At 46.9% G+C, this 115,343-nt stretch carries 92 protein-coding genes and 2 tRNA genes (2 of these 94 running past the window's edge); 45 read left to right on the top strand and 49 right to left on the bottom strand.

Annotated elements, in window-relative coordinates:
- On the bottom strand, positions 1–200 hold the beginning of the coding sequence (locus DF182_RS04930; RefSeq protein ID WP_113614552.1) for a hypothetical protein. The gene continues 502 nt to the left of window position 1, outside the view; only the first 200 of its 702 coding nucleotides appear in the window; it begins with the start codon at positions 198–200; its stop codon lies off the left edge, out of view.
- Positions 201–438: 238 nt separating this feature from the next.
- On the opposite strand from DF182_RS04930, the gene DF182_RS04925 reads away from it, so the two are divergent.
- The 6 genes from DF182_RS04925 to DF182_RS04900 all read left to right on the top strand — a co-directional run bounded on the left by DF182_RS04925 (position 439) and on the right by DF182_RS04900 (position 10,416).
- Entirely contained in the window at positions 439–1,041 is a 603-nt protein-coding gene (locus DF182_RS04925; protein WP_113614551.1) for an RNA polymerase sigma factor, read from the top strand.
- Between the two features lie 50 nt (positions 1,042–1,091).
- Positions 1,092–2,297 (top strand): FecR family protein, encoded by a 1,206-nt coding sequence (locus tag DF182_RS04920; RefSeq protein WP_113614550.1) that lies wholly within the window; start codon positions 1,092–1,094, stop codon positions 2,295–2,297.
- 252 nt (positions 2,298–2,549) lie between these two features.
- Positions 2,550–6,287 (top strand): SusC/RagA family TonB-linked outer membrane protein, encoded by a 3,738-nt coding sequence (locus DF182_RS04915; RefSeq protein WP_245957374.1) that lies wholly within the window; start codon positions 2,550–2,552, stop codon positions 6,285–6,287.
- Between the two features lie 11 nt (positions 6,288–6,298).
- On the top strand, positions 6,299–7,750 hold the full coding sequence (locus DF182_RS04910; RefSeq protein ID WP_113614548.1) for a RagB/SusD family nutrient uptake outer membrane protein: 1,452 nt from the start codon (positions 6,299–6,301) through the stop codon (positions 7,748–7,750).
- Between the two features lie 12 nt (positions 7,751–7,762).
- Positions 7,763–9,094 carry a zinc-binding metallopeptidase gene (locus tag DF182_RS04905; RefSeq protein WP_113614547.1) on the top strand — a complete coding sequence of 444 codons (1,332 nt, stop codon included), beginning with the start codon at positions 7,763–7,765 and terminating at the stop codon, positions 9,092–9,094.
- An 8-nt stretch (positions 9,095–9,102) separates the two neighbouring features.
- Positions 9,103–10,416: a DUF4302 domain-containing protein gene (locus tag DF182_RS04900; RefSeq protein WP_161964057.1), complete on the top strand. Its 1,314-nt coding sequence runs from the start codon at positions 9,103–9,105 to the stop codon at positions 10,414–10,416.
- 193 nt (positions 10,417–10,609) lie between these two features.
- Here the strand turns inward: DF182_RS04900 and DF182_RS04895 are convergent, their stop codons facing one another.
- The 4 genes from DF182_RS04895 to DF182_RS04880 form a co-directional block, all read right to left on the bottom strand.
- Positions 10,610–11,071, bottom strand: a complete 462-nt coding sequence (locus DF182_RS04895) for a DUF6265 family protein (RefSeq protein ID WP_113614545.1) — start codon at positions 11,069–11,071, stop codon at positions 10,610–10,612.
- A gap of 90 nt (positions 11,072–11,161) precedes the next feature.
- A complete protein-coding gene (locus tag DF182_RS04890; protein WP_113614544.1) occupies positions 11,162–12,346 on the bottom strand; it encodes an ABC transporter permease in 1,185 nt (394 codons plus the stop codon).
- A 6-nt stretch (positions 12,347–12,352) separates the two neighbouring features.
- Positions 12,353–13,309, bottom strand: a complete 957-nt coding sequence (locus DF182_RS04885) for an HlyD family secretion protein (protein ID WP_113614543.1) — start codon at positions 13,307–13,309, stop codon at positions 12,353–12,355.
- Positions 13,310–13,363: 54 nt separating this feature from the next.
- Entirely contained in the window at positions 13,364–14,770 is a 1,407-nt protein-coding gene (locus DF182_RS04880; protein ID WP_113614542.1) for a TolC family protein, read from the bottom strand.
- A gap of 460 nt (positions 14,771–15,230) precedes the next feature.
- Here DF182_RS04880 and DF182_RS04875 point away from each other — a divergent pair, with 460 nt between their 5' ends.
- From DF182_RS04875 to DF182_RS04830, 10 genes are all read left to right on the top strand, one after another.
- Positions 15,231–16,010, top strand: a complete 780-nt coding sequence (locus tag DF182_RS04875) for a class I SAM-dependent methyltransferase (RefSeq protein ID WP_161964056.1) — start codon at positions 15,231–15,233, stop codon at positions 16,008–16,010.
- A gap of 152 nt (positions 16,011–16,162) precedes the next feature.
- Positions 16,163–16,414: a hypothetical protein gene (locus DF182_RS04870; protein WP_147243347.1), complete on the top strand. Its 252-nt coding sequence runs from the start codon at positions 16,163–16,165 to the stop codon at positions 16,412–16,414.
- A gap of 114 nt (positions 16,415–16,528) precedes the next feature.
- Positions 16,529–17,122: an RNA polymerase sigma-70 factor gene (locus DF182_RS04865; RefSeq protein ID WP_113614539.1), complete on the top strand. Its 594-nt coding sequence runs from the start codon at positions 16,529–16,531 to the stop codon at positions 17,120–17,122.
- Positions 17,123–17,185: 63 nt separating this feature from the next.
- Positions 17,186–18,151 carry a FecR family protein gene (locus tag DF182_RS04860; protein ID WP_161964055.1) on the top strand — a complete coding sequence of 322 codons (966 nt, stop codon included), beginning with the start codon at positions 17,186–17,188 and terminating at the stop codon, positions 18,149–18,151.
- Positions 18,152–18,263: 112 nt separating this feature from the next.
- Positions 18,264–21,515, top strand: coding sequence for a SusC/RagA family TonB-linked outer membrane protein (locus DF182_RS04855; RefSeq protein ID WP_113614537.1), 3,252 nt, complete (start codon positions 18,264–18,266; stop codon positions 21,513–21,515).
- A gap of 12 nt (positions 21,516–21,527) precedes the next feature.
- Positions 21,528–22,997, top strand: a complete 1,470-nt coding sequence (locus tag DF182_RS04850) for a SusD/RagB family nutrient-binding outer membrane lipoprotein (RefSeq protein ID WP_113614536.1) — start codon at positions 21,528–21,530, stop codon at positions 22,995–22,997.
- 12 nt (positions 22,998–23,009) lie between these two features.
- The gene (locus tag DF182_RS04845; RefSeq protein WP_113614535.1) at positions 23,010–24,317 is read left to right on the top strand and encodes a purple acid phosphatase family protein; all 1,308 of its coding nucleotides are present in this window, start codon (positions 23,010–23,012) and stop codon (positions 24,315–24,317) included.
- Positions 24,314–25,936, top strand: coding sequence for an alkaline phosphatase PafA (gene pafA, locus DF182_RS04840; protein WP_113614534.1), 1,623 nt, complete (start codon positions 24,314–24,316; stop codon positions 25,934–25,936). Before DF182_RS04845 ends, pafA begins: the two co-directional genes overlap by 4 nt.
- Positions 25,937–26,097: 161 nt before the next feature.
- On the top strand, positions 26,098–26,409 hold the full coding sequence (locus tag DF182_RS04835; RefSeq protein WP_113614533.1) for a hypothetical protein: 312 nt from the start codon (positions 26,098–26,100) through the stop codon (positions 26,407–26,409).
- Between the two features lie 247 nt (positions 26,410–26,656).
- Entirely contained in the window at positions 26,657–26,869 is a 213-nt protein-coding gene (locus tag DF182_RS04830) for a heavy-metal-associated domain-containing protein (protein ID WP_113614532.1), read from the top strand.
- A 135-nt stretch (positions 26,870–27,004) separates the two neighbouring features.
- Here DF182_RS04830 and DF182_RS04825 read toward each other — a convergent pair whose 3' ends face one another.
- Positions 27,005–28,339 (bottom strand): amidohydrolase family protein, encoded by a 1,335-nt coding sequence (locus tag DF182_RS04825; protein ID WP_113614531.1) that lies wholly within the window; start codon positions 28,337–28,339, stop codon positions 27,005–27,007.
- Between the two features lie 196 nt (positions 28,340–28,535).
- On the opposite strand from DF182_RS04825, the gene DF182_RS04820 reads away from it, so the two are divergent.
- The 4 genes from DF182_RS04820 to DF182_RS04805 all read left to right on the top strand — a co-directional run bounded on the left by DF182_RS04820 (position 28,536) and on the right by DF182_RS04805 (position 31,902).
- Complete coding sequence (locus tag DF182_RS04820; protein ID WP_245957373.1) at positions 28,536–29,756, top strand: amidohydrolase; 1,221 nt, start codon at positions 28,536–28,538, stop codon at positions 29,754–29,756.
- 110 nt (positions 29,757–29,866) lie between these two features.
- Positions 29,867–30,355 (top strand): DUF4822 domain-containing protein, encoded by a 489-nt coding sequence (locus DF182_RS04815; RefSeq protein ID WP_113614530.1) that lies wholly within the window; start codon positions 29,867–29,869, stop codon positions 30,353–30,355.
- A gap of 115 nt (positions 30,356–30,470) precedes the next feature.
- Positions 30,471–31,328 (top strand): AraC family transcriptional regulator, encoded by an 858-nt coding sequence (locus DF182_RS04810; protein ID WP_113614529.1) that lies wholly within the window; start codon positions 30,471–30,473, stop codon positions 31,326–31,328.
- 160 nt (positions 31,329–31,488) lie between these two features.
- Entirely contained in the window at positions 31,489–31,902 is a 414-nt protein-coding gene (locus DF182_RS04805; RefSeq protein WP_113614528.1) for a hypothetical protein, read from the top strand.
- Between the two features lie 108 nt (positions 31,903–32,010).
- Here the strand turns inward: DF182_RS04805 and DF182_RS04800 are convergent, their stop codons facing one another.
- The 4 genes from DF182_RS04800 to DF182_RS04785 all read right to left on the bottom strand — a co-directional run bounded on the left by DF182_RS04800 (position 32,011) and on the right by DF182_RS04785 (position 36,013).
- A complete protein-coding gene (locus DF182_RS04800) occupies positions 32,011–33,474 on the bottom strand; it encodes a serine hydrolase domain-containing protein (RefSeq protein WP_113614527.1) in 1,464 nt (487 codons plus the stop codon).
- A 300-nt stretch (positions 33,475–33,774) separates the two neighbouring features.
- Positions 33,775–34,332: a coiled-coil domain-containing protein gene (locus DF182_RS04795; RefSeq protein ID WP_113614526.1), complete on the bottom strand. Its 558-nt coding sequence runs from the start codon at positions 34,330–34,332 to the stop codon at positions 33,775–33,777.
- Positions 34,333–34,998: 666 nt separating this feature from the next.
- A tRNA-Leu gene (locus DF182_RS04790) sits at positions 34,999–35,082 on the bottom strand.
- Between the two features lie 118 nt (positions 35,083–35,200).
- The gene (locus tag DF182_RS04785) at positions 35,201–36,013 is read right to left on the bottom strand and encodes a 2,3,4,5-tetrahydropyridine-2,6-dicarboxylate N-succinyltransferase (protein ID WP_113614525.1); all 813 of its coding nucleotides are present in this window, start codon (positions 36,011–36,013) and stop codon (positions 35,201–35,203) included.
- Between the two features lie 86 nt (positions 36,014–36,099).
- Between DF182_RS04785 and DF182_RS04780 the strand changes: the two genes are divergently transcribed.
- The 5 genes from DF182_RS04780 to miaA all read left to right on the top strand — a co-directional run bounded on the left by DF182_RS04780 (position 36,100) and on the right by miaA (position 40,888).
- A complete protein-coding gene (locus DF182_RS04780; protein WP_113614524.1) occupies positions 36,100–37,227 on the top strand; it encodes a glycosyltransferase family 4 protein in 1,128 nt (375 codons plus the stop codon).
- Between the two features lie 10 nt (positions 37,228–37,237).
- Positions 37,238–37,807, top strand: coding sequence for an L-threonylcarbamoyladenylate synthase (locus DF182_RS04775; RefSeq protein ID WP_113614523.1), 570 nt, complete (start codon positions 37,238–37,240; stop codon positions 37,805–37,807).
- Between the two features lie 57 nt (positions 37,808–37,864).
- Positions 37,865–39,301, top strand: a complete 1,437-nt coding sequence (locus tag DF182_RS04770; RefSeq protein WP_113614522.1) for a CCA tRNA nucleotidyltransferase — start codon at positions 37,865–37,867, stop codon at positions 39,299–39,301.
- Between the two features lie 108 nt (positions 39,302–39,409).
- Positions 39,410–39,988 (top strand): IS1096 element passenger TnpR family protein, encoded by a 579-nt coding sequence (locus DF182_RS04765; RefSeq protein WP_113614521.1) that lies wholly within the window; start codon positions 39,410–39,412, stop codon positions 39,986–39,988.
- A gap of 6 nt (positions 39,989–39,994) precedes the next feature.
- Positions 39,995–40,888 carry a tRNA (adenosine(37)-N6)-dimethylallyltransferase MiaA gene (gene miaA / locus DF182_RS04760; protein WP_113614520.1) on the top strand — a complete coding sequence of 298 codons (894 nt, stop codon included), beginning with the start codon at positions 39,995–39,997 and terminating at the stop codon, positions 40,886–40,888.
- A 96-nt stretch (positions 40,889–40,984) separates the two neighbouring features.
- On the opposite strand, the gene DF182_RS04755 is transcribed toward miaA, so the two are convergent.
- Together DF182_RS04755 and DF182_RS04750 are read right to left on the bottom strand one after the other, a co-directional pair.
- On the bottom strand, positions 40,985–42,505 hold the full coding sequence (locus tag DF182_RS04755) for an OmpP1/FadL family transporter (RefSeq protein ID WP_161964054.1): 1,521 nt from the start codon (positions 42,503–42,505) through the stop codon (positions 40,985–40,987).
- A 205-nt stretch (positions 42,506–42,710) separates the two neighbouring features.
- Positions 42,711–43,751, bottom strand: a complete 1,041-nt coding sequence (locus DF182_RS04750; RefSeq protein WP_113614518.1) for a hypothetical protein — start codon at positions 43,749–43,751, stop codon at positions 42,711–42,713.
- Positions 43,752–44,037: 286 nt separating this feature from the next.
- Between DF182_RS04750 and proS the strand changes: the two genes are divergently transcribed.
- The 3 genes from proS (at position 44,038) to DF182_RS04735 (ending at position 49,294) form a co-directional block, all read left to right on the top strand.
- Complete coding sequence (proS, locus tag DF182_RS04745; protein WP_113614517.1) at positions 44,038–45,513, top strand: proline--tRNA ligase; 1,476 nt, start codon at positions 44,038–44,040, stop codon at positions 45,511–45,513.
- 95 nt (positions 45,514–45,608) lie between these two features.
- Positions 45,609–48,536 (top strand): sensor histidine kinase, encoded by a 2,928-nt coding sequence (locus DF182_RS04740; protein ID WP_113614516.1) that lies wholly within the window; start codon positions 45,609–45,611, stop codon positions 48,534–48,536.
- Positions 48,533–49,294 (top strand): LytR/AlgR family response regulator transcription factor, encoded by a 762-nt coding sequence (locus tag DF182_RS04735; protein WP_078672331.1) that lies wholly within the window; start codon positions 48,533–48,535, stop codon positions 49,292–49,294. Before DF182_RS04740 ends, DF182_RS04735 begins: the two co-directional genes overlap by 4 nt.
- Positions 49,295–49,587: 293 nt before the next feature.
- Here DF182_RS04735 and DF182_RS04730 read toward each other — a convergent pair whose 3' ends face one another.
- Complete coding sequence (locus DF182_RS04730) at positions 49,588–51,162, bottom strand: trypsin-like peptidase domain-containing protein (protein WP_113614515.1); 1,575 nt, start codon at positions 51,160–51,162, stop codon at positions 49,588–49,590.
- 307 nt (positions 51,163–51,469) lie between these two features.
- Positions 51,470–52,468 carry an acyl-CoA reductase gene (locus tag DF182_RS04725; protein WP_113614514.1) on the bottom strand — a complete coding sequence of 333 codons (999 nt, stop codon included), beginning with the start codon at positions 52,466–52,468 and terminating at the stop codon, positions 51,470–51,472.
- Between the two features lie 92 nt (positions 52,469–52,560).
- Between DF182_RS04725 and DF182_RS04720 the strand changes: the two genes are divergently transcribed.
- The 4 genes from DF182_RS04720 to DF182_RS04705 all read left to right on the top strand — a co-directional run bounded on the left by DF182_RS04720 (position 52,561) and on the right by DF182_RS04705 (position 55,246).
- On the top strand, positions 52,561–52,908 hold the full coding sequence (locus tag DF182_RS04720; protein WP_113614513.1) for a 4Fe-4S dicluster domain-containing protein: 348 nt from the start codon (positions 52,561–52,563) through the stop codon (positions 52,906–52,908).
- A gap of 181 nt (positions 52,909–53,089) precedes the next feature.
- Complete coding sequence (locus tag DF182_RS04715) at positions 53,090–54,079, top strand: D-alanine--D-alanine ligase (RefSeq protein ID WP_113614512.1); 990 nt, start codon at positions 53,090–53,092, stop codon at positions 54,077–54,079.
- 23 nt (positions 54,080–54,102) lie between these two features.
- Positions 54,103–54,915 (top strand): PASTA domain-containing protein, encoded by an 813-nt coding sequence (locus DF182_RS04710; protein ID WP_161964053.1) that lies wholly within the window; start codon positions 54,103–54,105, stop codon positions 54,913–54,915.
- Positions 54,916–54,949: 34 nt separating this feature from the next.
- A complete protein-coding gene (locus DF182_RS04705; RefSeq protein ID WP_113614510.1) occupies positions 54,950–55,246 on the top strand; it encodes a rhodanese-like domain-containing protein in 297 nt (98 codons plus the stop codon).
- 156 nt (positions 55,247–55,402) lie between these two features.
- Here the strand turns inward: DF182_RS04705 and DF182_RS04700 are convergent, their stop codons facing one another.
- On the bottom strand, positions 55,403–56,500 hold the full coding sequence (locus DF182_RS04700) for a hypothetical protein (protein WP_113614509.1): 1,098 nt from the start codon (positions 56,498–56,500) through the stop codon (positions 55,403–55,405).
- Between the two features lie 216 nt (positions 56,501–56,716).
- Between DF182_RS04700 and DF182_RS04695 the strand changes: the two genes are divergently transcribed.
- On the top strand, positions 56,717–57,877 hold the full coding sequence (locus DF182_RS04695) for a tail fiber protein (RefSeq protein ID WP_113614508.1): 1,161 nt from the start codon (positions 56,717–56,719) through the stop codon (positions 57,875–57,877).
- Here the strand turns inward: DF182_RS04695 and DF182_RS04690 are convergent, their stop codons facing one another.
- From DF182_RS04690 to DF182_RS04670, 5 genes are read right to left on the bottom strand one after another with little or no spacing between them, the layout of a single operon-like run.
- The gene (locus DF182_RS04690; protein ID WP_113614507.1) at positions 57,878–59,074 is read right to left on the bottom strand and encodes a hypothetical protein; all 1,197 of its coding nucleotides are present in this window, start codon (positions 59,072–59,074) and stop codon (positions 57,878–57,880) included. It abuts the gene before it with no gap.
- Positions 59,075–59,092: 18 nt separating this feature from the next.
- Positions 59,093–59,989 carry a type 1 glutamine amidotransferase gene (locus tag DF182_RS04685; protein WP_113614506.1) on the bottom strand — a complete coding sequence of 299 codons (897 nt, stop codon included), beginning with the start codon at positions 59,987–59,989 and terminating at the stop codon, positions 59,093–59,095.
- A gap of 44 nt (positions 59,990–60,033) precedes the next feature.
- Positions 60,034–61,134 (bottom strand): carboxylate-amine ligase, encoded by a 1,101-nt coding sequence (locus DF182_RS04680; RefSeq protein WP_113614505.1) that lies wholly within the window; start codon positions 61,132–61,134, stop codon positions 60,034–60,036.
- A gap of 52 nt (positions 61,135–61,186) precedes the next feature.
- Positions 61,187–62,266, bottom strand: coding sequence for an ATP-grasp domain-containing protein (locus DF182_RS04675; RefSeq protein WP_113614504.1), 1,080 nt, complete (start codon positions 62,264–62,266; stop codon positions 61,187–61,189).
- 5 nt (positions 62,267–62,271) lie between these two features.
- Positions 62,272–62,979: an esterase family protein gene (locus DF182_RS04670; protein WP_113614503.1), complete on the bottom strand. Its 708-nt coding sequence runs from the start codon at positions 62,977–62,979 to the stop codon at positions 62,272–62,274.
- Between the two features lie 57 nt (positions 62,980–63,036).
- On the opposite strand from DF182_RS04670, the gene DF182_RS04665 reads away from it, so the two are divergent.
- On the top strand, positions 63,037–63,804 hold the full coding sequence (locus tag DF182_RS04665) for an alpha/beta hydrolase (protein ID WP_113614502.1): 768 nt from the start codon (positions 63,037–63,039) through the stop codon (positions 63,802–63,804).
- Here DF182_RS04665 and DF182_RS04660 read toward each other — a convergent pair.
- Together DF182_RS04660 and DF182_RS04655 are read right to left on the bottom strand one after the other, a co-directional pair.
- On the bottom strand, positions 63,773–65,212 hold the full coding sequence (locus DF182_RS04660) for an OmpA family protein (RefSeq protein WP_113614501.1): 1,440 nt from the start codon (positions 65,210–65,212) through the stop codon (positions 63,773–63,775). The two genes, DF182_RS04665 and DF182_RS04660, sit on opposite strands and share 32 nt — an antisense overlap.
- Positions 65,213–65,314: 102 nt before the next feature.
- Positions 65,315–68,557, bottom strand: a complete 3,243-nt coding sequence (locus DF182_RS04655) for a TonB-dependent receptor (protein WP_161964052.1) — start codon at positions 68,555–68,557, stop codon at positions 65,315–65,317.
- A 435-nt stretch (positions 68,558–68,992) separates the two neighbouring features.
- Here DF182_RS04655 and DF182_RS04650 point away from each other — a divergent pair, with 435 nt between their 5' ends.
- On the top strand, positions 68,993–70,201 hold the full coding sequence (locus tag DF182_RS04650) for a bifunctional 3,4-dihydroxy-2-butanone-4-phosphate synthase/GTP cyclohydrolase II (RefSeq protein WP_113614499.1): 1,209 nt from the start codon (positions 68,993–68,995) through the stop codon (positions 70,199–70,201).
- Between the two features lie 252 nt (positions 70,202–70,453).
- Here DF182_RS04650 and DF182_RS04645 read toward each other — a convergent pair whose 3' ends face one another.
- The 6 genes from DF182_RS04645 to ggt form a co-directional block, all read right to left on the bottom strand.
- Complete coding sequence (locus DF182_RS04645) at positions 70,454–75,211, bottom strand: translocation/assembly module TamB domain-containing protein (protein ID WP_113614498.1); 4,758 nt, start codon at positions 75,209–75,211, stop codon at positions 70,454–70,456.
- 124 nt (positions 75,212–75,335) lie between these two features.
- Positions 75,336–76,208, bottom strand: a complete 873-nt coding sequence (locus DF182_RS04640) for a TraB/GumN family protein (RefSeq protein ID WP_113614497.1) — start codon at positions 76,206–76,208, stop codon at positions 75,336–75,338.
- A gap of 18 nt (positions 76,209–76,226) precedes the next feature.
- The gene (locus tag DF182_RS04635) at positions 76,227–77,282 is read right to left on the bottom strand and encodes an aminotransferase class I/II-fold pyridoxal phosphate-dependent enzyme (RefSeq protein WP_113614496.1); all 1,056 of its coding nucleotides are present in this window, start codon (positions 77,280–77,282) and stop codon (positions 76,227–76,229) included.
- Between the two features lie 6 nt (positions 77,283–77,288).
- Complete coding sequence (locus tag DF182_RS04630) at positions 77,289–77,711, bottom strand: hypothetical protein (protein ID WP_113614495.1); 423 nt, start codon at positions 77,709–77,711, stop codon at positions 77,289–77,291.
- Between the two features lie 5 nt (positions 77,712–77,716).
- Positions 77,717–78,238, bottom strand: a complete 522-nt coding sequence (locus DF182_RS04625) for a DUF1572 family protein (RefSeq protein ID WP_113614494.1) — start codon at positions 78,236–78,238, stop codon at positions 77,717–77,719.
- A 27-nt stretch (positions 78,239–78,265) separates the two neighbouring features.
- Positions 78,266–79,972 (bottom strand): gamma-glutamyltransferase, encoded by a 1,707-nt coding sequence (ggt, locus tag DF182_RS04620; RefSeq protein WP_245957372.1) that lies wholly within the window; start codon positions 79,970–79,972, stop codon positions 78,266–78,268.
- 67 nt (positions 79,973–80,039) lie between these two features.
- On the opposite strand from ggt, the gene DF182_RS04615 reads away from it, so the two are divergent.
- Complete coding sequence (locus tag DF182_RS04615; RefSeq protein ID WP_113614492.1) at positions 80,040–82,571, top strand: M14 metallopeptidase family protein; 2,532 nt, start codon at positions 80,040–80,042, stop codon at positions 82,569–82,571.
- Positions 82,572–82,725: 154 nt separating this feature from the next.
- On the opposite strand, the gene DF182_RS04610 is transcribed toward DF182_RS04615, so the two are convergent.
- The 11 genes from DF182_RS04610 to DF182_RS04560 form a co-directional block, all read right to left on the bottom strand.
- A complete protein-coding gene (locus DF182_RS04610) occupies positions 82,726–83,331 on the bottom strand; it encodes a redoxin family protein (RefSeq protein WP_245957371.1) in 606 nt (201 codons plus the stop codon).
- Between the two features lie 133 nt (positions 83,332–83,464).
- A complete protein-coding gene (locus DF182_RS04605; RefSeq protein WP_147243346.1) occupies positions 83,465–84,427 on the bottom strand; it encodes a YihY/virulence factor BrkB family protein in 963 nt (320 codons plus the stop codon).
- Between the two features lie 99 nt (positions 84,428–84,526).
- Positions 84,527–85,570 (bottom strand): endolytic transglycosylase MltG, encoded by a 1,044-nt coding sequence (mltG, locus tag DF182_RS04600; protein ID WP_113614490.1) that lies wholly within the window; start codon positions 85,568–85,570, stop codon positions 84,527–84,529.
- Positions 85,571–85,643: 73 nt separating this feature from the next.
- The gene (secG, locus tag DF182_RS04595) at positions 85,644–86,024 is read right to left on the bottom strand and encodes a preprotein translocase subunit SecG (RefSeq protein WP_113614489.1); all 381 of its coding nucleotides are present in this window, start codon (positions 86,022–86,024) and stop codon (positions 85,644–85,646) included.
- 5 nt (positions 86,025–86,029) lie between these two features.
- A complete protein-coding gene (locus DF182_RS04590) occupies positions 86,030–87,316 on the bottom strand; it encodes a hypothetical protein (protein WP_113614488.1) in 1,287 nt (428 codons plus the stop codon).
- A 115-nt stretch (positions 87,317–87,431) separates the two neighbouring features.
- On the bottom strand, positions 87,432–87,953 hold the full coding sequence (lptE, locus tag DF182_RS04585) for an LPS assembly lipoprotein LptE (protein ID WP_113614487.1): 522 nt from the start codon (positions 87,951–87,953) through the stop codon (positions 87,432–87,434).
- Positions 87,954–87,969: 16 nt separating this feature from the next.
- A complete protein-coding gene (locus DF182_RS04580) occupies positions 87,970–89,217 on the bottom strand; it encodes a sigma-54 interaction domain-containing protein (RefSeq protein ID WP_113614486.1) in 1,248 nt (415 codons plus the stop codon).
- Positions 89,218–89,271: 54 nt separating this feature from the next.
- Positions 89,272–90,684: a tRNA (N6-isopentenyl adenosine(37)-C2)-methylthiotransferase MiaB gene (miaB, locus tag DF182_RS04575; RefSeq protein WP_113614485.1), complete on the bottom strand. Its 1,413-nt coding sequence runs from the start codon at positions 90,682–90,684 to the stop codon at positions 89,272–89,274.
- A 148-nt stretch (positions 90,685–90,832) separates the two neighbouring features.
- A complete protein-coding gene (locus DF182_RS04570) occupies positions 90,833–91,330 on the bottom strand; it encodes a hypothetical protein (RefSeq protein WP_113614484.1) in 498 nt (165 codons plus the stop codon).
- Positions 91,331–91,408: 78 nt separating this feature from the next.
- On the bottom strand, positions 91,409–92,188 hold the full coding sequence (locus DF182_RS04565; protein ID WP_113614483.1) for a (Fe-S)-binding protein: 780 nt from the start codon (positions 92,186–92,188) through the stop codon (positions 91,409–91,411).
- A gap of 27 nt (positions 92,189–92,215) precedes the next feature.
- Complete coding sequence (locus tag DF182_RS04560; RefSeq protein WP_113614482.1) at positions 92,216–93,538, bottom strand: (Fe-S)-binding protein; 1,323 nt, start codon at positions 93,536–93,538, stop codon at positions 92,216–92,218.
- Positions 93,539–93,647: 109 nt separating this feature from the next.
- Here DF182_RS04560 and DF182_RS04555 point away from each other — a divergent pair, with 109 nt between their 5' ends.
- On the top strand, positions 93,648–94,145 hold the full coding sequence (locus DF182_RS04555; protein WP_113614481.1) for a phosphoribosyltransferase family protein: 498 nt from the start codon (positions 93,648–93,650) through the stop codon (positions 94,143–94,145).
- 6 nt (positions 94,146–94,151) lie between these two features.
- On the opposite strand, the gene DF182_RS04550 is transcribed toward DF182_RS04555, so the two are convergent.
- Positions 94,152–94,853 carry a DUF2279 domain-containing protein gene (locus DF182_RS04550; RefSeq protein WP_113614480.1) on the bottom strand — a complete coding sequence of 234 codons (702 nt, stop codon included), beginning with the start codon at positions 94,851–94,853 and terminating at the stop codon, positions 94,152–94,154.
- Here DF182_RS04550 and DF182_RS32095 point away from each other — a divergent pair.
- Positions 94,836–95,264 (top strand): hypothetical protein, encoded by a 429-nt coding sequence (locus DF182_RS32095; protein WP_147243345.1) that lies wholly within the window; start codon positions 94,836–94,838, stop codon positions 95,262–95,264. The two genes, DF182_RS04550 and DF182_RS32095, sit on opposite strands and share 18 nt — an antisense overlap.
- On the opposite strand, the gene DF182_RS04545 is transcribed toward DF182_RS32095, so the two are convergent.
- Positions 95,156–96,880: a phospho-sugar mutase gene (locus DF182_RS04545; RefSeq protein WP_113614479.1), complete on the bottom strand. Its 1,725-nt coding sequence runs from the start codon at positions 96,878–96,880 to the stop codon at positions 95,156–95,158. The two genes, DF182_RS32095 and DF182_RS04545, sit on opposite strands and share 109 nt — an antisense overlap.
- Before the next feature lie 124 nt (positions 96,881–97,004).
- Here DF182_RS04545 and DF182_RS04540 point away from each other — a divergent pair, with 124 nt between their 5' ends.
- Positions 97,005–97,658 carry a protein-L-isoaspartate(D-aspartate) O-methyltransferase gene (locus tag DF182_RS04540; protein ID WP_113614478.1) on the top strand — a complete coding sequence of 218 codons (654 nt, stop codon included), beginning with the start codon at positions 97,005–97,007 and terminating at the stop codon, positions 97,656–97,658.
- Between the two features lie 105 nt (positions 97,659–97,763).
- On the opposite strand, the gene DF182_RS04535 is transcribed toward DF182_RS04540, so the two are convergent.
- From DF182_RS04535 to DF182_RS04520, 4 genes are all read right to left on the bottom strand, one after another.
- Entirely contained in the window at positions 97,764–100,244 is a 2,481-nt protein-coding gene (locus DF182_RS04535) for a TonB-dependent receptor (RefSeq protein ID WP_161964050.1), read from the bottom strand.
- Positions 100,245–100,409: 165 nt separating this feature from the next.
- The gene (locus DF182_RS04530) at positions 100,410–102,992 is read right to left on the bottom strand and encodes an outer membrane beta-barrel family protein (RefSeq protein WP_113614476.1); all 2,583 of its coding nucleotides are present in this window, start codon (positions 102,990–102,992) and stop codon (positions 100,410–100,412) included.
- A gap of 230 nt (positions 102,993–103,222) precedes the next feature.
- The gene (locus DF182_RS04525; RefSeq protein WP_113614475.1) at positions 103,223–103,780 is read right to left on the bottom strand and encodes a DUF445 domain-containing protein; all 558 of its coding nucleotides are present in this window, start codon (positions 103,778–103,780) and stop codon (positions 103,223–103,225) included.
- A gap of 118 nt (positions 103,781–103,898) precedes the next feature.
- Positions 103,899–103,972 (bottom strand) — tRNA-His (locus DF182_RS04520).
- A 469-nt stretch (positions 103,973–104,441) separates the two neighbouring features.
- Between DF182_RS04520 and DF182_RS04515 the strand changes: the two genes are divergently transcribed.
- Complete coding sequence (locus DF182_RS04515; protein WP_113614474.1) at positions 104,442–105,647, top strand: hypothetical protein; 1,206 nt, start codon at positions 104,442–104,444, stop codon at positions 105,645–105,647.
- A 57-nt stretch (positions 105,648–105,704) separates the two neighbouring features.
- On the opposite strand, the gene DF182_RS04510 is transcribed toward DF182_RS04515, so the two are convergent.
- Positions 105,705–106,139, bottom strand: coding sequence for a GNAT family N-acetyltransferase (locus DF182_RS04510; protein WP_113614473.1), 435 nt, complete (start codon positions 106,137–106,139; stop codon positions 105,705–105,707).
- On the bottom strand, positions 106,126–106,581 hold the full coding sequence (locus tag DF182_RS04505; RefSeq protein ID WP_245957370.1) for a carboxymuconolactone decarboxylase family protein: 456 nt from the start codon (positions 106,579–106,581) through the stop codon (positions 106,126–106,128). Before DF182_RS04505 ends, DF182_RS04510 begins: the two co-directional genes overlap by 14 nt.
- A gap of 95 nt (positions 106,582–106,676) precedes the next feature.
- Here DF182_RS04505 and pdxR point away from each other — a divergent pair, with 95 nt between their 5' ends.
- Positions 106,677–108,203, top strand: coding sequence for a MocR-like pyridoxine biosynthesis transcription factor PdxR (gene pdxR, locus DF182_RS04500; protein ID WP_113614472.1), 1,527 nt, complete (start codon positions 106,677–106,679; stop codon positions 108,201–108,203).
- Positions 108,191–108,733: a hypothetical protein gene (locus DF182_RS04495; RefSeq protein ID WP_113614471.1), complete on the top strand. Its 543-nt coding sequence runs from the start codon at positions 108,191–108,193 to the stop codon at positions 108,731–108,733. Before pdxR ends, DF182_RS04495 begins: the two co-directional genes overlap by 13 nt.
- Here the strand turns inward: DF182_RS04495 and DF182_RS04490 are convergent.
- Positions 108,730–109,836: a lipase family protein gene (locus DF182_RS04490; RefSeq protein ID WP_113614470.1), complete on the bottom strand. Its 1,107-nt coding sequence runs from the start codon at positions 109,834–109,836 to the stop codon at positions 108,730–108,732. The genes DF182_RS04495 and DF182_RS04490 overlap by 4 nt on opposite strands.
- A 135-nt stretch (positions 109,837–109,971) precedes the next feature.
- Between DF182_RS04490 and aspA the strand changes: the two genes are divergently transcribed.
- The 3 genes from aspA to DF182_RS04475 all read left to right on the top strand — a co-directional run bounded on the left by aspA (position 109,972) and on the right by DF182_RS04475 (position 114,050).
- Positions 109,972–111,375, top strand: a complete 1,404-nt coding sequence (gene aspA, locus DF182_RS04485) for an aspartate ammonia-lyase (RefSeq protein WP_113614469.1) — start codon at positions 109,972–109,974, stop codon at positions 111,373–111,375.
- A gap of 130 nt (positions 111,376–111,505) precedes the next feature.
- On the top strand, positions 111,506–112,846 hold the full coding sequence (locus DF182_RS04480; RefSeq protein ID WP_113614468.1) for an anaerobic C4-dicarboxylate transporter family protein: 1,341 nt from the start codon (positions 111,506–111,508) through the stop codon (positions 112,844–112,846).
- Positions 112,847–112,886: 40 nt separating this feature from the next.
- Complete coding sequence (locus tag DF182_RS04475; protein WP_113614467.1) at positions 112,887–114,050, top strand: porin; 1,164 nt, start codon at positions 112,887–112,889, stop codon at positions 114,048–114,050.
- A gap of 85 nt (positions 114,051–114,135) precedes the next feature.
- Here DF182_RS04475 and DF182_RS04470 read toward each other — a convergent pair whose 3' ends face one another.
- Positions 114,136–115,343 carry the 3' portion of an MG2 domain-containing protein gene (locus tag DF182_RS04470; RefSeq protein WP_113614466.1) on the bottom strand. 1,237 nt of this gene lie beyond the right edge of the window, so 1,208 of the gene's 2,445 nt are visible here — the last part of the coding sequence; the start codon falls outside the window, past its right edge; its stop codon occupies positions 114,136–114,138.

Raw genomic sequence — 115,343 nt, 5'->3', positions numbered from 1 at the left:
GCTGCCAGTGCAAACAATGACCGGGCATTGGACTGGTTGAGCAGCATTTCATAAGCTGCGGCTTTCATATAACAACATGCAATCGTATGTATATCCTCTGCATTCCCGGTATCAAGATAAGCAGCATAACTGCTGTAGGCATGAGCGAGTGTTTGTAATGCATCACTGTCGAGGTCCAGTAACAATGAAAAATCTGGCATTGTCCGATTACTTTAGGGTGTAAAAGTATATATTATTTTATCAGACCAATTGCTTTGTTCATTAGTCTCCAGTTAAATTAAGATAATAAATATATGTGGCGGCGCATTTATTTCCGTCTGTGGGGTAATATTTCCTTCTACATATTCAGATACAAGAGAGGTTGCAATACAAGAAAAAAATACTTAGCTTTAGCGCAACCAGGTTTAAAGACCGATTAGGAAATAGCAGCATAACCGATTGTCAAATTCAGCATTATATAACGAACCTCACCTGATATTACAGGCATCGAAAGGGAGCCGGGAGGCCTTTACCCAGTTGTATTCCCATCACCTGGATGCCGTGACGCAGTATGTCCATCTTTTTACCCGGTCTCAGGATGAAGCTGATGAAATTATTCAGGAAGTTTTTGTCCGTATTTGGGAGCAGCGTGAAAAGCTGGCAGACATTACTGCTTTCAGACCTTATATTGCACGGTCGGCCAGGAACCGGTTGCTGGACCATCTCCGTCATCAGCAGGTACGCAAGGCTGCTTTTGTAGATCTGTTGCAACGGGAGGCTACTCCTGATACTCCTGAAGATATCTGGAACTACCGGGCCATTTATGAAAAGGTACAACGGCAGATAGCTGCGCTGCCTGCTCAGTGCCAACATGTTTTCCGCCTGAGTGTGGAGCGTGGACTGAGCCTCGATGAAATTGCTGCAGAGTTGAATATCTCCAAATCAGGTGTCAAAAATCAGCTTTATAAAGCGCAGAAGCTGATCCGTCAGTGTTTTGAGGAAAAAGATACCCTGGCATTTTTTCTGTTTATACTCTCTCTTCCGTCGTTTTATAATATTTAACGAAAAATTTTTTTTCCCGACGTGTCCTTTTGAATTCCTGAAACGTCCTTATGTCAGGAGACATATTCCAGGCTATGACGAAGGAACAACTACACTCATTTTTAAAAGACTATTCAGCGGGTAAATATTCGCAGCAGGATTATACTGCATTCCGCCAGTGGCTGGCTGCTGCCGGTCCGGAGGAACAGCTGGAGGTACTGGACAAATACGGTGAGTTGTTGAACGGAATGCCTGATACCCCCTCCATGGACTTCCGGCGTATAGCCATGATCGAGAATGCCCTGAATGAAGCTGAGCAGGAAAAGGAAGAGCAACCCACCCGGATAGTTTCTTATCGCAGGTGGTGGGCTGCCGCGGCCATACTTGTATTGTTTGGCGCCGGCACGGCCCTCCTGATGAACCGTCTGTCTAAGCCTCCGATGGTGGCTCAGGCGCCTATTCTCCCTGGCCGTGATGGGGCGGTGCTTACGCTGGGTGATGGCTCACAGATAGTGCTGGACAGCCTGGGTAACGGTATCGTAGCTACGCAGAGCGGTGCCAGTATCGTCCTGAACAGTGGCCGCCTCGGCTATGACCAGACAGCCAATGCCCAAGACGGCCCGCAATACAATACCCTGTCCACACCCGTTGGACGGCAGTTTAAGGTAACCCTGCCAGACGGAACCACCGTATGGCTTAACGCCCAAAGCTCAGTGAAGTTCCCAACCTATTTCAGCGGAGATGATCGTACGGTGATAGTGAGCGGTGAAGTATATATGGATGTAGCACAGGATGCGAAACATCCGTTTAAAGTAAATATTCTGCGTGCCGATAAAAGTATAGGAACAGTAGAAGTACTGGGCACCCATTTTAATATCAACGCCTACCCCGATGAAAGCGCCTGTAAAGTTACACTCGTACAGGGAGCCGTCATGGTATCTGCCGGAGCGGCAGCCGGAAAAACATTGTTGAAGCCCGATCAGCAAGCGGCTATCTCTGAAAATCAGCACATTAGTGTACAACATGCCAATACAGAGAGTGTAACGGCCTGGAAAAACGGATATTTCGATTTTGAAAATAATGACCTTACCATGCTGGCACGCCAACTAACCAGATGGTATGGTATTGATACCAAAGTAATGGAGAATGCACCTGAGACTGAGTTTGGTGGTAAAATAAGCCGCAACCTGGTATTACAGGAAATGATCAAAGTATTGAACCAGGCAGGTGTACATTGCCGTCTGGAAAATGATAAAAAACTAGTGTTTATTCCTTAACCTGACAATGAGAATTAATTATTTAAGGCAGAAAGCTGCCGTCAACCAAAAATGAGGATACTGTTAACACACTATGCAATGAAATAGTGGCACTTCTCTTTTTGTAAAAATTTTAAAACGGAAGTAACAACAAAGGGCTGTCAACAAAAACCGGAGGTGTCATCACCACCCCCGGAAGGCGTTTGAATGATCCTGATCGAATGAAACCATTTTTTTAAACAACCAGTTAAAACCATCAAACTAATGCAATTTATGCAAAAAAATGCTAATTGTAGTTGGTATGCTATGCCCGGAAATGTAGTACCGGTCAGCCTCCACCATAGGGCCGAAACGGTATTGGAAAATCGGCAGAATCCGGTGAAGGGTATAGCTACCGGGCTAAAAAAACTGCTGATTACTATGAAACTGACAGCATTGTTAATCCTTGTAACCATTATGCAGGTGGCTGCTGGGGCCAGGGCACAGAGTATTACCTTCAGTGCCCAGAAAGTCAGCCTGCAAAAGGTATTTACTGCCATTGAAAAGCAGACAGGATACCTGGTATTTTATAAAAAAGAAGTGCTGCAGCGTGCTCACGATATCTCCGTGAACGCTAAAGAAGTGCCCTTGAATGAATTTATGGACCAGGTGTTGAAAGATCAGCCCATAGAATATGAGCTGCTGTCTAAAACAATCATCCTGACCGTAAAGGATGCATCTGCCGCCAAAACCGCTACGGAAGCTGAACCACAGCAACAAACACAACGTACCGGTAAAATAACCGATAAAAAAGGGAATCCCCTGATCGGTGTTTCCGTACAGATCAAAGGACAAAGCCGCGGTGTTATCACCGACCCGGATGGCCGCTTTTCCATCACTGCAAATAATAACGATGTCCTGGTATTTAACTTTCTTGGTTTTAAACCACATGAAGTTCAGGTAAATGACAAAACTGTTTTCAACATTACCATGGAAGAAAACATCGCAGGGCTGGGAGAGGTGATCGTAACCGGTTACCAGAGCGTAAACAAAAAACTGTTTACCGGTTCTGCTACCAATATCAGCGGCGTAGAAGTGAAACAGGATGGTATCGTTGACGTAAGCCGTATGCTGGAAGGTAGAGTAGCCGGCGTTTCTGTGCAGAACGTTTCCGGTACCTTCGGTGCGGCCCCTAAAATCCGCGTAAGAGGTGCTACTTCCATCTCCGGTGAAAACAAACCACTGTGGGTAATCGATAACGTGGTACTGGAAGATATCGTGAACATCAGCAACGACCAGCTCTCCAGCGGAGACGCGCTGACGCTGATCGGCTCTTCTGTAGCCGGTATCAACGCAGACGATATCGAAACCTTTACCATCCTGAAAGATGCTGCCGCCACCGCCCAGTACGGTGCCCGTGCGATGAACGGCGTAGTGGTGATCACCACTAAAAAAGGCCGTGTCGGTTCTACCCAGGTGAATTACAACGGTAACTTCTCCACCTTCCTTAAACCGGATTACAGCACTTTCAACATCATGAATTCTGCCGACCAGATGTCTGTGTATGCAGAGATGTACCGTAAAGGCGGGCTGAGTTCTTCTATCGCTAACGAAAATAACGGTGGCGTATATGCGAAAATGTACCAGAAGCTGAAAGAATATAATCCGGCTACCGGCACATTTGGCTTGCAGAATACTCCTGAAGCCAGGGAAGCTTTCCTGCAGCGTTATGCAAAAGCCAATACAGACTGGTTTAACGTACTCTTCAGAAACTCTTTCGTACAGGAACACTCCCTGAGTATTTCTTCCGGTACAGATAAATCACAACATTACTTTTCCCTCGGTTATTATAATGATAATGGTTGGTCTATTGCAGACCGTGTAAGCCGTTATACCGCTAACCTCCGCGGTACCTACAATCTCTCCAAACGCCTTACTGCGAACGTGATTGTAAACGGATCTATCAGGCAACAACGGGCTCCCGGTACTCAGGGAAGATCCAGCAACGTAGTAGAAGGGGTATATACCAGAGATTTTGATATCAACCCTTACAGCTATGCGCTGAATACCAGCCGTGCCATGACTGCCTATGATGAAAGTGGCAACCTGGAATACTTCAACCGTAACTACGCGCCATTTAACATCATCAATGAGTTAAAAAATAACTACATTAACCTGGACATGCTGGATACTAAGATTCAGGGTGAACTGGGTTATAAGATCTCCAATGACTTCAATTTCCGGACCATTGGTGCTATCCGCTTCGTAAAAACTACCCGTGAAAATATCGTTAGCGAAAACTCCAATATGGCGCAGGCATACCGGTATGCTCCCAATTCTACCGTGGCTGCTGCAAACCCATTCCTCTACATGGACCCTGACCATCCGGAGTTAACGGTGAAACAGATTGCCTTGCCACAAGGTGGTTTCTATAATAAAAATGACGATAAGCTCACCAACTACTATGTGCGTAATCAGCTGGAGTGGAAACATGATTTCAGCAAAAAACACCTGGTAAGCGCTTTCGTCGGACAGGAAATAAAGTATACCGACCGCCAGAACAGCAATGCTAATGGTTACGGTTACCAATATGAGAAAGGTGGTACACCATTTACAGACTACCGTATTATTAAAATGCTGCTCGAAGGTGGTTACAACTATTTCGGGATGAACCAGCAGTACGACAGATATGCTTCTTTCTTTGGTAACGCCAGCTATTCTTATGATGGCAAATATATCTTCAACGGAACGGTGAGATATGATGGCTCCAACAGAATGGGCGAATCCAGAAATGCACGCTGGCTGCCTACCTGGACCCTGAGTGCCGCCTGGAACCTCGACCAGGAAGAATTCCTGAAGTATAAGGAAAACATCAGCTTCCTGAAACTGCGTGCCTCTTATGGTCTGACCGCAAGTATCGGAAGTGCTACCAACTCCAGTGTGGTATTCAAAAATAGCTCTGCTATACGTCCGAGATTATCAGAAGTGGAACCAAGGGTTGAACTGGACCACCTGGAAAACTCCGAACTGACCTGGGAAAAACAATACGAAGGTAACGTTGGTATTGACGCGGGTTTCTGGGGTGATAAACTGGCCGTTACTGTTGATGCCTATAAACGTAATGGTTTTGACCTGATCAGCGCACTGCGTACGTCCGGCATTGGTGGAGAAGATACCAAACAAGCCAACTACGCAGACATGAAATCCTATGGTGTGGAAATGACCGTCGGTGGAAAACTGATTAAGAGCAAGTCTTTCAACTGGTCTTCCAACCTGACCTTTGGTTTCAACAAAAACGAAATCACCAACCTGAAGAGCAAGCCCCGTATCTATGACCTGATCGTACCCGAGGGTGGTGCGAGCGAAGGTCATGCTGTACGCGGACTTTACTCACTCAATTTCCAGGGCCTGAACATGGTCGGAATGCCTACCTACATCGATGAAAACGGTAAGTTGAGCACCGGTGTGTATGTGCAGAGCACCAACAAGGACTATCTGATATATGAAGGGTCTGTTGATCCTACCATTACAGGTGGTTGGAATAATACATTCAACTACAAAAACTTCATGCTGAATTTCTTTATCTCTTATCAGGCTGGAAACAAGATCAGGTTAAACAATGCCTTTAATCTGAGATACTCCGATGCTGATGCGATGCCTAAGGAATTCCTGGACAGATGGACATTGCCGCTCGATGAGAAAGCCACCAATGTACCGTCTATCGCCGATTACCTCGTTCGTAGCACCATTGGTGCACTTTATCCCTATACCGCTTATAACTACACTTCCGGACGGGTAGCAGATGGAAGTTTTGTTCGCCTGAAACAGGTGTCACTGGCTTATAATCTGCCTGTAAGGGTTGCAAGGCTGATACGCGCCAACAATATGTCAGTGAAACTGCAGGGTAACAATATCTGGCTGATTTACGCAGACAAGGCTCTGAAAGGCCAGGATCCGGAGTTCTTTACTTCCGGCGGTGTGGCAATGCCTGTTCCTAAGCAATTCACATTTACCTTAAAAGTTGGATTTTAATTGTGATAATTATGAAAAAAAGATATCTATATATAGCGGCTGTTGCATTGCTGAGCACTACCGGCTGCAAAAAGTATCTGGAGCAGGCACCCGATCAACGGGCCGTCCTGAATACACCTGAGAAGGTAGCGGAGCTGCTGGTAACAGCTTATCCTGCGGCCAACTACTTCACCTTTGCGGAAGCGATGTCCGATAATGCCATGGACGTAAGCCTCACCGGTATTCACCTCCCGGCCAATGAGGATGCATATTTCTGGAGAGATATCACCACTACTGCCCAGGATGGTCCTACCTATTACTGGAATGCCTGTTACGCTGCGATCGCATCTGCCAACCAGGCATTAGACATCTGTAATAAAGCCACTAACCCGCAGTTGTATTCCGGTCAGAAAGGTGAAGCGCTGGTAGCCAGAGCTTATGCCCACTTTATGCTGGTAACGCTTTTCTCAAAAGCCTATGATCCGGCTACTGCCGGCCAGGACGCGGGCATTCCCTATGTGACCGAGCCGGAGAAAATAGTGGTGAAAAACTACGACCGCAAAACCGTGGCCTATGTATATGACATGATCGAGAAAGACCTGAAAGAAGGTATTCCTTTGCTGAATGACAAATACGCCATACCTGCCTACCACTTTACCAGAAGAGCGGCACATGCTTTTGCTTCCAGGTTCTATCTGTGGAAACGCAACTATGATAAAGTGATAGAAGAAGCCAACCTGGCCTTCCCTACTAATGACTTTGCGGCTAACGTAAGACCATGGTTGAACTATCAGGGCGCTTCCGTTACTGTCAATGACCTGCAGACTTTTTACACCAGCGCTACCAATCCGGGAAATCTGCTGCTCGGGGAAACGGTATCCAACTATTGTGTTTATTATTATCGCTATCAGTTTGCGATGTCCCAGCCAAGGGTTATACAGCTCATCAGCCCACTGGGTAGCCGCTGGGATGCACTGAAGGTTTATAGCACCAGCAGCACTTTTTACTTTGTCATGAAGTACCTCGCTTATTTCAAACGTGTTAGTATCAACGCCAACACCGGTACATACTATACCATGGTACCGTTGTTGACTACAGAGGAAACACTGCTCAACAGGGCTGAAGCGCTCCTCAGCAAGGACATGTATGCCGAAGCACTCAATGACATGAACGCGCTGGTGAAAACCCGTGTCCTTAACTATAACACCACTCAGCACTTAATTACAGATGCCCGCGTGATGAGCTACTATGGCTCCAGAACAACCGATAAGAAAGAGGCTTACCGCCTGGCTTTACTGGATATCAAACGTGCTGAATTTTTGAATGAAGGTATGAGATGGCTGGACATCCTGCGTCTGAAAATGCCGGTAACACATACTACCTCCAGAGGTGAAGTGTTTGATCTGGCTGCGGATGATAAACGTAAACTGTTGCAATTACCGGAAGAAGTGACTTTATCCGGTGTTCCTCTTAATCCCCGTTAATCTGCTGTAAATATGAAAAAACATTTTTTCCTAATAATAGCTTTTGCGGCAGTAATGCTGTCCGCTTGTAAAAAGTCAGATGATCTGGACAAACCATTGGTAGGCCTTGGTGGCGATACCTGGACGAAAACAGCATTAGATAACTGGCTGTTTGCCACGTTTACACAGCCTTACAACCTGGAAGTAAAATACAGGTTCGATGGTTCTGAGCTGGACCCTACCAAAACCCTGGTTCCACCAGACAGCGCCAAAGTAAGACCACTGATGGAAACAGTGAACTCTGCCTGGATTCAGCCATATATCATGGAGAAGAATGCTGACTTTATCAAAATGTATTCTCCCAAACAATACATGCTGGTAGGTAGTGTGGAATATAATACCGGCGGAACCGTTAAGCTGGGTGAAGCAGAAGGTGGATACAAGGTTACATTGTATAACGTCAACAACTTCAATAAAACCAGCCGCGCCAATGTGCAGCAGGTACTGAAAACCATTCATCACGAGTTTGCACATATCCTGCACCAGACGGTGATTTATCCGAAGGACTTTCCGCTGTTGACAGGTGGTGGTTATACAGCTGACTGGAATAACCAGCCCCTGGCAGATGCTTATGCAATGGGCTTTATCAGCCAGTATTCCCGTGCCGCTCCTGAAGAGGATTTCGCGGAAATGGTTTCTATGATGCTCACGCTGGGCCGTGGTGGTTATGAAACCATCATGAAACAGACAGGTGTGAATACAACGATTCTCCGTAAAAAAGAATCTATCGTAGTAGGCTATTTCAAACAAACATGGGGCATTGATTTTGCCGGGCTGCAAACCAAAGTGCAGAAAGACTTTAACAGTTATTCTAATCCGCCGGTATTCTCCCATATCGGTTTTGGCAAGGCCTTTACATCCATTGTTATTAATCCTGCGTTGGTAGGTGGTCAGTCTGATAATTTCAACAATGCATGGGCAACTTCCAAAGATGCTTTGCTGAAAGTAGACGCTACTGCACAGTTTACACTGGAAAGCATCAATGTGGTGTTTAACTCCACCACTACCATGCAATTGAAGGTTAACTACCGCTCTGCTGCCGGCCCTGGTGCAGGCGTACTCTCCACTGGTACATTTACTTACAGTGTAGTGGCTAATACCGCTGCGGAAACATACACCTTCGCTCTTACCGGAGGAGATGCCAACGCCAATACAATAGCGGCTTCAGTAAAACCGCTGACCGATTTCTTCAGTGGCGCACAGAAGACAAAATACTTCTATGGCCCCGATGCGAAAGTGGAATTCGGTGGTTTTGAGAAGGCTGGTGATGCAACCTCATTTACATTCGGCACCTTAAATCTGTAATGAACATCATGAAAAAACTCACGCTATATACATTACTGGCCATCGCTGCTATATCCTGTAATAAGTCTTCCGACCCATTTATGGAAGACCCGGATGTAAGGCTCATCAAACGCCTGGATGAGAATATGCAGCTCCTTACCAGCGCTCAGTACGGCTGGAAAGCAACGATCTATCCCGCAGGTGGAAAGGGTTTCTTTTACTATTTTAAATTTGGTAAAGATAATTCCGTGGAGATGATCAGTGACTTTAACAGCACTACGGCCACCACACTTAAAGCATCTACCTTCCGCCTGAAAGCCTTACAATGGCCCACGCTGATTTTCGATACCTACAATTATATACATCTGCCAAACGACCCTGCTCCTAATGTGAGTGGTGGTACTGCCGGTGCAGGCTTAAAATCCGATTTCCAGTTTGTCATGGATAAAATGGTCGGTGATACCTTTTATATGGGTGGCATGGACCGCGGAAATCAGATGATGATGGTGAGACTGACCAGTGCGGAACAACAGAACATCCTCAACGGAAAGATCGCTGAGCGCATGACTGATAACAACACTTATGTGGCCAGCTCGCCTGCTCCGTATATCAGTTTCAAAGACGGTAAAAAAATAGATGCAGCTATCAATACCAGCGCGCGCAGAATCCGGTTTACCTACTTAGGGGAAAATAACAATGCCTTCAGTAAAACCCTGGGTTTTGCCTTCTCACCTAATGGCCTTATTCTGGAATCAACAGTTGTTTACAATGGTTTTGCTTTCCGCGAACTGCTGTGGGATGCTGCCAAGAAGGTATACTACGTGACAAACGGTACTGATACCTATAATCTAGAGGCAGGAACAATGCCGGTAGTACCATTGAATCTGGTATTTGGTGCGGGAAAAGACTATACAGCTATTGAATATAGCGCAGCTACGCTGAAAGGCACGCTGAACAGTGATTTCGATCCTGTTTATACACAGTGTCTGAATCAGCTGAAAGCATATGGTTATAACCTGAATCTTATCCGTATGATGCAGAACACTGATCTGACTTATACTTTGCGGTTCAGTTTCTCCAATACTACTACTACCTACCTGGCCAACGTAGTTTACACCCCTGTAAAAAACACCGACGGCTCTGTGAAGTTTGTATTTACTTCCCAGGATGCAAATGCATCCGCCCTGCCAGCGGCCTTTGCAGGTACCAGAAACTACTTCGAAACCAGTTCGTTTAACCTTTCCTGGATAACTAACAGCATTCCAGGATCAACACTGGTACTGGGTGGTTTGGTGAAAAGCACTAATGCATCTCAGTTCTTCTATGGAACTGTAGGCAACTAACGCAGACTGTAGCATTAAATAAAAAGAGGCTGCTCCTGAAAAGGGGCAGCCTTGATTTTATATTCTCTTTTTTGACATTGTGTCGGAAAGGCTTTTGCTGCTTTAATTATCGCTGAGCTTATTCCTTTAGTAAAGCTCCGTACTTCACTCCTCCAATTTAGCCCAGGACTTTAGTTCCTGGGAGACTTGATGATTATTCTCTCTCAAAGAAAAAATCGATCGATTTTTCTCCACCGCTGGTCGTTACTTTTAATCGATTATCTGTTCTGCTGTAAACAATCTTTTTGGGAAAATCATGTTCTGCATTTTCACAGGTAAAACCGGTACTACTGATGGCAGATACTTTAAAATAGATTGGTTCTTTATTTTCCGCAACATCCGCTACGTAATAGATAGCTCCGTTTTTAACCACCAATGCAAGTTTCTCCATAAAAGTAGTGTCTGTTCCACGTTGGGTGATACCGATTCCCTTCAGGGAAGCAGGGGAGGTCTGTTCCCAACGCTCATGCCCTGATTTGCCGGGTTTTAGCTGAATCCTTTTCCAGGTTCCTGATAGCCAGTTAAGCTGCTGAAAGTCAGTAGTCGTGGTCTTTTGCTGGCAATAGGCTGCTGCAGCCAGGAAAAACAATATGCTGAGGAGGAAAATACGTTTCATAGCCTGGGGAATAAGATAAAATAGTTTTTTAAATTAGTTAAGAAAGATAATAAAGAAAACTAAAACCAGCCCCCTAACTGTTTCAGTAAATTAATCCTCGTTTGTATTTCCCGTAGAGGCTGATCTGAACATCAGCCACAGTTTTATTTTTAATGCCAGCCATCCCAGGGATGCATATACCACCAACAAAATACCCAGGTGTTTGATGTATGGATAGGTAAGTGTTACAGCGCCTTTCTGTATTAATAAGATTTTAAATGCCTGCAGGAAAGGTGTTAAAGGAATAATGTTGGCCAGACACTGTACAAAAACCGGCATGGCATTGAGTGGCCAGGTAAAGCCACTGATGATAAAAGCGGGGGAGGCGAGGATCATTAATACCTGTGTGGCTTTTAATGCATCGGGAATCAGAATGCTGACAAACACACCCATAAAAGAAGCCGAGCCTACAAAAAAGGCGGTCAGCCATATGAAGTTGAGAATATCTTCCGGTAAGGGTACCTGAAAAAGGATATGCATCAGGTAATACACGGAGACAATGAGAATGGAGAAAATCCAGATCGGGATTACCTTTATCAGCATGATGGGAAAGGCCCAACGACGCATGTGTTGGTATTCACTCATAAAAGACCCGCGCTGAAACTCAGCTGCAAAGCTGACAGCCATGGCCAGCAGGATCACCTGCTGCAATACCACCGCCAGCATAGCCGGCCACATAAAGATGAGGTAGTTGCTGGTGGTATTGAAGAGCGTGATGTAGTTGGTTTTAAAGGGCTCATATTGTGTAACGGCCCTTGGTGCGGGCATACCCATTTTCTGCAGTGCTTTGATAGAAACGCCGGCAGAAAAGGTTCCAATGGTCAGCTGCAATGCCTTGGAGGCAAAATTGGCTGTTAACATATTCCCTGTGTTGACATATACATTGACTTCCGGATACTTTTTCTGAAGGATATCTGCTTCAAATCTGGAAGGTATCTTTACTACGGCAGCGGCGTTGCGTCTGATGACTTCATCATTGATTTCAGCAGGATCCTGGAGATACTTGAGTACCTTGATACTTCTGTTGTCTCCGAGCATTTCCACTAGTTGATTGGATAATGGGGTATTGTCTTTATCTATAACGATAACGGGTGTATTTTCCACTTTCCCGCTTTTGTATACAAAACCAAGCAGGGTGGCATATAAAACCGGCGCCAGAAAAAATACTGAACGCAATGTTGCATTACCCAGGAACAGCTTGAACTCACGTTTCAGCAATCGGAAAAATTCTCTCATGTCTGATTATTTCAGAATAACATTCGCATTTACCAGTATATCTTTTGTTTTATCCGCATCCCTGGGCCGCACTTTGATCTCGTAAACGGCCTCCTGCAGCTGATAGTCAGGATACGCGGTGGTAATATCCGCGTAGCGGGTCAGTTGTTTGATGGATACAATGTTTCCATCCAGTTCTTCCTGGTTATATACAACCTGCAGTTTTACAACCTGCTCTTTTTTATATTTAGCAATCTTGCTTTCCGGTACGGTAAAACGGAAATAGGTACTTCCCGGAATATATCCGTTAAACAGTGCAAAGCCGGCAGTAGCCAGTTCTCCCGGGTTGAGGCTGATGGTTTCTACGTCCATGTCATTGGTGGCGATGATATACCGCTCTGAATAGGCAACATTGGCTTCCTGTAAAGCGCCTTTGGCTTGAGATGCCTGTCCTGCGGCCATTTCTACCTTTTCGATGCGGGTACCTTTTTTAACATCATCCAGCTCAGCTACTACTGCATCATATTGTGCTTTGGCGCCCTGCAGCTTGGCATATATTTCATCAAAAGCCTGTGGTGACATCAGACTGTCGTTAAACATATTGGAGGCTCTGTTATATGATTTCTGTGCAAATTCATATTGTTCTTTGAGTCCTTTATACTTGGCCTGAAGTTGTTTCAGCTGGTCGGCGGTGGCGCCACGGCGTGCCATCTGCTCCTGCGCAGTGGCGGCATTGACAGCTCCCTGTGCTTGTGCTATCTTAGCTGAAACTTCCGGTACATCCAGTAAAGCAAGGGTATCACCTTTCTTTACGGTCTGGCCCTCCGCTACATAAATTTTCAGTATTCTGCCAGTGACCTTCGGGGCAAAGGAGATGACATCCTTTTTTGCTTTTCCCTCGAAATTGTCTGCACCTCGTTTCCGGGGGCCACAGCTCGTTAGTGCCAGTAAACTGAATAAAAATATGCAGGTAGTTATTCTCATTGTATAGTCATTAATTTTAGTAATTGTTGTTTGGGTGTTAGCAAGGGGTAAAAGTTAATACAGCCTGCTGATATCCAGTTCCTGGGTAGACCGCATTAATTCTATGGCCGCTCTACGCTGATTGAAAATAGCATTCTGATAATCCAGTTCTGCCGCTTCAAGATCATTTTCCGCCTCTATCAGCTGGGTGGATTTACTCATGCCATACCTGAACTCCTTTTCAGCCTGTACCAGTGCATCACCCGCCATTTCCTTCTGTTTTCTCTTTAAGGCTATTTGTGCATTGGCTATATCGTAATTGGATTGATTGTTAGCCTGGTTTAAGGTGAGTTTGCGCAACGCATCGTATTGCTGGTTTTGCAACAGTTCTCTGTCGATGCGTGCTGTTTCTATGGCATGTTTTCCTTCTCTGCCATCAAAAATCTCCCACTTAAATCCAATACCGCCCATAAAAACAGGGAAAATATTCAGGTTGGTGGGCCTCCAGTCCAGTTTCCGGCCGGGGTAATTAATGGCCGGAATAGGCGGTATGATATTGTCTGACGACTTAACCCTGGCGCCGTAAAGACCGAGGTAGTAGCCAGAGGCCATCAACTGTACTTTGGGAATCCACCAGGTTTGTTCGGCTTTAATTTTATAGGTGGTGGCATTGATACCATGGTTCAATGCACGGACTTCCGCCCGCTCTTCAATTGTTTTTTGTGGAACAGTAGGAGTGACCGCTACCAGCACCGGTTCTATAAGACGAAGCCTTTCCTTGCTGATGCCGGTTAAGACTTCCAGTTGAGTGAGCAACAATTCCTTTTTGCCTTCATATTCTGCTACTTTGGCATCGAGGGTAGCCTGTGCCAGCTCTATTTTTTTATGGTCATAAGGAGTGATCAGTCCGTATCCCAATGCTTTATCAGCTGTTTTACGGTTGGCGTCCAGTCTTCTTTTGCCTTCGTCCAGCACCTTCTTCGATTGATGTATCAGTGCCAGCTGATCGTAGGCTCTGGAAACAACTGCCACTACCTCATCCGCAGTTTTCTCCAGTAAAATATTTTCCGATTGTTTTTTTTCTTCAAGTGCCTTGCCCAGGTACTTTACTTTTCCGCCGGAATACAGCAGCATCTTGGCATCCGCTTTAGCAAGCCCTGAAAATCCGGATACATTGATGTTATTGTTGTATTTCCCTTCCGGAATATTCAGAAAAGGTTGCAGGTTTAATTCAGGAGAGATAATATGCGCGGTAGCATTCATATAACCAGCCATACCACTTACTTCCAGGGTAGGGAGATAAACATCTTTCAGTTTGTGTTGATCAAGACTGGTCAGTTTGTTTTTGGTAAGTTGGGTTCTGAGATCAGCATCCCGTACCATAGCGCTATCCAGCAACTCTTTAAAGCCAGGGGCCGTTTGGGCGTTACTATAATTGTAGAATATAAGTGAAAGGAGCAGGAAAGACAGCTTACTCTTCATTGAAAAAAAATATTTTAATCCTGAGATAGATACTGATTCGCGTAAATATCCTTTAATACAAAAACCTAAAACAGTATGTAGGGTGCATGACAATAGCATTCTTCCAAAGTACAGCCGGCTCGTCTGCCATCCTGATGGTACATTGTTCGTCTATCTAATTTAACACATAAAGTAAAACCAATGTTTGATTTCCGGCCAGATAGCGGAAATTTATATGTCATTAAATTTATCATGAAGGTACGTTTATTATTTGACTTTTCTTTTGAGGAGAGCCGGAGCCGCTATCATCAAGACTTTAAAGATAATTACGTTGAGGGGGCCCCGTTATAGATCCTGGAATAGAATGGGGACTTTCCTGCCGGCAAAAAACCGGCTTTTACCGACAATACAGCGGCTTTGAGCACAGGTCCTGTTTTTTACAACTGCTGATCGTATTTTTTTGCAGAAAAAAATGGAACCCATGAAGATCCCGGAATTAACAACCATGCTGATCAATCCCTATAATCATCAGCCATTGCATATAACGGAGACGCACAACCTGGAAGATGTATCCGGTAATATCATTCCGGTAGTCGAAGGGATTCCTGACTTTCTTGCACTCGAAAAGGTAGATGGCCTGAATAAAAAATACCAGCGCCTTTACGATCGTATCAGTCCTTTCAATGATATTACAGAGCGGCTTGTTTCCTTCTTCATCGACTTACATCGTCTTCGCAGTGAATGGATGGCAGATGTGGAGATAGAGCCAGGGTACAAGGTACTGGAGACTTCTGTGGGTACCGGCTGGAACATCAGGGTGTTGCCGGAGTTTGCCGAGTATTACGGACTCGATATTTCCAGTGGCATGTTGCGGCAGGCCAGCCGTAATATGGCTAAATGGAACCGGTCCATGCAGCTTTTCAGAGGCAATGCAGAATATCTTCCCTTCAGGGACCATACTTTCGATTGTGTATTTCACGTAGGCGGTATCAACTTCTTCAACAACCGGGAACGGGCTATAGCGGAAATGATTCGTGTAGCCAGGCCCGGTAGTCGTATTGTCATCATCGACGAAACAGCCGAACATATCAGGAAACAATACAGGAAAATTCCTTTTGTCAAAAGTTATTTCAGCAGCGGAGATGCAGATGAAGCAAGAGCTGTAGCACCCATAGCCCTGGTGCCGCCGGATATGCAGGAGGTAGCAGTTAAACTACTGGAAAAAGGCAGTATGTACCAGTTGAGTTTCAGAACTGTGTAGGCAAGTAGTAAAAAATTAATACGGATTTCCGGATCAGGGACCGGTATATACATACAGTAGGCGCTGTTCTGCAGTGACCGTTTATCCATTGGCGTTATTACCGGAAAAAGTGTGATATATTAGAGGAAGTTAATTTTAACTTGAATAGAAAAATGGAAGGATTTAGGATATCTAATAATTTTGATAAAAGTATGCTCGTCATTTTCGAGCCGATAGGAGATACTTTTTGGTTGCCTTCCGGCGAAGAGCTTAAAATTGTTCCTTACGACAAAGGGGCTGGACTAGGTACGGATTGTTTGGATGTGAAGTTTAGTGCTAACAATGGCGAGCCTTGTGTGGTGATTTGGGCGGAAACACATAAGTTTTCAGCATACCATCAGGGAAAGCAGGTAAATGTTATGTAGAATGATAAATTTAATAAGAGAAAAGAACGACCAGATCAGGGTCGGTATCATAAGTTAATACTCCCTTAATATTCCACTGTTAATTTTGCTTCCATCAAAAAACTGAGTTACCTGATGGAAGACTCCACGCTGATTCCGATACTGTTACATGACTGGCTGGCAGGAAATGATCTGAATTTCAAACCGCTTTTCGAGTATTATTTCCCGCGCCTGAAGCGCTATACAATGAGTTATACCGATGATCCTGTTATCAGCGAGGAACTTGCCATGAATGTAATGCTGAAGGTATGGCAACAGAAAACAAGGATCGCTACACTGAATGATTTCAACAGCTATCTTTTTACCATGATGCGCCATGAAACTGTTAGCATGCTGCGTCGTAAAAAGACCATGATGACGCTCAGTGCCAGGGAAGAAGAGGCTCCTGCAACAGAAAATATCACCGAAACGGTGAGCTACCGGGAGCTGCTGGTACGTTACCGGGAGTGTCTTGACAAACTTCCGCCACGCCGGCGGGAGGCGTTTATCCTTAATCGGGAGCGCGGCATGAGCTATGCAGAAATAGCTGCAATGCTGAATGTTTCCATATTTACGGTGCAGAACCATATAGCAGCATCGCTGAAATTCATGAGAAGAGAACTGCATGACTACGCCGATTTCCTCATGTTGACGGCCGTCATGCTGATGCCAATGTTAACTGAATATTAATTCCATCCTACCCGATAGTTGGACCAGCCATTGAATGACGTCCTTATGGATGAATCAATCACTATGGCAGATTTTCAACCAGACAGCATCCTGCTGATCAGCTACTTTGAAGGTAACATTTCTGATCCCGCTACAAAGGCGGATATTGAGGCTTATATCGCCAGCTGTAAAGCCCCTGAGGTGGTACAGGCGTGCATGGAAGCCGCATGGAATAATACCAGCCATCTGAAGTCAGACAAGGCGACGGACAGCGACTGGCAACAATTCCGCCGCCTCGCAGGCATAGAAGCCAAACGTCGGACAATGTATCCGCAGCTGGCTGCAGCGGCAGTACTGCTGGTGCTGATCATCGCCGCAGGTGGTTGGTTTTTCAAACCTCAGCATAAGGAAAAAGCACTGGTATGGCAAACCATTACCGCTGCTCCGGGTGCACCTCACCAGCTTCAATTACCCGATGGCTCCCAGGTAACCATCTTTCCCGGTTCTTCCATTAGTTATGTCAAAACATTTAATACGACTGTCCGCGAAATACGTCTCTCCGGCCGCGCATTCTTTAATATAACATCCGCCGCTGAAAGGCCATTCCTTGTTACTGCAGGCAAGTATACCACACAGGTGCTGGGCACTTCCTTTGAGGTAGATGACCGGCAATCATTGACTGTAAGCCTTCTCTCCGGAAAAGTAAGACTGTTGGACAACCACGGCCAACCACTCACCGATCTTCAACCCAATCAGCAGGCTATCATCGATAAACAAGCCGGTAGCTTCCATCTTACCACCATCGAAGCAAATGTTGTAACAGCATGGACTTCCGGCCAGCTCTCCTTCGATCAGGAAAAATTGAATACCGTCTGCACAGACTTACAGCAATGGTATAAAACACAGATCAGGATAGAAAAAAAGGAACTGCTGCAAAAGCGTATTACTGCTGAGTTTAAACAGTTACCGCTGCAAACGGTGATGGGTATACTCTCACAGACAGCCGGATTCCGGTACCGGCAGGAAAAAGATACCATCGTGATTTACTAAAAAGTTAAACGCCCCGGTGCAACGGGGCGCTTAAATAGCAACTGACTGGTTTATCAGCCAAGTAACCTGAAATGCAGGCTTAAACCACCTGCACCTAATCAATTGTAAAATAATGAAAACATTGTTATCGCATCGAATCCTGATGCTGTTTTTTCTCTTGTCCGTCGGTGTCCGGCTACTGGCGCAGTCCTCGCAGGACCGCATGCTGAAGTTCAGCGGCACTACCCTGACGGTAAGACAATTCATTCAGCAGATAAAAACGCAGCAACAACTGCAGGTAACGTTCGATGAAGAAGTCAATGCGCTGCTGTCACACACCGTACATGTCCGCAAGAACACCGCCACACTTAAAGAAGCACTCGGCTGGCTTGCTACCGATGTCGCTATACAATGCCGCATCGTTAATAATTACGCTATTCTTAGTGTAGCCCTGCCCGTTAAAAAACAGGATGCTCCTCCTGCGGCCAGGTCTGAATTACCACCGCCTTCTACCAAAGCTTTGGGAGAAGTGGTGGTGACCGCCCTTGGCATCAAAAAAACAGAACGTAACCTGGGATATGCTATCGCACAACTATCTTCCAAAGATGTGAATGATGTACCCCAGCCCAATGTGATGAACAGCCTGGCTGCGCGCGTGCCAGGCGTGAGTATTCGCAGCACCGGCTCCGATCCGGGTTCAAGTGTGATGGTAACGATACGCGGCCAATCCTCTATCAGCAAAGACAACCAGCCATTATACGTTATTGACGGAGTACCCGTAGCTCCTGCCATACAGAACCCCGCACAGGCGGTAGACGGAAAACAGACCATCGACTATGGCAGCCCTATCAGTGATGTCAGCGCAGATGATATCGCCAGCATCACCGTGTTAAAAGGTGCTAGTGCTGCCGCGCTCTATGGTAGCCGCGCCGGTTCAGGCGTGATCCTCATCACCACCAAATCCAGTGCTGTAAAAAAAGGACTGGGTGTCAGCTTCAATTCTACTGTCATGTTCGACAAAGCATGGATGTTCCCTGACTTCCAGAACGAATTTGGCAGCGGTGACTGGATAGGCACTAATAATACGCTCAGTACATCAGCCTGGGGCCCTCAACTCAATACCGGCCGTAAACTGGTACAATGGAACAGCCCCCTGGATGAAAACGGTAAACCGGTTCCCCTGGAATGGACATCCTATCCCAATCGCATCAAAGACTTCTTCCGCACCGGACGGACATTTACCAACAACATCGCCGTATCAAAAAGCGGAGATGCCGGTAACTTCAGAATTTCATATGCCAATATGCAGAACCAGGGTATAGTCCCCAATACCGATATGAAGCGCAATAACCTGACCTTCTCCGGTACCTATCATCTCAACAAATCCATCCATATCAGCAGTAATATCGCCTATACCAACAGCGCCAGTGATAACCGTCCTTCTGCCTATACGGAGAGTGTTACCACGCAGGTCTATAAACTGACGCCCAACGTAGATATCCATGCTTTACGCAACTATTGGTTGCCTGGTAAGGAGGGCCTGCAACAGTATAACCCCTACAGCACAGACGATAATCCTTACCTCATCGCATATGAGGAAACCAATAGCTACAACCGTAACCGTATCACCGGAAACGTACAGCTGCAGCTGGACCTCCGGAAAGACCTGACCCTGATGCTGCGCACAGGGCTGGACTACTACGCCGTTTCGGAAGATCAGAAACGACCATTCAGTGCAAAAAGAAATCCCAAAGGCGCCTATGTATTAGAAAACAATCAGTTCAAGGAACAAAACAGTGACTTCCTGCTCACCTATAAACCTGAATTGAAAAGTGACTTTAAACTTTCCGTTGCAGTAGGTGGAAACAGAATGGACCAGCAACTGCAATCCAATCAGCAATCCGCCGGAAGCCTTACCCTGCCGGAAGTCTACAACCTTTCCAATGCAGCTGCTGGGTCTATCATCAATACACAATCCAAAACCCACAAACGTATCAACAGCATTTATGGGATGAGTGAGATCAGTTATAAGGATTATATCTTCCTGAACCTCACTGCTAGAAACGACTGGAGCAGTACACTGCCCAAATCAAACAATGCTTACTTCTATCCATCTGTATCTGTAAGCGCTATAGTGTCTGATATGCTGGATATCCGCTGGCGCCAGCTCTCTTATCTGAAACTGAGGGCCAACTGGTCGCAGGTGGGTTCTGATACAGATCCTTACCAGCTGTATAATACCGTACCATTCGATACCGACTGGGGTAGCGTAAAACGGGCCACCATCAGCTTCAGCCAGCGAAACAGGATGCTGAAACCAGAGATCGCCACTTCTTATGAAGGTGGTCTGGAAGCCGGTTTTTTGCAAGATCGTTTAGGCGTGAATGTTACCTGGTATAAAACCAATAACAGAAACCAGATCATCCAGGTGCCTACCACCATTGCTTCCGGCGCCAGCAGCATGCTCATCAACGCCGGTAATATTCAGAACAGCGGCTGGGAGATAGCCCTGAATACCGTTCCGGTAAAAGGAAAATTCACCTGGAAATCAGATGTCAATTTTACACATAACCAGAACAAAGTCATCTCACTGACCCCGGCTGTGACCAGTTATATGCTGGGTAGCACCGATGGAAGTAATATCGTATACCTGATAAAGGAAGGTACCAAAATGGGCGACTTCTATAGCAGAAGCTGGGTGAAAGTGAAAGAAGGTCCTTATGCAGGACAAGCCCTGCTGAACAGCAACGGCCTGCAACAACAAGATCCGGAATTGGTGAAGATCGGCAACTATAACCCTGATTTTATGGTTGGCTTTAATAACAATTTCCGCTATAAAAACCTGACACTGAATTTCCTGATCGACTGGCGCCAGGGTGGTTCCTATTACTCCTATGTAGCCAAAAGCCTTATCCAGGACGGTCGTACTACCAATACCCTGCAAGGAAGAGACGCTGCGCATGGTGGCCTCACCTGGACCGATGCCAACGGCACCGTGCGTAATGACGGTATGATCATGGAAGGCGTGGTAGACAAAGGCAATGGCAACTATAAACCCAACGACATTATCATCGCAGCACCAGATTATTACGACAACAAATACTGGAAGTACTACGAAAATGAAACCTACAGCGCAACTTATGTGAAGTTGAAAGAAGTATCGCTCACCTATGCCTTCGGCAGAAGTGTGATGCGCCGTATTCCTTTCCTAAGCAGCCTTGCCTTCTCGCTGATCGGTAACAACCTGTATACCTGGACCGCAGCAGGAAATGGCTATGATCCCGAGATTACCATGAGTCTGGGCAGCCAGCGCTACCAGGGCGTAGGACACTGGACACTGCCAGGAACAAGATCATATGGTGCCAAACTCAGTTGCAACTTTTAATCAATAGCTATCATGAAACTATATAAAATATTCGCAGGTCTGCTGACAGCACTGGCTTTTACCGGTTGCACAAAAGACTTTGAAAGTATCAATACCAATCCCAACAACCCATCTGTTACCAGACCGGAATATCACCTGACGGAAGCCATCACACAAACGGCTTATGCCTATGCGGAAAACGGTTTTGCAAGAAGACCGGCAGCATTGGGCAGATACATTACCCTGATCAGGAATAATGACTATGAATTGTTTCGATGGACAGCCGTTGACTGGTCAGATATCTATCAGCGTGCGATGATCGTTAAAACGATGCAGCAGGAAGCTACCGATATGAAACAGCCTGCATATGTGGCTGCTGGTAAGGTGCTGATGGCCTTTAATATAGCCTACCTCACTGACCTCTACGGAGATGTGCCCTATTCAAAAGCATTGCAGTCAGTGGAAAACGGTAATATCAAACCAACCTACGACAAACAGGAAGATATTTACAGAAGCCTGCTTAACCTGCTGAAAGAGGCTAATGCAGAACTGAAAAACAACGGAACTGGTATCGATGCAAAAGCGGATGCCATGTTTGCCGGTGATGCCCTGAAATGGCGAAAGCTGGCCAATTCCCTGCGTTTGCGTATGCTGCTGCGTTGCTCAAAAACATATGCAGCTGCCTGGACAGAGATGCAGGAAATACTGGGCAACAAAGCAGAGTATCCCATCATGGAGAGTAATGCAGACAATGCAGAAGTAGCATATATCGGTGCCAAAAAGGATGACAGCTGGGCCGGCGGACCCATGAACATGATCGACAACGATTTTCAAAAGACGAAGGCCAGTAAAGAATTGGTAGATGCGCTGCTTTCACGGAACGATCCCAGGCTGGAACTTTGGATAGCACCGGTTGGCAGCACCGATGGAGCTACTGTTGATAAAAACAAATATGTGGGTATCCCTCACGCCTATACGAATCCTGGTGATTACAATGGTGGAGAATCACATCAATCTATCTTATCCTCCTTCTTCAGACAGAATAAACCTACCGGTTTGAAAGCCAGCCTGATGCTGTATGCAGAGGTGTGTTTCATCACGGCAGAGGCCATGCAGCAGGGAAAGGTAACCATGTCCGGCAATACAGCGGAAGGGATGTACAACAACGGGATAAAGTCTTCCCTGGATTATTACGGGCTGCAGGCAGAAGCACAACGACGGAATTACTATGATCTGCCATTGGTGAAGTACAACGGAACACTGGAACAGCTGATCACACAGAAATGGATCGCCATGGCATTCCGCGGGGCTGAGGGCTGGTTTGATTTCCGCCGTACCGGTTACCCGGCATTTGTGGTGGGACCTATGGCTTTTCAGAAAACTTTCCCGGTAAGATACGCATGGCCTGCTACAGAGCAGGATGTAAACCTGGACAACTACAATACAGCCGTTAAGGCATTTGGACCAGATGATATCAACACAAAAATGTGGTACCTGAGATAAACATCATTGAATATGGAAAAGAAAGTATTAGGTAGAAGAAATTTTCTCGGCAGGTTGATGAAAGCTGGTGCATTACTGCCATTGGCGGGAACGCCCGGTCTGGCTGCGGTTGCAGGTACTGCCGCTGTAGCGCTGAATCCTGGTTATACAGCCTCCGCAGTCCCTGACCGGATCATCCTGAATATTACCAAAGACCCGGCTACTTCAGCAGCCATTACCTGGCGAACCAACACTACTGCTGCAGCATATGTTGAATATACAAAAGCAGATGCCCATCCGGAGTTTGCTGCCAGGGCTGCCAGGATATCCGCTAAAACGGAAGCATTGAAATATGATACACTACAGGTCTGTTATCATAGCATAACGCTTACTGGTCTTCAGCCAGACACGCTTTACACCTATCGTGTAGGTAATGAAGAGGGTTGGAGTGAATGGCTGCAGTTTCGCACAGCAGCGGCTGCGGGCAAACTCTCTTTTATTTACCTCGGCGATGCACAGGTAGGTATCAGACCATTCTGGAGCCGGGTGATCAGAAAAGCCTATGCGCAGTTGCCGGAAGCACAGCTGATCATTCATGCCGGCGACCTCGTCAACCGCGCCAACAACGACGATGAGTGGGGCCAGTGGTTCGAGGCGGCTGGCTATATTCATGGAAGCGTTCCATCGCTGGTAACACCGGGCAATCATGAATACACCCATGAAGATGGTTTGCCTCATCTGTCTGTTCACTGGAAAAAGCAGTTTACCCTCCCCGAAAACGGTACCGGCCTCGATGAATTGGAAGGCTCCGTGTTTTATTCGGATATACAGGGTGTACGCTTTATCAGTCTTAACACGATGATGATGGAGGAAGCTACTTCAGAATCCCTGCTGCATACGCAGCAGCAGTGGCTGGAAAACACACTGTCTGCTAATCCCAATAAATGGACGGTTGTAACAATGCATCATCCGGTTTTCTCCACCAAAAAGGGCAGAAGCAATGAAAAAGTAAAGACCTGGTTTAAACCACTTTTCGATAAATATAAGGTCGATATTGTATTGCAGGGGCATGATCATGCCTATGGCAGAGGCATGCAGCAGATTGCGCCTTACGGTACCGCCTATGTGGTTTCTGTGAGTGGATCGAAGATGTATGAATATGAAAAAATGGAGTGGGCTGATATTGTAACCGGTCATCTGCAGATGTATCACCTCGTGACCATCGATAACAACCGGCTCGACTTCAGATCCTACCTGGCTACCGGTGAATTATTCGACGCCTTTATCCTGGAGAAACGTACCGGCAAGACCAATAAATTCAAGGAAAACAAACCTTCATGAAAACCCGTCAAATACTGTTGCTGGCAATCCTGATTGCCAGCAACACTTTATATGCGCAGCAGCTGGACCGACCCAAATTAGTAGTAGGCATCATGATAGATCAGATGCGATGGGATTACCTGTACCGTTATCATAGCCGTTATGGTAGCACAGGGTTTAAACGCCTGCTCCGGGAGGGTTTTAGCTGTGAACAAACGATGATCAATTATGTTCCTTCCGTTACCGCCTGTGGGCACGCCGCTGTGTATACCGGCACGGGGCCTGCTGTGAATGGCATCGTCGGAAATGATTGGTACGACCGCAAGACAGGTAAGTCAGTATACTGTGTGTATGATAGTGTTGTTAATACTATTGGTGGCGATAGGAAGCAGCCAGGTGGTATGTCGCCCCGCAATCTGCAGAGTACCACTATTGGTGATGAACTACGTATGGGCACCGGTTTCCAAAGCAGGGTAGTGGGCATCGCACTGAAAGACAGGGCTGCCATATTGCCCGCCGGCCACGGCGCCAACGCAGCCTTCTGGTACGATGATGCTACCGGTAATTTTATTAGCAGCACCTGGTACATGGACAGCCTGCCGTCCTGGGCGAGTACTTTTAACAAAGAACAACGCGCCGCAAAATATATACAGCTGCCCTGGAAAACTTTATATCCGGCTGCTTCCTATACCGCCAGCACAGCGGATGATAAGCACTATGAAGTACCTATCCCCGGGGAAGACAAAGCGGTGTTCGTCCATCAGTTTAACAAAGGAAAAGACTATGACCTGTTGAAATATTCCCCCTGGGGAAATACCCTCACATTGGATTTTGCGAAGGCCGCTATTGTAGGTTATGACCTGGGGAGAAATGCAACAGATATGCTGGCCCTCAGCTTCTCCACACCGGACATTGCCGGCCATAGCTTTGGCCCGGACGCCATTGAAATGGAAGATATGTACCTGCGGCTGGACAAGGAGCTGGGAGCATTTCTCAGCTGGCTGGACCAGCGATATGGCAACAACTATCTCGTATTTCTCACCGCAGACCATGGCGCTATCAATTCACCCGGATTCCTGCAGGACAACCATCTGCCAGGTATGGCAGAAAAGATGGGCAGGGCAGCCTCTCTAAATGAAGAGATCAGCAGACATTGGGGTATTCCTGAGGCCATTCTCTCTGATGCCGGGTCGCAGTTGTATCTGGATACGGCGGCTATCAGCAAGGCTGGGGTTCCCCTGGGAAGCTTACAACAGTTCATCAAAGCCCGGTTGAAAGCATTTTCCGGTATAGGCGATGCAGTTAGTATGGATGAAATCCACAACTGCTACCTTCCTGCACCGTTCAATGCCATGTACATAAACGGCTGGCATGCCAAACGCAGTGGAGATATGATAGTGGTGCCCGCTCCGGGTGTAAAGAATGGCAGTATTATGGGCACCACGCATGGCACTATGTACCCCTATGATACCCATATTCCTTTGATATGGTTTGGATGGCAGATAAAGCATGGCAGCAGTTATCGTAACATTAGTATTACCGATATCGCACCTACACTCTGCGCATTATTGCATATACAGATGCCCAGCGGAGCTACAGGTCAGGTGATAGAAGAGGTGATGCCAGGTCAGAAAAAATGATAGGTTCGGATCTCTTACTAGAGATATACTCGTTGTCTCTAGTAAGAATCCGACATTTTTTTTGAAATAGCGTCAATACATGACAAGTAACCATATCTTTTGCCGAAAAAATAGATGCCAATTATTTAAATTGGAATATTCGTTAACCAAATTTCACAATTATGAAAAACGTATTTATCGGTGCTTCGGCATTGGTGCTAGCCATTGCCGCCAACCTTTCTATTGCCGCTAATGGTCACAAAAGTGCCACCCCTGCTAAAAAAGCCAAACGTTTTGATTGTGCTTCCTGCTCCGGAGAAGGTAAGAAGTGTATCGACAATGTATGCGAATTAGGTTTTAAAGTTTACACGGCGTCTAACGTAGTAGGAACCAATCCTATTCGCTATAGATGTATCTATCACTATGAATGGACTGATGGGTCTGTAAGTGGGAATTATAGCCAAACAAGCAATTTTGCATGCCCCCTCTTTTAGGGCGTTGTTATTACATCCAATTTCTGAAATCAAAGTATTTCGTTGACTTATTTCTTAAATAGGTTGTATAACATAAACAACTAAACGAACCAAGACTAAAAAGGCTACTCAAAATTATTTGAGTAGCCTTTTTAGTTTAATAAGCAATAATTATATAAAAGGTACAAACAATTGTATAACACATAGAACATGTGCCCATAGTACCTTTACATCATCAAACAAACAATAACATTTAAAGAAATAAATCATGGAAACAGTACAGTTTAAAACCAATATCAAATGTTCAGGTTGCATTGCTGCCGTTACACCTGCATTAAATGAAGTAGCAGGACAGGATAACTGGGAAGTGGATTTACAGAGTCCCGACAAAGTATTAACCGTTTCTACAGATAAGGTAGTAAAAGAAGAGATACGACAGGCTATAGAAAAGGCTGGCTATAAAGCGGAAGCATTGGTATAAAGAACGAAGGCCATACGATGAATAATCGTATGGCCTTTTTATTTTAATTTGTGTTTGTTAGTCTCAGTATTTGTTTCGATCCTTAGAGAGGTATTCAGCCATTCATTCTTTGGACCAATGATCTCCCAATCCCTTTTAATACACAATTTGTCCTTTATTAATCAGAGATCTTACCGGTGAAATTCTGGATACTGCCTCTGCAGAACAGCTGGCATCTATCAGTACCACATCAGCTGCATCGCCGGCTTTGGGCCATTGCTGGTTTCCTTTGTCATCAAGCGGAAGTACATTTCCGGTAGCCAGCTTCAGGCTTCTTGATAGCAGGAACTCGGTGGAGTAGCCGTATAGCTGGGCCATTGTATTGGCTTTTTCTAATACGCTTCCTGATCCGAACGTGTTCCAATGGTCGATGATACTGTCGTTTCCGGTCATCACATTAACATTGTGCTTGTAGAGTGTAGGTATAGGCATAATAAGTCCTCCAAATGGAATGGTGGAAACAATACCTATGCCTGCAGCACCTAATTGCTCAGCAATCTGTTCCTGTTTCACTTTATCGATCTTTCCCAGTACAAAGCAGTGGCTTAAGAATGTTTTGTTTTTCAGAGCAGGATTTTCGTTTACTTTTTTAATCAGATATTCTACTGTTTTTAATCCGGATTCTCCCGATTCATGCAGATGGATATCGATTCCTTTTTGGTTGTCCAGCGCCAGTTGTACGGTGAAATCTATTGTTTTTTCAATGGCCCCATCAATGGAATAGGGATCTACTCCGCCAATGAAGTCGATGTTCATTTTTGCTGCTTCCTTGAGATAAGGAACTGAATCAGTGTAGAATACACCATGCTGAGGGAATGCTACCAGCTCTGCACCAAAGGTGTTCTTTTTGTTTTCCAATGCTTTGAAAAGATTATTGAGCGATTGCAGTTTTGATGTAGGTTCAATATTGACATGGCTTCTGGCGAAGTTGGTACCTTTGGACTGCAATAACTCAATCAGCTTTTCTGCACGGTACGTGGAGGTTTTCAGCATCTCCGGAAGAATTTTCTGTTCCAGGGCAATCATACCTTTTACACCACCCTGACCTCTTCTGGTTGCCTGCCATGGGCCACCATAGAATGTTTTATCGAGGTGGATGTGCATATCCCTGAAGGCAGGGAGCATCAGCCAGCCTTTTGCATCGATGGCATTGGTGGCGTTCGGTTTATTGGCGGAAATGCTTTGGATTTTTCCGTCTTTGATTGCTACGCAAAACAACTCGGTCTTTGTGTGGACTACCTCTCCTTCTTCATAAACAAATCCTGTTTCAAGTCGCACGTTTTTCAACAGGTAGCTTTTCCCGCCATTGTTGGCTGCATCGTCGGCGAATGCTGCTGCAGAGCCCAGTAGGCCGGAGGCAAAGGCCATTCCCGCCAGTCCCAATCCGGACATTCTTATAAATTCCTTGCGGGATATTTCCGTTTTCTTCATAGTCCCAATCATTTTTTACAAAATTAATCTTCATAACCTCCTGTTCTGTGAAGGATTCATGATATGCCTTGAAAGATTTATCAATAATCTGCAGGTAATTATAAATCTTTCAAGTATCCGTATAGATAGCACAAAGTTCCGGAGATATTTACCGCTTACTTTGCTGTAGTAATCCGGTAATAAAAAAATGGAACCAATGGATAAAATAGCAAACGACAGTCGCTATACATTTAAGAATGTATTGCTGGAAACGGGTTTTGAATATGATGGTGAAGAAGTCGTAAAGACGAAGACCGCACTTTTTTGTGTTGAAATAGATGGAGGTAAGATTAAAGCTATCACACCCAATGATCCGAATAAGGATGCAATTGATGCGAAAGGTTGGCTGATGCTTCCTGCATTTAAGGATATGCATGCCCATTTGGATAAGATGCTCTATGGCCTGCCGTGGCAGGCTGTTTCGGCGAAAAGGAAAACGGTGAAGGATCAGATTGCCTATGAGCAGAAAATGATTCCCGAATGGCTGAAAACTTCTGTGGAACGGACAGAAAAAATGATTGATTTTCTGCAGTCAAATGGTACACACTATATCCGTTCTCATTTTAATATCGACCCTACCTCCGGTTTTGATTCATTAAAACACCTGGAAACAGCGCTGAAAAAAAAGGAAAAAACAGTAGGAGTGGAGCTGGTGGCTTTCCCCCAGCATGGTGTATTTTACGCCAACACAGCCCCTCTGCTGAAAGAAGTGGTAAAAATGAACATCGATTTCATTGGTGGGGTAGATCCCTATTCCATTGATGGAAGTATAGAAAAACCGATGGACCTGATCACGCAACTGGCCATCGATAACAATAAGGGGATTGATATCCATCTGCATGAAGTAGGGGAAACCGGCGTGAAGACAATCGAATACCTGATTAACAAGGCAAATGAAAACCCTGCACTTCGTGGCAAAACCTTTGTAAGCCACGCTTTCACACTGGGCCATCTTTCTGCTTTGGAAACGGAGCGCATGGCTGCACGCCTGGCTGAAGCAGGTGTGGGTATTGTTTCCTCTGTGCCTTTCGGTGATACCATTATGCCAATACCATTGCTGAGAAAACATGGTGTGGAAGTACTGGTGGGTAACGATAATATCCAGGATCACTGGAATACTTTCGGACCCGGCCACATGCTTCAAAAAACGAAACTCATCGCGGGCCTGTATGGCTATAGTTCTGAATGGGCGCTTTCAAGAACACTGGGCTTTGCTACCAGGTATGTACTTCCGTTGGATGATAAAGGAAACCAGCAATGGCCTAAGGCTGGCAATGACGCAGATCTGGTATTCCTGGAAGCATCCTGCTCTGCTGAAGTAGTGGTAAGGGTTTCACCGGTTAAATCGCTGGTGCATAAAGGAAATATTGTATTCTGATAAAAGTACGTTTATCTGCCCCGTTATAAATTTTTCAAGCTTTGGGATGAAAAACGCAAAGGTTGGTTATATGGGGCAGATACCTTTGTAGTGCTTAAAAATTTCATTATATGAAGAATCTGAAAAAAGTAACCACAGTTCTTTTGTTGGCGGTATGTAGCGCCTTTTTCTTTAGCTGTAGCAAAGACAAAGATAAAGATCCTGAACCGAAACAACTCACACCAAGTGAAACGCTTGCCAGCACCCCTTGGGAAACTACAAACGCAAAAAATAACAAAGGTGAAAACGTTGTTTTGACCGATGCAAACGTATCTAACTTTGTGGGCTTCGCTTATTTCAAAGCAGACGGTACATTCACCATGTACAACCTGGACAATTCACCAAAAATGCACGGCGACTGGACAGTTTCCGCTGATGGAAAAACCCGTACAGTCGTTGCTAAAAACGATGCCGGTGCAGTGCTGTTCACCCGTGTAGTTGATATTACCGTTTTGACTAAACAGGAGTTTACCTACCGTATTTACCCTAACGCCAACGATAAAACGGTATACTTCGATATTATCCATACACCAACAACCCACGCTGAACCTAAAAAGTAGCGGGATTATCTTATTATTCAAATGGATTGGCCTTGAGTGTTTTCAGAGCCAATCCATTTTTTTTGCCATAAATTTTCATATTTTAGAAGTTGAACTCCCAACTTAATTTGCTGATATGAAGATTTATGATGATACAGGCTATATTCCTGTTTTAGGGCTCCAGGAATTCAGGAAAGGCCAGCTGGCTGGCAGGGAGGAATTCCTCTTCAACGAACTGCATGGTGAGCGGCATATCGACAAGCCCCATAAGCATGACTTTTTTATCATCAATCTGTTCGAATCAGCAAAAGGGGTTCATAATATCGACTTCCACGACTATCCAATCGGGAATAAACAAATCCATGTATTGTTTCCCGGACAGGTACATACCTGGAGTATCAAGCCTGATACAACAGGTTATCAGCTGATGATACAGCAGAATTTTTTCGAGCGCTTCGCATCATTCTTCCGTTTTTCGTTTTCGAATTATATGAATCATCCGGTGATTCCGCTGACTAACGATAATTTTAAATTGCTGAAGTATGAATTTGATGCGATCAGAGATGAACTTAATTCGCCAAACTCAGTACAGGAGATTATCAGCGCTAGGGCTGCTGTTATTGCAGCGATTGTAAGTAAGGAAGCAGAGAGTCTTTTTACTGATTTGAAAGTGTTCCAGTCTAATCCGAGGCTAGCGAAATTCAATATGCTGATTGATAAATTTTACAAACAGGAAAAGCTGGTTGGATTCTATGCTTCAAAGCTGCACATCTCTGCAAACTATTTGAATATTCTTTGTAAAAGCCATCTTCATGTATCAGCAACCAAGTTGATACAACAGCGTGTACTGCTGGAAGCAAAGCGGCTGCTTCAAACAACAGATCTCTCTATAAAAGAAATTGCATTTGAACTAGGCTTTGTTGATCATGCGTATTTTTCCAATTTCTTTAAAGCCCAGGCTGGCATTACGCCAACGCAATTCAGGGAAGGGTAGTGCCGGAGATGTCATCATTCATACAGCAGAATTTTTAATACTCGCTGGATTTTCCCCAGGGTAATGTCAGGATTGTTTCATAATAAAATAACGTTGTATTCCGGAAAAAACAGCTATCTTAAATACATATTTGAAAACCTGAATTTTACAATTTTAACCCATGAGAAAAACAGTTGTTTTAAGTTTCCTGTCAGCTTTATTTTTTGTACAAAGCAATGCCGCTTCCGCTAAGGAAAAAACAGTAAATCCATCTTCCATTGCAGATGAATCTGCCAACAAGATCTCTACAACATTTAATGCCCGGATAACCCTGGTGGATGTTCACGGAGCGCCTGTTACAGGTGGTACCGGTCTGCGCGGCTACTGGGCGCAGAATGTGGTAACCGGTGAGTATTTTTATCCGGGTGGACAGGAAGATGAAGACAAGTTTGAAAACCTCCCTGCCGGTACCTACACCTTTGGTGCATACAACGGTTACTGGGACGGTGCTGTTTCCAAAACAGTAACACTTGGCAGCGGAAATGTAGGCCCCGATGGCTACATTGTGGTAGCATTAACCTATTGGGTAGAGTAGACTACCTGTATTAGCAAATAAAAAGACCGGTCACAGACCGGTCTTTTTATTTTGTATGTTAGAAAATATCTGGATACCTGTAGTAAGCTGGCGGCATCAGTTGAGGAGCTACATTTTCTTTGCACGTATAATTTGGTTGATGTCCTTTGAAGCTTCCGTCAGCCTGATTTCCATAGCGTCATTTTCTTTAAAAATGATGGAAAACTTATAGTTCTCAATCCTGCATAGCCTGTTGTAATCAATAAAGAGGGTGTCATTTGCCCATTTCCCTTTAGTGGCCATAGGTAGTCCGAAAGTATGTTCCTTAGAGATTTTATATTGATTATTCATTCCGATCGGATTGTCTTCTACAGAACTGTCTGCAAAACGAACTGTCATATAATAGCCGGTTTTTCTCTTCTCAAAACGCATGCTCCGCAAACCCATCTCATTATTGTCGAGCAAAAAAGTCTTGTTTAATCCATTTTGGGGGAAAGCCTCCGGTGTTGTGGTTGATGTATCAGGTAAGGAAATATTTTTAGTTGTCTTTTGCAACAATGCATAGTTGTTTTCATTTTTATCATATTTCTCAATAGCCTGCAAAACAATGTCGTCTAGCTTTCCGCTGTCATATCCGCCGCCTCCGTCTGTGGCTATCACCATGTTTCTGGTTTTAAAAATAAATAAGCGTTGCCCGCCTCTGCCTATCGCCTGCACTAGGTCAGGGCTTTCACTATCCAGCCACCAGCCATACCCGTAAAACTCTGTCTTTTGGATCTTGTGCAACGGCTGTATTTTGTTAAGCCACTGCTTTGAAATAATCTGTTTGCCGTTCCATTCCCCTCCATTCAAAATAAGACAGCCAATTTTTGCAAAGTCGTAAATGGAAATGTGCAGATCGCCCCAGCCGTGATTAACTCCTTTGTAATTGGTAAGCCAGTAAGATGCTCCAAAATCCAGTGGTTTAAAAAGATATTTTTGGGCAAATCCATGACAGCTCATTTTGGTAGCCCTTTGCAGAATTTCTGCGAGCAAATAAAAATTACCACTGCAATAAGAGAATTGCGCATCAGGATTATTTGCAAATCGCAATGTCAACATAAATTTAACCCAGTCTGTGGTTTTTCTCATTTCGCCTAACTCCCTTTCCCCGTCATCCCAGCTGCATTGAAAACCAGAAGACATATTGAGTAGATCCTTTATTCTTACGGATTTCAGCGTGTCATTGTTGATTTTGTATTCTGGAAAAAAATTTACAATCGGTTCATTTTCGCTGCTGATAAATTTCTTATCTATTGCTATACCGATCAACAATGATGTAATACTTTTAGTGACCGACGCGAGATCATGCGCGTAGGTGCTTTTGAATGGGTAGAAAGAAGCGTCAAGAACAAGATGATTGTTTTTGATGACTAAGAGACTGTGAATATTGGTGCCGTCATGCTTAATCTGCTTTATGGCATTTGCAAGCAATAATGAACTCATTCCCTGCTCTTCGGGAGACGAAGTTTTCCATGTGTTTTGAGATTGAGCTAAAACTGCAGAAACGTGCAGCAAGAATAAGGATATCCACAAACAATTTTTGCATAACATGTTGGCTGTATTTGGTGGTCAGTAAATAACATTTTTTCAAAAATAGAAAAATACTGCTAATCCCCAACTGAATGGCGGATCAATTGTTTTTTACTTACTTGCCCTCAGGTACTTAATCTCTTTTTCTCACCCCACACCTTGTTTGGCAAAATAAAAAAAGGCTAGCAAGTTAAACTTACAAGCCTTTGGTACTCGCTGGTGGAATATTATCGAACCTGTTCTTGACGAGACCGACTAAAACAACAAAAAACGTTCACATTTTAGCGAACGTTTTTATGGTAGTGATTTTAATGCCTGGTATTAGTTAGAACTTGCATCCTTGATGAGCTGCTGCTTATCTTTGTTCAGGTCTTTTTTATCCTGTTGCAGGTCTTTACGTTCGTGTTTCAGTTGTTGTCTGTCTTTACCCAGGTCGCGTTTATCGCTGTTGATGTCTTTGCGGTCTTTCTTCAGGTCTTTGAAGTCGGCATTACGATCAGCCCTGTCTTTGTTGATATCTTTCCTTTCTGCATTAATGTCTTTTTGCTCTTTCCATGCATCTTTATAGTCGCCTTTTTTCACGTCAGCATTCTGTTCAGTGCGTTCCTGTCTGATCTCTGCTTTATCGTGGGCGATGTCTTTGTTGTCTTTGTTCAGGTCTGTCCTGTCTTTAGTAGCATCTTTGCGGTCTTTGTTCAGATCAGCCTTATCTTTTGCGATGTCTTTTTTCTCACCACGGATTTCTTTAACATCTTTATGGATATCATGACGATCATGTTTGATATCATGTGCATCGTGCATTAAGCGGTGAGCATTCTGTGCTTGTGCAGTAGCACCAATTCCTAAAGTGGCAGTAGCTAAAATCAAAAGTGCTTTCATGTTGCTTATGGTTTAGTAGTAAAACAGATTACATGAAAAAGTAGACTGAGCTATAAAATAAAAGTTTAATGCATGTGGGAAAAAATTCATCCCGTGTAAGTACCTTTTCGCAGGTAGGAACTGTGTCCAATTGCTTTTCATTTGAATAAAGAAGAATGGGGTTCAATCAAAATAGAGAGAGATTTTTTGGCAGCGCAACAGCGCACGTGTATTGGTTAACTAAACAAGCTTCCAATATCTTTAATTGCTCCCTGAGAATAAAATGTTTAGATAAAAATAACTGTTCGGTTCACAGAAGATACTTCGGCTGAGCTAAAGTCAACAATGAGTTGCTTTCAAAAAATAGATATTTTTTTGAAAGCAGAAGCTATGGTAATGACGGTGTAAAAAGGTAGCCATAAAGATGGTGTCACTCAAAAATGGAGAGCAATAATTTCCTGTAGGTTATCTGAATGAAAAAGAAACAACAATAGACAAACTTGTTCTTGTAGTAGATGAGAAGGAGTGCCGTTGGTGAGATGGGCATTGAGGAAGTGGGAGAGGTGTGTGTGATCAGAATGATTTGATTATTGAACCTGACTCAATACCGGAACTAATTACCAACCAATGAAAAAATGGGAAGTACATAAAAAAAGAAAGGCCGGATTTTCATCCGACCTTTTCTAGTGCCCAGAACTGGATTCGAACCAGCACACCCTTGCGAGCGCTGCGACCTGAACACAGTGCGTCTACCAATTTCGCCATCTGGGCTGCTCTCCCTCTTAAAAGGGATTGCAAAGGTAGGCTTTTTTGAATATCAGCCAAATTTATTTTTGAAGAACAGCAATAAAACAGAAGAAACCCGCTGTTTTATTGCTGTTACGTATGATTATACCGCTACGTTAAACTCACGCAGGGTGTCATTCAGACTTGTTTTCAGGTCGGTAGATGCTTTACGCTGACCAATGATCAGTGCGCAGGACACCTGGTATTCGCCGGCAGGGAATTTTTTGGTGTAGGTACCTGGGATCACCACGCTGCGGGCTGGTACACGGCCTTTGTATTCAATAGGCTCGCTACCGCTCACATCAATGATTTTGGTAGACTGTGTCAGCACTACGTTAGCACCCAGTACAGCTTCTTTCTCTACGTGTACACCTTCTACTACGATGCAGCGGGAGCCCACAAAACAGCCGTCTTCGATGATCACAGGGCTGGCCTGCAGTGGTTCCAGTACGCCGCCGATACCCACGCCACCGCTCAGGTGCACGTTTTTACCGATCTGTGCGCAGGAGCCTACCGTTGCCCAGGTGTCTACCATCGTACCTTCGTCTACATAAGCACCGATGTTAACATATGAAGGCATCAGAATACAACCTTTGGCAATAAAAGCACCATAACGGGCAATCGCATGCGGAACAACACGTACACCCAAATCTTTATAGTTGGTCTTCAGCTTCATCTTATCATAAAACTCGAAAGGAGGAAGCGTCATCGTTTCCATCGGTTGAATGGTGAAATACATCAGGATAGCCTGTTTTACCCACTCATTCACTACCCAGCCATTTTCTGTGGGCATAGCCACTCTCAGTTTCCCTTTATCTACTGCTTCAATCACTGCTTTAACAGCATCAGCGTACTGCGTTTCCTGTAAAAGGCTGCGATCAGCCCAGGCAGCCAGTATTTGTTGTTGTAAATCCATTTGCGCTTTTTTTGCAAAAGTAATATCTAATAAATGAAATAGCGAATTACGAATTTCTTTCGCCGGACTTCGTATTTTCGCAACATATGAAGATTGGTTTTGATGCCAAGCGAGCCTTCCAGAACGATACAGGGTTAGGAAATTATAGCCGTACCCTTATCTCTTCCCTGGCTGCTGGTTTCCCGGAGCACCAGTACTACCTGTTCGCTCCCAAAAAAACGGATATGTACAAAGCACCGGGCCTTCCGGTGATATTACCTGAAAAAACCTGGCACCGCTGGTTTAAGTCGGCATGGCGCAGCCGTTATGTCGTAAAAGATCTGCAACGTCATGGAATAGACCTCTACCATGGCCTCAGCCATGAAATACCTTTCGGTATCCCCGGCAGTGGTGTGAAGTCCGTCGTTACTATGCACGACCTGATTTTTGAAAGGTATCCTGCACAGTACAACCCGATAGATGTGTTCACCTACCGGCGCAAAGCGCGCTATGCCTGTGATCAGGCCGACAAGGTGGTAGCCATCAGCGAACAGACCCGACAGGACCTGATCACCTATTACCATACAGACCCGGAAAAAATAGCGGTCGTGTACCAGAGCTGTGATCCTGCTTTTGCGGTACCCCATACCCAAACAGATATCCAGGCTTTCCGTACCCGCTATCAGCTGCCTGCGCAATATTTCCTCTACGTTGGCTCCGTGATCGAGCGGAAAAATCTGCTTGGTATTGTAACGGCCATGAATACACTGAAAGGATCAGTCGATATACCCCTTGTGATACTGGGCAACGGCAGTGGTTATAAGAAAAAGGTAAAAGAATACGTGCATGCTAACGGACTCTCTCAACAGGTGATATGGCTCAATGAACAGGAGCGTTTGCCCAACAGTGTATTACCTTTGCTGTACCAGGGAGCTGAAGCGTTGTTATATCCTTCTCTCTTTGAAGGTTTCGGTATCCCCATCCTGGAAGCACTCTGGAGTGGTACACCAGTCATCACTTCCCATGGCTCCTGTTTTGGGGAAACTGGTGGAGATGCTGCCCTGTATGTTGATCCACTCAGTAGTGCCGATATTGCCACGGCCATGCGCCGGGTACTGGCAGAACCTTCACTGGTGGAAGATATGCGCCGCAAAGGCTTGGAACATGCCCGCCTGTTTACACCGGAAAAATGTGCAGCGGATATGATGAAGGTGTACAACAGCCTGAATAAATAAATGAATACGAATGGATTTTGAACAGGATATAAATGCCGCCTTGCCCGTACTACGCAATGGTGGCCTTATTCTTTACCCTACAGATACAATCTGGGGAATAGGCTGCGACGCTACCAATGAAGCGGCCGTAAAAAAAATCTTTGACCTGAAACAACGCAGCGAAAGCAAAAGCCTGGTCATACTGCTACCCGATGTGCGTGATCTGCTGCATTATGTTTCCAATCCCAGACCCGACATGGCTGATGTGATCGCCGGCTTCGACCGGCCTACGACAGTAATATATGAAGGCGCCCTGGGCCTGGCACCCAATGTAATCAGCGAAGATCAGTCTGTGGCTATCCGCATTGTGAAAGACACCTTCTGCCGCCACCTGCTCAAAAGGCTGCGTAAACCCATGGTGTCTACTTCTGCCAATATCAGCGGTCAGCCATCTCCCGGTTCTTTTCAGGATATTTCGCCTGAAATTATCAACGGAGTGGATTACGTGGTAAAATACCGCCAGGAAGAAACCGCTTTCGGCGTGGCCTCCAGGATCATCCGCATAGGAAAAGACGGATCGATCGCGATAATCCGGGATTAAACCTCATTATTTCTTACATTTGCGCCCTGATTTCAGCGAAAGGAATAAATTTTTAATATGATCAGCAGCAAGCCATTAGACATTCCCTGCTCCCTGCAGGAACGGAAAGTGTTGGAGAAGATTGCGCTGGCAGCCCATGACCTGGGTACGCCTGCCTATCTGATCGGAGGCTTCGTACGCGATAAATTATTGGGTAGAAGAACAAAAGATATGGATATTGTGTGCGTGGGCGATGGTATCGCCCTGGCACATAAAGTGGCAGAGGCCCTCGGTGATAATATTCCGGTCAGTTTCTTTAAAACCTATGGCACCGCCCAGGTGAAATGGAATGACCTGGAAATTGAATTTGTAGGCGCCCGGAAAGAAAGCTATCGCCAGGAGTCCCGTAACCCCGAAGTGACAGCCGGTACTCTGGAAGATGACCAGAACCGCCGCGATTTTACCATCAACGCACTGGCCATCAGCCTGAAAGAAGATAACTACGGCTCCCTCATAGATCCATTCCAGGGGCTGGAAGATCTCGACAAAAAAATCATCCGTACCCCCCTGGAACCAGCACAAACATTCAGCGACGATCCGCTGCGTATGATGCGGGCTGTCCGTTTTGCCTCCCAACTGCAGTTTACTATTACCGACGAAGCCTTCACGGCCATCCGGGAAAATGCAGAACGTATCCGTATTATCTCCCAGGAAAGGATCTCCGATGAATTCAATAAAATCATGCTGTCCCCCAAACCCTCTGTGGGCCTCGACCTGCTCTATAAAGCAGGCCTGCTCAAAATCATTTTCCCCCAGATGGTGGACATGATAGGGGTGGAGATGTATGAAGGTAAAGGACATAAAGACAACTTTTATCATACCTTGCAGGTGGTAGACAATATCGCGGTTAATACCCGCGATCTCTGGCTCCGCTGGGCTGCCCTCCTGCATGATATCGGCAAACCAGCCACCAAAAAATTTGAACCAGGCCACGGATGGACCTTTCACGGCCACGATGCAGTAGGCGGAAAAATGGTGACCCGTATCTTTACCCGGTTTAAATTACCCCTGCATGATAAAATGCGCCTGGTGAAAAAACTGGTAGAACTACACCTGCGTCCGATCAGCCTCACCAAGGAAAATATTACCGACTCGGCTATCCGCAGACTACTGTTCGATGCCGGAGATGATATCGAATCACTCATGATGCTGTGCGAAGCCGATATCACCTCTAAAAACAGGTCCAAAGTAAAACGCTACCTCGAAAATTTTGAACTGGTCCGTAAAAGACTCAAAGAAGTAGAGGAAAGTGATCGTATCCGCAACTGGCAGCCTCCTGTCACCGGCGAAATGATCATGGAAATATTCGCATTGAAGCCCGGCCGGATTGTGGGTGACCTGAAAAACGCCATCCGGGAAGCTATCCTTGATGGTGAAATCCCCAACACCTACGAAGCTGCCTACGCTTTTATGCTCGAAAAAGCAAAAGCCCTGGATCTTACCCCAGTTAAATAAAATTGGTAATTTAGGGAAACAGGAAATAATAAACGATTAATTAACCATCAGCGCCCTTGATGATGCGTTGAGAATTAATATATTTAACTAACTTATAACCACATTGTCATGCCGGTTTTGAAATTCAGAGTATACTGGGAAGAAGATGAAAGTGTTTACAGGGACATTTCCATTAAGCCGAATCAGACGTTTTTAGCCTTACATACGGCCATTTTACAGGCTTTTGAATTTGACACCAAACATGGAGCTACCTTTTTCCGCAGCAACGACAACTGGCAACGCGGCCGGGAAATTATTCTGCAGGAAGATAAACAGCCCCGTAAAGTTGAACCGCTGCTCATGTCGGAAACAACTATCGCTGACGCAGTAAAGGCTCCCAACCAGAAATTTATCTACCTCTATGACTTCGCCAAAAACTGGTCATTCCTGGTAGAACTGATAGGCGTGTCCAAAGATGAAAACGCCAAACTCACCTATCCCGTTTGTGTACGCAAGGAAGGCCTGGCCCCCAGCCAATACGGCACCAAAGGCCTCGTAGGCGACAAACTTGTGGAAATGGAGGAAAAATATGACCTCAATAAAGAAGGTATGGACGAAGAAGGCTTCGGTGAAGAAGGAGAAGAAAGCGAAGAAGCCAGCGACGGCGGCGATGAATTCGGTGCCGGTGAAGATGAAAACAACTACTAGTATTTTTTGAAGACAGTCATTATCATAGCAGGACCCACCGCTTCCGGCAAAACAGCGCTGGCCATAAAACTGGCGCAGTTGTTCGGTACATCGGTAATATCTGCTGATTCAAGGCAGTGTTACCGCGAAATCAGCATCGGCACGGCCAAACCTACACCGGAAGAGCTGTCCGCAGTGCCGCATTATTTTATCGATTCCCATTCCATCCGTGAAGAAGTGAATGCCGGTATCTATGAACAGCTGGCCCTGCAGTATGCCGCAGAAATCTTCCAAAAAAATGATGTGGCCATTATGTGTGGGGGCACGGGACTGTATATACGCGCTTTCTGCGAAGGTATCGACGACATGCCCGCTATACCACCCGGTATCCGGGAAATGCTGAATGCCCGCTACGAAGAACACGGACTCTCCTGGCTACAGGAACAACTCCGCCAACGGGACCCGCAGTTTTATGCCACGGCCGAAACGCAGAATCCCCAACGCCTTATCAGGGCGCTGGAAGTGCTGGAAGCCACCGGACAGTCGATCACCACTTTCCGCACGGCCGTAAAAGCACAAAGAGACTTCCGCATCATTAAAATCGGACTTACACCGTCCAAAGAAAAGCTCCATGAAAATATCCATAAAAGGGTAGATCTCATGATGGCTGCCGGACTCGTGGAAGAAGTAAAAAGCGTATTGCCCTACCGCCAGCACAATGCTCTCCGGACAGTAGGCTATCAGGAAATATTCGATTACCTGGATGGCAAACTATCCCTCGAACAAGCCGTAGAGGATATTAAAACACATACCCGCCAGTATGCCAAAAGGCAACTGACCTGGTTCAGAAAAGACAAGGAATACCAGTGGTTCGACCCTACAGAAACAATGATAGAGACGATCATTGCTGATATTTTATGATAAACAAAGATAAAAGCGAAGAAGCCATTGATTTTACATCAATGGCTTCTTCGCTTTTATACTGATATTATAATTCTTTACTTCAATTTCCCTTTATTAGAACTTAAGACCGACGGTCATTACCACATTGCTACGGGTATAATCCAGCAGGGCGGCATTGGGTGTTAAACCCGGCGTGGTGCTGGTGTAGAGGCGGTAACGGTCATTACCCTGCGTATAGCTGTAGGTAAGGTCTGCATAGAGGCCTTTGTTACGGTAGCCGAGGCCGCCGCTGTATACTTTACGGGAAGCGTCTACGTTGGCATTGTAGCTGTCATTGCTGTAAGGGTTGCCGTAGTAGGCAAAACCGGCTCTTACTGCATACAGGGTAGCAAATTTCAGTTCGGCGCCCACTTTGATATTGGACACTGATTTGTACAGGGCGCTGATATTGTCGTTCAGTGCTTTTTCATCATCAGGGTATTTATTCATCTTGAATTTACCGGATGATTGGTTGACGAATTCATAATCAGCGGTGATGAAGCCCTGTGTATTGCTGACATGGGTGATATCACCGAAGAAGTAGGTAACACCGGCCATTGCGCGCAATGGAGTAACATAAGTATAGTCATTGTCTACTGGATAGCCGCCGGTTACCTGGCCGGAATTGGCAGACAGTACACCTTGATAACCTTCCGTGTTGGCGGTGATGTCAGCAGAATAGCTGTCATGCAGGCTGTAGAAGGTGGGTGTGTGGAAGGCGCCGCCTAATCTGAAGCGGGGAGAGGCCTTGTAAAGTATACCCAGTTTGGCGCCGATACCCAGACCAGTCCTTTTCAGATACTGATGGTAGTCGAAATAGGCAAAGTCGTTGTTGGGTTTGTTCGCGCCGTTATTGGTAGCATCATCTTCCATTACGGTAAGGTCTGCACGGTAGTTGACACTCGGTACGTTGATACTACCGCCGATGTATAAACGGTTACCATAGTTGCCTGCAACGGCGAAGGCAAATTCGTTGAGGCCACCTTGTGTTTCAAGGATACCACGTTGCTGGATGGCGGTGAGTCCGCCGGTAGGCCGTTGTGGAGAGGCGTTGCTCATCGGGTCTACGATGCCGTTTGAATGGCGGTAGCGGTCGATGACAGCGGAGAGGTAGCCGATACTGCCACCCAACGGATAGTCGTTCACGATACCGGTAGAATCAGCGTTCCACATCTGGTCCACCCAGGTGTCGGTATAAGAAGAAACGTCATTATATCCCGCGATGGCAATTTTGTTGTTATAGTTGGCCAGGCGGGTATAGCCCAGTGAAAAGGTCACGTTGTTCCAAACGTTGTCACCGGTGTGTTTGTTGGTAGCAAAGATAACACCGATGCTGGGCATCTGGAAGTTGGTTTTGCTGCCTTTGTTGTCCATCGAACCATTTCCCAGGTAGGTGGAGTTGTTATTGGTAATCCCCAGACCGGCAGATATCAGAAATTCGCCTGTTTTGAACATGCCGATACCGGCAGGGTTGGTGTGTGCTGAAGAGTAATCACCGCCCAGACCAACGCCTGCGCCTCCCAATGCCTGTGCTCTTGCTGTCCCGAAGGGTTGGTTGGGTGAGTAGAGCAGTGCGTCATTCGAGCTCTGCGCCATTGCTGTAACGGATAAAAAGATTCCTCCTAAAAGAGGGTAAAGTCTTTTAATCATAAAACTATAAACTTAAAAATTGAGATGTATTGGCAGATTGTCTGATAGATAACGAGCTGCGAATGTAATAACGTTCCGGAATGGACAAAACTTATGTCCAATAAAAAGATAAGCGTAGTTTTTTGCTACGCTTATCTCAGAATGTCTTGTATTAACGTCCGCCTCTTGCAGGACGGCTGTAGCCGCCACCGCCACCACTGCTACCGCCACCTACACGGCCACCGCCGCTGGGTGCAGAATAGCTTGGGCTGGGAGATGGTGCAGGTCTGTATTCAGATCTGGAAGGACGGGAGTATCCGCCGCCGCCATTATTGTTATTGTAGCCACCACCGCTGTTGTTATCATAGGAAGGACGGGAAATAACCGGTCTTTCTGAATTAGACTGCTGGAAGATACGACGGGGTCTGTCTGTATTGGAAGGAGCATAACCGCCGCTGTTGCCACCGTTGTTGATAGGAGCTACGCTACCTCTGGCAGGACGGTAGTAACCGCCACCGCCGGCATTGCCGCCATTGCCACCGCTGTTGGTATAGTTGGAAGCACGGATGATGCGTTCGTTACCGCTTCTAACGGGTCCGTAGGAGTTGGAAGGACGGCTGTAGTAATAACCTCCTCCGTGGCCATAGTAACCACCACCATAGTAACCGCCGGCATATACAGGGTAGTAATGACCATAGTATCCGCCGCCATAAGGCCAGTAGGAGCCATAATAAGGGTATCCCCATCCACCACCGTAGCCACCATAGCTCCATGGGCTATAGAAACCGCTGCCCCAGCCAAAACCCAGGCTGAGAGATGGGCCCCACAGGCTGTTGTAACCAAAGCTGCTGTATGGGCTGAAGCCGTAGCCATAACCACCCATGTACAGGTTGGAAGCTGCGCTGTAACCATCCATGTAGCCACCGGTGTAGCTGTTGGAAGTGGAACCAAAACGATTCAGACGACGTTGGTAATCCCCCTGGTCATCATTATAAGTCACATAAGTTCCTCCATCTTCATCGGCTGACTGGGTATAACGGGCATTCTCATCCTGCTGGGAATTGCCATTAGAGCCGTTGTTGGATGCATAGGTGCGCTGTTGCTGACGCGGAGAATAATATACATCGTCCGGTGTCTGGGCCGTTTTGTAAGTACTGGAACAGGCGCCCAGAGCGAACGAACCAGCCAGTGCAATGTATAGTATAGGTCTCATTTGAAATATATTTTAAGCTTGATTTATGTAGTAAATTTACAATTTTTTAACGGATTATAATACCACAAAGTTACAGGAAGAGCTCCCGGTTATTTTATTTTAGCCAGACTATTTGCACCTTTATGATTTTCATGTAGGTTTGTAGCATTTTCTTTTTAAATATTTGGGACAAAAACTACGCCGGTTTGATCCATTCACTGGGCACCGCCGGAAGTTTATTTTTCGCTGGATAAATTCGTGGATTTTTGGCTTAAATTTAAAGATATATAAATTAGTTATTTTATTTATGAGTAAAGAGATTACAGCCCGTTCGGAAGATTATTCAAAATGGTATAACGACCTGGTGCTGAAAGGCGGTCTGGCAGATTATTCTGCCGTTAGAGGCTGTATGGTAATCAAACCATACGGCTACGCGCTATGGGAAGCCATGCGCGATGTCCTGGACAGTAAATTCAAGGAAACCGGTCACCAGAACGCCTACTTCCCCTTGTTTATCCCCAAAAGCTTCCTCAGCAAAGAAGCCGCCCACGTGGAAGGCTTCGCCAAGGAATGCGCCGTTGTAACACACTACCGCCTCAAAAATGACCCCAACGGCGGAGGGGTAATAGTGGATCCGGATGCTAAACTCGAAGAAGAGCTGATCGTCCGCCCCACTTCAGAAACAATTATCTGGAATACTTATAAAGACTGGATACAGTCTTACCGCGACCTCCCCCTGCTGGTAAACCAGTGGGCCAACGTGGTACGCTGGGAAATGCGCACCCGCCTCTTCCTCCGCACCGCCGAATTCCTCTGGCAGGAAGGTCATACTGCTCATGCCACCGCCGAAGAAGCGATCGCTGAAACAGAACAGATGCTCAACGTCTACGCTGATTTCTCCGAACACTACATGGCTGTGCCCGTTATCAAAGGCGTAAAAACGGCAAGCGAAAGATTCGCCGGAGCTGTCAATACCTATTGCGTGGAAGCACTCATGCAGGATGGTAAAGCCCTGCAGGCAGGTACCTCCCACTTCCTCGGCCAGAACTTCGCCAAAGCATTTGACGTACAGTTCTCCAACAAGGAAAACAAACTCGATTACGTATGGGCTACCTCATGGGGCGTATCCACCCGCCTGATCGGTGGCCTCATCATGGTGCACAGCGACGATCAGGGCCTGGTACTGCCTCCCCGCATCGCTCCGCTCCAGGTAGTAATCGTGCCTATCTATAAAGGCGCCGACCAGAAAGCGGCCCTCGACGAAAAAGTAAACACCATCGTTGCCGAACTGAAAAAAGCCGGCATCCGCGTGAAATACGACGACTCCGACAATAACCGTCCGGGCTGGAAATTCGCTGAATACGAACTGAAAGGCGTACCCGTTCGTATAGCCATTGGCGCAAGAGACCTCGAAAACAATGTCGCCGAAGTAGCCCGCCGTGATACCAAAGAAAAAATGAGCCTCTCCCTCGACGGACTGGCTGGCCGTATCAGCGATCTGCTCGAAGAAATACAACAGAACCTCTTCGAGAAAGCCAAAAACTATCGCGATAGCCACATCACCCGGGTAGATACCTTCGAAGAGTTTGAAAAAGTACTCGACGAAAAAGGTGGTTTCATCGCCGCCCATTGGGATGGTACGCCTGAAACGGAAGAAATCATCAAAGAACGCACTAAAGCAACAATCCGTTGTATACCGCTGGACAACCCTCAGGAAGCAGGTACCTGCATCCTGACCGGTAAACCTTCTAAAGAACGGGTGCTGTTTGCCAGAGCATACTAGTATCAATTATGAATTTGCGGACTACGAATTACAAAAAACGTAATTTGTAGTTCGCAATTCATAATTCATAATTCGTAATTCGTAATTTTAAGTTGATGTCCATTACCCGTTTCATACTGTTATGGTGGCTGGTCATCTTTTGCACAGGTTACAACGCACTGGCCCAGGGCCTGATGATCCGCAACTATAATGTGAAAGATGGGTTGGCTAATGCTACTGTATATGCCGCCGTGCAGGACAAAGACGGATTCATCTGGTTTGCTACTCCCACCGGCGTCAGTAAATTCGACGGAAAACGCTTTCGCAACTATGCCAAAAAAGACGGCCTCACAGACAATGATGTCGTAAAACTCGCCGCAGACACTCAAGGAAGATTATGGTTCTTTACCCTCAACGGTAAACCATCTTTCTACGCCAATTCCCGTATCCATAGTGAATACAACGACTCTTCGCTGGCATTCAACAGCGGTAGTCACTACATGCAGTACGCCTTCGAAGGTAAAAAAGGCGTTATCTGGTTCTTCAATACCAACAGCCGTATTGTACAGTACAATGGCAAAAAAACAACCTACGAAAAAGGCTCAGCCTCTGGTACTAACCTCCTTTTCCTGATCCGGAATGATACCATCTTTCACCCCCTGCAAAACTCCTTTCATGTTGATGGGCTGAGAGATCCGGCAAATCCGGACCAGAAAATACTGTCCCTCTGCCCTTACCCCTTTGATCCGGAACTGACAAGCCGTGTTAGGGACCACTCCATCCTGATACTCAAAAATGCCTTATACTCCTATACCATCAAAGATCTGGTGTGTTTTTTCAACGGCGCAGACTGGGGTATCAAAGACGAAATCAGTAATATCTGTCTCGATAACGATAACCTTTGGGTAGGTACCCAACGGACCTTATACTACATCAAAGACTTTTTTAAGGGAGAAAGAAAGATCATCAAACTGCTGGATAACCACAATATTACCTCCCTCCTGAAAGACCGGGATGGTAATATCTGGATTACCACCTTTGGTGACGGCGTATACAATATCCCCTACAAAAACTTTTATTTCAGCTATCTCGATAATACTAACGGACTCTATTCCCACTCTATCTTCAGCATCTGTAAAGACAAAAAAAATGATATGCTGCTGGTAGGACAAAATGCCGGTATTCTGAATACCATCAGCGGAAACGGGACTATCCGCCAGTTCACTATCGATACTGCCAGTGGCCGTAACAGCCTGCTCACCATGGTGCCCTATAAGGAAAATCAGGTGCTGATCGGTACAGACAACGGCCTGGCGCTCTTTAATACCGCCACCTTTAAGACTTCCCAGCTGAAAGCTGTTAAAATGCTGAAGGACGTGGAAGTATCGCCTTCCGGCAAAATCAGGATAGCCGCCAAAAATCAGATCATCGCCCTCGATGATTATACCATCGGCGACCTTGATATGATGGTCACCTCTATTGCCTGTGTAAGCGATTCTACCTATTTTGTAGGTACCAGCAATGGCCTCTATTGGTGCTCCGACAACAAACATAAACTGGAACCTTCCCGCAACGATACCTCCCGGAAACTCAGTATCAAAGACCTTAAATGGATCAATGGTTACCTGTGGATCGGTACCAGCGACCAGGGCATCTATGTCATGCACGGCGATTCGATGGTGAAACACCTGTCGTCTGCCAACAATCTGGCCAGCGATATCTGCCAGCAACTGTACTACGATGGACAGGACCGCCTGTATGTGGCCACCAACAAAGGAGTATCTGTTATTGATATCCACAAACTGGCTATCACCCGTAATATCACTTCCAACGACGGACTAATGTCTGACGATATCCGCGGTGTGTATACGGATGACGGCAAGCTGTACATTGCTACCTCCAACGGTCTCTGTTACTTTAAAGGCGATCATCTGCCTGTAGATACCATACCTCCCGTGATTTACCTCAGTTACATCCGGTATGGCGACAGTACCTATATGCCTGGTAATGATTTTATTCACCTGTACAAACGTAAAGCCTCTTTTGAAGCAGAGTTCGGGACCATCGTGTTCGACCTGCCCGAGCTGGTGGAATACCAATATAATTTTTCGGGAGATACGACCAACGGATGGGTGACTACTATGTCCAATATCATCCCGTTCCCCGACCTGCAACCCGGCAGCTACAAACTGATGGTGAGGGCCCGTAAGTATAAAAGCGACTGGTCCAAACCACTCAACCTGAATGTCAGTATCCTGCCACAATGGTACCAGCAATGGTGGGCCAGGGGCATCCTCCTGCTGGCAGGGCTGCTGCTGATTCTGGTGGTGCTGCGTTATATCGTAAAACGTATCAAACAGGCCGAAAAACGAAAAACAGAATACAACCGGCGTATCGCCGAGCTGGAAGCCAAGGCATTGACTAACCAGATGAACCCGCATTTCATCTTCAACTCCCTCAACTCGGTACAACACCTGATTCTGGAAAAAGAAGAAAAGCAGGCATTGAACTTCCTGGCAGACTTTGCAACGCTGATGCGCCAGATGCTCAACAATTCCCGCAAATCCTACATTTCCCTGGAAGAGGAAATCGCTTTTCTGACCCGGTACCTGGAGCTGGAAAAAATCCGTTTTGCCCACTCCTTTACCTACCATTTTATCATGGAAGACACTTTGAAAGATTATACCATATATATTCCGCCCATGATTATCCAGCCCATTGTGGAAAACGCCATTAAACACGGATTGGCGCCTAAAAACAGCAGTGGGACCCTGGAAATCCGGATAGAGATGGTAGATGATCTGCTTTACTGCTCCGTAGATGACGATGGAATAGGCTGGGACAAGTCCAATAGTATCAAGAGTTCCAGACTGATCAAACATGAATCTACCGCGCTGAGCGTGATAAAGGAAAGATTGCAGATTATAAAATCTTTTAATGGAAGTGTTGGAAAGTTAGAAATTATTGATAAATTTAAATCTGGTTTCGGCAACAAGGAAGGTACCTTGGTCGAAATCCTGATTCCCATTGTTAAGATGTTATGAGTAATATAAAAGCTGCCATTGTAGACGATGAAGTCCGCAACATTCATATTTTGCGCAATATTTTGGAAAACTACTGTAAAGATGTTACGGTAGTTGGAGAAGCGCAGAATATTAATGAGGCGGCAGAAATGATTAAAAATAACCCCATTGATGTGCTGTTCCTGGATATTGAAATGCCTCCGCACAATGGGTTTCAGTTATTGGAAATGTTCCCTGTACTGAATTTTGAGGTCATTTTTATCACTGCTTTCCAGGAATACGCTTTACAGGCCATCAAATTTGCCGCACTGGACTACCTGCTGAAACCTATTAAGGTGAGTGAGGTGGAAGATGCCCTGGAAAAGGTAAAGAAAAGCAAAAAAGGCCGTCTCAACGAACTGGCCTCTATTCTGAAAGATTACGTTAAAAACAACGATAACGCCTTCTCCAAGATCGTTATCCCGGTAAATGACGGGTATAATGTGATCGATCTGAAAGATATTATCTACTGTGAAGCATTTGACAGTTATACCAAAATCCAGTTGATCAACAACGTTTCCCACCTGATTTCCAAATCACTGAAGGAATATGAAGAAATGTTGTCCGACAAGGGATTCTATCGCGTACACAAGTCATTTCTGATCAATATTCACCATATCGTTAAGATTATCAAAGGACTGGGAACAGCCGTGGTGATGAGCGATCAGAAAAATATCCCGATCTCTTCCCGTAAAAAAGACGAGTTCTTTACCCAGCTGAAAGGGGTGATCAACCTGTAATTTTACGTTTTATAAATATTTTAAGCCGGTGGCCATGCGCTTAACCGGCTTTTTTGTGCGTTCCCTGTCTGGATTACTATGTTCACGAAGTTGTGTAAAAGAACGTCATATACTTATCTTATTTTCATTATGGGTTTTCATAGATCTAGCTATTACTTGTTAGTTTGTCCAGACTTTACTTGTACATTAATGAAAAAGCCCCGCTTCGTATTATGAAACGGGGCTTTTTTTATTACGAAATACGAATTACCAATTACGTGGGAAAAATTCGTAATTGATAATTCGTAACTGACTTAGAGGTCTTCGGCTCCTTTACCGCCAGTATTGATATTGTAATAGTAGATATTACCACCTCTTTGCGGATAGAAACCAACCAGTTGTACATTCTTTTCCTTTTCCAGAACAGCACTCAGCGCATTTACGGAAGTAACCGGGGTATTACCGGCTTTAAGGATTACAAAGCCGGGTACCATGCTGGTTTGTTTTTTCAGGATACCGGTATTGATATCATTTACTTTAATCCCGCCTTTTACGCCAATGCTGGCTGCTTCATCTTTGCTAAGATCAGACAGGTCAGCGCCGAGCTTATCCAGATTGGTAATTCTTACCACATCTGTGGTGCCCTGAAGGTTTTTAAGCGTGATGTTGTTGGCAGTAAATTCCTTATCGTCGCGCAGGTAGGTGAGGCTGATTTTATCGCCTGGTTTGTAGCGGGCAACCTGTTCGCTCATTTGGGAAGAACCGTTGATGCCTACGCCATTGATTTTAGTGATCACATCGCCCTGACGGAGGCCAGCTGAAGCTGCGGAGCTGTTGTCCATTACTTCGGTGATCTGTACGCCGTTTACATCTCTTCTTACACCGATTTCCCGCAGCTGGTCATCACTCATAGAAGCGATGGCGGCAGGGGAGGCATATTTCACGCCGAGGTAAGCCCTTTGCACACTACCATATTTCATAAGATCGTTCACCACTTTTTTCACCAGGTTAACCGGTATAGCGTAGGAATAACCTGCGTAGGAACCGGTAGGGGAGGCAATAGCGGAGTTGATACCGATCAGTTCACCGGCTGTATTCACCAACGCGCCACCACTGTTTCCCTGGTTTACGGCAGCATCGGTTTGAATGAAAGATTCGATGGAATTATTGATTTTGCCACCGCTTTTATTGATACCGATAGACCTTGACTTGGCACTTACGATACCGGCAGTAACGGTAGCATCGAGGTTAAGCGGGTATCCTACAGCCAGTACCCATTGACCGATTTCCACATTGTCGGAGTTACCATACAGGAGATAGGGCATGTTCCGGGCGGGGATTTTGATAACGGCGAGGTCTGTGCTGGGGTCTGTACCAACCAGTTTAGCTTTGAAGGTTTTATTTTCATTGCTGAGGGAAACGGTGATCTCGTCGGCATCGGCGATCACGTGGTTGTTGGTAACGATATAACCATCATCAGAGATCAGTACACCGGAACCGGAAGCCATCTGGCCGGGAATGTAATAACGACGGCCACCTCCGCCTCCGTTAAATTCGTCGCCGAAGAATTCGTCGCCGAAGAGGTCCTGCAGGATACTGCGCTGACGCTGCAATCCATTTGTAACCTGACGGGGATTTATCTTTGTTTTGATATGAACTACGCCAGGAACCGCAACCCTGGCTGAAGTAACAAAGTCGGATGGGGGAGCAGCGTTGCTTTTGGTTTCTGTGCCAGGCATGTACCTCGCGTAATTTACAGGGATGTCATTGGAGCCGTTCTGAAAAATGCCCGGTTGCCTGCCTTCGAAGTATTTGCCATACACAAATATGGCTGCAGCGGCAGTTACAGCACTGATCAACACTGTCGTAACAATTTGCTTGAATTTCATATTATAGTGTGTTTAGCGTTGTGATACTATTTAAGTTTATATATAACGTAGAAAGTTAAGATCAATTTATGTGCCTTCGATACAAATTTAGCCGCGGCCGCAAATGAAACGCAATAGGTGGCATTTACTTTAACAGATTTTTATACCATTCGTTAAATACGATTAAAAGTATGCTGACAGGATAACACCGGGGCAGTGACAATATAACAAAAAGAGAGACAAAAAGTTAGGAAGCGGCTACGGTAAAGGGTAAAGGTAAAGGAAGGCAAAGTTCATCACGTTGCCTCCCTTTGAGTTTTTTTGCTGACTACAGTTCCAGGAGGAAAGCCAGCGTATCCACACCGTCTGCATAGTCAGACAGGGAAGGTTGCTGGGCTTGCCCGAAGGGGGTAAACTGTTGCCCTACCAGGCATTGCAGATCCGGTTCGGCGGTCATGTCGGCTTTCAGCTGCTGTATATCTTTATAGTATCCATAGTGCAGCACACTGAGAGGAGAGAACAGGGAGGCTGCCTCATGAAGCAGTATGCTGCCGTTGGTCAGATAATGGCTGCTGTTGAGCAGGAACAGGGCCAGATTATAGTCGTAGTTGTTTTTGTATTTGTGGTGATCAGCCAGGTAATCGTATTTACGGAGGGCGTTGAGTAATGGCTCAAAATCATACTCTTCGGGTACCATTATTTTGGTTACGTTACGGCAGCCCAGGCCAAAATACAGCATAACATCGTCTGCCAGTGCTTCCAGTTCGGCAGCATTTTCCCTGCCGGTAAGAATAGCTGCGGAAGTACGGTTATGCCGGATGATATGAGGGTATTTGGAGAAGTAATAGTTAAAGTAACGGGCCGAATTGTTGCTGCCGGTGGCGATATAGGCGTCACAATTCTTCAGCATGTCCATTATTTCGGTCTGCTGGGCCTGTTCGGGGTACCATTCTGCCATTTTTTCCAGGATATGGCGCATGAGCACCTCATCTTTGGAAGATAATTTCATTTTTACATGATGGCCGCTGATAAATCCGCAGAGCCAGTCGTGGAAGCCTACCAGAGGAATATTGCCAGCCACTACGATGCCTACTTTTTTAGGCTCCCTCTCCAGGGCGGCGGCAGGGTATTGCCCGAGCCAGCGCTGAAGGGCTTCGGGATCAAGGTAGTATTGACAGATATTCCGGATGGATTGATTAATAAAAGCAGGTGTAAACCAGCCATTGGCGAGATAAGCACGCTCCTTTACTGCTTCCAATTCCGGACTGTTGCCTGCCAGATACTGGCCCAGGCGTACCAACGCTGCTTCTTTTTCTGCTATATTCATGAAACTCTTATAAATATTTGACTTAATTAAACCGGGAAAATTTTATTTTTGTTGCACAAAATTAATGGCTTACTTCTAAAAAAGTTTACTCTATGGCAATTAAGATAACAGATGAATGTATAAATTGTGGCGCCTGTGAACCGGAATGTCCCAATAATGCAATCTATGAAGGCGGTGTGGAATGGGCACTTTCTGATGGTACCACAGTGAAAGGTACGTATACCCTGATGGACGGAAGCCAGATGGACGCTGACCAGCGGAATGCCCCTATCAGCGTGGACACATACTATATAGTACCGAATAAATGTACTGAATGCCAGGGTTTCCACGAAGAACCACAGTGTGCGGCTGTTTGCCCGGTTGACTGCTGCGTTCCGGACGAAATGTACCAGGAAACAGTAGATGAACTGATGGCTAAAAAAGAGAAACTGCACCTCTAATATATACCTGGAAAATCATTAAAAGCCGTTCGGTAGCTTCCGGACGGCTTTTTTGTACCGGAGTCCCCTCCCATAAAAGATCCCCCGCCGACCACCGGAAATTAATGAAAAGGCCAACTGACCTGCTGTTGACAATTAACAAATAACATTTAACTTTACCCGCTTATTGTTAAAATATCTTATGAAGAAGAACATAGCTTTGGTTGCCGGTGGATATTCCGGAGAATATGTGATATCCGTACAGAGCGCTGTAACGATAGAAAAAAACCTGGACAGCAGCAAATATGCTGTATATAAGATTATTGTTACCAAACAGGGATGGAGCTATACTGCCCCTGATGGTTCGGTCCATGAAATTGATAAAAATGACTTCTCCCTGAATATCGGGGGTAACAAGATAAAATTTGATGCCGTGTTTATCGGTATACACGGTACACCCGGAGAAGACGGCCGTTTGCAGGGTTATTTCGAAATGCTGGATATCCCTTACACCAGCTGCGGCATGGTGACCTCGGCGCTGACCTTCAACAAAAGCTATTGCAATAAGGTGGTGGCAGCCCTGAATGTGGTAAATGTGTCCAAATCCGTACACGTATTCCGCGATCAGCCTCACGATGTGAATGCCATCCTGCAGCAACTGCGTTTGCCCGTTTTCGTTAAACCGGCAGAAGGTGGCAGCAGCATCGGTATGTCTAAAGTGAAAACGGCGGAAGAGCTGCCGGCAGCCATAGAAAAGGCCTTTAAGGAAGATAACCAGGTACTGATCGAAGAATTTATTAAAGGAAGGGAACTGACCATAGGTCTGTACCGCGCCAATGGTACCCTCAATGTACTGCCTATCACAGAAGTGGTGAGCAGCAAGGAGTTCTTCGATTACGAAGCGAAATATACACCGGGAGTGTCCAACGAAATTACACCTGCTCCGGTGTCCGATGATATTACCCTGCTGGTGCAGCAAACAGCGTCTTCCTTGTACGATAAGCTGAACTGCAAAGGCATCACCAGGATTGATTTTATCTATGAAGAGGCTACCGGAAAACTGTATTTCCTGGAAGCCAATACCATGCCCGGCCAGTCTGAAAACAGCCTTGTGCCGCAGCAGGTAAGGGCCGCTGGTAAAACCTTACAAGAGTTTTACGGCGCTCTCTTAGAAGAATGCATGAAAAAGTAATTTTAACTAAATATTTTATTATCGTGTTTGACTTTATTACCAAGCGCTCCTTTGCATTTAACCTGTTGATTGTGATTGCCTTCTTTTTTGTGCTGGCGCTGTTGTTTTTTTCTATGCTGGGCATCATTACCAAACATGGGAAACATCTGACTGTACCTGACGTGCGGGGGAAAAATGTTAAAGAAGCAATGGCCATCCTGGAAAATGCCGGATTTGAGGCTGATGTGAGAGATTCCATCTATATCGATAGTATCCCTCCGCTGTCTGTTTGGGTCCAGACTCCTGAAAAGGGCGCCGAGGTAAAAGTAGGCAGAACGATATACCTGACTGTCAACAAGGTAGTGGCTCCTATGGTGAAAATGCCTGATCTGGAAGGCCTCACTTTCCGCAGCGCGGAAATGATGCTTAAAAGCATGCGTCTCAACGTAGGCGATACTATCTACAAGCCAGACTTTGCCACCAATACTGTGCTGCAGCAGCTGCTCAATGGTAAACGGATCAAACCCGGTACACCTATCGCCGAAGGTAGTAATATCACACTCATCATCAGCAGTGGCACCGGCAGCATCGAGAATCCCGTGCCTAACTTTGTAGGGCTTACCTTTGCAGAAGCAAAGGAAACATTGAGCGCCAGCAACCTGAGCACCGGGACTATCATCGTCGATCCCAACGTAACCGATACAGCCAATGCCTATATTATCAAGCAGGTACCTGCCCGCAAAAATGAAATAGGTGACTACAACATGGTGAGGGCCGGTGAAAGCGTGGACCTGTGGCTGTCTGCTACCAAACCCGCAAAGGACTCCGTCCAGCCACAACCCGCTGACCAACAGTAGAATAATATCTTTTAACCGACCATAATTTTATATCATGCAAAATATCACAAAGGAAGAACTGAAACAGCGGATAGATAACGGTGAACACGTGAACATCCTGGACGTCCGTGAACCGCATGAACGCGCCGAATTCAATATCGGTGGTTTCCATATTCCACTGGGCCTCGTGCAAACTATGCAGATAGACGAAATTGAACACCTGAAAGACGAAGAAGTCGTTGTATACTGCCGCAGCGGTAACCGTAGCGGACAAGCTTGCATGCTGCTCGAAACTATGGGCTTTACCAATGTAAAGAACCTGGTTGGTGGTATGCTCGCCTGGCAACAGTGATAAATACTGATTTTACTGATGCTCCTGATCAGCGAAGATAAATGCGAAGATGATAGTGAAATGTATTGATTTTTCACTTTTTCCCCGCTTATATCTCCGCTCCATCAGGAGCATCAGCATTTATCATATCCATCACAGTTGCATTTATCACATATATCACCGTTGCGGTGGAGCAGTTCTGAATTTTACCACCCTCCCCAGCAGGTCAAACCAGAAGGGTGCTCCCAGCGAGATGGCCAGTGAGGTGATAATCCATCCAGCCAGTACCATCCAGCCATTTTGCTGATAAGGATGTGTAAACCCGCAATGGGTCCGTTTTTTACCTCCTGTACTATCGGTTACGCAGGAACGGCTGATACCCAGTACACTTTGAGCATCACCGGCATCCTGGCGGAGGATACCATATATGCCGATCAGGGCCGTATCTTTCATGAGCACCTGGAAAGAGGTATCATGGCGGAAATAGGCGCTGTCACGGTGCATTACGTTTTTTTGCAGGAGCGTGTCCGTCATAGCGGCAAAAGAAGGCTCCCGGCTGGTTACCAGCTGTACCATCTGTTCGCGGGCGCTTTTATCTTTCATCAGGATACGCGCAATCGCGATGGAGTCTACATTAAAGACAGCAGCAATGCCCATTCCCAGTATCAGCAGCCATACCTGTGTTTGTCTGCGGTACCAGCCGCTGGCACGGGTCATCGTTTCATTGAACCAGGTTTCCATGTTTTTACGGAATTGAGGAACATCCTCCTGGGCATCTTCAAACAGATTGCGCAGATGGGCGAGGGTATCCGGTCCCAGTTGCAGGGTATTGTGGGCTAGACATTCGCTGATAGCTGCCTTTTCCGGTTGATTTTCCGTTGCCTGGCCCCGTAGCAAATGGACCATTGTCTGTGAAAATATCTGCGGGCTGATATAGGCAGGCCGCGCTGAGGCACTGTTTTCCCCCAGGTATTTGATGGATGGTGAATGATAAAACTTCTTCAGAAAAGCACTCTTGTGAAAAGGTGAAAAGAAGTATACTATACTCCATCCCATCTCATAAAACCAGTTAAAAAAGGTAAATCTCCCAAAAATCCCCAGCGCTCCGCTGTGGTCATTATCTTCCAGCAACCGGCGAAGCCCCTTCGTCAATATTCGCGCCCGCGCATTAAATAATCGGGCAATCATTTCCTGTACAATGGAGGCCAGCAAACTGTACAAAAGAAAAATAAAAATCAGGCCCAGCGCCACATCTATGGCAAGGTTACTAAACATAAGGATAGTTTGTTAGGTTGACATATTGTTATAAAAGTAAATATTTATTATAAAGATAGTACAGCTCAGCGCAGTGTATTTGTGTGATAAGTTTATCACGAAATCAAACGTTGATACCAGTCCGCTTATGGTTGTTTTTTATTCTATTTGCAGGTGAAATGTGTAGCATGTTAACCTGAGCGCACCCCTATGTCTAAAAAATAAACCTATACTCATATGAAAAATGTCCGGTTGTTTGCCACCTGTATGGTGCTGCTATGTTCTTTTTTACCGAAACTTTATGCACAGACGGAAACTCCCTGGAAGCTTGTCGGAGCAACCCAGGAACCGAATTCTCCCTGGAACCTGTATTATTATAAAATAGCTCAGGTGAATGAAAACGGTGCGCGGTATGCCTCTTTAATAGAAGTTTCGATACAGGGAGATGCGAATTATTTTGAGCGGCAGGGTACCTTTCTGGTGAGGATTGATAAGTTTGACTACACCGTTGGCCGGTTTGATGGTATGGAAATCCGTTGTACATCCGGGAATCCTTACGCAGCTACGTTTTATGTATTTAACAACGCGCTGTGGGTAAAGTCCAACTTTCAATGGGGTGGAATTTATTGCAGAGGAACTCATCTCATCACTTATGGAAACCCGCTGACAGAAGGCAATTTTGGTCAAACACTTGTAGAACCTACAGGATTTCTGGCCAAAACGGATAATTATGGCTTAAAATGTGATTTTGATACCGATCGTTTTTTTAAGTTGCCCTATACAGATATTGCCGGCAACACTTTTAACAGCGAAGGTCTGGTACTGGGTGAACCGGTAAGACAAGGAATGATGGCTATCAATGCAACGAATAAATTAGGAAACGATTTTGTCTATATCACCAAAAATGTTGCCTCTGCCAACACGGATTTTTATTCCAATTATAAAGGGCTAACAGATATACAGAATGGCACATTTGCTTACGGTGTGCGTCCCACAACAAAATCCTGGGACCTCTATGAAAAAGGGTATAATGCGGATTGGACCAACCTGTTCCATGTTAATGCTGATGGTAATATCGGTATTGGTACTATCAACCCCCAGTCCAAACTGGCAGTGAAAGGCACGATCCAGGCAACCAAAGTAAGGGTTACTACTGCCGCAGACGCATGGCCGGACTTTGTTTTCAGCAAAAACTATACATTGCCTTCCCTTCAGGAAGTGGAGAATTATATCAGCGAGCATCAGCATCTTCCCGGAATGCCTTCCGCTGCAGAAGTAGCGCAAAACGGCCATGATCTGGCGGAAATCAACCAGAAACTACTGCAAAAAGTAGAAGAGCTGACACTCTACATTATTGATCTTCAGAAGCGGATGCAGCAACTGGAGCAGAAAAAATAATTACGCGAACTCAAAAAAGCAGCAGCTGCCACCTACCCAGGTGTCGGTGCTGTTGAAGCCCACTCCGATCATCTTTCCCTTGCTGATCCTGGACAGGTTGTGTACCAGGATGGGCCGGGGAGAGCTGTCGGGCCATATATACATCATTCTGATCTCGCAGATGGCAGGTCCGGTGGGTGTTTCGATGACCGGGGCGTATTTCACTTTATGTTGCAGTATCCAGTTCTCCGGGTCTTTGATATTGTCAATATCAGCGGGAGTGACATCTATCAGCACACCCTGGCCGGCAAAGGAGAAAAGGGGTTTCAGCACATAGTTCTCGAGATCCGCAGGTATCACCGGCAGCTCATGGAGGAACCAGCTCTTAGGCACAAATTCGCTGTGAATAAAAGGCATAGTGTATTTGCTGATCCGGTAAAACCAGTTGGGGTGTGTGATCCATTCCACGTCCAGGTCCTGGAACAGGTTGACATGTGTGCCCAGTTCAGCGGACTGTTTCTGCAGATCATCAAAGATGATACGGTTGTAGATACGCTGCACAGGCGTTTTGACGCCATCACGCAGATAAAACAGTTTTTTACCTTCCTGGATAAGTTGTGTAAGGCATACCGTGCGGATGCCGATATATTTTTCTGTACTGTAAAAGTCGATACGTGTTTTCTGTTCTTCCGGTTTTACTTCCAGCAGGATCACTTCTTCCGGTGGAAGCTCGCCAACGATCATTTTCCTGAGCAATTGATAGTAGGTTGTTTCATCGATACCATTAAAAAAATTGCTCAGCTGTCCGGGAATATCGAAGTGGTTTTTATATTGCCGGGCCATCACGTCCTGAAAGGCGTACATGGTAGGAAATCCCTGTAATTCTATCAGTTTGGGAGCAAGGTCGCCGCCTTCTTCGCGGGTAACGGCGAAGTCGATAACAATAAAGTGCGGATGTTCGTTTTCATGCGGCACTTTCAGATCGGAAGGTATGGCGTCCTGGGTGATAGACTTAAAGTCGGGCCGCAATATCACGTTGATAATCTCTTCACAGGCCTGTATCAGTTTGGTGGTCAGGACGGCGGGCACAAATACCGGTGTTTCGGCCACACGGAAATCGGGTGCGATGCCCGCATCCTGGGCCATGCCTTCCAGGAAAGCCTGGTAACGGGCGTCGGTAAATTGTTGATTATAAGCCTTTCTGACTTCAGGTATCATGATAGTGTAATAAACGGATTAGAAAAAGGTGTTTTCGTCGTCGTTGTGAGCGGGCACCTGTTCCAGGTGCTCGATAGTGGCCAGTCTGTCTGACAGCTCGCCATAAACGGCATAGTCGAGGAATGCGGTAATCAGGCGGTCGTGGGTGAGCATGATTTTGTCCGGATCGGAGAGTTGTTCCAGCATGCTGTTGTATTTTTCCATGCCATGATTGTCTACCACCTGTTTTTTCTTTTCCTCCTGAAGAAGATACATGTGCATTCCGTCTGCATCGGCTTCGGGATGGAACTGGGTGCCGATAAAATGATCATTGAAGCGGATGGCCATGGTAGCGCGTTCCAGCGGTACATGAGGTCTTTCTTTTTCAATGGCCAGCACCTGACCGCCCATAGCCGCGAGGTTTTGATGGTTCAGTTCTATCACCTGCCAGTTACGGCTGTCTACGATATAAAAGGGATCGGGGAGGGCGCTGAAAACTTTTTCCCGGAGGCCGGCATGGGTTTTATGTACCGGGAAAACCCCGAAGGCAGGGGATTTGCGCTTACAGACGTTACCGATCCTGTAATAGCGGCACATGATCTGGTAGGAGTGACAGATAAAAAAGGCAGGCTTTTTCTGTTCTGCGGTACGGTTCCATTCAAGCAATGTTTCTATGAGGGAGAAATATTTTTGTTCCCAGGCACTGCCTTCGCTGTCTACCGGGCTGCCAGGACCACCGGTAGAGATGTAAATATCATAGGAGGTGTCTGGTACCTGCTGCTGCAGTCTTACTTCAAACTCATCAAATTGCAGATCCAGTGCATGCATAGCTGCATATTGCACCAGTATTTCCCGGATACAGCGCATGCCTTCGTTGGGCACACCTTCATACATATCCAGGACAGCTACCTTCCACTTGTTTTTGATTGGATGCATACTGCAAAATTACGAATTACGGCCGGGTAATCCGTCATTCCGGCTCAGCAGTTCTTCAGAAACTGGCCATGTATGTAGTCTGTAACGGCCACCAGGTCGTTGGTTTGCTCAAATATTTTCAGCTGTCTGTCGGCGCCGGTGCCGTTTTCGAGGATGCGGCCAGTAGCATTGATCACCTCACGGCTACCAAGGTCATCGACTACATCATCAATAAAATCGAGTAATTCGTATATGAGTGACCGTGTGTTGACTTCCATTTCCTTTCCAAAGTCGATCAGGTTGCCATCAATACCATAACGGGACGCCCGCCATTTGTTTTCATTGATGAGCGCGCGGTTGTAGAGGATGAAGTTCAGGTTCTGCATACGCAGCTTGTAGATCTTGGCACATACTGCCTGAAACAGTCCTGCCAGCGTGATGGTATCATCTACCGTCATCGGTACATCGCAGATGCGGAACTCCACAGTATTGAAGAAAGGATGTACACGCAGATCCCACCATACTTTTTTGGCATTGTCGATACAATTGGTTTTTACCAGCAGCTTGATATAGTTGTCATATTCTTCTATGCTGCTAAAATAATCGGGTATGCCGGTACGGGGGAATTTATCGAAAACCTTGGTACGAAAGGATTTGAAGCCGGTATTACGGCCTTCCCAGAAAGGAGAGTTGGTACTCAGTGCAAAAATATGCGGCAGAAAATAACGGACAGAATTGGCGATATGTATGGCCATCTCCCGGTTTTCCATGCCTACGTGCACATGCAGTCCGAAGATCAGATTAGACCTTGCTGCATCCTGCATTTCATTGACGATCTCAAAATAACGGGGATGGTCGGTGATCAGCTGTTTTTCCCATTTGCTGAAAGGGTGGGTACCGGAGGCGCCTATGCTGAAGCCCAGGTCGCCGGCTATCTGAGTAATGGTGCGACGCAACAGGGCCACATCTTCCCGCGCTTCCTGTATATTGGCACATATCTGTGTGCCCACTTCCACTACGGCCTGGTGAAACTCTGCTTTTACCTGGTCCCGTATTACCTTATGGGCCTGCTCCACAATTTTTTGCTCATGGGACCGGAGTTCCCGGGTACTGGGGTCCATCACCATATATTCTTCTTCTATACCCAGCGTAAAGGCCCTGAACATGATTAAAATTTTTCTCGAAATTACGAATTACACATTATGAAAAAAGTGTCTTTTATTTTTCTTTTGATTTGATTTTTTTTGAAGTGACACTTTTCCCGTTTATCTTTTTGCCAGCGGATTTTTCTCTTTCCGATGATGATTTTCCGGGAGTACTGGTAGCTTTTTTCGTGGCTGTTGGTACTGCAGCGTTTTTTTTCGGGGTACGATGCCGGATGAACTGTCCCCAGGTAAGGTTGTCTTTTCCTGGTTTCTGCGCCATCGCCCGCGCAATGGCGTAACGGGCGCTTGTTTCCACCACCCATTCAAAATGTTCTGCTCCGATGGAGTGGATGTCTGCATCAGGAGCGGGATTACAGAAGTCAATGGCATAAGGCACTTCACCCCGCACAGCTATCTCTACAGTGTTGAAGTCGTAGCCCAGATATTGATTGAGTGCCAGCACCTGTTGGGTGATCTGTTCCATCAGCGCTGTACTGCCTTTGAAGTCGGACTGGTAACGCTGATGGGGCGCGTTTTTCGGATTGTAGGCCATGATACGCACTTCTTTACAGCCGATGCAGTAGCAGCGGTAGTATTGACTGTAATCAATTTCTTCCTGCAGCATCATGACCAGCTGGCCTGTTTCGCTGTGTTTGCGGAAAAAATCATCCTTGTCTTCCACCTGATACACATGTTTCCATCCTCCGCCATCATAGGGTTTCATGTATGCAGGAAAGCCTATATAGTTGAAGATGGTGTTCCAGTCGAATGGATAGATAAGGTTGCGGAAAGACTTATCGGTAGTATTGTCTGGCAAAGAATACGACGGCAGTAAAACGGTGCGGGGCACGTTGACGCCTATTTTCCCGGCAAGGGCGTTGTTAAAGAATTTATCGTCGGCACTCCACCAGAATGGGTTGTTGATAACGGCACAACCAGCGGTGGCGGCATTTTTCAGGAAGGCACGGTAAAAAGGAACATCCTGGGAGATTCGGTCAATTATAACGGCATAACCACTGTCGGCACCCTGTAATACTTTATCGATGGTCACAAACTCAGCAAAGATACCGGGAGGGTTGATCTGGTTTATTCTGTCTGCCAGGGCCTGTGGGAATGTGTTTTCCTGTCCGAATAAAATGCCTATTTTTTTCATGTCGCTTACTTGATGAGTGATAGATAGTGCGGCAGCATTTCCCGCCATACGGGCCAGTCGTGCATGGCGTGGGGCCTGATGTCCAGCCAGTGGGTGATGTTTTTGGCGGCCAGTATCCGGGAGAAATGTTCGTTGTGCGGGCGGGTGACATCTGTTTCTGCGGTGCCCAATACGATGCCCATGCGCCATAGGTCAGCGTCTTGGTTGTTGGGCATAAAGTCGGCCGGGTTGTTGAAATACACCTGGTCATCGTAATAGCCGTCCATACGGGGTTTGATATCGAAGATGCCGCTGAGGCTGAAGAGGTACGACACGCTGGCGGGGTGCCGGAAGGCGAAGTTGGCGGCATGGTAGCCACCAAAACTGCAGCCGGCGGCCACAATACGTTGTTTACCTGTTTCTGCTTCCATACGGGGCAGAATTTCCTCCATCAGTAATTTATCATAACAGGTATGATTATACGCACGATAGGCGGGAGGAATGTTCTTATTGTACCAGCTGCTGGCATCGATACTGTCGGGGCAGTATACTTTTACCCGGCCTTCATCGATAAACCAGCGGATAGCATCAATCAGGCCACGGTCTTTGCTTTCATAGTAGCGGCCCATGGAAGTAGGGAAGAGTAGTAACGGATATCCGCTGTCACCGAATACCAGCATCTCAAATTCCTTTCCCAGGTTGGGAGAATGCCATTTATAGTAGTTTTCTGTCACGGGAAAGTGTTTAGTTAAATTTAAAGAAGATTATTGGTTTATTGGTAAATTGTTGAAATGCAAATCGATCATCTGACGGTCCATGCGGCCGCCTTACAGCGGGACATATTGCTGGACGTGTATTACAAGGGATCATCTCCTCGTGTATTATTGCTGATGAATGACGGACAGGACCTGACTGCCTGGCCGGCTGTTTTCCCGGAAGGCCTTTGTGCAGTAGGCATACATGCCGGCCCTATTCGGCGGCAGGAGTATGGAGTGGCCGGTATCCCGGATTATCAGGGACTGGGTAGTATGGCGTCGGCCTATAGTGATTTTGTGGTAGAAGAGCTGTTGCCCTTCCTGCAAAAACAGTATCCCGGACTATCAGAAGCCAGGCGGGCATTTGCCGGCTTTTCGCTTGGAGGACTGTCTGCACTGGACATTGTATGGCAGCACCCGCAACTGTTTTCACTGGCAGGCGTGTTTTCCGGCGCACTATGGTGGCGCGACCAGCCTCTGGGCGAGGGTTACAGCGATGAACATGACCGCATCATGCACCGCCGTGTCCGGGAAAGTAACTACCGTCCGGGACTGCAATTCTTTTTTGAATGCGGCACCAACGACGAAACCGCCGACCGCAACCACAATGGTATCATCGATAGCATTGATGATACCCGGGATCTGATATTGGAATTGATCAAAAAAGGATACCGCGTACCAGAAGATATCCACTACCTGGAAATCCCGGGTGGGCGGCATGATATGGCTACCTGGCAGCTGGCCCTGGATATTTTCCTTCGCCTGCCCTTTTTTACGGCCGCCGTTCAGGTGGATAAAAGATGACGATTTCCACCCTTCTGTTTTTTCTTCTCCCTTCTGCATACAGATTGTCAGACACCGGCATAGACTCGCCCATGCCAATGATCTGTGTAATGTGCGCCCCGGGCTTCCTGGAGCGGATATAATCAGCAACGGTAGTAGCCCTGCGTAAAGAAAGCTCCTGGTTGTATTCACTGGTACCGGCATCATCTGTATGGCCGGTAACGGTGATGGTTACACTATCTCCGGAAGGTATCCGGTTAACGAGACTGTCCAGTGAAACATGCTGCCGCACATTGAGCTCACTGCTGTTGAAGCGGAAAAGCAGGTCGGGGATGAGGAGGGTGTCTGTTCGTATAACCGGTGGGGTTATCTCTGGTGCCGGCTGGCAGCTTACCATCATCACCAGTTCTGTGGTATCCCCATCAGGGGAATATCCATCCTTACCAGTAATGACAAAATCGTCAAAACTAAATCCTTCATTATATACAAAATACCTGGCCACTTCATTCGCTCTGTCGGTGGCGATGATTTCATTATACTTTTTATTGGGAGAGAGATGGGCATAGCCGGTCAGGAAAATTTTGTTGTGTACCTGGTCACGGTCCACTTTCATGGTTTTGCGCAGCTGCTCCTGGTAGATAGGATTGATGTTCCGGCTCTGGGGAAGAAAGAAGTCGTTTTTGAGCAGGAGGGTATCGCATCGGCCACTACGCTGGAAAACGGACTGTGGTGGCAGGAAGTGGAGGCCATCTCCGGGAATATCAACATAAATAGAATGTCTTTTGTGAAAAGCATACAATGCTTTTCTTACCGTGTCTGCATCCGGACACATTTTTCCGTCCAGTGGCGTGATGGTAATACTGTCCAGATAAAGGTAATGTTCATCTTTTATGGGAGGGGATTGTTTGTTAAAGTTGCCGATGATGATACAACTGGCATCTTTGCCGGCGATGAAGGTTTTTTCCAGGATGGTCCAGTTTTCATTGGAGCCAGCTACGTCTGCCTTTCTCAATTGCAGGTCTGGCGGGATATCCAGGCAATTGGTGGAGTTACGGTAGATGAGAGCGGTATCAAAACGTATATCCGTGAACGGGGGCTGGTCTTTGTTGCTCATGGTAAAAAGCCGGATCTTATAGGAAGCTCCTTTTTTCAGGGAACAGAGCAGCTGTGTCTGGCAATAGGTGCGCAGAGCGGGATTGATACGGCTCTGCATGGTGAGCATGATAAAACGCTGCCGGTTATCATCTTTGTATATCAGTTTGCTGATATGGGGCGCTACGGCCTGCCAGCCGCTGGGAGCGCAGGGAGCATGATATTCTGTACAGATGTTTACATCCTGAAAACCGGGATTAGGAACGATATTTTGTGCAGTAACACTGGCTGTGAGCAACAGCAGCAGGAGTACGTGGATATAGGAAACAGGGCGCAAAGGAGGACAGTTTCGCTATAAACGGGCAGGGGAAAGGATTTATTGTAAAAGAAGAAGGCTGACCATTTGGTCAGCCTTCTTGTATAAAATCAGATTGTTGTATTAGAAGCTGTAACGAACACCCAGCTGACCTCTCCAACGGGAAGTGAAGTTGTTGATGAAGTAAGGAGTTTCTTTACCGTCACCGTTTACAACCCTTCTGGCGTCATATTGGAAAGTAGAAGTACCGGTAGCGGCATCAAATTTCCTGTAGGTGAGTGGTGTAGCCACCTGGTTAGTGATGAAGTAAGTTCTGCCCCAATCGCTGTTCAGCAGGTTACCTACGTTCAGGATATCGAAGGTAATTTCAACTTTGTGATTTTTCCAGATAGGCAGTACCTGTGCCAGTTTGAAGTCGAATACGTGTTCAAACGGAGTGCGGCTAGCGTTTTTCTTAGCGTTTTCACCGCGGTGTTTGCTCAGGTAGCTGTCGTTGCTGATCAGACGTTCCAGATCTTCTCTCTGCTGAGCTTCTGTACGCTGGTAAGTTACGGCACCAGCAGCGTTGGTTTGTTTGATCAGGTCAAACTTCATCGCTGAAACTTCAGTAGCAGTAGGAATGTAGATCAGGTCGTTGTTACCGCTGGAAACCAGGTCATCACCGGTAGGATCAACAGTGTTGAAGTATACCCATGTGTAAGGAGTACCGGACTGACCGTTGTAGAACAGGCTGACAGTAGTAGCGAAGTTCTTTTCTTTACCGTATTTGAAGGTTTTAGCGACAACAGCCAGTACACGGTGGCCCATGCTGTAGTTAGAGCGGGCAACGTCCAGGTTGTTCAGGCCGTTAACGTTAGGATTGAATCTCCAGTTGGAACCGGCAGTAGAAGAAGTACCGTCAGTCAGAGAGTAAGAATCGCCATAGGAATAACCAACTTTCATGAAGAGACCGTTGTTGGTTACTTTGGTCAACTCACCGGAGATGTTATAGGCATAACCTTCGCTGGTGTTCTGCAGCAGCAGGATCTGGTTACCCCATGCACCGGTTTTTTGTTTGAAGGTCGGACGTTTTAAACCACCACCCAGTGCAACGCTGTCGCCGGTAGGAATGATGTTCAGGTTGTTCCAAACGGCATTGTTGAGGGTTTTGGTAAAGTTACCTTCAATCACCGCTTTCATGCCCCATGGTAATTGTCTTTCAACTGCCAGGTTTGTTTTGAACATCTGCGGGAATTTGAAGTTCTTATCAGTCAGGTTAATGTTGGAACCTTTAGGAGTTACGTTAGCACCCATATTTGCCAGCATGGTAGCTGAGTACTGACCGTAGAACGGACTGTTTGGATCGAACTGGAAAGTAAGACCGTTTGGAACAGCAGCGTTGGCCAGGGAGATATTGGTGTAAACGTTACCGGAAGTGTTGTACTGGTTGGAGATCCACACGAACGGAACACGACCGGTGAAGATACCTGCACCACCACGGATGATGGTTTTACCATCGCTGGTCACGTCCCAGTTGAAGCCAACACGGGGAGCCACCAGTAATCTTGATTTAGGAATATTGGTAGTAGGGTATCCTGCGAAGTTAGGATCTTTATTAAAGGCAACGTTATCAGGAGGAGTAGTTGGGAAGATCGGGAAGTCAACTCTTACACCTGCAGTCAGGGTAAAGTTTCTGCGGATATTCCATTCGTCCTGTGCGTAGAAGCCGATCTGAGCAGCTTTGAAACCGATACCTTCTCTGAGGGTAGAGTCGGCAGTGGTGTAGTTGATCTGGTATTGTCTTGGTTTCAGACCATTCAGGAATCCATTGATGGAATCGTAGGTGTAGGAACCGAAGGCGCCCTGGATAAAGGTGTTTTTGATTTTGTACAGTTCAGCGTTAGCACCTACAGTGATGGTGTGTTTGCCTTTGTACATGGTCAGGTTATCGGTGAAAGTCCAGATGCTCTGGTCCAGTGCGTTGGCAGTGGAAGAGAATTCACTACCCAGGTTGATCACACGGCCGTTATCGTTGATAACAACGGTTGGGAAAGGCTGTCCCAGGTAAGATCTTCTGTCTTTTACGTTATTGTAACCTACCCTCAGCTCGTTGCTCAGTTTGTTGGAGAAGTTGGAGTTCAACTCAACAACGCTGGAATTGCTTTTGGAAGGGAAGGAGTAATAGTTATTGAAGAAAGCAGCAGTACTTGGACCACGGCTGGTGTTCTGATCGTTCGCGTCCAGGTAGTTGTGACGGATGGTCAGTTTGTGAACACTATTGATGTTCCAGTCGATACGACCAAAGAGGGTGGTAGCGGATTTTTCGCGGGTCTGGTCGGTAAAGCCGCCCAGGTCTACACCATATTTGTTTTTAACGAAGTTGTAGATTCTGCTCAGTTCGTCTACAGTTACGGTATTTGCACCAGCGCCAGGGTTGAAGTCAACCGGGTTGTTTCTGGTAGTTCTTTCCGCGTTGGCATAGAAGAACAGTTTGTTTTTGATGATCGGGCCACCAATGCTGAGACCATATACTTTGCTGCTGAAATCACCATATTTAGTATGGGCAGTGTCGGGAGATTTACCTACCATGCCTTTGTTCTGCAGGAAGAAGTAAGCGGAACCGTGGAAATCGTTGGTACCGGATTTGGTAATGGCGTTAATACCACCACCTGTAAAGCCACTCTGCTTAACATCATACGGGTTTAAAACGATCTGTAACTGATCGATAGTTTCGATGGAGATTGGATTTGCACCAGCCTGGCCACCGTTGGTACCGGAAGCAGACAAACCAAACACGTCGTTGGCATTGGCACCATCCACAGCAAACTGGTTGTATTTGTTGCTCTGGCCACCGAAGGAGATACCCAGCGGAGCACCATCGCTACCTCTTACAGAAACGTTTGCCTGAGGGCTCAGTTTAACGAAATCCTGAACACTTCTGTTAACAGTAGGGATATTGTCAATTTGACTACGGCCGATATTCAGCGCAGTACCACCATTACCCTGAGCTACGTTTTTAGTAGCAGTAATACTTACTTCTTTCAGGCTGGTAGTGCCTTCAGTCAGTTTTACACTCAATCTTTGCGGAGTACCCAGCTGAAGGAAGATGTTGGTGTAGGTTTCGGTGCCATAGCTGATAAAAGACACTTCCACTTTGTAAGGGCCGCCCACACGCATGTTCGGAAGGGTGAATTCGCCACCATTACGGGTAGTAGTTCCGTAAACAGTACCGGAGGGCGTGTGAATAGCTTTTACTGTTGCACCGATCAGGCCTTCGCCTTTAGCATCAGTTACAACACCGATCATGCTACTGGTCGTTACCTGTGCATAGGTCAAGATCGTTGTGAGTAATAAGGATAATGTAAAAAGTAATTTTCTAAATCCCATGATTAGAGAAGTTTGTTTCATGGCGCAAAGGTGCCAAAAAACTTTGGTTAAATTTTAACGCCAAATTAACAATAAGATTAACAAATTGTTAAGTAGTAAGGATCTATAAACCTTGATAATTTTTTTAGAAATCTTATGGGGTATGCCAATAATTGCAATGTGTTTATTCAAGAAAATGGAGAAAAATTATTAATCTTCAAATGTGGGATAATGCTAATGCATAACAGTGTGACAAGTTCAGTCCTAAACCTTATGAAAGCCTGATTGTTACAAAGTCAAGTTATTGGCATATTTTTTTATTTGTTAAAATCTAACTGCATAATAATCAACCCGCCAGTTTATTGTCTGTATTTAGCCCCAAATACTTCCTTCGTCATTTACCATGTATAAGTCGTAACTTTGCGCAATTCAACATTTGACCCGGAGGGATAATATATGTTAGATAAAATAGAAGCAGCAATAGAAGATATAAAAAACGGCAAACTGGTAATCGTAGTAGATGATGAAGACCGCGAAAATGAAGGCGACTTTATTACAGCAGCTCGCAACGTTACGCCGGAGATCATCAACTTTATGAGCACACACGGCCGTGGCCTTATATGTGCACCGCTTGCCGAAGAACGCTGTGAAGAACTGGGCCTGGAACTGATGGTCCGTGATAACACCGCTCTTCACCAAACACCTTTCACCGTATCAGTAGACCTGCTCGGTCATGGCTGTACCACCGGTATTTCCGCCCACGACAGGGCCAAAACGGTACAAGCGCTCATCGATCCGAACACCTGGTCGGAAGAACTGGGCAAACCCGGACATATCTTCCCGCTGAAAGCTAAAACCGGCGGCGTATTACGCCGTGCAGGACATACGGAAGCCACCATCGACCTGGCCCGCCTCGCAGGCTTCGAACCAGCCGGCGTACTGGTGGAAATCATGAATGAAGATGGCTCCATGGCCCGCCTGCCCCAGCTGCGGGAAATCGCCAATAAATTCGACCTGAAACTTATTTCCATACAAGACCTTATCGCCTACCTCCTCAGCACCGAAACACTCATCGAAGAAGGTGTAAGAGTTCAAATGCCTACCAAATACGGCAACTTCGAACTCATCGCCTTCAAACAGGTGAATTCCGGCGAGATCCATATGGCCCTCAAAAAAGGAGAATGGACCAAAGATGAACCCGTACTGGTACGTGTTCACTCCTCCTGTGTAACAGGCGATATCCTGCACTCCCTGCGCTGCGATTGTGGAGAACAACTGCACGCTGCCATGCAAATGGTGGAGAAAGAAGGAAAAGGCCTCATTCTTTATATGAACCAGGAAGGCCGTGGTATCGGTCTCATGAACAAACTGAAAGCCTATAAACTCCAGGAAGAAGGCCTCGATACCGTAGAAGCCAACATCGAACTCGGCTTTAAAATGGATGAACGTGATTACGGCGTAGGTGCACAAATCCTTCGTCATCTTGATATTACCAAACTTCGTCTCATCACCAACAATCCGCGCAAAAGGGCCGGCCTCAGCGGCTATGGCCTCGAAGTAGTGGAAAATGTGCCCATCGAAATACACCCGAACCCGCACAACGAAAACTACCTGCGCACTAAAAGAGACAAACTTGGCCACGAAATCCTTAGAACCCAGGACTAAAGTCCTGGGCTACAATTGTTTTAGCAGAAGACGTTGGTCTTTAATACCGGAGTGCAAATATTTTAGATGTATTTGTATTGGGGGTATTGTTGTTAAAAACAACATTTGTCAGGGGCTTCAGTAAAAAAGCCATGGATTAATAGGTCTCTTCAAACTAAAGTTAAAAACAACATTGGCTCGGCTTCATCGATAGATTGAAAGCTCCGAAGTAAGCCAAAACAATATTAGCCCAGGGCTTCAGCCCTGGGATTTTTATTTTGATTCAGTGGAGTCTTCTTTGGGTTTGGTAGCAGCTGCTTTACGAAGTGAGTCCAGCAGTGGTGTACGGGGGCGGCGATGACGGAAAAGCTCATTGAACCGGTTGAACTCCCGCACGTAAGAGATGCCTACACCTGATTTCGTACGGTTGTTGAGGTTATATACATCGTAGTCCGATTTGCTGAAAGCGTTGATACGGAAACGGCCGTCTGGTGTCAGCAGGTATTCTATCCGGAAGTCGCCCGCAAAGCGGTTGGCATTGGCGGAAGTGGATGATTTACCCCAGTCGTAATCGCCGCCGGCATAAAGACGGAAACGGTTGTTAAACAGTGTACTGGTAATACCCGCACTCACCTGGTTACGGTCTACGGAAGAGTTGTCGGCGTTGGCACTGGGCCCCCCCACATTGTAGGCGCGGTAGTTGACGTTAACACCAATACCACTGCCTTTTAGCAGGGCGCCGGTAATATTGTTGAGGATAGCGGAAGCCTGTGCGGAAAGAGCCTGTCCCACACTGTTTTTACCGGTGATACCAACGTTGGCTGCGGCATTGGTAGTGGCATCGTCGGGCAGGAACTGGTTAAACAGCAACAGACCATATACCTGCAACAACGCCTTGTTCTGATCATTGTTGATCTCCTTGAGTTTGGCGGCCACACCACTTTCATAGGAGAGGCTACCCACTTCCGGCAGTTCGATGGCATAGGAGATATCGGGTTTCATCAGTGCACCACGGAGATTGATCAATACATCCACCTTTTCGGTACGGGTGGCCAGCTTATCGTTGGAAACCACGGTGGCAGCCTGTCCCAGCAGATTGTAAAGACTAACCTTCGGCAGGGAATATTTGGCAGTGATATTTACCTTGGCTTCCTGTGGATCACCATTCCAGGTGATGGAGCTGTTTTTCTCTATGTCAAACTTCCAGCTGGTAAGCCTTTGGAAGGTGAAGTTATAAGACCCGTTGTTAATCTCGTAGTTGCCGAACATACTGAAATCCCCTTCGGTATTGGCAATGATCTGAAGGTTGCCGGTTCCGTTGGCAGAAATGATATCGCCGGTGGTGGCATCCAGGATCACATCTATCTGGGCATCCGGATTGGCAGCGATGTCCAGTTTTACCGTGAGCTTAGTATTATCTTTTTTCCTTTTGTTTTCTTTTATCTCTGTTCCGTAAGTCTTGAAAGTGATATAGTCATACTTACCAATGTCCTTACTGTCGGACATCGGGAGATAAAAATGGGTGCCCTTCACTGGTCTGGCCAGGATATGCATCTGCATATCATTGATGGGACCTGAGAAATACACTTTTCCATCCGCCAGCACATCCCCATAAAATAGGTCATTGTCGGCTGATGTAGTGTTGAGGAACAGGAAGTTCTTGCCGGTGACATCGAAGTCGAAGTTCAGCTTATCAAAATGATCATGACTGATATAGCCGCTGGCGGTGCCTTTGGTGTTATACTTGTCGATAATGGTGAAGTTGCCGAACTCAATCAGGTTATCATCTATATTGACGTTAAGCTTGGGTATCCGGTAGCGGGTACCGAGATAATCAACTGTTACTGCCACCGTGTCGAGTTTCAGATTTCCTTTTACTGATGGCAGATCGGTGGTGCCCGATATATTGACTTTACCGGTAACGGCGCCTGTCAGGTCTGAAACATAACCTGCCAGGTATTTGCTGACCAGGTTGATGGACATACTGTTCAGGTTGACGAAGGCATCGATATCCTTATTGCTTTTGGATAAGCCTACTTTACCCTGGGCCAGAAAGTTTTTGCCTTCATTATCTGATCTCACCAGGAAAGTAGCGAGGCCGGTCCTGTGAAGGTAGGTGCCGTCTACATTCACCACACCGATGGAATCATTGTCTATACGCAGTTCCCGGGTACGCAGGGAGGCGCTGATGTCCAGGTCCTGTGTGGGATCGGTGATATGAATGGTGCCGTCGGTAATACCTTCTATACGGGTGGTGATCAGCTGTGACGGGATCACATCGGGCAGGTTCAGGTTTTTGAGCGTTACGATAAATCTGGATTCGTCCGGATTAAATTCGTTGGTCTCAACGGTAATACTTTGGTCGTTGCGTGTAACACGGAGGTTCTTTACAGTAAGAAAGTCTTTGCTCCAGTATATTTCGTTGCCGGGAGTCACATTCCATTGCCGCTCATTGACGGTGAAGGCGCTGTTGAGGAAACTGATCTTCACGCCCTGTTGTACTGTGACCACCCTGGCATAAAAGCCATCGAGGGAGGAGGTATCCTGTGCCTGCAGGTCTACTTTGATAAAGGAGGTGTCATGCCCGGAGCTGGCCAGTATCAGCGGGTTTTGCAGCATCACATTGGTACCGGACAATACCTTGCCGATGCTGGTGCTGATATTCACTTTGTTGAAATTACCATCGCCTTTTACCTGGAGGTCCTGTATATGATAGTGCAGGTAGGAGGCTTCGGGTACATTGATGTTGAGAGCCAGGTTACCACCGTTCATGGTATTGAGTGCACCCTGTACGGTGGAATTATCGAAGCCGGAGAACTTGTTGGTAAAGCCTTTCAGTAGTTTCTCCACTTCCCCGAACTGGAAAGAGAAGCTGAAGTCTTCCTGGATGGCCGGATTAACGGGAGGCAGGAAGTAGCTGGGATAATATTTATAGAGCAACAACTGGAAGGCGTCGGGCAGTTCCATCAGTTTGTAGGAGCCTTTTACATATCCGCTTACCTCACTGCCTTCGAGGCTGAGCACCTTCATATTATCCTGCATATGGGTAGCTATGGTAAGGGAGTCGAATTCCAGGCGTTTACCATCTTTGAATACAGATACTTCGTGCATGCGGGCGGTACCATCGAAGTTGTCGATGTTGCTGCCGGCGAAGTTCAGGTCCAGTTTGGCTTGCAGGGTGATGGTATCTTCTGTGAGATGAAGTGCTTTCAGGTCGCCTTTACGGATGTCGGAATGGAAATGGAATAAGGGCAGGGCTTCGTTAAAATCGATGGTCCCGGCGAAGTCCATATCCAGATTGGGATCGTTGGCAGTAAGTGAACCGTTGAAGAATTTGCGGCTCATCTCACCATTGGTTTTGATATTCCTGTAAGTGTAGCCAAAGAGGCTGATGGCTTGTACATCCGCGTCTACACTGGCCTTCAGTGTTTTGAAGTTAAAGCCGGCCCCATTTACTTTAGCATTCAGGGAGATAGTAGACAGGTTATCGTTATTAAAGAGGGAGCCGATATTAAAATTGGTGGCGGTGAGGCTACCGGAATATACGGGCACATCACGGCTGGTTTTGAAGTTCAGGTCGGAGCTGAGCTGGCCGAGATTGGTCTGGAACTGGCCATAGGCCACGAAGTCGTTGATAAAGCCGGTATAGCTGCCCTGGAAGCGGATGGAGCTGAGGCGGTCCATTCTGATGGTATTCACTTCTTTTACGATGGGCATGATCAGCATTACATCGGCGCCGGTGGTCACCAGTTCATCAGTATGGAAATCGATGAAGGTTTCGTAAATATTGGGAAGGCCGCGCATTTCCAGACTACCTTTGAGGCGTGTGGTGGCGCCGGCTTCGAGTTCTATCTCAGAGGCTTTCAGATTGCTGACAGGGCCTCTTGCCTTTCCGGTAAGGGTGATTTCTTTTTTCCAGGAAGATAAGGGGGGCGCAAAAAAAGCGATATCGTCGGAAGACAGTTTACAGTTTTTAAAGCGGGCCTGCATAAATACATCATCGATATAGTTATTCATATCGTTGATGTCTGAATACTGCATGGTATAGTAGTCGCCGATATGGCTACGGTTTGTTTGCAGGTCCAGCCGGGAGAACTCCATTTCCACGGGCGACATTTTGAAGCGGCTGGTGAGTTTTTTTACTTCAAACCCGCAACGTTCTTTCGTGCTGAGGGTCAGGTCGCCGATGATACTGTCTTTTATCAGGCTGGTATTGGTGAGGGAGAGGTTGATCTCTCCGAAGCGGATATGGTTGGGAGCAAAATACCCTTCTTCTACTTTCGCGGTATCATCGGGGAGGTCTACGCCCAGCAAGCCGTTTTTGATATTAAGTTCCTTGATCAGCAGCTTCCAGTTGGCGTTGTTCCAGCGTAGTTCGTGGGAGGTGGCAGTATCAGCTGGAGTTGTGGTGTGTGGCCGTTTGTGCCGGAGCGGAGAGGAGGAATAGTTGCTTACGATAAAGGAGGGCTGGTCGAGCAGCAGCTCCTGTATATCGATATTATGTTTCTGAAGGTCAAGGTTTTTAGCATCGAGGAAGATGCGTTTGGCATAACCGCGCATATCTTCTCCCACCCAGGCATCAATCTGATTAAGACGGATATTTCGGAGATCGATTTTTTTTAGGTCGAGGGAAATGCCCTGGGAGGTTTTTTTGGAAGGGGGCGGACTGGTAGGGCCGGAGAGTGCATCTACCAGGAACTGATAGTTCCAGACAGAGTCGTTGCGTGGCCGCAGCAGGTTGACCTGCGCGTTTTCCAACCCAATAAACTTGAGTACTGGTTTGTCTTGAAAAAAGAACCAGTCGGTGATGCGCACTTGTAATTTACCCGCGTACAGGAGGGTGTCTTTGTGCTGATCTTCGATGAGTGCCCCTTCCAGCTGCAGGCTGTTGAACAGCCGCAGCGTGACGCGGTTTATCTCGACACGTGTTTTGAGTTGATGGGACAACCGGTCGGTAACCTCATGTACAAGCATATTCTGTACAGCAGGGATATTCACCAGTACTCCCACCAAAACGATCAGGCCTAACAAACACAAAAATATAATAGTTAGTATTTTCCGAACTTTTTTCAGGCAGCAACGTTTATCCGGCAAAAATAATAACTATTAGGGAATTCCTGGTTGCTCGTTTTGCAGGAAATGAAATCCCTGTATATTAATTGACAGCTTCCACTTTATATCCTTGCTTGCGAAGCAGTGATATCAATCCTTTGTCTCCCGCGAGGTGGGCGGCGCCTACAGCTACAAAGAGGGAGCCTTTTTTCATCAGCTGTTCTATCTGTGGTACCCAGGCTGCATTGCGCTGAAAAAGCATCAGGTTCTGGTAGTTTTTCAGGTCCGGAGCCTTTATTACGAGCTGGTAAAGTTTGTCAAGGTCCTGCTGTTTCCAGATGTTCATCATCTCACGCGCTTCTTTATCGTTTGCTTTGATATCTCTGATGATATGCATGATCATGGCTGCTTCCGCGGTATCAGGGATACTATCGAACAACGCCATCTGAGACTCCATTGTCTCGAGTGTGGCGATAGGTTTTTTCTGGTCTGTGGCCATTGCCGCCAGTTCACGATCCGGGGAGGCAATATCCTGTTCGTTGCAGGGGATTTGTCTAGCCAGCAGCAGGGTGGTGAGCATAAAAGGTTTGGCTTTGTCCAGGCTGGCCAGATTGAACTGCAGGGAATCCATGAAATAGCGGTTCAGGGTTGCATAGTCAGTGGAATCAAACAGTCGCCGAAGGGAATAGGTAGCATCTGTATGCATGATCATCGCCATCAGTTTATTATGATCGTCGTTGTTCATCAGGTCTATCTCCATACACATGGCTTTGGAACTCTTCAATGCGGTGGTTACGGCAGGTGCAAATGACAGTTCATTTTTACAGATCATGTGGACGGTGCCAAAAAGATAGGAGGGGGCAGTAAGGCCTTTGCCGGATACTTTCCAGAGTAATGATTTGCCTTGGGCATGACCGTTCATCTGGAATATCAATACCAGAATCAGGGGGCTAATTGTTCGGATGATGCGTAACATGTGGTAACCGTTTTTATGTTAATAACCATATTCTTTGAGGAACTGGTAAAGGGTTATGATATCCTGCTGGGTATGCAGGGCGGATATGATTGCCCTGTTGACCGGCCTGCTTTGAGGGAACGGGTAAGGGAAACTGGAAATGATAACATCTCTCTCAGCCAGATAGTTTAGTAAAGGTGGCTGATCGTCCGGCTGAGGCAGTATGAACATAGGCAGCCCATGTGGATTATGGATGGTTGTATTAGCAGAGAGATGAAGGAAGAAAGCGATATTCTGTTCCAGGAGATGGCGCTGTTGTTGCATAAGCGGCGCTGTCTGCAGCCATGTGTGCGCACTGGCGGGCATCATGGAGGTGCTGCCAGTAAAGAAACCGGTTCTTTTTAATGCGGCGATGTCAGCGGCACTGCCGGCAATCACGCCGCCTTCAATACTGTAGGCTTTGGCCAGAGAGGCCGTGATGAGATATTGGACATAGTCGGTGCCAGGCAGGGAATGAATGGTGCCCTGTCCTCTGGGGCCAAGGATGCCGATGCCATGGGAATCGTCTATCAGCACCAGCACTTTACGCTGCAGCTGCCGCAGCCAGTCGAACCGGTACCGTTCGCCGGTGATCGGATTCAGTGCATCAGTTACAATCACATATTGATGGTCATGCTGGCTGTTGACGGTAGCGATGGTATGTTGCTCCCATTCTTCCCGGTTGGTAGGAGGCAGCTGCGGAGTGCCGTACCACAGAGCCGGATGAGCACCCGGAGCATAACAGAGCTGCCCGCGGGTGGCCGCATAGTGTATGGCTGCCTGTGCGGCCATATAGCCGGAAGATAACACAACGGCGGCCTGTTGTTCCAGGTGAGTGCATAGAGCATGTTCCATTTCCTCAAAGAGCGACAGGCGTACATTGCCTACTCTGGAAGAGGGAAAGAGTGTACCATAGCGGTTGATTCCTTCGGTGAGGGCTGTTTTGAAAACAGGGTGCTGATGTAATCCAAGGTAAGAGAAGCCCGAGAAGAACAGGCAACTGCGGTTGTCAACAGTGACGGTTCTTCCCGGTGTGGTATCGGTGTGTATTAACATAGGTAGTTATTCTTTTCGGGTGCATAGTATAAAGTGGTAATCCCCTGACAGCACTTTCATATCAAAGTGGCTTTCGTCGAGCTTTTCCACGGTGACGAGGTTTTCCGCGGTACGGGAGCCATTAGAGGCAGTCACGGAAATAACCTTGCCATTGCTGAGCAGGAAATATTTGCCGGAATCCGGCTTGCCTGCGATAGTGGCCACAAAAACGTTGTTATCCAGGAACTGATAGTACACATCGCTATAATAGCCATCTTTCAAATCTTTGGCCTGGATGATCTGTGTATTGTTGTACGGGTCGCCTTTGGGTACTTTCACATCATACACCCGCCATTTCTTGTGTATCAGCAGTTCGTTGGTCCTGCCGGTATTACAGGCAAACAGTATACTTGTCAGCACAATAACGGTAAGGATAGTACGTAGTTTCATATATCTTATTTATTCCCGGATTTTTGTTTGTTGAATGCTTCTGACTGCCCTTTGGGGATAGACAGGCTTTGCCAGTTTTCTCCCAGGATCATTTTGCCGAGGAATACCATTTGACCAACGTGGTAGGCAACATGTCCCAGCTGGCGGTTTACTGCATCCAGCACGGTATGAGGTTCTGTTCGGATATATATTGTTTTACCAAGGTCTTCTTCTTTTAACCCGTCAACGGCCTTCAGCAGGCAGTCCCAGCCTTCTTTCCAGCGTTGAAGCACCGCTTCTGTGGATGCCTGATCATCTTCAAATTCCTGGTCACGGTGGCGGCCGGGTTTTTCTCCGTCGGTAGTCAGGAAGTCAGTCCAGCGAGAGAGCATATTGCCACGCAGGTGTTTTACGAGGAGGGCTATACTGTTAGGCTCTCCCTGTGGTTGCCAATGTAGCTGTGTGTTATCCAGTCGTTCGATGGTTTTGGTTCCCATGTCATAATAAGTGCGGAACCGTTGTTGTATGCTGTCGAGATAGAGTGACATGTATTTAAATTTTTGATAGAGGGAAGATTAATATCCTGCTGCGCTGTCATCACCGCGTTTATCGCCGGCGGCGTCGAGCATGCGGGTGCCCGGCTTTCTTTTAATGATTTCGCTTCGGCCTATAGGACTCCGTTTCACTACTTTATAACCCATGTTCTGAAGGGCAGTGATGGTGCTGTCGGGAAAATCATTTTCCACTTTCACTTCATCGGGTAGCCACTGGTGGTGGAACTTGGGCATATTAACGGCATCGGCTGGGGAGAGGCCAAACTCCAGCGTATTCATAAGTGTCTGGAATACGGAGGTGATGATGGTGGAGCCGCCGGGTGTGCCGAGGGCATACAGCGCTTGTTTCTGTTGCAGTACAATGGTCGGCGTCATGCTGCTGAGCATGCGTTTGCCGGGCGCGATGGCATTGGCTTCCGTGCCTACCAGGCCGTACATATTGGGTACGCCGGGTTTTACACTGAAGTCGTCCATTTCGTTGTTGAGGAGGAAGCCGGCTTTACCCACTACGGTCCTGCTGCCGTAATGCCCGTTAAGGGTGGTGGTGACAGCCACCGCATTACCTTCGGCATCGATGATGCTGAGGTGGGTGGTTTCCTCGCTTTCGGGGAATACACCGGCCTGAGTGGTGGTGCTGTTGCCGGCCTTCATGGGTATGAAGTCCTGCATCCGGGAGGCCAGGTATTTTTTATTGGTAAGCCTGGCCACCGGTACCTTTACGAAGTCGGGATCACCGAGGTATTGTGCACGGTCGGCATAAGCTCTTCTTTCCACTTCTATCATCAGTTGTACAGCCTGAGGGGAGTGAAAGCCCCATTTAGCTACGGGATAGTTTTCTATCATGCCCATCATTTGCTGGAGGCAGATGCCTCCGCTGGAGGGGAGGGGCATGGTAAGTATCGTATAGCCTTTATAGTTAAAAGATAGTGCCTGCCGTTCGCGGGCCTTATAGTTTTTAAGGTCGGCGAGGGTCATGATGCCGTGGCCTCGCTGCATTTCGGCTACGATATTGGCGGCGGTTTCTCCTTCATAGAAGCCGGCGGCGCCATTTTTTCGTATAAGCATGAGGGTATGGGCCAGGTCTTTCTGAATGAGGGTATCACCTGCTTTCCAGGGTTGATCTTTTACGAAGGCGGTAGGGGCGGTATTAAGCCGTTGAAAATCTGCTTTGCTGGCATTGAGGTTGACCGCTTCGCTGGCGCTGATGACGAAACCCTGGCCTGCCAGGCGGATGGCCGGGTCTATTAGTTTGGAAAACGGTAGTCTGGCGTATTTCATGGCGGCAAAGAGGCCTGCTATGGTTCCGGGCACGCCGGCGGCCAGGTGGCCGTCGAGGCTCAGCTGGGTGATGGCATTACCCGCGCTGTCGAGATACATGTCGCGGCTGGCTTTAGCAGGGGCTGTCTCCCGGTAGTCGAGCGCTATCTGTTTGCCACTGGTCAGGTGAGCGACCATAAAACCACCGCCGCCCAGGTTGCCTGCGCCGGGGTATACTACCGCCAATGCCAGCTGTGTGGCGATGGCCGCATCTACGGCATTACCACCCTGCTGCAGTATCATCGCACCTACCTGGCTGGCCAGGGGATGGGCAGATACTACCGCACCATGCGGTACTGTAATATTCTTCTCTATCTGATAGTCATAAGGCCGGAGCTGGTTAACCGGTGACTGCGCATGGGCAGCCATAACACTGCCCACAGCCATACCCAGCAGGATCATCAATCGCATGGTACTTGGTGTTTGCGTGTAAATTAAGAAAACAATCCCTATCTTACGTAGTAAACTATTAGTTGCTATGCGCCAACACTTACTTCTGGCATTGTTACTGCTTGGCTTTATCTCTGTCAGCGCCCAGGTACCTACCCCCGAACAGTTTCTTGGTTATCCGCTGGGGACACAGTTTACCCCGCATTACCGCGTGCTGGATTATTTCAGACAGGTAGCTGCAACCGCAAAGAATGTGAAGGTGGAGCAGTACGGGACCACTTATGAAGGAAGACCCCTGATCACCGCTACCGTCGCTTCCCCGGCTAATTTCAGCCGACTCGATGAAATACGTCAGCACAGCCTGGACATGTCTTATGCAAAAGGCAATGCCGGCAGCGACCAGCCCGTGATTGTGTGGCTGAGCTATAATGTACATGGTAATGAAGCCGTGTCTACAGAAGCAGCTATGAAAACACTCTATGAACTGGTTAATAACGGAAATGCACAAACGCAGCAGTGGCTTAAAAATACCGTCGTGATCATCGATCCCTGCCTGAACCCCGACGGACGCGAACGGTATGTTAACTTTTACAACGCCGTACGCAGTCTGCAACCAGACGTCAACCGCTACTCCCGCGAACATAACGAACCCTGGCCCGGAGGAAGACCCAACCACTATTACTTCGATCTTAACCGTGACTGGGCCTGGCAAACACAACGTGAATCACAGCAACGTGTAGCAAAATACAACCAATGGATGCCACAGCTGCATGTCGATTTTCACGAACAGGAAATTGAAGCGCCTTATTACTTCGCTCCCGCAGCAGAACCTTTCCACGATGCCATCACTCCCTGGCAGCGGGAAGTACAGGTGATGATCGGAAAAAACAACGCAAAATATTTTGACCAGGAAGGCTGGTTGTATTTTACCAAAGAACGTTTCGACCTCTTTTATCCTAGCTATGGTGATACTTATCCCATGTATAATGGTGCTATCGGTATGACCTACGAACAAGGTGGCAGCGGCAGAGCGGGTGTGGCAGTACTGAAACGGGATGGTGACACGCTTACCCTTACCGATCGTATCGCACACCATTTCACCACAGGAATGTCTACTATTGAAGTTGCTTCCCAACAGGCCGACCGGATTCTGAAAGAGTATGTGAAATATTTTGATACCGCTAAAAAAGATCCGCAGGGTGGCTATAAGTCATATGTGATCAAAGCTTCCGGCAATCCTGAAAAACTGAACCTGCTGGCAGATCTGTTACGTAGAAACAATATCGCCTTTGGTTTTAGCGCTAACATCGCCTCTGGTACAGGATTTAACTATTTCACCGGTAAAACCGAAGCTTTCTCCATCACGAAGGAAGACCTGGTGATCAACGCTTACCAGCCACGTTCCAATATGTTGAGAGTGCTCTTTGAACCTACCTCTCATCTGTCTGATTCCGTTACTTATGATATCACGGCATGGGCGCTGCCATATGCCTACGGTCTTACTTCCTATGCGGTGAAACAACCGCTTACACCTGCAGCAGACGCGCCTGTAACACCACAAAACGCTCCGCTGGCAGCTCAGCACCCTTATGCTTACCTGGCTCAGTGGAACAGCGTTCGGGATGTGAAATTCCTGGCTTCCCTGCTTAAGCAAGGGCTGAAAGTACGTTTTGCAGAAACACCGTTTACTTCCGGTGGCAAAACTTTCCCTGCCGGCACGCTCGTTATTACCCGTACCGGCAATAATAACGGAGGTCTGCTGTTCGACAGCTTTGTAACCACACAGGCAGACAAATACAAGATCACGCTCGACGCCGTAGCTACGGGCTTCGTAGACAAAGGCATGGATTTCGGCTCCGACAAAATCAGGTATATCAAACCTCCCAGGGTAATGCTGGTAACCGGCGACAACGTTTCTTCCCTGGGTGCAGGAGAGATATGGCATTTCTTTGAGCAACAGCTGAACTACCCTATAACGGTAGTGAATGAACGAAATCTGAACACTGTCAGCTGGGACCAGGTGGATGTACTCATTCTCCCGGACGGCGAATACAAAATGTTTACAGACAAACCTGCTGCCGAACGCATGAAAGAGTGGATCAGTAAAGGAGGAAAGCTGATCGCCGTAGAAAGTGCCGTAGCGCAGATCGCGGAAGCTGAGTGGGGCATCAAACAAAAGAAAGAGAAGGGAGAAGAGGAAAAGGACAAAAACAGGATGCCATCAGAATACACTTATGATGTGCTGAAACCATATGCTAACCGCGAAAGGGAAAGTGTGAAACAGTTTATCCCGGGTGCTATTTATAAAGTGCAACTGGATACTACCCATCCACTGGCCTTTGGTTATACCGATACTTATTATACGCTGAAACAGGACAACTATCTGTATGAGTTCATGGACAACAACGGCTGGAATGTTGGCGTATTAAAGAAAGATAACTACCTCAGTGGTTTTGTGGGAACAGATACCCGCAGCCGACTGAAAGATGGTCTGCTCTTCGGTGTGAAGGAAATTGGTAACGGCTCTCTTGTTATCCTGGCTGATAATCTGTTATTCCGCAGCTTCTGGGAAAATGGTAAGCTGATGTTTAGTAATGCAGTGTTTCTTGTTAATCAGTAACGTTGATGAATAAGATATAGGCGAAGACTCAAAAAGTAACAAATATAAAAGCGAAGAACGCATGGATACTATCCATGCGTTCTTCGCTTTTATCAATCTTTATAAATTTTATATCAATCCTAATCTTCGCTTCAATCTCCGCTTATCAGGAGCATCAGCGGTTTCTCTTGATATTACATCCCAAACTATTGGAAGTGCTGACGGTAACCGATTTACCGGCGGCGGTTTCTGAAATGGCATTGTGCAGCAACTGTACTTTGACCGTTTCTGCATTGCCAGGACTATCGTCGATGGCACCTTTATAAACGAGGTGATTTTTTTTATCGAACAAATAACACTCGGGTGTATGGTTGGCGTCGAAGGCATCGGCCAGTTCGGCGTTTTTATCCAGGATATAAAAGCATTGAAAAGACTGTGTGGAGGCATAGGCTTTCATGGAAGTCAAAGATTCTTCCTCTGCACGGTTAGCTTCGTTGGAGTTGACCATTACCACGCCGATATTGTTGTTATGGGCGAAGGAACAGATGTTGCGCAGGCGGTCCTGATTGCGCAGCATATAGGGACAGCGGTTGGCCCCAAAGATTACCAGGAGCCCGTTGGCTCCTTTTACACTGTTCAGGGAAATCTCTTTTCCGGAAACATCCATCCATTTATTTTCAGGTTTAGGTAAAGGGGCGCCTGGTTCAAGCTGGCCTTCCCTTATTGGACAGAAGGAGGCAAGCAGGAATGTACAGGTCAGGTAGAGAGCGGACTTCATCATAGTTTATGGATTTCGTGTCCAGAATAAATATAAAAAATGCGACAGTAATTTACTGGCGGGGCGCACGGTAAATCAACAGAAAGATATAATAAAAAAGTATAAAATAAAAAATTCCTTGGTTCAGGAAAGGTTATTAGTTAACCAGCTGTTTATCAGCTTTTTGTTCATGCCTGGCATCACTCAGGGCATGAATGCTGGCATTTAGTTCGAAGCCAACGAGGAGGATGAAGGAGTTGAAGAAGATCCAGAGCATGAGGATAAGGATCGTACCGATAGAGCCATAGATTTTGTTGTAGTTGCCGAAGTTGTTCACAAACCAGGAAAAGCCGATGGTGACGAGTATCATGCAGGTAGTGGCCACGGCGGCGCCGGCGGTGATGAACTTCCATTTTTTGGTGGTGGCAGCGCCGATCCGGTATAATACGGCGTTGATGGAGTAAAACAGCATGATAATCAGCACCCAGCGGGCAATATCGATCAGGCGGAGCAGGGATGCATTCTGAACGCCTATCAGATTGAAAAGCCAGCGCATTGTGGCACCTTGTGCGATGATCAGCGCTACTGTCACCAGCAGGAGCACTACCAGAATGACAGTGAGCTGGAGAGCGATGAGGCGGTTCTGCCACCATTTCCGTTTGCGGAAGCCGGCGTTCTGGATTTTGGAAAAAGAGCGGAGTATGCCCATCACACCATTGGATGAATAGAAGAAGCCCATAAGGAAAGCGACTGACAGCAAGCCATTACGATGCGTATAGAGAAAGTCGTGGATCATCTCCCGGACGATCATGTAGGTGTTGTAGTTGGGCGTCAGGTCCTGAGCCAGGTCATAGAGGGTAGGCTCTATGTTTTTTACCGGCACATAAGGTACCAGGGTAAACAGGAAGATAAAAAAAGGAGGAATGGCCAGCAGGAAGTTGAAGGAGATAGCTCTGGCCCTGTCTCCCAGTCCTCTGGCCTTGGTCTCTTGCACGAAATATTTGAGTACATCATATAGGGGCATCCCTTCAAACCCTGGAAGGAAGAGGGTTTTACTCCTGTTTACCAACCAGCGGTAGGGGCGTGAGCGAAAGATGATGTTTTCGGGTTTGAAGGCCAATATTTCGATTTTTTGATTTTTGATTTTTTCATTTTGAAATTTTGGGAAGATGTTCACTAAATCCCAAAATCAAAAAATCAAAAATTATGTTTCATACTTTTAGAAGCCTCTTTTATTCAGCTCAGCCTGATATTTTTTTGCATTTATCAGGTGTTCCGCATAGGTAGCAGCAAAAGCATGGTAGCCCGAGAAGTCGGATCTGGCGCAAAAGTACAAATAATCTGTTTCCGGCGTATTTAATACTGCGTCCATTGTTTTTTTCATGGGCGTACAGATAGGGCCGGGTGGCAGACCGTTATAACGGTAAGTGTTATACGGAGAATCGTACTGAGTATGTCCTTCGCGTATTCTTTTCAAGCCGAAGTCCTGGAGGGCGAATTTCACCGTTGGATCTGCCTGCAGGCGCATGCCTTTGCGGAAGCGGTTGAGGTATACGCTGGCAATCAGTGGTTTTTCATCGGCTTTATTGGATTCTTCATCTACAATAGAGGCGAGCACGGTTACCTGTACGGGAGTCAGGCCAAGGGCGCTGGCTTTGTTTTTACGGGCTTCTGTCCAGAACTCTTCTCTTTCTTTTTCCAGTTTTTTGAAGACGGTTTCTGCGTTGGTGTTCCAGTAAAATTCGTATGTATTGGGCACAACGGCGCACATGGCGCTATTGGTGTCAAGATTGAACTGGCGGAGATATACCTGGTCGTTGAGCAGGGCGCGGAGCGCATTGGAATCGGCTTCCAGGCTGGTACTGACTTTTTTGATCAGATCATCCTTGGTGCGCAGTTTATTGATGACGAGTGTTACGGGGGATTGTTTGCCGGAACGGAGCATTTTCGCGATGGTAAAGTTGCTCATACCATGGCTGATTTTATAGCGGCCTGCTTTTACGCGGGAAGGATATCCCAGTTCTTTTGCCACCCAGTCAAAGCTGTTGCGGTTGCGTACAATTCCCTGATCTTCCAGTCCGTCGAGCACATCGCGGTAGGTGCTGCCGGTGCGTACGTAGAAATATTTGGAATCGCCGAAGGCTTTGGTATTAGGGCCGAATACACGGTAGGATATGTATACAAGGATGCCGGCGAGCAGACAGCCAGCTATTAACAGGCTGCGTTTAAGCCATACGTTGGTAGGTTTTCTCTTTTTTGCCATTCGTGACCTGTAATTATTAAAAAAACCTCGCTTTTAACGGCGAGGTTTAATGAAATATTATTCAGCATTAAGATTATTTGCCTGGAGTGGTAGGTGCCGGTGCTGGAGCCGGTGCCGGTGTGTTGTTGGACGGCGTAGTTGGCAGCGGAGCGGTTTGGGCCGGAGCGATAGGCTGGCCACCACCTGCTCTTTCAACAGCAGTAGGAGCACTGTTAGATACTTTGGAAGTTTTCCCGATAAAGAAAGGAGCTGTCAGACACAGCACCGCAATGATTGTAGCGAGAATCCAGGTACCTTTTTCCAAAACGTCAGTAGTCTGACGCACCCCGATCACCTGATTGCCAATACCTCCAAAAGAACCGGACAAACCGCCTCCTTTAGGGTTCTGGATCAGCACGAAAAAGCCCAGCAGCACACAGGCTAATATGATCAGGATACCAAAAATGATTAACATAAATATTACTGTTTACTTTTATCTATTAGAGATTTTAGTTCTTGTATCTTCTGCGCAAAATAAGCGTTTTTGTCGGGATTAAGCAAACTTAATTTTTGATAAATCCTGATGGCTTGCTGATATTGGTGTTGGCGTACCCAGATTTCAGCCAGTGTTTCCGACACGATATCATGGTTGAAAGTAATGGAGTTCATCGCCATTTTCTCCACTGTTTCAGAAATTTCCGGTTCTTCGGTTTCCTCATAGAGGCGGTGCAGCTGCTGGTTGAACCAGTCTTTGCTGGACCTGCCGGTGAAGTTATCTTTTATCTGCCGCAGCCAGGAGGTGAAGCTTTTCATTTCTGCTTCGCCCTGTTCACTAAGCTCATCTGCCAGTTGCGGGTCTTTCAGCCGTTTATAGGCGAAGTAATCATCCGTATATAAAGGTTGGAAGGTAAGAGTTGTTTCTTCTGCCGGCATCTCCAAAGGGAATATTTTGATCGGCAGTGCCCCTTCCGTGGTATCGGTATGATTGTCTGTATGCTCCGGAGTGGCCGTTGTGTGATGGGGTGTTTCCGGTACTGCCAGCATGTCAGCGGTAACGGTAGTATCCCGTTGTAATATTGCTTCCGCTTCAGCCAGCACCCGGTCTGTATCATCTCCTGTAGCAGCGGTTTCGTCTGATCCTGCAGCAGAATCCTCCGGTAAAGTGTCGTCCGGGATAACGGGTGCTATCCTTTCTTCCACTTCTCCCAGTTCAGGCAATGGTGCCGTGGTAATAGGTTCCTCGGGCTGGGTAGATGGTACGGTTTCGTCCGGAATAACCGGAATGACCGTTTCTTCCTCTTCCCGGCCCTCTGGTAGAGTGTCATCAGGAATAACGGGTGCTATTCTTTCTTCCACTTCTTCCAGTTCCGGTAATGGAGCTGTGGTAATGAGTTCTTCGGGTTGGGAGACAGGAACAACCGGTTCTTTCGTTTCTTCTTCCTGGGGCTCCTGAGGAGCTGTATCAACAGGTGTCTCTGGTAAGCTGTCTTCCGGGATAACGGGTGCTATTCGCTCTTCTACCTGTTCCAGTATGGGTTCGTGCGTTACGATATGATAAAAATGATGAGGCTGACCGCTGTACAACATGGCCTTTTTGACAGCCGTTTCATGGAGGTTACTGTGCTGGAGATACACCTTTCTGGCGAGCAACAGCCTGGCTGCAGCGAAATAAGGGTATTCCGCCACCAGTTTTTCCATGGCTGCAACATCTACCTGTTGCAGGCCGGGCTGCAAATAGATATGCGCGATGATGGAGTTTGCGATCATGATCCTCTAATGTAATAAAATTTGATTATTTATAGATTTGATTATTTGAATATTTGACGATAAAATATGTTAATCCATTTCCATCGTCAAACATTCAGTTAACACTCAAATCATCTTACCAGTTTGCAAATGCCCTATTGAAAATATCGTCCACAATACCAGGTATAATGTTATTATCCAGCAAATTGTTCTCTACAGAGCTGGGAAGCTGGCTGGCAGGGAAGTCGGCTGAACGGGTAAAGGATTGGGTGAATCCTTTTTTATCACCGATACGTTTGATAAACGTAATATTAATGGTTACGTTCAAACGGGAAGTGGCGGCCTTGTCAACATTGGTAACGGCAGCATTGGAAAAGGAATAGCCGGTGATGGCGCCTCTGAATTCGTAATCTGCACGGGGTTCATTGTCGCCCACCTGTATAAGCCTGGTCTGGGAGGTTACCTTATCACGCAGTTTCTGTGTGACTTTCTGACTAATCGTTGGGTTGGTGATAGGTGCCCTGTTTTCTATAAAGCGTACATTCACGGTACTGGCGCCCTGGTCTATACTGGCTCCGGTGGTGGAATAATGTACACTGCACCCACCCAGTAAGGCGATGATGGCCAGGGTGATGAATGTTCTGATGCTAGTGGTCATACTACTGTTAATTCGTTTATTCGGCAATGTTATATTCTTTCAGTTTGCGGTAGAGCGTTCTTTCAGAAATACCCAGGTCGAGGGCGGCATCTTTACGTTTGCCTTTATGTTTCTTCAGTGCTTTTACGATCAGTTCTTTTTCCTTGTCAGCAATAGAAAGGGTTTCTTCCACTTCTTCATGATGATCAATCTTGTTATCCGGCAGAATAATGGGCTGCGGGTTGTTGATACCAGGTGCCGGCATGGTCATTTCACTGCTGGCAGGGTAGCTGTGCAGGACATGATTTTCCGGATGATGGTATTCCTGCGCATGTGCCATGTTTGGATTCTGGAGAATGTCGAAGAACATTTTTTTGACCTCTGTTACATCTTTTTTCATGTCGAAGAAAAGTTTGTAGAGGAGGTCTCTTTCGCTGGCAAAATCGTTGGCAGCGCCGGGCGTTTGCTGTGGTGCGGCGAGCATCGGCAGGCGGTTCACCTCCGGTATCTCAGGAAGAAACCGTTTCAGATCATTGGAGGTCACCAGTTTGTCGGATGACAGCACAGAGATCTGTTCCGCAATATTTTTCAGTTCACGCACATTACCACGCCAGGGATAGTTAACCAGCACCTGACGGGCTTCTTCATCCAGCTGTATCGATGGTGTTTTATATTTCTCAGAAAAGTCTACAGAGAATTTACGGAACAGCAGGGGAATGTCTTCTTTCCTGTCGCGCAGCGCCGGTACCCTGATAGGAACAGTATTGAGACGGTAGTACAGGTCTTCCCTGAATTTACCATGCTGGGTACGTTCCAGCAGATCGCGGTTGGTAGCGGCGATTACGCGTACATCTGTTTTCTGTACTTTGGAAGAGCCTACGCGGATATATTCGCCGGTTTCCAGTACACGCAGCAGGCGGGCTTGTGTGCCCAGAGGCATTTCCCCGATCTCATCGAGGAAGATGGTGCCGCCGTTGACAGTTTCGAAATAACCTTTACGGCTATCTACTGCGCCGGTGAAGGAGCCTTTTTCGTGTCCGAACAGTTCGGAGTCGATAGTACCTTCGGGAATAGCGCCGCAGTTGACTGCAATAAAGGGATTATGTTTACGAGCACTCAGTGCGTGAATGATCTGGGAAAAAACTTCTTTACCAACGCCACTTTCCCCGTTAATGAGTACGGTGAGGTCTGTATTGGCCACCTGAGCGGCCACCTGCAGTGCGTAGTTCAATGCGGGACTGTTTCCGATAATGCCAAACCTGTTTTTGATAGCCTGTATGTCCATAAGTGGTTACCCGATTGTTTAATGGTCCAAAAATGCGCAGGCAGCAGCGGGTGGCTACTGTACTGCCTTTCCTATAAGTGTTCCGGATGTACAGCTGTCTACCTTCACCATTACATATTCGCCCTTTTTGAAGTTCTCACGAGGGAACACAACTACCTTGTTCTGGTCATTACGGCCAAAGAGGTGTTCATCAGAGCGTTTGGAGGTGCCTTCTACGAGCACCTTGAAGGTTTTGCCGACATCTTTTTTCATATTGGCTTCTGATTGCTGGCGGTGTAATTCCACTACTTCCGCGAGTCTTCTTTTTTTGACATCTTCCGGAATATCGTCCTGGTAGCGGCGTGCAGCCAGGGTACCGGGGCGTTCGGAGTAGAAGTACATGTATGCCAGATCGTAAAAAGCAAACCGCATAATATCGAGGGTTTGCTGGTGGTCTTCTTCCGTTTCGGTGCAGAATCCTGTGATGATGTCAGTTGAGAGACCGCAGTCAGGAAGTATTTCACGGATACGTTCTACTTTTTTCATATACCATTCGCGGGTATAGGTGCGGTTCATCAGCTGTAGCACACGGGTGCTGCCGCTTTGTACTGGAAGGTGTATATAGTTGCAGATGTTTTCATACTTCGCTATGACGAAGAGCACTTCATCTGTGATGTCTTTCGGATGGGAGGTGCTGAAACGTACACGCAGCAGCGGGTTGATGAGGGCTACTCTTTCAAGCAGCTGGGGAAATGTAACGGTTTCGCTGTCATCAGCGCTGGTCCAGTAGTAGGAGTCTACGTTCTGGCCCAGAAGGGTCACTTCCCGGTAACCGTTGTCAAACAGTTCGGTGGCTTCTCTCACGATGGAATGCGCATCACGGCTGCGTTCGCGGCCACGGGTGAAAGGTACTACACAGAAGGTGCACATATTATTACAACCCCGCATGATAGACACAAAAGAGGTAACCCCGTTGTTGTCCAGCCTAACCGGACTGATATCACCATAAGTCTCTTCCCGGCTCAGGAGCACATTCACCGACTTCTGGCCTGTTCCCGCTTCCGTAATCAGGGCAGGGAGACTACGGTAGGCATCCGGACCTACTACCATATCTACCAGCTTCTCTTCTTCCAGCAGTTTGCTTTTCAGGCGCTCTGCCATACAGCCCAGTATACCTATCAGCAGTCCGGGCGTACTCTTTTTGAGCCGGTTGAACTCGGTCAGACGCTTGCGCACGGTCAGTTCTGCTTTTTCCCGGATAGAACAAGTATTGACCAGGATGAGGTTGGCCTCCTCTATATCGCGGGTGGCGCCAAAACCTTCCTGGTTGAGTATGGATGCAACGATCTCACTGTCATTGAAATTCATCGCACAACCATAGCTTTCTATATAGAATTTTTTACTATATGATTGGTTCTCAGTCGCTTCGGGAGCAAAAGCTTCTCCCTGGCGGCTTTCATCATGCACTTTGGTAACCTGATCCAGCATTCCTAACAAAATTTTGGAGAGCAAAAATAAGCATTAAAACGGAAAAAATGACAGAATGTCACGCAACCGGGTAATGCAACAAAGACGCAAAGATGTCAACATCCCTGCGTCTTTGCTGCTTTACTTTTTATCCTTGCGGAAAACGTCTTTACGCAATCTTAGCGCTCAGCCAGCTTTCCTTCAGTGGGATCAGCCATTTATTATCCAGGTCGGCCTTGGTGAGCACGGTATTATTGAGATAAAGGGTGTTTTCGTCGATAAACCCTTTTTCGAGGGCATAAGACAACTGGGCCATCGGGAGCAGTTGTACTTTATCTTTTACAATAAATCCGAGCAGCAACCGGTCAAACATATTCACATTATATTGCCTTTCAATGCTTTTGATAATACGGACAGAGCTGTCGGTACTGCAACCGCTGACGGTTGTATCCGTTTCATCTGCGATCAGTATCACTACCTGGTTCAGTATCACTTTACCCCATCCTTTGACAGGGGCGCCATGCGCATTCCATTGCTCGGTGAACTGCAGCAGCTGTTCATCGATCTCCAACACCTCCTGTTCATTAAATGGCCTGTTGCTCTGATATATCCACACCCTGGAAGCCGGTGAAAATCCGGTAGGGAGGTTTAATTCTTTCGTGTTCATGTTGCAAAGTTAAATCAATTACCTGTTACGATCGGCACCCGGATGATGATGGTTGCCAGGCCGCAACGCTATTGTGTCTTATTCCATATTCATAGCGATCAGCTCCGCGATATCCAGCACTTTTACCTCGTCTTCCTTGCCGGTCTCCTTTACACCATCCGTGAGCATGGTCATACAGAAGGGGCAGTTGGCGGCGATAACGGAGGCGCCGGTATCTACAGCTTCCCGGCCTCTCTCAAAATTAATGCGGGTGTTGCCTTTTTCTTCTTCCTTAAACATCTGTGCACCACCGGCACCACAACACAGCCCTTTACTGCGGCAGCGTTTCATTTCCACCAGTTCTGCATCAAGGGTTTCCAGCACTTTGCGGGGTGCTTCATAAATATTATTGCCTCTGCCCAGGTAACAGGAGTCGTGATAGGTGATTTTTTTACCTTTAAAGGCTCCGCCCTCCTTCATCCTGATCTTTCCTTCATCAATCAGTGATTGCAGGAAAGTGGTGTGGTGGATGACTTCATAGTTGCCTCCCAGTGCGGGATATTCATTTTTGAGAATGTTAAAGCAGTGGGGGCAGGCGGTCACTATTTTTTTGACGCCGTACATATTGAGCAGCTGGATATTATTCTGCGCCATCATCTGAAAGATGAATTCATTACCGGCTCTTCTGGCCGGGTCGCCGGTACAGCTTTCTTCTTTGCCGAGGATGGCAAACTGTACGCCTGTTTTATCCAGGATAGTGGCAAATGCTTTGGTGATCTTTTGCGCGCGCTGATCGAAGCTGCCGGCACAACCTACCCAAAAGAGTATTTCCGGTGTTTCCCCATTGGCGGCATATGTTGCCATAGTCTTTATCTGCATAGCTGTTCGCTTTTAGCTTTTGTCTGTTTATTGATTCATTTCTTCGGCCCATTTGTCGCGGTCATCCATGCTGAACTTCCAGGGGGCCATATTATTTTCTATGTTGCTGAACATACCGGTCCATTCAGTGGGTGCGCTGGATTCTTCCATTACCAGATGGCGGCGCAGCTGAAGGATGATATCGAGCGGGCTGATACTCACGGGACATTCCTGTACGCAGGCGTTGCAGGTGGTGCAGGCACGCAGCTCTTCTTCGGTGATGTAGTTGCGCAGCAATGTTTTGCCGTCATCCGTGAAAGTGCCGTTGGCATTGATGTTACGGCCTACTTCCTCGAGGCGGTCGCGGGTGTCCATCATGATTTTACGGGGAGACAGCGTTTTTCCGGTCAGGTTGGCCGGGCAGGCTGCGCTGCATCGTCCGCATTCGGTGCAGGAGTAGGCGTCCAGGAGGTTTTTCCAGGAGAGGTCAGACACGTCTTTGGCGCCGAATTTGGGGATGCCTTCGGGGGCTGGTTCGCTGGCAGCCAGTTCGGGCTGCAGCATCAGCTGTACTTCCCGTTGAACAGCCGGCATATTTTCCATCTCGCCCATAGGCTCCAGGCTGGCGAAATAGGCATTGGGAAATGCCAGTATGATATGCAGGTGTTTGGAATAGGGAAGATAGTTGAGGAAGGCCAGCACGCCCAGTATGTGCAGCCACCAGCCACCACGCTCCAGTCCAACCAGTGTGCCGTCGGACAGTCCGCTGAACAGGGGGGCAAGGCTTCCGGTGATCAGGAAAGGGCCGGTGGTAACATAATGTGCGCTGCCTCTCAGCTGCATCTGCTGATCTGCCGTGTTCATCGTGAGGAACAGCGTCATGAGCACGATCTCTGTAATAAGGATGTAGTTGGCGTCCGAACGCGGCCATCCGTCGAGGTCCTTGCTGATAAAGCGTCTGAGCTTCAGGATATTTCTGCGTATCAGGAAGATGGCACATCCCAGGATCACTAGTACGGCCAATACTTCAAAAGCTCCGATCAGTACGGGATAAAGTGATCCCAATACGGAAACGAATACACGATGGGTGCCCAGTATCCCATCAAGGATGATCTCCAGGATCTCCAGATTGATGATAATAAAACCGGCATACACGAAAAAGTGTAGCACGGCCACCATCGGGTTACGGAACATTTTTTTCTGGCCGAAGGCCAGTAACAGAACATTTTTCCAACGCAGATCAGGGTGGTCATTGAGGTCTTCATCGCGCCCCAGCAGGATATTCCGCCTTATCTGGCGCACTTTCGTGGAAAATAGGTATACTGCCACACTAAAGGCAATAATAAACAGCAACTCTTGTACTATTCGCATTATCTTGGATTTGACTCCCTAATTTATGTTTTTTTTAGCTCTCCGCTTTTAGCAGGGAAATTTTTATCAAAAGCATCTTCCTACAAACGAACTTCTTATTTTTGCGACTATGGAAAGCAGGAACATTATTCTTACACAGGATATCATCCAAAAGAAAATAGAGCGCATCGCCTATGAGATCTATGAGCTGAACAGCGATGGCACGGAAATCATTCTTGCCGGCATCTGGGACAGAGGCGTTATTGTGGCCAGAAAGATAGCAGCTGTGCTCGAACAGATTTCTCCGTTGAAAACACGGATCATATCCCTGCATCTGGACAAACAACATCCAGGTGAAGTAAAGGTTTCTGAAGATATTGATTTTAATGATAAGGTTGTAGTAGTGGTAGATGATGTAGCCAATTCAGGCCGTACCATGCTGTATGCGCTGAAGCCGCTGCTGGCCTATCTTCCCCAGAAAATCCAGACTGCTGTGCTGGTAGACCGCAGACACAAATCCTTTCCTTTATCAGTAGATTTCGTAGGTTATTCCCTGGCCACCACCTTACAGGAAATGGTATTGGTAGAGATGAGCGGCGAACAGATCATATCTGCCTACCTGAAATAGTATCCGTTAAAAATATATTGCATGCAGCTTTACCTTGCCCAGTGAATTGATCTCCAGGGTAGGGGCAGGAAATTTCATCATATTCAATACCTGGAATAATACCCTGATGCCTTTTTTACGGCTGCGTATTTTGGTGAAGTCGATATCCGGTGAGAGATAAAACTGCCGGATACGGGGGATACCGCTATAATCGTATTTTACGCCATGTGCGTCTGTCCAGGTGTTATCGCGGCCACCGTACATTCCGTCTGCTCCATATCCTACTGCTATATTGAGCCAGCGGGGCAGCCAGGTGTTTTTATTGAAAGAATACAGGTTGACAGAAGCCCAGTAGGTTTGGGCATTATAATCCTTCAGAGCCCTGGCGGGGAAAGACTGTCCAAAAAGCTGCCTGGCTTTGTCATCCAGTATGCCTTCCGGGTAGGTGGCAGGATGTGTTGAAAACTTAAGCTGGATGCGTTGCTCATCCCAGGCCAGTTCCTGACTGATGAGTAGTGCAGATCCAATGGCATTGGCACCCATATCACTCCAGGAGAAGCCCCATTCTTCCGAAAAGCCGTCCAGTACTTCTATTACAGACTGATAGGTGAAGCCGCTAAGGCCACCGATCCATATTTGTTGTTTGCGTGGCAGTCCCGACCAGCGCCACATTTCGCGGCTGTATTTCCCTTCGAAGTAAGCACTGAATATATGTCCGGCCTTATCCATCTGGTTCCATTCGCCGGCATCGTTGAAGAAGTGAAAAGAGGAGCGGGGATAACCTTTGTACCAGGCACTGTTGAGTACGGCCAGTCCGCTGCCATAGATGGCTGCGGTAGCACCGGAAAGTATCCATACCCTTTCCCTGATAGTGGTATCAGGCAGGGAGAAAAAGGAGGCCTTTTGCTGGGCTGGTGCACTCAGGGTAATCAGCAGGAGAAGAATGAGTCCCGGCAGAACCCTTCTCCTATGGAGGAGAAGGGTTGTCTGGGCAGTATTCTTTTTTTCAGTTATGATAAAAAGGTATTTTATTATTTCAGGTGCATATCCGCGATGATGCCTTCGATCTTTTTATCGAGATCGGCAGTTACGGCATCAAAGCTGGAAGCGCCATTGAGCGGCGCATTAACGCTGAAGTAAAATTTGATCTTGGGTTCGGTACCGGAAGGACGGGCGGATATTTTGCTACCGTCGGCCAGCACAAACTGCAGCACGTTGGATTTGGGCAGATCCAGCGCTTTGATTTCACCTGTTTTGATGTCTTTTATCTGTTGTAGCTGGTAATCATACAGGGTCACTACCGGAGAACCATTGATGGTAGCGGGTGAGTTTTCGCGGTAGCCGCGCATCATCTCTGCTATTTCCTCTGCTCCTTTCATACCTTTTTTGGTGATGGAGATCAGGTGTTCTTTATAGTAGCCGTATTGCATGTAAATGTTGACCAGCAGCTCAAACAGGGATTTGCCCTGGCTGCGTGCATAGGCCGCCATTTCGCAGATCATGGCCACAGAGGAAACAGCGTCTTTATCACGGACATTGTTGCCGATCATATAGCCGTAAGACTCTTCACCGCCACATACAAAGGTTTCGTTAGGTTCTTTGCGGCGGATGAGGTCTGCGATCCATTTAAAACCGGTGAGGGTGTTATAGCAGTTGATATCGTTTTGGGCCGCAAATACATCGATCAGATCGGAGGTTACCACGGTTTTGGCGATAAAGTCGCTGGGGCGTTGTAAGCCTTTGCGACGGCGGCCTTCCACGATGTAGTTGAACAGCAGTACGCCGGTCTGGTTACCGTTGAGCAGTACCCACTGGCCTTTCAGGTCTTTAACGGCAATGCCTACACGGTCAGAGTCAGGGTCGGTACCCAGGAGGATATCAGCGTCGAGTTCTTTGGCTTTTTTAAGGCCCAGGTTCATGGCTTCAGACTCTTCGGGGTTGGGATACACAACGGTGGGGAAGTTACCATCGGGTGTAGACTGTTCTTCCACAATGTTGACATTGGTGAAGCCGAAGCGCTGCAGTATTTCCGGTACCATGGTGATACCGGTGCCATGGATAGGCGTATAAACGATTTTAAGGTCGTGCTGTTGTTTGATAATATCGGGATTGATAGACAGGCTTTGCAGTTCCCTGAGGTAGGCTTCGTCTACTTCTTTACCGATGAGGGTGATATTGGCTTCTCCGCCGCTCCATTTCACTTCGTCGGGGGAGGAGATGTTTTCCACTTCCCGGATTACATTTTTATCGTGGGGAGGAATCAGCTGTGCCCCATCGTTCCAGTAGGCTTTGTAGCCGTTGTATTCTTTGGGGTTGTGAGAGGCGGTGAGTACCACGCCGCCCTGGCATTGCAGATGGCGGATGGTGAAAGAGAGCTCCGGCGTCGGGCGGAGGCTTTCAAACAGAAATACTTTGATGCCGTTGGCAGCAAATACATTGGCCACTGTTTCCGCAAAAAAGCGGGAATTGTTGCGGCTGTCATGGGCGATGGCTACCTTCACTTCTCCGCTAAAGGTCTGTTTCAGGTAGTTGGCAAAGCCCTGGGTGGCCATCCCGACAGTATATTTGTTCATACGGTTGGTACCTACGCCCATAATTCCTCTTAATCCACCAGTACCAAACTCGAGATTACGATAAAAAGCATCATTGAGGTCATCGGGGTTACCTTCCTGCATCTTTTTCAGCGTGGCCACTGTTTCGGCGTCATAGTTACCGTTAAGCCATTGCGATACTCTGTTTTGAATATTTATATCCATAATCGTGTTCTTTTTCCGGGCTGGATGCCCAAATGGACTGTAAAGTAAAAATAAAAAAACGAATGTGGGAAATTCCGGCAAGGCAAATTCATTGAAAATCGTAGGTATTGGTTAATTTTGCATTATGAGGCGGTATGAAGATACTTATAAACAAAAAGGATTACGCAAACAGCTAGTTGATAGTATCCGTCAGAAAGGTATTACAGATGAAAATGTGTTGGCGGCTATTAATAACATCCCCCGGCACTTCTTCCTTGATACGGCTTTCGAGAGCATTGCATATGATGACAGAGCCTTCCCTATCGGAGAAGGACAAACGATTTCACAGCCTTATACGGTGGCCTATCAAACCCAGCTGCTTGAACCCAGGCCGTACGAGAAAATACTGGAAATTGGTACGGGCAGTGGCTACCAGGCCTGTGTCCTGGCAGAGCTGAAGATGAACGTGTTTTCCATCGAACGCCAGAAACGGCTGTTCGACCAGGTGAAAGCCTTTCCTTTCAAAAGTAAATATCCCAACCTGCGCCTCTTCTATGGCGATGGCTATGAAGGACTGCCTTCCTATGCGCCTTTCGATAAGGTGCTGGTGACTGCCGCCGCTCCGCATATCCCCGAAAAGCTGTTACAACAGCTGAAAATCGGAGGTAAAATGGTGATCCCTGTGGGAGGCCAGGAAGTACAACGGATGCTGCGCATCACCAAAGTAAGCGACACTGAAACTGAACAGGAACTGTTTGATAACTTTTCCTTTGTGCCGATGCTCGCGGGCAAACAGTAACAGTGATGCAGTATATATGTCAACAATGTGCCTGATGGGCGGATATATAGCGAAAGCCCCTGTTGATCAATTGTCAGCAGGGGCTTCGCATTTTATGTTAGTTGATTACAACCTTCCTTTTTCTTTAGGTTTTTCCTCTTCTTTCTCTTCCTGCTTCTCTTCTTCTTCGGGCTGCACTTTCTTTTTCTTAAACAGATTAGGGTCCATTTTACCAAAGCGGTACCGCACATTAATACGGATGAAACGGGTGGCACGCTTACGCTCATAATCCTGAATAAACACCGGTGTTTCATAATGGGAACTGTACTGCTGTGTATTCAGCAGGTCTGAAATATTGAGGGCAATCACCAGCGCCTTATTTTTCAGTACTTCCTTCCTTACACCCAGGTCTATGCCGTTCATAGCCCGGAAGGTGCCCTGCGGCTGTATCCGTGGCGAACGGTAATGACCACTCAACTCGATACTGTACCGGGAAGGCAGGCGGAACTGTGTGTTGGCATTGAGTCCATAGCTGAAATTTTCATTGCTGACAGTAACACTGGTGAGTTTGTTATACTCCAGGTTCAGGTTGGCATTCACTTTCCACCATTTAAACAGATTAAGGCTGTACGATACATTGCCTCCGATATTTTGCTGGGTGGCGAGGTTCATGGGTTTGGTGGTAGTGACGCCGGTAACAGTGTCCAGGGTACTGATACGGTCTATATTGTCGTTGGTCTGCGCATAGTAGGTACTGGTGCTGAAATAGTTGTTGGACTTAGGATAATAGACGGAATAACTCATTTCAAACTTATGCGACAACGCCGGTTTCAGCTCGGGATTGCCAATACGGATGTTCTGCGGATCGGAGTTGTTGAAGTAGGGCAGCAGTTGATCAAAGTTGGGCCGGTCTATACGGGTGGAATAGTTGAATACCAGGCTCTGGTTCTGGTTTTTAGGCATGTTGTATTTAAGGAACATGCTGGGAAACAGGTTGAAGAATTTGTTGTCTACCGTTGTGTCCCGGGTAAAGGAATAACCTTTAAGATAGGACTGTTCGGCCCTGATACCTACCTGGTAGCCCAGATTACCAAAGGCATTGGCAAAGTTGAGGTAGCCCGCATGAATATCTTCTTCGTAATCGTACTGGTTGGACAGCTGATTACTTTTTCTGAATGTCTGGAGGTCCCAGTTGTAGAGCATGGCCGTATAGTCGTTACTGATATGCCGCAGGGTGCTTTTGACGCCGGCTTCCAGCTTGCCTTTTTTGCCGAAAGGCATGGTATAGTCTGACTGTATGTTCCAGAAGCGGTTGCCATTTTTGCCGGTATTCTGCTGCCAGTTGGGATTAGCGAGCGTATCAACACCTGCTTTGCGGTACTGGGTGTGGTAGTCGCTGTTGCTGGCAGAACGGTTGCCACTGTAGCTGACATAGGCAGTCAGCTCCTGGTTGGGCTTCCTGAAAGTATGTTTGTAGTTCAGGCTGGTATTGTTGTTATAACCATCGTTGCGGCTGGTATTGTTGCGGTTGCCGTCGCGGATGGTTTCGTGGTTTTCATTGAGATAATTCAGGAAGATATTGTCTTCGTTTTTGCCGAAGTTATGGTTGATACCTTCTGCGATGGTGAAGGTATTGTGGTCATCGAGGAAATAGTCGAAGCCGAAGCGGCCGCCGTTGTTGCCATTGCGGTTGTTGTTACGGCTGTCCTGGGAGAAAAAGGTGGTGTGGCTGCTGTCGGGAACGAGGTTTTGCCGGGAGCTGTATCCGCTGCCGCCGATGGATTCGTAGCGGCCGTTGTAGTTGCCGAAGAAGTTGAAGCGGCGCATACGCAGGCTGGCGTTGGCGCTACCGTTGACCTGTCCGCGGGTAGCCACACCGGCGTTAAACATCACGTTGTAGCCGATAGCTTTATCTTTTTTCAGAACGATATTGATAATGCCTCCACCGCCCTGGGCTTCGAATTTGGCAGAAGGGTTGTTGATCACTTCCACGCGGTCGATACTTTCTGCCGGAATCATCTGCAGGGCTGTTTTAGCATCACCAAAAGGAGAGGGTTTGCCATCCACGTAGATGGTAACACTTTTGCCCCGAAGGGTTACGTTGTCGTCTATATCTACATCTACGCTGGGTATGTTTTTGAGAATATCGGTACCGGTACCGCCTTCTGCATTGATCATGCTGCCGGCATCAAACACCTGGCGGTCTATCTGCATGGAGAAGGCGGGTTTTTCCGCTTTTATCTCTACTGCATTCAGCACTTTACCAGCTGCCTGCAGATGCAGGGTACCGGCAAAAGCATTTTTGCCGGCTGTTACCCGGATGGCTTTTTCCAGTTTGTCATAGCCCATAAAAGTGATACGGAGCACATATATGCCCGGTACAACACTGTTGAAGGCGAAGGTGCCCGCCGGTGTGGTGTACATGCCGGTGACCATAGAAGAATCGGTTTGCTGCAGTAATACCACGGAGGCATATTCCACGGGTTTCCCGTTGACTGCATCCGCTACTTTACCGGTTACTTTCACAGGAGTGGATTCCGGCGTTTGTGCGTTCAGGTTAGACAAGGCGAGGCATAGCAGGGCTGCCCCTGAAAGAAATCTTAGCATCCGTAATGTTAGCATCCGTTAAATCTGGCTGATCTGGTTATAAAAGTAACAGACACACTTTAAAATGTTCTCTAATTGGGATGAATGGTCTATTCAAAAAGATAGCCGGCAGTGCGCATTAGCGCTTGCTGCCGGCCTGGTTTTGCATTCACCTTCTTTTATACCTTAGAAACTCTGCATAGGGTCACCCATCTGCATGTCGTTGTTGTTTTGTGATTTTTTCTTTTTGAACAAGGCTGTATCAAACTTACCAAAGCGGTAGCTGAAGTTGAGCTTCAGGATACGGGATTCTCTTTTACGGATATAATCCTGTGTAAAAGCTGGTGTGGCCTGGTTCAGCTCATACTGACGGGTGTTGAAAACATCAGACAGGCTGAGGGTGAGCGATGCCGCTTTATTTTTCAGGAAGTCTTTGCGGACGGCTACATCTACAGTGCTGAAACCTTTGATAGTACCTTGTGAGGAGCTGGGTATCATCATGAAACCACCGCCTCCGCCACCGCGGCCACCACCACCGCCTCCACCGCCGGAAGAGGGCAGTGCAATGGTAGGCGCCTGATAAGTACCGCTGATCTGTACGGTGAAATTAGCCGGCAGTTTTGTTTCTGAATTGATCTTCGCCAGCCAGCTGAAACCACTGTTGTTGAAATGCTGGTCTTTGGTGCTGACTTTCATATCGGTCTGGTACAGGTTCACATTGGAAGTGAGGTCCCATCCCTTTACCACCTGATTTTTCATGGTGATCTCGGCACCGTAGGAGTTGCTTCTGTTGGCGTTGATAAACTGTGTCAACAGTGTGTCTGCACCAATAGGCGTGGTAATGGTGGAGATCATATTGTTGGTATTACGGAAATAAACGCTGGCGAGGAGGTTACTGTTTTTCCAGTTTTTCACATAGGAAAACTCCATACTGTTGGTATACTCCGGCTTCAGGTTGGGATTGCCTTCCCGCTGGTTCTGCGGATCGCTGTAGTCGCGATAGGGGATCAGCTGGAAGAAGTTGGGCCTGTTTACCCGGCGGGAGTAATTAAGTTGCAGCTCCTGATCTTTCTTCAGTTTCTGGGAGAGATATATGCTGGGGAAGAAACCGGGAACAGCTTTGGTAGGCTTGTAATGAACGCCCTGGTTTTCTCCGGCATATACGTATTGTTCGACACGCAGACCTGCCTGGTAGCCAAAATTGCCCATGGTATTGGAGAAATTGGCGTAGCCGGCATAAATCTCTTCGTTGTATTTGTAGGCGGTAGACAGCATGGTATTAGGCACCATCGCATTGTTGAGGGTGTCTTTATCGAATACCTCATAATCGCTGGTATAGTCGCGCAGCGTGACTTTAGCGCCAGCTTCCAGTTTACCGTTTTTACCTACCGGATTGGTGTAATCTGTTTGTATGGTGATGAAAGTGGTTTTGCCGGCTGTATTGTTGGTCTGGAACATCGGCTGTCCTAATGCAATACCCTGGGGATTCAGAGCCTGGGTGATGTAGTCACCGTTGCGGTTGTTGGTGCTTCTGTTGTAGTTAAAATCGGCAGACCATTCTTTGTTGGGTTTGGCATATGTATGCTTAAAACCCAGTGCGGTGGTATAGTTGTGGAAGCCGAACTTGTTATTGTTCTGGCGATCACTTTTACCAGTGATGTTATGATGTGTGTCAGAAAAAGTGCTGAGCAGGTCTTCATAGTTGTTGAAGTTACCAGCTACAATATTTTGTGACAGGGAGATGGTATTGCGGTTGTCCAGGGAGTAGTCGAGACCGAAGCGGCCAAACTGGAACAGCGGTTTGCTTTTGCTGTTGCTGTTTTGCAGCAGGTAGTTGGTGTCGGCCACGGCGCCGCTTCTGAAGTTGCTGCGGGAAGTAGTGCCTTCGCCCCAGGTTTGGTTGGCGTTGATGTTGTAGTTGGCAAACACATTGAATTTACCCTGGCGGATGTTGATATTGCCACCGCCGTTGTATTTGTTGCCGGTACCGATACCGCCTTGTACGGAGCCGTTAAAGCCGGCTTTTTTGTTTTTCTTGAGTACAATGTTGAGGATACCGGACATGCCTTCCGCGTCATATCGTGCGGAGGGATTGGTAACCAGTTCCACGCTTTCGATGGCGTCTGCGGGGATCTGGTCGAGGGTGAGGGTAGAGGGTTTGCCGTCTACAAAGATGTTGGGAGCCGCATTGCGTACGCTGACGTTGCCGTCGAGGTCCACGTTGACGGAAGGAATATTTTTGAGTACGTCGGTGGCCGTGCCGCCTACGCTGGTGAGGTTACGGTCTACGTTGAACACCTTTTTGTCGATGCCCATGGTAAAGGCGCTTTTCTGACCGGTTATTTCCACGCTTTGCAGTGTTTTCACGTTGGGCTGCATTTTAATGTTGCCCAGGTCCTGTTCGATGGTCTGTGGTGTGATGGTCAATTTTTTCTGCAGTCCGGTATAGCCCATGAAGTTGATGCGGACAATTAAAGGGCCGAAAGGGAGGCCTTCCAGGTTAAATTCGCCGTTTGTTTTGGTGAGCATGCCGGTTACCACGGAGGAGTCACGTTGCCGCAGCAGGGCTACGGAGGCGTAAGGAATGGGTTTGCCGTTGGAAGCATCGATGAGTTTACCGTAAAGTCTGCCTATTTGAGGCATATCAGGTCGGTTTTTCCCATTGGGCGCGTTTTGCGCGGCTGATGGTCTTCCGTTTGCAGGAGCCTGGGCAAAGGTCTGTATTTGCCACATTAAAATGCCTGCAAGAAACAGGTAGCGTTTTTTCATCCTCGTGTTTTTTTCTCCGGACTCTGTGTCAGATTACAGCAAAAGTATCGGGGAGTGAGGGTGAATGGTCGGATATTGTGATGAGTGGATTTTTTCCCGCAGGAAATCATCAAAAAGACCCGTAGAAGGTCTTAACAGTAGTTAACAGAAACGTTGATGCATGTATGATGCAGATGTTCCTGAGGTGTTTTTAGATAGAGTCAGATTGTTTTTATGATGATAGAAGCGGTTTAGCGGCAACACATAGCAGCAACTGCTACAATGCCGCTAACGAGTCCTGTAAAGGCTCCCAGGAGCTTAAACATGCGCATTTCGCGGTGCAGGAACTGCTGACTGATGGTTTGCAGTTGTTCGGAGGAAATGCTGCTTATTTTCTCAGACACTATTTTTTCGAGGTCGAGATCTTTTTCTACGTTATTCAGGTATTGGTTAATCATGACCGGGAAGAGGGTATCCAGTTCGGCTACCAGGTGTGATTTGATCTGGTTCACGATGCTGTCGCCGATGAACATGGATAGTACGGGCATGGCTTTGGGCAGTTTTTCCCGGAGGAAGGTATCGAGGTGTGCTTCCACTAAGGGAATGATGCTTTTGATTTTTTCGGGGTCAGTGAGTTTGGTTTTGATGGTTTCGAAGGAAAAAAGCTGATTGCCGGCGAAGGCGCCCAGTTTTTTGGCCAGTTCCTGTTTTTTGGCAGGCAGGATACGGGTGAAAAGAATATTAACAGCGATTGTATTTATGAGCCAACCCAGGAAAGCAGTTATAATGGGAATAAAGATGATACACATTGATGAGGACTATTTTTTGATGCCGCTAAGATAGTTAGCCTGCTCGAATTTTAGTGTAAGGAATTGATAATGATAAAAACGAAAAAAGGCTTCTGTTAAGAAGCCTTTTTCATTTTCGGGTGGATGAGGGGTCTCGAACCCCCGACCCTCAGAACCACAATCTGATGCTCTAACCAACTGAGCTACAACCACCGTTTGTGTCCCTTCAACGTGTGTTTGTGTGTGTGTTATTTCGTTGTTGGGAGTGCAAAGATAACACAAAGCTTTTTAAACTTCCAAATTCTTTTCAAAAAATTTTTTCAAAAAGTTACATATATCAAAAAAGAAGCGAGTGAGATGATTCTCAGAAAGATATATCTGATGCGGGTTTCGCTTGTTTTTATACTGTAATGTGTAAGCCGTATTTTTCTTTTTTTAGATCTCCCATCGTTTGGTGCACTATACCAAAAAACGTATCTTTGCGCACTTCCCATTATAATTCCCATTTTTACAAGTTATTGAAAATCAGTAGGATGTTTGGCTGATGGCATCACAGAATACCTGATTTCAGGCATTTCTCTGACCATAGGGGAAAGATTTGTTAGCCCGGAGAAAAAAATGACAATCCCCCCTTAAAATGTCATCGTTTTAAAAGTGTTTAATTATTAATCATATATATATTATGGATCAGCTTAAACTGAAGTTACAGGAGTATTATCAACGTTACCGGCAAATGGACCAACGGGTAAAACCTGGCAATGAGGAGCCTGGAGGCGAGGACGTGCTGGATCTGGAAAATGATATTCTCACGCAGTTCGGATTACCGACATCCCGCCGTTTTGTACAGATCCTGCACGATTTTGTACATCACAGCCAGGTGAATGACCAGCTGCTGGATTATGTAAGTAAAAAACTACGGTCTGCCGCCCGTAAATATCTGCTGGCACCTGTTATGTCAGATATCGACCTGCTGGAACATGCCCGTGATCAGAAACGCAGTCCGTATGACGTACTGCCCGAACTGGGCTACCCGGTACAGGAATATGCCCTGTTCCTGGTAGGGGAACTTTATTACCGCCGCAACATGGAGGCCTCCGATATTCTGGAAGAACTGAAGAAAATGCAGCACTTCCACAGCTGGAATGACCTCGCCCTGCTGAGTAAAATGAACAATTACTCCGCCAATGAGTTATATACCAAGCTGAAAAAACATGAGCTGCGGTTTATTGACGACTACATCCAGCACACCCGGCGCCAGGAAACAGCCCGGCTGGTCAACAAACGGCCCACTCCGTCAGAAGAAGGATATAAGCCAGATTATAAAACAATCACCAAAGTACAGGTAGAAGATATTATCTTCGATGAAAATACTACTCCAAGCCTGTTTGGTAAAATCAAAAGCGGCAGGGGATATACCCGCATCACCATCGGCCTGGAATTCTCTGAACTGAACCAGATACTGATGAGCAGCGATGAACTGGGCGTAGAGATCAGCAATCATATCAAAAAACGCCTGGCCAACCCGTCCGCAGAAAAACCAACGGTGATAGATATACGAGCCGAATTCGGTAATGTGCTGAAACTGGACAATTGTTATCTGGAAGTATATAAACCACAGCACCGCGAAGGCAACAAATGGGTAGAGGATAAAGACAATTTCTACTTTGTAGATAAAATCCTCACCAAAAAAGAATACGAGAAACGTACCAAAGAAGCAGAAGTACAACGCAAAATACAGGAATGCCTTGAACTGATAGGTGGTTCCTATGTATATTATCAACGGCTGCGTCGTTTGGGTATCACCGACGACGAAGCCAAGCTGAGAGCAGGCCTTCAGGATGAACTGTTGTTTAAGCTATCTTTCTTCCTCAATAAGGTGAAAGAATAGTTTTATTGTTGTGATGTTTTTTATATAGCGAAGACGGATTCCGTCTTCGCTTTTTTTTTATGATATCTTCTGCGTAAAATGATGCGCTGAAATATAAAAGCCCTGTTCGTGATACAACCGGTGTGCCGGCCACAGACCATGGCCCGAGTCCAGCGTTACAGCGGAAAAACCTTCCTCCCTCGCTATCTCCCGGATATGATACAACAACAGGCTGGCATAACCCTTCGCCCGGTATTCCGGTAAAGTGGCCAGATCATCGATATAGATAAACCTGCCACTATGAAGAGTATGTTTGTGCCGGTAACCCGCAAAAGCCACAACCCGGGCAGGATCTTCATCTGCAGTCAGATACAATAACCGGTATCCTTCCTGCTGCATCTCCCTGATCTGTGTCAATAGTTGCTCCGGATCTACATGTGGCCGCAATGTCAGGATCACATCCCTGCAGGCCAGTATCGCTTCGTCTGTCAACGCTATTTTAACTGTTCGCATCTGTTTTGTGTATTTGATGATGTTCGCCAGGTATCCGCCGGGAAGAAATACCGATACGGTTCCAGGCATTAATGGTGATAATGTTCATAATAAGCTGGGCGGTGACTTCCAGGCCAAAGTGTGTTACCGCTTTTTCATAAGTTCCATCTGTAAGCCCTCCCTGATGAATTAATGTCACCTCTTCGGTCATAGCCAGGATGATTCTTTCTGCATCGGTAAACTGCGGCGATTCCCGCCAGGCACTCAGCAGATAAAGCCGCTGTTCTGTTTCACCCAGCTTGCGGGCGTCCTGTGCATGGATGTCGAGGCAATAGGCGCAGCCGTTGAGCTGCGAGGCCCGTACCCTGATCAGCTCTTTATGCAACGGGTCTATATCCGTGGAAACAACATATTTTTCCATGGCCATCATAGCGCTGAATGCCGCCGGCTGCACATGTTTCATGAGAAATCTGGTTTTCATCATTATTTTTTATGTTGTAAAATTAGCATCACCTGGACTATCTTAGTAGTCCAGATTTAAACCATTAGATAGTCCAGATGCTTCCTTTTAAAACGCTGATTGTCATAGATCGTAATTCCCGTCAGCCGCTATACCTGCAGATCGCTAACCGGTTTGTAGGGCTGATACGGGAAGGGGTGCTGAAACCGGGACTGCTGTTGCCTTCCAGCCGCGTACTGGCGTTACAGTTAGAACTGCATCGAAAAACGATCGTTGCCGCCTATGAAGAACTGGTAAGTCAGGACTGGGTCACCGCCATTCCCCGCAAAGGCATTATGGTGGCCAGTAACCTGCCGGTGATCCGGCCACGTTCCTTTCAGACACCTTCTTCTCCATATGGGCAAGGGCCCGCATTTTCCTTTGGTAGCATACCAACGGTAGCTCTTTCACGGCATGAAACGGCCCCGCCGGGTCAGCTGATCATCAACGATGGTTTTCCGGATGTGCGGGAAGCCCCGCTGGAAGCCTGGGTAAAGGAAAGCCGTGCTATTATTCAGAGCCCCCGTTATCATCAGCTGCTGACTTATGGTACTCCCGCCGGCAGCAATGCACTGCGACGTCAGTTGATCGGTTATCTTACAAATACAAGAGGACTTTCCATCACACCAGACAACCTGATGGTGACACGGGGTGCACAGATGGCGATCTATCTCGCCGCCGCAATGCTGATCAAAAAAGGAGACTATGTCATTGTGGGAAGCCCTAATTATTTCTTTGCAGACCTTTGTTTTGAGCAGCTGGGAGCCCGATTGCTGCGGGTACCAGTAGATGAAGATGGCATTGATGTGGAAGCCATAGAACAACTTTGCCGCAAACACAAGGTGCGTATGCTGTACGTAGTACCGCACCATCATCATCCTACTACTGTTACGCTGAGTGCAGAACGCAGAATGAAGCTGCTGCATATCATCCGTACCTATCGCCTGGCAGTGCTGGAAGACGATTACGATTTTGATTTTCACTACAGCTCGGCACCTATCTTACCACTGGCCAGCGGTGATCACGGAGGGAATGTGATCTATGTGGGTTCTTTTACCAAGTCGCTGGGATTATCGGTCCGTATTGGTTTTATGGTGGCACCGGCGGCTTTCCTGGCTGAAACAGCCAGGCTAAGGCAGCTCATGGACCTGAGAGGGGATAACCTCTCAGAGGAAACACTGGCGGCCCTGCTGGCTGATGGCACTATCGAAAGGCATCTGAAAAAATCCGGCAGGCTGTATCATGAAAGGCGTGATCAGCTCGCTCATCTCCTGAGAATGAAACTGGGCAACAAGGTACAGTTTACTGAGCCTGCAGGCGGAATGGCCATCTGGGTAACATTTGATCCGCGTTTTCCTTTGTCGGTCATATCCGGAAAAGCTGCTGCTATGGGCCTGCGCATCACCGGTGGTGAACATTACTTTTACGGCACTACGCCTGCCAATGCGTTACGGTTTGGGTTTGCGTCGCTCAATCATAAAGAGCTTAACAAAGCTGTGGGTATCCTGGAGAAGATCACAGTATCCTTTGCAGGAAACAGTGAAAACATTAAGTTTGACACAAAAAAAGACCAATGGAAGAATTAACTCTCGGCATCGGTTCAAGGGTACAACATGCACACTTTGGCCCTGGCGTCATCGTTGGCGTCAAATATGCACAATACCGGGTTACCTTCATGGACCACGGGATCAAGATGATCGATAAAACAGATCCGCTGTTTGAAGTACTGGTAGCTGAAAATCAGACTGCAGAAGTGGAAACGGCTTCAGAGGTGGAAACATCGCTGCTGAAGATACTTCGCTTATGGGGTGGTATCACCGAAGTGGTGCCGCTGGGAGACCGCTGGAAAAACGGCACATTGGTACTGCAGCCGGGCGATACAACCCTGAAGGCAAAGGAAGTGCCTATTGAAACTTTCTTCCACAAAATTGTGATGCTGCGTGACCGCCTGCGGGTGCTGGAACAACAGATCAATAGCCATAAGGTGATGACCGATGAAGATAAAATTAACCTTCAGCAATATATCACCCGCATTTATGGCTCTCTCACCACCTTCAATGTATTGTTCAGAGATAAGGAACACTGGTTTGTAGGGGAGAAGACAGGCAACGATTAAGGGTTGCCTGTCAGGTAAATATGTTCCAGCAGCCAGCGATAGGCATCGAGGGAGTGATGCAGGAAAATATTTTTACCATCAAAATGAAAATGTTCATCATAGCCTTTTACAGGATATAATATCACAGGCGTTCCTGCCGGCATATAATTGTGGCTGTTGACAAAAACAGGCCTTTTATATTCCGGCAGTGTTTTTCTGACGCGGGTATATGCCTTCTTGCCCAACATCCGCTGAAAGCGGCGGCTGGCTCTCCTGGCCGGTCTGTCGAGACGCCCATACATATACCCCAACACTGTACTGACCGGAAATTTCTGCTTTTTAAATACTTTTTTGATATTGGCGAACGGATTGACTGTGTTAAAGTCGCGGGATGTCTGGACAGAAAAAGGAACTTCTGCTACCCAGTCGCGGGCGTTGACTACACGAAGCGCCCAGCCGTTGCGGGTGATATAATCAAAATCATAGGAATAGTACAGATTTCCCGGTTTGGGTGGGGCACTGCAATAGGTTTTGAAGACGATATTATTTGGCATCCCTTCGTAATAATGGAGGTAGGAGCGTAGCAGAAAAGCGATGGCTCCGCCCTGGCTGTGGCCGAAAATAATAAATTCGTGTATGCCTTCCTGATAGTAATAGTGATTTATTTTATTGATGATATCAGGAGCCATGGAAGCAAGTCCCAACAGCCAGCCTGCATGTACATAGGCTTTGTTGTCTTCCGCCAGCTTATAGGTGAAAGTGGTGCTGTCGTTGAGTTGTAGCGTACCTTTAGTACTGACCATACCGGCGTAGAAGTTTTCCATCCACGAGGAAGCGGTACCATTGGTACCTCTGATGGAAATCACGCCTACACCTTTGGAACGGTTGATCCAGAAGTCCCATCGGTTGAGTAGTCCCATTTCTTCGGAACGATAAGCCAGCTCATATCCTTCTGGTACCGGGCCTTTTAAATGGGTCCATGGTGTATCCCGCTGGCGGGCACTCAACTTCAGCATATCACTGTATTCATGCGCATCAAAATAAGGGCTGAGGTGTTGGGCTGTCAGCGCATTTCTTCCAAAAAATAAAAATAGAAAACCAAACAGTAAAATGCGGGACATCATGACAAATTACAAATTACGAATTACGAATTACGAATGGATCGATAGTGTAAGTAAGAATATTTAGATGAAACTACAACAATTATGAGTATTATGTTGTTCTAAAAGCGTTTAACTTCCGGCCCTAAATTAATTGTTATGTCAAAGAGAATCGAACACGATTTCCTGGGTGAGAAGGAGATTCCACAGGATGTTTATTACGGTATTCAGACCCTGCGTGCATTGGAAAACTTTCATATTACCGGTATTCCGTTGAAAGTGGAACCCATCTTCGTTAAGAGCCTGGGATATGTGAAAAAGGCGGCAGCTATGGCCAATCGTGATCTGGGCGTGTTAGACAAAGATATCGCAGCATATATCATCAAAGCCTGCGATCGTGTAATCAACGGAGAATTTGACAACCAGTTTCTCAGCGACCTGATACAGGGAGGTGCGGGCACTTCCGTTAACATGAATGCCAATGAGGTGATTGCTAATGTGGCGTTGGAGATGATGGGCAAACGGAAAGGAGAGTATGAATTCTGTCATCCCAATAACCATGTGAACTGTTCACAGTCTACTAACGACGCTTACCCTACTGCTTTTCGTATAGCCCTTATTCTGAAGCTGACCGACTACAAAGAAGAGCTGGGCAACCTTGCTGATGCTTTTGATGTGAAAGGACACGAATTCCAGGATGTGTTGAAAATGGGCCGCACACAGCTTCAGGATGCGGTGCCTATGAGCCTGGGCGATGAGTTCCATGCTTTTTGCATCAACCTGAAAGAAGAACTTTCCCGCGTGGAAGACAGCAAACGCCTGATCGCCGAGATCAACATGGGCGCTACCGCCATCGGTACCCGCGTGAATGCTCCTGATGGTTATGCTGAGCTGGTAACCCAATACCTCTGCGAAGTGACCGGTCTGGACCTTAAGCTGGCAGAGAACCTGATCGAAGCTACCAACGATACCGGCGCTTATGTACAACTGTCCGGCGTTTTAAAACGTACAGCCGTAAAGGTGTCCAAGATATGTAATGACTTGCGTCTGTTATCTTCCGGACCACGGGCAGGGCTGAACGAAATTAACCTGCCGCCCATGCAACCAGGATCCTCCATTATGCCCGGCAAGGTAAACCCGGTAATTCCGGAAGTAGTGAACCAGACAGCTTACTATGTAATTGGTGCCGACCTGACGGTGACCATGGCCGCAGAAGCAGGTCAACTGCAGCTCAATGTAATGGAACCGGTTATATCTTTCGCCCTGTTTACTTCCATTACTTACATGGGCAATGCGTGCCGTACCCTGAGAGAGAAATGTGTGCTGGGTATCACTGCCAATGCAGAACATACCAAACAAATGGTGATGAACAGCATCGGTATCGTAACACAGCTGAATCCTATCCTGGGTTATGAGAAATCTGCCAGCATTGCGCGTGAAGCGCTCGAAACCGGGAAGTCTGTACATGATATCACGGTGAGAGAAAAACAACTGATCACGCAGGAAAAATGGGATGAGATTTTTACGTTTAACAACATGATCCGTCCTCAGTTTATAAAATAACTATTAAAAGGCCGGTGTAGCCTCTGCTGCGCCGGCCTTTGACAACGAAGCTGCGGTTTAGTGGAGACAGGCTAATATCAGCATAGAATTTTCTTCCGATATTGATTATCTTCAACCTTATTCGTTTTATATGATCTGGTTAGAGTTCGCAATATTACTCGCAGCTATCCTGGTGGGCGCCCGTATGAAAGGGATCGGACTTGGTGTGATGGGCATGGTGGCACTGGCGATCTATATTTTTATATTCCGTATGCGCCCGGCAGACCCGCCGATAGACGTTATGCTGATCATCCTGGCGGTAGTGACCACCGCCGCCACATTGCAGGCTGCAGGTGGTATGGACTACCTGGTACGGTTAGCCGAAAAAATATTGAAAAGTAAACCTTCCCTGATCGTGTTGCTGGGACCACTGGTAACCTATTGTTTTACTCTCTTTGCCGGTACGGCCCACATCACCTACTCCCTGTTACCCATTATTGCTGAGGTATCCACCAAGAAAAAAATAAGGCCGGAACGGGCGCTGAGTATCTCTGTGATATCCTCGCACCTGGCCATCACGGCAAGTCCTATCTCCGCGGCTACTGCCGCTTTGCTCACTATCCTCAGCGGTAAAACCGAACTGCTGGATATCCTGAAAGTATGTATCCCTGCTACCATTATCGGGACACTGGCCGGTGTGGCGGTATGCTGGAAAAAAGGAAAAGAGCTGGATAAAGACCCGGTATTCCTTGAAAAGATGAAAGATCCTGAGTTTGCGGAAAGCATCAATGGAGATGTGAAGGAAAACAAAGCGCCATTGTTGCCCGGCGCCAAAACCTCTGTGCTGATCTTCGGACTCGCTGTACTGATGATTGTACTGGTAGGGGCATTCCCCAATATGTTGCCTTCTTTCGGGGAAGGTAAGAGTAATATGGCCGTAGATGCCAGTGGACATATTAAAATGGCTGCCGTGATAGAACTGGTGATGCTGGCCGCTGCTGCTGCCATTATGCTGATATGCCGCACTACTGCCGCCGCTGTGGCCAAAGCCAGCTTGTTCACCTCCGGCGCACAGGCCGTGGTATCCATCTTCGGTGTAGTATGGATGAGCGCTACTTTTATGCAAACCAACACCGGTATCATTGAGAGTACCCTGGGTGATATGGTAAGGGCCGCCCCCTGGACCTTCGCTATCGCCTTGTTTATACTGAGCATATTACTTTTCAGTCAGGCAGCTACCACCAAAGCCCTGATGCCGCTGGGGTTAAGCCTGGGCATCATCCCGGCCCATATGGTAGCGATGTTCCCGGCTGTAAACGGAGATTTCTTTTTACCAGGTTACCCCACATTGCTGGCTGCCATTAACTTCGATCGTACCGGCAGCACCCATATCGGGAAATACCTGGTAAACCATAGCTTTATGATTCCCGGACTTGTGAGTGTAGCCGTATCCGTTGCCGCCGGTTTCTTTCTGGCTGGCATCCTGTTATAGATAGACGACCATATTTATCAAACTCCAAAATGTAACCTTTATGCTTATCCGCAATTGGCTGGTGGCCTGTATCCTGCTGTTTCCTCTTGCTGCGATAGCACAGCAGCAGGAATCCAAAATAGATACGACTTACAAGCCACTGATACCCATTACTAAGGCACCCCTTCTCAATAATGTGGATCTGATTGCAAACATGCGTTACGCTTTCAGAAATGAATTCGATAAAGGTACCTACACCCGCTCCCGCTTTGAAAATGAACAGTTCCGCCTGGAGATAAAAGGAAAGGTGCTCGATAAATTATATTTCCGTTTCCGTGACCGTTATACCCGCGATCCTGTCACACAGTCGATCGATAATCTCAGCCGCTCTACAGACCTGGCCTTTCTGCGCTTTGATCCCAACGACCATTGGAAGATATATGCCGGTAAGTTGTGTGCCGACTGGGGTGGGGTGGAATTTGACGATAACCCCATCGAAATCTATGAATACTCCGATATCATTGAAAACTCCGATAACTTCCTCACTGGGGCAGGAGTAGGGTATGTGCTCAACAAAAATCATGAGTTTACTTTTCAGGTACTCAACAGCCGGACCAAAACTTTTCAGGAATTGTATGATTCTATTCCCGGCATTGTGGAGAGCAAATTTCCTTTTGCAGGTGTGATCAACTGGCGCGGGCATTTCTTTAATGGTAAAGTCTTTACCATCTGGTCTTACAGTCTCTTTAAAGAAGCGACTCATCAGTATATGAATTACTTCGCCCTGGGCAACTCGCTGATACTGCGCAACTTTAAACTGGACTATGACTTTAAGTACAGTATAGAAAATCTGGACCGTAAGTTCATCGTCTCCAACTTTATTCCCAATATGAAAGCCGCCCAGGGGGTGGCTTATATGAGTCATTGGATCAGGGCCGATGTGAGACTGAGTAATGTGGTGCATATTACCGCCACCGGTTTTGTGGACTACGCCTGGTGGAATGGTAACCCGGACCCTAACAAGGATAAGAAACTCCGTACTGCCTGGGGTTATATACCTGCACTTGAGATATATCCCTTTGATAAATATGACCTGAAAATATTTGCCAACATGGTAGGCAGAATATACCGGTATACCAGTTACGCACAAACGAAGTTTGGTTTGGTGAATGATGATACCTACCGTTTTTCGATTGGTTTTATTACGCCATTGTTAGTGTTGTAGCCAGCATGGGGGTTATAACAAGGGTATAAAAAGACAAAGGCGCGAAGGAAATCCTTCACGCCTTTGTCTTTTTATTAAGATGATTTTAAAACTCCTGTTCAAGTTTGCCTACAGTTCCTTCATCAGTGATACCTTGTACCACGAGGCGGAAACGTTTGGTGAAGTCGTTGTTATAGAACTCCACTTTGGCGGTATGGGTGAGGGTATCTATTGGCACGTTGGGGTTCCAATAGAGTGTAAGCCGTTTGTCGGGCAGGGCATGTACTTCTTTTTTCACGGAGTAGTCAGGTGAATAGAAGGTTTTTACAACAGTATAACCTGCTTTTTTATACAGCTGAAATCCTTTTACAGTAGGATCGTTGGTGGGTGGATTGTCGCCACCTTTTTTGGTGTATACGGCAATAGCGCCGTTAGCACCACCGAAGCCGCCCAGGAAAGGAGGACGGAATACTTTGATCAGCGCTACATCGTTGATGGAGAGGGTGCTCAGCATACTGACGTCGGTCTGCATCTCGTTGAGATACAGGCCTGGTTTGCCACCGCGCCATGACAGGCTGGGGTTGCTGAGATCACCAGTGATCTGTAAACCGGCCACTTTGGACTGAAGGTACTGGAAGATATTAAAGGCGGTAGGATTTTCCTTGGTAAGGTCAAAGGAATATCCATCGCCGCCGGAGAACATACCGGAGGCATAACGTTTTTCTGTAGTCTCTTCCGGTTTGATCTTTTTAGCGTTGACATTTACTTCCTGGAGATAAACCGTTTTGTTATTGATAGCGCGGTTTACCTTATTACTTTCGGCAGCACTGGCCAGGAAAAGCTTCAGGGAAGTATTGTCTACTGCAGGAGGTACCCGCAGCGGGTAAGGTATTTTAACCTGGGTGGCGCGGTCAAAGAAGTGGATATCGAACTTCACGTTAACATCTCTGCTTTTCTTCGCATCGCTGCCCTGGTAGTAGATATAAGCTGTATCCGGGAATACCATGTTGGCGATATTGAACTCACCTTTTTCGTTGATAGGTGCGGAGGCGAACATGGAGGAACTATCTATCGGCAGTTTGATGATCATATCCAGTTTGCCATTAACGATAGGACGTCCATTAGGTCCGGTGGTGATACCTTTTACGAGCAGGCCCTGTTCATAAGGATATCTGATATCCGGGAATTCATTTTTAGCGATTTTTTCCCAGCTGAATCTGCGCCATCCGTTGGTCAGCATTACCAGGTCCAGTGCCTGCACGGTAGCGGGGGCATTGTCATGGAAGTACCAGTTGGGATTGTACACATATCCTT

The organism is Chitinophaga flava, assembly GCF_003308995.1.
In the GTDB taxonomy this organism is placed as follows: Bacteria; Bacteroidota; Bacteroidia; order Chitinophagales; family Chitinophagaceae; genus Chitinophaga; species Chitinophaga flava.
This window is presented reverse-complemented; position numbering and strand designations above follow the sequence as displayed.

Excerpts from the sequence above, each read along its gene's own strand:
- DF182_RS04815 (WP_113614530.1), top strand. The coding sequence starts at position 29,867 with ATGAAGAATCTGAAAAAAGTAACCACAGTTCTTTTGTTGGCGGTATGT.
- DF182_RS04615 (WP_113614492.1), top strand. The coding sequence starts at position 80,040 with ATGCGCCAACACTTACTTCTGGCATTGTTACTGCTTGGCTTTATCTCT.
- DF182_RS04505 (WP_245957370.1), bottom strand. The coding sequence starts at position 106,581 with ATGAAACATGTGCAGCCGGCGGCATTCAGCGCTATGATGGCCATGGAA.
- DF182_RS04675 (WP_113614504.1), bottom strand. The coding sequence starts at position 62,266 with ATGAAAAAAATAGGCATTTTATTCGGACAGGAAAACACATTCCCACAG.
- DF182_RS04610 (WP_245957371.1), bottom strand. The coding sequence starts at position 83,331 with ATGATGAAGTCCGCTCTCTACCTGACCTGTACATTCCTGCTTGCCTCC.
- DF182_RS04550 (WP_113614480.1), bottom strand. The coding sequence starts at position 94,853 with ATGGATAAGGCCGGACATATATTCAGTGCTTACTTCGAAGGGAAATAC.
- DF182_RS04655 (WP_161964052.1), bottom strand. The coding sequence starts at position 68,557 with ATGGGATTTAGAAAATTACTTTTTACATTATCCTTATTACTCACAACG.
- DF182_RS04870 (WP_147243347.1), top strand. The coding sequence starts at position 16,163 with ATGGAAGGATTTAGGATATCTAATAATTTTGATAAAAGTATGCTCGTC.
- DF182_RS04905 (WP_113614547.1), top strand. The coding sequence starts at position 7,763 with ATGAAAAAACATTTTTTCCTAATAATAGCTTTTGCGGCAGTAATGCTG.
- DF182_RS04780 (WP_113614524.1), top strand. The coding sequence starts at position 36,100 with ATGAAGATTGGTTTTGATGCCAAGCGAGCCTTCCAGAACGATACAGGG.
- aspA (WP_113614469.1), top strand. The coding sequence starts at position 109,972 with ATGTCAAAGAGAATCGAACACGATTTCCTGGGTGAGAAGGAGATTCCA.
- pafA (WP_113614534.1), top strand. The coding sequence starts at position 24,314 with ATGAAAACCCGTCAAATACTGTTGCTGGCAATCCTGATTGCCAGCAAC.
- DF182_RS04885 (WP_113614543.1), bottom strand. The coding sequence starts at position 13,309 with ATGAGAATAACTACCTGCATATTTTTATTCAGTTTACTGGCACTAACG.
- DF182_RS04590 (WP_113614488.1), bottom strand. The coding sequence starts at position 87,316 with ATGATCGCAAACTCCATCATCGCGCATATCTATTTGCAGCCCGGCCTG.
- DF182_RS04865 (WP_113614539.1), top strand. The coding sequence starts at position 16,529 with ATGGAAGACTCCACGCTGATTCCGATACTGTTACATGACTGGCTGGCA.
- DF182_RS04705 (WP_113614510.1), top strand. The coding sequence starts at position 54,950 with ATGCAAAATATCACAAAGGAAGAACTGAAACAGCGGATAGATAACGGT.
- DF182_RS04785 (WP_113614525.1), bottom strand. The coding sequence starts at position 36,013 with ATGGATTTACAACAACAAATACTGGCTGCCTGGGCTGATCGCAGCCTT.
- DF182_RS04690 (WP_113614507.1), bottom strand. The coding sequence starts at position 59,074 with ATGATACCTGAAGTCAGAAAGGCTTATAATCAACAATTTACCGACGCC.
- DF182_RS04565 (WP_113614483.1), bottom strand. The coding sequence starts at position 92,188 with ATGCAGATAAAGACTATGGCAACATATGCCGCCAATGGGGAAACACCG.
- DF182_RS04700 (WP_113614509.1), bottom strand. The coding sequence starts at position 56,500 with ATGTTTAGTAACCTTGCCATAGATGTGGCGCTGGGCCTGATTTTTATT.
- DF182_RS04910 (WP_113614548.1), top strand. The coding sequence starts at position 6,299 with ATGAAAAAAAGATATCTATATATAGCGGCTGTTGCATTGCTGAGCACT.
- DF182_RS04855 (WP_113614537.1), top strand. The coding sequence starts at position 18,264 with ATGAAAACATTGTTATCGCATCGAATCCTGATGCTGTTTTTTCTCTTG.
- DF182_RS04775 (WP_113614523.1), top strand. The coding sequence starts at position 37,238 with ATGGATTTTGAACAGGATATAAATGCCGCCTTGCCCGTACTACGCAAT.
- DF182_RS04635 (WP_113614496.1), bottom strand. The coding sequence starts at position 77,282 with ATGTTAATACACACCGATACCACACCGGGAAGAACCGTCACTGTTGAC.
- DF182_RS04890 (WP_113614544.1), bottom strand. The coding sequence starts at position 12,346 with ATGAGAGAATTTTTCCGATTGCTGAAACGTGAGTTCAAGCTGTTCCTG.
- DF182_RS04560 (WP_113614482.1), bottom strand. The coding sequence starts at position 93,538 with ATGCGAATAGTACAAGAGTTGCTGTTTATTATTGCCTTTAGTGTGGCA.
- DF182_RS04665 (WP_113614502.1), top strand. The coding sequence starts at position 63,037 with ATGCAAATCGATCATCTGACGGTCCATGCGGCCGCCTTACAGCGGGAC.
- DF182_RS04735 (WP_078672331.1), top strand. The coding sequence starts at position 48,533 with ATGAGTAATATAAAAGCTGCCATTGTAGACGATGAAGTCCGCAACATT.
- DF182_RS04685 (WP_113614506.1), bottom strand. The coding sequence starts at position 59,989 with ATGCATCCAATCAAAAACAAGTGGAAGGTAGCTGTCCTGGATATGTAT.
- DF182_RS04740 (WP_113614516.1), top strand. The coding sequence starts at position 45,609 with ATGTCCATTACCCGTTTCATACTGTTATGGTGGCTGGTCATCTTTTGC.
- ggt (WP_245957372.1), bottom strand. The coding sequence starts at position 79,972 with ATGCGATTGATGATCCTGCTGGGTATGGCTGTGGGCAGTGTTATGGCT.
- DF182_RS04625 (WP_113614494.1), bottom strand. The coding sequence starts at position 78,238 with ATGTCACTCTATCTCGACAGCATACAACAACGGTTCCGCACTTATTAT.
- DF182_RS04835 (WP_113614533.1), top strand. The coding sequence starts at position 26,098 with ATGAAAAACGTATTTATCGGTGCTTCGGCATTGGTGCTAGCCATTGCC.
- DF182_RS04750 (WP_113614518.1), bottom strand. The coding sequence starts at position 43,751 with ATGAGACCTATACTATACATTGCACTGGCTGGTTCGTTCGCTCTGGGC.
- DF182_RS04525 (WP_113614475.1), bottom strand. The coding sequence starts at position 103,780 with ATGTGTATCATCTTTATTCCCATTATAACTGCTTTCCTGGGTTGGCTC.
- DF182_RS04555 (WP_113614481.1), top strand. The coding sequence starts at position 93,648 with ATGGAAAGCAGGAACATTATTCTTACACAGGATATCATCCAAAAGAAA.
- DF182_RS04725 (WP_113614514.1), bottom strand. The coding sequence starts at position 52,468 with ATGAATATAGCAGAAAAAGAAGCAGCGTTGGTACGCCTGGGCCAGTAT.
- DF182_RS04495 (WP_113614471.1), top strand. The coding sequence starts at position 108,191 with ATGGAAGAATTAACTCTCGGCATCGGTTCAAGGGTACAACATGCACAC.
- DF182_RS04850 (WP_113614536.1), top strand. The coding sequence starts at position 21,528 with ATGAAACTATATAAAATATTCGCAGGTCTGCTGACAGCACTGGCTTTT.
- DF182_RS04530 (WP_113614476.1), bottom strand. The coding sequence starts at position 102,992 with ATGAAAAAACGCTACCTGTTTCTTGCAGGCATTTTAATGTGGCAAATA.
- DF182_RS04820 (WP_245957373.1), top strand. The coding sequence starts at position 28,536 with ATGGATAAAATAGCAAACGACAGTCGCTATACATTTAAGAATGTATTG.
- pdxR (WP_113614472.1), top strand. The coding sequence starts at position 106,677 with ATGCTTCCTTTTAAAACGCTGATTGTCATAGATCGTAATTCCCGTCAG.
- DF182_RS04535 (WP_161964050.1), bottom strand. The coding sequence starts at position 100,244 with ATGCTAAGATTTCTTTCAGGGGCAGCCCTGCTATGCCTCGCCTTGTCT.
- DF182_RS04800 (WP_113614527.1), bottom strand. The coding sequence starts at position 33,474 with ATGTTATGCAAAAATTGTTTGTGGATATCCTTATTCTTGCTGCACGTT.
- DF182_RS04730 (WP_113614515.1), bottom strand. The coding sequence starts at position 51,162 with ATGAAATTCAAGCAAATTGTTACGACAGTGTTGATCAGTGCTGTAACT.
- DF182_RS04490 (WP_113614470.1), bottom strand. The coding sequence starts at position 109,836 with ATGATGTCCCGCATTTTACTGTTTGGTTTTCTATTTTTATTTTTTGGA.
- DF182_RS04900 (WP_161964057.1), top strand. The coding sequence starts at position 9,103 with ATGAAAAAACTCACGCTATATACATTACTGGCCATCGCTGCTATATCC.
- DF182_RS04515 (WP_113614474.1), top strand. The coding sequence starts at position 104,442 with ATGGATCAGCTTAAACTGAAGTTACAGGAGTATTATCAACGTTACCGG.
- DF182_RS04895 (WP_113614545.1), bottom strand. The coding sequence starts at position 11,071 with ATGAAACGTATTTTCCTCCTCAGCATATTGTTTTTCCTGGCTGCAGCA.
- DF182_RS04805 (WP_113614528.1), top strand. The coding sequence starts at position 31,489 with ATGAGAAAAACAGTTGTTTTAAGTTTCCTGTCAGCTTTATTTTTTGTA.
- secG (WP_113614489.1), bottom strand. The coding sequence starts at position 86,024 with ATGTTAATCATTTTTGGTATCCTGATCATATTAGCCTGTGTGCTGCTG.
- DF182_RS04880 (WP_113614542.1), bottom strand. The coding sequence starts at position 14,770 with ATGAAGAGTAAGCTGTCTTTCCTGCTCCTTTCACTTATATTCTACAAT.
- proS (WP_113614517.1), top strand. The coding sequence starts at position 44,038 with ATGAGTAAAGAGATTACAGCCCGTTCGGAAGATTATTCAAAATGGTAT.
- DF182_RS04920 (WP_113614550.1), top strand. The coding sequence starts at position 1,092 with ATGTCAGGAGACATATTCCAGGCTATGACGAAGGAACAACTACACTCA.
- DF182_RS04715 (WP_113614512.1), top strand. The coding sequence starts at position 53,090 with ATGAAGAAGAACATAGCTTTGGTTGCCGGTGGATATTCCGGAGAATAT.
- lptE (WP_113614487.1), bottom strand. The coding sequence starts at position 87,953 with ATGACCACTAGCATCAGAACATTCATCACCCTGGCCATCATCGCCTTA.
- DF182_RS04480 (WP_113614468.1), top strand. The coding sequence starts at position 111,506 with ATGATCTGGTTAGAGTTCGCAATATTACTCGCAGCTATCCTGGTGGGC.
- DF182_RS04810 (WP_113614529.1), top strand. The coding sequence starts at position 30,471 with ATGAAGATTTATGATGATACAGGCTATATTCCTGTTTTAGGGCTCCAG.
- DF182_RS04695 (WP_113614508.1), top strand. The coding sequence starts at position 56,717 with ATGAAAAATGTCCGGTTGTTTGCCACCTGTATGGTGCTGCTATGTTCT.
- DF182_RS04845 (WP_113614535.1), top strand. The coding sequence starts at position 23,010 with ATGGAAAAGAAAGTATTAGGTAGAAGAAATTTTCTCGGCAGGTTGATG.
- DF182_RS04765 (WP_113614521.1), top strand. The coding sequence starts at position 39,410 with ATGCCGGTTTTGAAATTCAGAGTATACTGGGAAGAAGATGAAAGTGTT.
- DF182_RS04580 (WP_113614486.1), bottom strand. The coding sequence starts at position 89,217 with ATGGACATACAGGCTATCAAAAACAGGTTTGGCATTATCGGAAACAGT.
- DF182_RS04545 (WP_113614479.1), bottom strand. The coding sequence starts at position 96,880 with ATGGATATAAATATTCAAAACAGAGTATCGCAATGGCTTAACGGTAAC.
- DF182_RS04720 (WP_113614513.1), top strand. The coding sequence starts at position 52,561 with ATGGCAATTAAGATAACAGATGAATGTATAAATTGTGGCGCCTGTGAA.
- mltG (WP_113614490.1), bottom strand. The coding sequence starts at position 85,570 with ATGGCAAAAAAGAGAAAACCTACCAACGTATGGCTTAAACGCAGCCTG.
- DF182_RS04510 (WP_113614473.1), bottom strand. The coding sequence starts at position 106,139 with ATGCGAACAGTTAAAATAGCGTTGACAGACGAAGCGATACTGGCCTGC.
- DF182_RS32095 (WP_147243345.1), top strand. The coding sequence starts at position 94,836 with ATGTCCGGCCTTATCCATCTGGTTCCATTCGCCGGCATCGTTGAAGAA.
- miaB (WP_113614485.1), bottom strand. The coding sequence starts at position 90,684 with ATGCTGGATCAGGTTACCAAAGTGCATGATGAAAGCCGCCAGGGAGAA.
- DF182_RS04795 (WP_113614526.1), bottom strand. The coding sequence starts at position 34,332 with ATGAAAGCACTTTTGATTTTAGCTACTGCCACTTTAGGAATTGGTGCT.
- DF182_RS04650 (WP_113614499.1), top strand. The coding sequence starts at position 68,993 with ATGTTAGATAAAATAGAAGCAGCAATAGAAGATATAAAAAACGGCAAA.
- DF182_RS04860 (WP_161964055.1), top strand. The coding sequence starts at position 17,186 with ATGGCAGATTTTCAACCAGACAGCATCCTGCTGATCAGCTACTTTGAA.
- DF182_RS04570 (WP_113614484.1), bottom strand. The coding sequence starts at position 91,330 with ATGAACACGAAAGAATTAAACCTCCCTACCGGATTTTCACCGGCTTCC.
- DF182_RS04680 (WP_113614505.1), bottom strand. The coding sequence starts at position 61,134 with ATGTTCAGGGCCTTTACGCTGGGTATAGAAGAAGAATATATGGTGATG.
- DF182_RS04830 (WP_113614532.1), top strand. The coding sequence starts at position 26,657 with ATGGAAACAGTACAGTTTAAAACCAATATCAAATGTTCAGGTTGCATT.
- DF182_RS04875 (WP_161964056.1), top strand. The coding sequence starts at position 15,231 with ATGAAGATCCCGGAATTAACAACCATGCTGATCAATCCCTATAATCAT.
- DF182_RS04640 (WP_113614497.1), bottom strand. The coding sequence starts at position 76,208 with ATGTTACGCATCATCCGAACAATTAGCCCCCTGATTCTGGTATTGATA.
- DF182_RS04770 (WP_113614522.1), top strand. The coding sequence starts at position 37,865 with ATGATCAGCAGCAAGCCATTAGACATTCCCTGCTCCCTGCAGGAACGG.
- DF182_RS04540 (WP_113614478.1), top strand. The coding sequence starts at position 97,005 with ATGAGGCGGTATGAAGATACTTATAAACAAAAAGGATTACGCAAACAG.
- DF182_RS04475 (WP_113614467.1), top strand. The coding sequence starts at position 112,887 with ATGCTTATCCGCAATTGGCTGGTGGCCTGTATCCTGCTGTTTCCTCTT.
- DF182_RS04630 (WP_113614495.1), bottom strand. The coding sequence starts at position 77,711 with ATGAAACTACGTACTATCCTTACCGTTATTGTGCTGACAAGTATACTG.
- DF182_RS04825 (WP_113614531.1), bottom strand. The coding sequence starts at position 28,339 with ATGAAGAAAACGGAAATATCCCGCAAGGAATTTATAAGAATGTCCGGA.
- DF182_RS04915 (WP_245957374.1), top strand. The coding sequence starts at position 2,550 with ATGCAAAAAAATGCTAATTGTAGTTGGTATGCTATGCCCGGAAATGTA.
- DF182_RS04755 (WP_161964054.1), bottom strand. The coding sequence starts at position 42,505 with ATGGCGCAGAGCTCGAATGACGCACTGCTCTACTCACCCAACCAACCC.